72 protein-coding genes, 3 tRNA genes, 1 pseudogene and 1 riboswitch are annotated in these 82,994 nt (G+C 68.6%); of the genes and pseudogenes, 37 read left to right on the forward strand and 39 right to left on the reverse strand.

The features are described 5' to 3' along the window. Positions 1-1,000: 1,000 nt before the first annotated feature. Genes ACH34W_RS50005 through ACH34W_RS50015 form a run of 3 tightly spaced genes read right to left on the reverse strand, consistent with a single transcriptional unit; the run spans position 1,001 to position 2,875 of the window. Positions 1,001-1,675, reverse strand: coding sequence for a hypothetical protein (locus ACH34W_RS50005; RefSeq protein WP_395968339.1), 675 nt, complete (start codon positions 1,673-1,675; stop codon positions 1,001-1,003). After that, positions 1,676-2,107, reverse strand: coding sequence for a hypothetical protein (locus ACH34W_RS50010; protein ID WP_395968340.1), 432 nt, complete (start codon positions 2,105-2,107; stop codon positions 1,676-1,678). A 9-nt stretch (positions 2,108-2,116) separates the two neighbouring features. Next, a complete protein-coding gene (locus tag ACH34W_RS50015; RefSeq protein ID WP_395968341.1) occupies positions 2,117-2,875 on the reverse strand; it encodes an epoxide hydrolase family protein in 759 nt (252 codons plus the stop codon). Here ACH34W_RS50015 and ACH34W_RS50020 point away from each other — a divergent pair. Further along, a complete protein-coding gene (locus ACH34W_RS50020; RefSeq protein WP_395968342.1) occupies positions 2,847-3,062 on the forward strand; it encodes a hypothetical protein in 216 nt (71 codons plus the stop codon). The two genes, ACH34W_RS50015 and ACH34W_RS50020, sit on opposite strands and share 29 nt — an antisense overlap. Then, a complete protein-coding gene (locus tag ACH34W_RS50025; protein ID WP_395968343.1) occupies positions 3,059-3,262 on the forward strand; it encodes a WYL domain-containing protein in 204 nt (67 codons plus the stop codon). Before ACH34W_RS50020 ends, ACH34W_RS50025 begins: the two co-directional genes overlap by 4 nt. On the opposite strand, the gene lanL is transcribed toward ACH34W_RS50025, so the two are convergent. Together lanL and ACH34W_RS50035 are read right to left on the reverse strand one after the other, a co-directional pair. Further along, complete coding sequence (gene lanL / locus ACH34W_RS50030; RefSeq protein ID WP_395968344.1) at positions 3,241-5,874, reverse strand: class IV lanthionine synthetase LanL; 2,634 nt, start codon at positions 5,872-5,874, stop codon at positions 3,241-3,243. The genes ACH34W_RS50025 and lanL overlap by 22 nt on opposite strands. Positions 5,875-6,025: 151 nt before the next feature. Further along, positions 6,026-6,196: a hypothetical protein gene (locus ACH34W_RS50035; RefSeq protein ID WP_395968345.1), complete on the reverse strand. Its 171-nt coding sequence runs from the start codon at positions 6,194-6,196 to the stop codon at positions 6,026-6,028. Positions 6,197-6,460: 264 nt separating this feature from the next. Here ACH34W_RS50035 and ACH34W_RS50040 point away from each other — a divergent pair, with 264 nt between their 5' ends. Together ACH34W_RS50040 and ACH34W_RS50045 are read left to right on the forward strand one after the other, a co-directional pair. Further along, a complete protein-coding gene (locus tag ACH34W_RS50040) occupies positions 6,461-8,395 on the forward strand; it encodes an ABC transporter ATP-binding protein (RefSeq protein WP_395968346.1) in 1,935 nt (644 codons plus the stop codon). Continuing rightward, complete coding sequence (locus ACH34W_RS50045) at positions 8,392-9,315, forward strand: MauE/DoxX family redox-associated membrane protein (protein ID WP_395968347.1); 924 nt, start codon at positions 8,392-8,394, stop codon at positions 9,313-9,315. The genes ACH34W_RS50040 and ACH34W_RS50045 overlap by 4 nt, the downstream gene beginning before the upstream one ends. Here ACH34W_RS50045 and ACH34W_RS50050 read toward each other — a convergent pair. The 3 genes from ACH34W_RS50050 to ACH34W_RS50060 form a co-directional block, all read right to left on the reverse strand. Beyond that, positions 9,272-9,799 carry a hypothetical protein gene (locus tag ACH34W_RS50050; RefSeq protein WP_395968348.1) on the reverse strand — a complete coding sequence of 176 codons (528 nt, stop codon included), beginning with the start codon at positions 9,797-9,799 and terminating at the stop codon, positions 9,272-9,274. The genes ACH34W_RS50045 and ACH34W_RS50050 overlap by 44 nt on opposite strands. 15 nt (positions 9,800-9,814) lie before the next feature. After that, positions 9,815-10,387, reverse strand: coding sequence for a hypothetical protein (locus ACH34W_RS50055; RefSeq protein WP_395968349.1), 573 nt, complete (start codon positions 10,385-10,387; stop codon positions 9,815-9,817). A 157-nt stretch (positions 10,388-10,544) separates the two neighbouring features. After that, positions 10,545-11,753: an MFS transporter gene (locus ACH34W_RS50060; RefSeq protein ID WP_395968350.1), complete on the reverse strand. Its 1,209-nt coding sequence runs from the start codon at positions 11,751-11,753 to the stop codon at positions 10,545-10,547. 216 nt (positions 11,754-11,969) lie between these two features. Between ACH34W_RS50060 and ACH34W_RS50065 the strand changes: the two genes are divergently transcribed. Beyond that, positions 11,970-12,398, forward strand: coding sequence for a MarR family winged helix-turn-helix transcriptional regulator (locus ACH34W_RS50065; protein ID WP_395968351.1), 429 nt, complete (start codon positions 11,970-11,972; stop codon positions 12,396-12,398). Here the strand turns inward: ACH34W_RS50065 and ACH34W_RS50070 are convergent. The 7 genes from ACH34W_RS50070 to ACH34W_RS50100 form a co-directional block, all read right to left on the reverse strand. Further along, positions 12,388-13,662 (reverse strand): hypothetical protein, encoded by a 1,275-nt coding sequence (locus ACH34W_RS50070; protein WP_395968352.1) that lies wholly within the window; start codon positions 13,660-13,662, stop codon positions 12,388-12,390. The genes ACH34W_RS50065 and ACH34W_RS50070 overlap by 11 nt on opposite strands. A gap of 194 nt (positions 13,663-13,856) precedes the next feature. Next, complete coding sequence (locus ACH34W_RS50075; RefSeq protein WP_395968353.1) at positions 13,857-15,410, reverse strand: AMP-binding protein; 1,554 nt, start codon at positions 15,408-15,410, stop codon at positions 13,857-13,859. A 191-nt stretch (positions 15,411-15,601) separates the two neighbouring features. Then, positions 15,602-16,273, reverse strand: coding sequence for a DUF1444 domain-containing protein (locus ACH34W_RS50080; protein ID WP_395968354.1), 672 nt, complete (start codon positions 16,271-16,273; stop codon positions 15,602-15,604). 153 nt (positions 16,274-16,426) lie between these two features. After that, positions 16,427-18,460: a hypothetical protein gene (locus ACH34W_RS50085; RefSeq protein ID WP_395968355.1), complete on the reverse strand. Its 2,034-nt coding sequence runs from the start codon at positions 18,458-18,460 to the stop codon at positions 16,427-16,429. A 111-nt stretch (positions 18,461-18,571) separates the two neighbouring features. Next, positions 18,572-20,086 carry a cobyric acid synthase gene (locus ACH34W_RS50090; protein WP_395968356.1) on the reverse strand — a complete coding sequence of 505 codons (1,515 nt, stop codon included), beginning with the start codon at positions 20,084-20,086 and terminating at the stop codon, positions 18,572-18,574. Further along, positions 20,083-21,120, reverse strand: a complete 1,038-nt coding sequence (locus tag ACH34W_RS50095) for a cobalamin biosynthesis protein (RefSeq protein ID WP_395968357.1) — start codon at positions 21,118-21,120, stop codon at positions 20,083-20,085. Before ACH34W_RS50095 ends, ACH34W_RS50090 begins: the two co-directional genes overlap by 4 nt. Further along, positions 21,038-21,826: a phosphotransferase gene (locus ACH34W_RS50100; protein ID WP_395968358.1), complete on the reverse strand. Its 789-nt coding sequence runs from the start codon at positions 21,824-21,826 to the stop codon at positions 21,038-21,040. The genes ACH34W_RS50095 and ACH34W_RS50100 overlap by 83 nt, the downstream gene beginning before the upstream one ends. 406 nt (positions 21,827-22,232) lie before the next feature. Between ACH34W_RS50100 and ACH34W_RS50105 the strand changes: the two genes are divergently transcribed. Further along, a tRNA-Arg gene (locus ACH34W_RS50105) sits at positions 22,233-22,306 on the forward strand. A gap of 208 nt (positions 22,307-22,514) precedes the next feature. Here the strand turns inward: ACH34W_RS50105 and ACH34W_RS50110 are convergent. From ACH34W_RS50110 to ACH34W_RS50125, 4 genes are all read right to left on the reverse strand, one after another. Then, on the reverse strand, positions 22,515-22,883 hold the full coding sequence (locus ACH34W_RS50110) for a hypothetical protein (RefSeq protein WP_395968359.1): 369 nt from the start codon (positions 22,881-22,883) through the stop codon (positions 22,515-22,517). 1,007 nt (positions 22,884-23,890) lie between these two features. Then, positions 23,891-24,382, reverse strand: coding sequence for a hypothetical protein (locus tag ACH34W_RS50115; protein ID WP_395968360.1), 492 nt, complete (start codon positions 24,380-24,382; stop codon positions 23,891-23,893). Positions 24,383-24,503: 121 nt separating this feature from the next. Continuing rightward, a complete protein-coding gene (locus ACH34W_RS50120) occupies positions 24,504-24,863 on the reverse strand; it encodes a hypothetical protein (RefSeq protein ID WP_395968361.1) in 360 nt (119 codons plus the stop codon). A gap of 15 nt (positions 24,864-24,878) precedes the next feature. After that, entirely contained in the window at positions 24,879-25,313 is a 435-nt protein-coding gene (locus tag ACH34W_RS50125) for an STAS domain-containing protein (protein WP_395968362.1), read from the reverse strand. A gap of 271 nt (positions 25,314-25,584) precedes the next feature. Here ACH34W_RS50125 and ACH34W_RS50130 point away from each other — a divergent pair, with 271 nt between their 5' ends. Then, positions 25,585-26,895: an FKBP-type peptidyl-prolyl cis-trans isomerase gene (locus ACH34W_RS50130; RefSeq protein WP_395968363.1), complete on the forward strand. Its 1,311-nt coding sequence runs from the start codon at positions 25,585-25,587 to the stop codon at positions 26,893-26,895. 208 nt (positions 26,896-27,103) lie between these two features. On the opposite strand, the gene ACH34W_RS50135 is transcribed toward ACH34W_RS50130, so the two are convergent. Next, on the reverse strand, positions 27,104-27,712 hold the full coding sequence (locus ACH34W_RS50135; RefSeq protein ID WP_395968364.1) for a pentapeptide repeat-containing protein: 609 nt from the start codon (positions 27,710-27,712) through the stop codon (positions 27,104-27,106). Here ACH34W_RS50135 and ACH34W_RS50140 point away from each other — a divergent pair. Next, the gene (locus tag ACH34W_RS50140; protein ID WP_395968365.1) at positions 27,705-29,966 is read left to right on the forward strand and encodes a transglycosylase domain-containing protein; all 2,262 of its coding nucleotides are present in this window, start codon (positions 27,705-27,707) and stop codon (positions 29,964-29,966) included. The two genes, ACH34W_RS50135 and ACH34W_RS50140, sit on opposite strands and share 8 nt — an antisense overlap. A 105-nt stretch (positions 29,967-30,071) precedes the next feature. Here ACH34W_RS50140 and ACH34W_RS50145 read toward each other — a convergent pair whose 3' ends face one another. Then, the gene (locus ACH34W_RS50145; protein WP_395968366.1) at positions 30,072-30,401 is read right to left on the reverse strand and encodes a hypothetical protein; all 330 of its coding nucleotides are present in this window, start codon (positions 30,399-30,401) and stop codon (positions 30,072-30,074) included. Between the two features lie 218 nt (positions 30,402-30,619). Further along, positions 30,620-30,735, forward strand: a riboswitch (SAM riboswitch). A 46-nt stretch (positions 30,736-30,781) separates the two neighbouring features. Here ACH34W_RS50145 and ACH34W_RS50150 point away from each other — a divergent pair. The 6 genes and pseudogenes from ACH34W_RS50150 to ACH34W_RS50175 all read left to right on the forward strand — a co-directional run bounded on the left by ACH34W_RS50150 (position 30,782) and on the right by ACH34W_RS50175 (position 39,205). Further along, complete coding sequence (locus tag ACH34W_RS50150) at positions 30,782-32,116, forward strand: aminotransferase class V-fold PLP-dependent enzyme (RefSeq protein WP_395968367.1); 1,335 nt, start codon at positions 30,782-30,784, stop codon at positions 32,114-32,116. A gap of 257 nt (positions 32,117-32,373) precedes the next feature. Further along, positions 32,374-32,679, forward strand: a pseudogene (locus ACH34W_RS50155) (SseB family protein); the annotation flags it as partial. 1,428 nt (positions 32,680-34,107) lie between these two features. Then, positions 34,108-36,825: an SseB family protein gene (locus ACH34W_RS50160; RefSeq protein ID WP_395968410.1), complete on the forward strand. Its 2,718-nt coding sequence runs from the start codon at positions 34,108-34,110 to the stop codon at positions 36,823-36,825. Continuing rightward, the gene (locus ACH34W_RS50165) at positions 36,822-37,190 is read left to right on the forward strand and encodes a hypothetical protein (protein WP_395968368.1); all 369 of its coding nucleotides are present in this window, start codon (positions 36,822-36,824) and stop codon (positions 37,188-37,190) included. The genes ACH34W_RS50160 and ACH34W_RS50165 overlap by 4 nt, the downstream gene beginning before the upstream one ends. A gap of 128 nt (positions 37,191-37,318) precedes the next feature. Then, entirely contained in the window at positions 37,319-38,344 is a 1,026-nt protein-coding gene (locus ACH34W_RS50170) for a hypothetical protein (protein ID WP_395968369.1), read from the forward strand. Between the two features lie 426 nt (positions 38,345-38,770). Beyond that, positions 38,771-39,205, forward strand: a complete 435-nt coding sequence (locus tag ACH34W_RS50175) for a nuclear transport factor 2 family protein (protein WP_395968370.1) — start codon at positions 38,771-38,773, stop codon at positions 39,203-39,205. Positions 39,206-39,279: 74 nt separating this feature from the next. On the opposite strand, the gene ACH34W_RS50180 is transcribed toward ACH34W_RS50175, so the two are convergent. Together ACH34W_RS50180 and ACH34W_RS50185 are read right to left on the reverse strand one after the other, a co-directional pair. Continuing rightward, the gene (locus ACH34W_RS50180; RefSeq protein ID WP_395968371.1) at positions 39,280-40,101 is read right to left on the reverse strand and encodes a TrmH family RNA methyltransferase; all 822 of its coding nucleotides are present in this window, start codon (positions 40,099-40,101) and stop codon (positions 39,280-39,282) included. A gap of 16 nt (positions 40,102-40,117) precedes the next feature. Beyond that, on the reverse strand, positions 40,118-41,143 hold the full coding sequence (locus ACH34W_RS50185; protein ID WP_395968372.1) for an endonuclease/exonuclease/phosphatase family protein: 1,026 nt from the start codon (positions 41,141-41,143) through the stop codon (positions 40,118-40,120). Between the two features lie 787 nt (positions 41,144-41,930). On the opposite strand from ACH34W_RS50185, the gene ACH34W_RS50190 reads away from it, so the two are divergent. The 3 genes from ACH34W_RS50190 to ACH34W_RS50200 all read left to right on the forward strand — a co-directional run bounded on the left by ACH34W_RS50190 (position 41,931) and on the right by ACH34W_RS50200 (position 47,779). Continuing rightward, positions 41,931-44,111, forward strand: a complete 2,181-nt coding sequence (locus tag ACH34W_RS50190) for a substrate-binding domain-containing protein (protein WP_395968373.1) — start codon at positions 41,931-41,933, stop codon at positions 44,109-44,111. Positions 44,112-44,539: 428 nt separating this feature from the next. Then, positions 44,540-46,042, forward strand: coding sequence for an RNA polymerase sigma factor (locus tag ACH34W_RS50195; RefSeq protein ID WP_395968374.1), 1,503 nt, complete (start codon positions 44,540-44,542; stop codon positions 46,040-46,042). Positions 46,043-46,303: 261 nt separating this feature from the next. Beyond that, positions 46,304-47,779: a hypothetical protein gene (locus ACH34W_RS50200; protein ID WP_395968375.1), complete on the forward strand. Its 1,476-nt coding sequence runs from the start codon at positions 46,304-46,306 to the stop codon at positions 47,777-47,779. A 102-nt stretch (positions 47,780-47,881) separates the two neighbouring features. On the opposite strand, the gene ACH34W_RS50205 is transcribed toward ACH34W_RS50200, so the two are convergent. Then, positions 47,882-48,967, reverse strand: coding sequence for a phosphotransferase family protein (locus ACH34W_RS50205; protein ID WP_395968376.1), 1,086 nt, complete (start codon positions 48,965-48,967; stop codon positions 47,882-47,884). A gap of 426 nt (positions 48,968-49,393) precedes the next feature. On the opposite strand from ACH34W_RS50205, the gene ACH34W_RS50210 reads away from it, so the two are divergent. Then, on the forward strand, positions 49,394-50,125 hold the full coding sequence (locus ACH34W_RS50210) for a hypothetical protein (RefSeq protein WP_395968377.1): 732 nt from the start codon (positions 49,394-49,396) through the stop codon (positions 50,123-50,125). A gap of 25 nt (positions 50,126-50,150) precedes the next feature. Here ACH34W_RS50210 and ACH34W_RS50215 read toward each other — a convergent pair whose 3' ends face one another. Further along, positions 50,151-51,530, reverse strand: coding sequence for a PLP-dependent aminotransferase family protein (locus ACH34W_RS50215; protein ID WP_395968378.1), 1,380 nt, complete (start codon positions 51,528-51,530; stop codon positions 50,151-50,153). 68 nt (positions 51,531-51,598) lie between these two features. Between ACH34W_RS50215 and ACH34W_RS50220 the strand changes: the two genes are divergently transcribed. From ACH34W_RS50220 to ACH34W_RS50235, 4 genes are all read left to right on the forward strand, one after another. Then, on the forward strand, positions 51,599-52,270 hold the full coding sequence (locus tag ACH34W_RS50220) for a pyridoxamine 5'-phosphate oxidase family protein (protein ID WP_395968379.1): 672 nt from the start codon (positions 51,599-51,601) through the stop codon (positions 52,268-52,270). Positions 52,271-52,395: 125 nt separating this feature from the next. Then, positions 52,396-53,022 (forward strand): oligoribonuclease, encoded by a 627-nt coding sequence (orn, locus tag ACH34W_RS50225; protein ID WP_395968380.1) that lies wholly within the window; start codon positions 52,396-52,398, stop codon positions 53,020-53,022. A gap of 69 nt (positions 53,023-53,091) precedes the next feature. Then, positions 53,092-53,167: transfer RNA gene (locus ACH34W_RS50230), tRNA-His, on the forward strand. A 171-nt stretch (positions 53,168-53,338) separates the two neighbouring features. After that, positions 53,339-53,707 carry a VOC family protein gene (locus ACH34W_RS50235; RefSeq protein ID WP_395968381.1) on the forward strand — a complete coding sequence of 123 codons (369 nt, stop codon included), beginning with the start codon at positions 53,339-53,341 and terminating at the stop codon, positions 53,705-53,707. A 12-nt stretch (positions 53,708-53,719) separates the two neighbouring features. Here ACH34W_RS50235 and ACH34W_RS50240 read toward each other — a convergent pair whose 3' ends face one another. Continuing rightward, on the reverse strand, positions 53,720-54,106 hold the full coding sequence (locus ACH34W_RS50240; RefSeq protein WP_395968382.1) for an ester cyclase: 387 nt from the start codon (positions 54,104-54,106) through the stop codon (positions 53,720-53,722). A gap of 215 nt (positions 54,107-54,321) precedes the next feature. Here ACH34W_RS50240 and ACH34W_RS50245 point away from each other — a divergent pair, with 215 nt between their 5' ends. Beyond that, positions 54,322-54,900, forward strand: a complete 579-nt coding sequence (locus tag ACH34W_RS50245) for a response regulator transcription factor (RefSeq protein WP_395968383.1) — start codon at positions 54,322-54,324, stop codon at positions 54,898-54,900. 82 nt (positions 54,901-54,982) lie between these two features. Here ACH34W_RS50245 and sigK read toward each other — a convergent pair whose 3' ends face one another. The 4 genes from sigK to ACH34W_RS50265 all read right to left on the reverse strand — a co-directional run bounded on the left by sigK (position 54,983) and on the right by ACH34W_RS50265 (position 60,419). Continuing rightward, positions 54,983-55,585 carry an ECF RNA polymerase sigma factor SigK gene (sigK, locus tag ACH34W_RS50250; protein ID WP_395968384.1) on the reverse strand — a complete coding sequence of 201 codons (603 nt, stop codon included), beginning with the start codon at positions 55,583-55,585 and terminating at the stop codon, positions 54,983-54,985. A 35-nt stretch (positions 55,586-55,620) separates the two neighbouring features. After that, positions 55,621-57,171: a hypothetical protein gene (locus tag ACH34W_RS50255; protein ID WP_395968385.1), complete on the reverse strand. Its 1,551-nt coding sequence runs from the start codon at positions 57,169-57,171 to the stop codon at positions 55,621-55,623. A gap of 212 nt (positions 57,172-57,383) precedes the next feature. Beyond that, a complete protein-coding gene (locus ACH34W_RS50260; RefSeq protein ID WP_395968386.1) occupies positions 57,384-58,658 on the reverse strand; it encodes a tetratricopeptide repeat protein in 1,275 nt (424 codons plus the stop codon). A gap of 246 nt (positions 58,659-58,904) precedes the next feature. Further along, the gene (locus ACH34W_RS50265; RefSeq protein ID WP_395968387.1) at positions 58,905-60,419 is read right to left on the reverse strand and encodes a DUF4331 domain-containing protein; all 1,515 of its coding nucleotides are present in this window, start codon (positions 60,417-60,419) and stop codon (positions 58,905-58,907) included. A gap of 291 nt (positions 60,420-60,710) precedes the next feature. Between ACH34W_RS50265 and ACH34W_RS50270 the strand changes: the two genes are divergently transcribed. Next, positions 60,711-60,783: transfer RNA gene (locus ACH34W_RS50270), tRNA-Lys, on the forward strand. Between the two features lie 139 nt (positions 60,784-60,922). Here the strand turns inward: ACH34W_RS50270 and ACH34W_RS50275 are convergent. Beyond that, positions 60,923-61,714, reverse strand: coding sequence for a DeoR/GlpR family DNA-binding transcription regulator (locus ACH34W_RS50275; RefSeq protein ID WP_395968388.1), 792 nt, complete (start codon positions 61,712-61,714; stop codon positions 60,923-60,925). Positions 61,715-61,750: 36 nt separating this feature from the next. Further along, positions 61,751-64,114, reverse strand: coding sequence for a 4-hydroxythreonine-4-phosphate dehydrogenase PdxA (pdxA, locus tag ACH34W_RS50280; protein ID WP_395968389.1), 2,364 nt, complete (start codon positions 64,112-64,114; stop codon positions 61,751-61,753). 71 nt (positions 64,115-64,185) lie between these two features. Between pdxA and ACH34W_RS50285 the strand changes: the two genes are divergently transcribed. The 10 genes from ACH34W_RS50285 (at position 64,186) to ACH34W_RS50330 (ending at position 75,279) form a co-directional block, all read left to right on the forward strand. Then, complete coding sequence (locus tag ACH34W_RS50285) at positions 64,186-65,952, forward strand: ABC transporter substrate-binding protein (protein ID WP_395968390.1); 1,767 nt, start codon at positions 64,186-64,188, stop codon at positions 65,950-65,952. A 3-nt stretch (positions 65,953-65,955) separates the two neighbouring features. Beyond that, positions 65,956-66,891 carry an ABC transporter permease gene (locus ACH34W_RS50290; protein WP_395968391.1) on the forward strand — a complete coding sequence of 312 codons (936 nt, stop codon included), beginning with the start codon at positions 65,956-65,958 and terminating at the stop codon, positions 66,889-66,891. Continuing rightward, on the forward strand, positions 66,888-67,811 hold the full coding sequence (locus ACH34W_RS50295) for an ABC transporter permease (RefSeq protein ID WP_395968392.1): 924 nt from the start codon (positions 66,888-66,890) through the stop codon (positions 67,809-67,811). Before ACH34W_RS50290 ends, ACH34W_RS50295 begins: the two co-directional genes overlap by 4 nt. Before the next feature lie 3 nt (positions 67,812-67,814). Then, complete coding sequence (locus tag ACH34W_RS50300; protein WP_395968393.1) at positions 67,815-68,708, forward strand: ABC transporter ATP-binding protein; 894 nt, start codon at positions 67,815-67,817, stop codon at positions 68,706-68,708. Continuing rightward, positions 68,705-69,616 (forward strand): ATP-binding cassette domain-containing protein, encoded by a 912-nt coding sequence (locus tag ACH34W_RS50305; RefSeq protein ID WP_395968394.1) that lies wholly within the window; start codon positions 68,705-68,707, stop codon positions 69,614-69,616. Before ACH34W_RS50300 ends, ACH34W_RS50305 begins: the two co-directional genes overlap by 4 nt. After that, positions 69,613-70,593, forward strand: a complete 981-nt coding sequence (locus ACH34W_RS50310) for an aldo/keto reductase (protein ID WP_395968395.1) — start codon at positions 69,613-69,615, stop codon at positions 70,591-70,593. Before ACH34W_RS50305 ends, ACH34W_RS50310 begins: the two co-directional genes overlap by 4 nt. A 74-nt stretch (positions 70,594-70,667) precedes the next feature. Further along, positions 70,668-71,384: an HpcH/HpaI aldolase/citrate lyase family protein gene (locus ACH34W_RS50315; protein WP_395968396.1), complete on the forward strand. Its 717-nt coding sequence runs from the start codon at positions 70,668-70,670 to the stop codon at positions 71,382-71,384. Positions 71,385-71,407: 23 nt separating this feature from the next. Next, positions 71,408-72,658: an exo-alpha-sialidase gene (locus tag ACH34W_RS50320; RefSeq protein WP_395968397.1), complete on the forward strand. Its 1,251-nt coding sequence runs from the start codon at positions 71,408-71,410 to the stop codon at positions 72,656-72,658. A gap of 64 nt (positions 72,659-72,722) precedes the next feature. Then, positions 72,723-74,528 carry an alpha/beta hydrolase family esterase gene (locus ACH34W_RS50325; protein ID WP_395968398.1) on the forward strand — a complete coding sequence of 602 codons (1,806 nt, stop codon included), beginning with the start codon at positions 72,723-72,725 and terminating at the stop codon, positions 74,526-74,528. 1 nt (position 74,529) lies between these two features. Continuing rightward, positions 74,530-75,279: an SDR family NAD(P)-dependent oxidoreductase gene (locus tag ACH34W_RS50330; RefSeq protein ID WP_395968399.1), complete on the forward strand. Its 750-nt coding sequence runs from the start codon at positions 74,530-74,532 to the stop codon at positions 75,277-75,279. Between the two features lie 136 nt (positions 75,280-75,415). Here ACH34W_RS50330 and ACH34W_RS50335 read toward each other — a convergent pair whose 3' ends face one another. From ACH34W_RS50335 to ACH34W_RS50350, 4 genes are all read right to left on the reverse strand, one after another. Continuing rightward, positions 75,416-76,018, reverse strand: a complete 603-nt coding sequence (locus ACH34W_RS50335) for a TetR/AcrR family transcriptional regulator (RefSeq protein WP_395968400.1) — start codon at positions 76,016-76,018, stop codon at positions 75,416-75,418. A gap of 53 nt (positions 76,019-76,071) precedes the next feature. Further along, complete coding sequence (locus ACH34W_RS50340; RefSeq protein ID WP_395968401.1) at positions 76,072-77,172, reverse strand: SMP-30/gluconolactonase/LRE family protein; 1,101 nt, start codon at positions 77,170-77,172, stop codon at positions 76,072-76,074. A gap of 184 nt (positions 77,173-77,356) precedes the next feature. Continuing rightward, complete coding sequence (locus tag ACH34W_RS50345) at positions 77,357-78,010, reverse strand: alpha/beta hydrolase fold domain-containing protein (RefSeq protein WP_395968402.1); 654 nt, start codon at positions 78,008-78,010, stop codon at positions 77,357-77,359. A 92-nt stretch (positions 78,011-78,102) separates the two neighbouring features. Then, a complete protein-coding gene (locus ACH34W_RS50350; RefSeq protein WP_395968403.1) occupies positions 78,103-78,918 on the reverse strand; it encodes an oxidoreductase in 816 nt (271 codons plus the stop codon). 71 nt (positions 78,919-78,989) lie between these two features. Between ACH34W_RS50350 and ACH34W_RS50355 the strand changes: the two genes are divergently transcribed. Both ACH34W_RS50355 and ACH34W_RS50360 read left to right on the forward strand, forming a co-directional pair. Continuing rightward, a complete protein-coding gene (locus ACH34W_RS50355) occupies positions 78,990-79,211 on the forward strand; it encodes a hypothetical protein (protein ID WP_395968404.1) in 222 nt (73 codons plus the stop codon). A gap of 18 nt (positions 79,212-79,229) precedes the next feature. Beyond that, positions 79,230-79,406, forward strand: coding sequence for a hypothetical protein (locus tag ACH34W_RS50360; RefSeq protein WP_395968405.1), 177 nt, complete (start codon positions 79,230-79,232; stop codon positions 79,404-79,406). Positions 79,407-79,481: 75 nt separating this feature from the next. Here the strand turns inward: ACH34W_RS50360 and ACH34W_RS50365 are convergent, their stop codons facing one another. The 3 genes from ACH34W_RS50365 to ACH34W_RS50375 form a co-directional block, all read right to left on the reverse strand. Further along, positions 79,482-79,910, reverse strand: coding sequence for an ester cyclase (locus ACH34W_RS50365; RefSeq protein WP_395968406.1), 429 nt, complete (start codon positions 79,908-79,910; stop codon positions 79,482-79,484). A gap of 162 nt (positions 79,911-80,072) precedes the next feature. Next, on the reverse strand, positions 80,073-81,134 hold the full coding sequence (locus tag ACH34W_RS50370; RefSeq protein WP_395968407.1) for an alkene reductase: 1,062 nt from the start codon (positions 81,132-81,134) through the stop codon (positions 80,073-80,075). Positions 81,135-81,227: 93 nt separating this feature from the next. After that, positions 81,228-82,019: an SDR family NAD(P)-dependent oxidoreductase gene (locus ACH34W_RS50375; RefSeq protein ID WP_395968408.1), complete on the reverse strand. Its 792-nt coding sequence runs from the start codon at positions 82,017-82,019 to the stop codon at positions 81,228-81,230. A gap of 219 nt (positions 82,020-82,238) precedes the next feature. On the opposite strand from ACH34W_RS50375, the gene ACH34W_RS50380 reads away from it, so the two are divergent. Continuing rightward, on the forward strand, positions 82,239-82,805 hold the full coding sequence (locus ACH34W_RS50380) for a TetR/AcrR family transcriptional regulator (protein ID WP_395968409.1): 567 nt from the start codon (positions 82,239-82,241) through the stop codon (positions 82,803-82,805). The last annotated feature ends 189 nt before the right edge of the window (positions 82,806-82,994 follow it).

Genomic DNA, 82,994 nt, shown 5'->3' on the forward strand with positions numbered 1-82,994 from the left:
TATCCACACCTCCAGTGATCTCACCTGCGCCATCACCATGCGATGTAATAGATGTCATCGTCGTCCTGTCTGCTTGACCGGCTCGGGACGGCACTCACCGGCCAGGCGACGGACAAGACATTGATGGCACCCTGGTGAGGTCAGGCTCCCATGAGGTCACCCCGCCTCCGCGGTGAACGCACCAAGTGACCCCCACCCCGGGGCCGACAGATCAGCAACAAGACCCAAGGTCAGCCACGTTGAGGGTCAGACCCCGGAGCGGGAGCCACCCACACATACTCTCAATGCCACGTTGGCTGCGGTCGCGTATTTCCAGGTTTGTGTTGAGGTTTCGCAATGCGCGGGCCTATCACGCAGACGCCGTTACCATCGAACGGAGATCAGCTGACTCCCTTGTCGCTGCCAAGTTCTAAGAAAGAGAGCAAACTGCCTCAGCCGGGCGCCCACCTAAATCACAACACCACCTGATCCGCCGCCTTGACCAACGTGACCCGGCACCCATCACCGGCAGGAGCATTCGCACCATTCCGCACCGGCGACCGATCCAGAGCACTTATCTCAGCCAGGCAGCACCCGAGCCGTGGTGACCCGGCGCGGAGCGAGCGCCAGCGAGTGAGCACCGGAAGCGCCGCGGGCCGATCGCCCCCAGCCCCGCTCCAACCCCGGCCACCCTGGGCGATCGTAGGCAGACGCTGCAACAAACCTGCGGCAGCAACCCCCCGCACCTCCATCACCGCCGCAGACCAACCTTGCCAACGCAGTCATTCGTCAGAACCGCCACCGGTCGAACCATCATCAGCCCAGATCCGCACCCAACCAGGGCCCGCCCTTTCTCTGCCCGGACGGGATCAAGAGTCTCGTCGAACGGGTTGTCGCCATCCCACAGGTGGAGACGCGCTGGACGCCACAGACGAGGGAAGTGACGCGCGAAGGCGAAGCGGCACGCACATGCGGCACTCCACCGCCGCAGCGCAGAGCGCCTGCGTGGGCTGGAGATCGGTTACGCAGTCGGCGACGGGTGCGTGCGGCGGCGGCGGTGGTAGGCGATGGTGATGGCTGCGAGCAGGGGACCCCACAGGAGCAGTGGCGCGTACGCGATGGCGGCGATGACGCCTCCGGGTGTGTCGAGGCTCAGGGGGTTCTCTCCCTCGATCGACTTGCCGCGGATGTCGATGCCGAAGGGGATGGTGATCGTGGCCCATGTCCATATGAGCGTGAGGAAGGTAGCGCCAAGAGCGGCGGGGATCACTGCGGCGAGCGGTGGCACGCGCCGGCCGCGCAGTCCTGGGAGCCAGCGCGGGAACACTTCGCCCCATGTGGCGACCAGCCCGACCGCGGTGAACGCCACGAGCTCGGAGAAGAGCGAGAGCAGCACCACGTACAGCTCGCCAGGCAGCCATGACGGGAGGTCGCCGTCGCCCTGGTCGCCCTCGCTGATCGGCAGGTGGAAGGTACCGATCGCGATCCGCCAGATGCTGGACGGGAGGACGGTGAGCGGGATGGCCAGCGCGGCGGTCCAAGCCCAGTCGGGCACCCCGTCCGCGCGGACGTGTGCGGCGGACCACGCGGAACGGGGCCGGGCGGCAAGCGTTTTGATCATGCCACCACGGTCGTCGACCCGCGCGGTGAGGTGATCACTCGCGCGGGTCGGCTCGTTCCCCCGTGAGGGGGACATTCAGCGGAGGGGACGGAAGAAGGCGCGCAGGTCGGCGGTGAGGAGATCGGGGGTTTCCATGGCTGGGAAGTGACCACCCCGGTCGAAGTTGGACCAGTGCATCTCCTCGACGGGGTCCATGAGCGCGCGGATGGTGGTGTCGGCGGCGAACACCCCGACGCCGGTCGGCGGGCCGGTGTGGGACTGGGCGGTGTCTGCGGCGAGCATCTGGCGCCAGGCCTTGATGCCGTCGTAGGTGGCATGGGCCGAGGTGGCGCCGGTACCGGTGAACCAGGTGACGCTGATGCTGGTCAGGAGGTGGTCCCGATCGACGGGTTGGTCCGTCCAGTCGTGGAACTTCTCGACGATCCAGGCGAGTTGCCCGGCGGGAGAGTCGTTCAGCGAGTACGCGAGGGTCTGGGGCCGCGTCGACTGCAGGTGGAAGTAGCCCACTCCTTCGGCCTAGAGCAGGTTGAAGCGCTCAGCGCGGGCTCGGTCGGCCTCATTCAGGTCGTCCAGCTCTATTGGGGGCCCGAACGGGGCGCCCGCGCCCAGGCCGGTCAAGTACACGCCTGCCACCCGATCGGCGGCCACCATGCCCAGCAGGCCCGCGACGCCGGCGCCGACATCGGTGCCCTGGACGGCGTAGCGCTCGTATCCGAGTCGTTTCATGAGCTCGGCCCAGGTCTGGGCGACGTGGAAGATGTTGCCCCAGCCCTCCTGCTGTCCAGTGTTGGAGAAGCCGTAGCCCGGCAGGGACGGGATCACGACATGGAACGCGTCGGCGGAGTCGCCGCCGTGCGCTTTGGGGTCGGTGAGCGGCCCGATCACGTCGCGGAACTCAATCGGGGAGCTCGGCCATCCGTGGGTGAGGATCATCGGCAGCGCGCCGGGCTCCGGCGAGCGGACGTGGACGAAGTGGATGTCCTTGTCGCCGATCGTGGTGACGTACTGCGGGATCTCGTTCAGCCTCGCCTCCTGCGCCCGCCAGTCGAACCCATGGGTCCAGTAGTCGGCGAGCTCCTTCAGGTAGGCGAGCGGCACACCCCGGAACCAGCCAGCGCCGGGCGCCACCGCGGGCCAGCGGGTGCGTGTGAGGCGGTCACGGAGGTCGTCGAGGTCGGCTTGCGGGATCTCGATGCGGAACGGGCGGATCTGGGTGTTTCGCTCATGTCCGCGACAGTAGGCAGCAATGCGGAAAGACTCGTTCCACAATGACATCGAACGGCTGCGCGCGCTCGGCTATCCCGTGAACGCGACGCCCGGAGCCGCGGGCAGGTACTGGCTCAGCGCCGGGACCGCGCGCGAGCCGCCGGAGGGTGACGTGGCGGCCTTCGTCTCGTCGGGGTTGGCGACGGCGACGTGGGAGTTCCGTGCGCAGGCCAAGGTGCACGCGCCCGCCGAGTGATCGCCGAACGGCTGCCACCGGCCGTCGTTGTGGAGCCGTTGGACGAGCACACCTGTCTCGTGCACGTCGGCTCGGACGACCCGGAGGCGCTGGCGCTCCAGCTGGGCAGGCTCGGCGCCGACTTCGAGGTCACCGAGCCGCCCGAGCTAGTGCGACGGTTGCGAGAGCTGGCCGGACGTTACGCGCGCTGCACGCCCTGAGGCGCGACGGTGAACAGACGGGGGCCGATGCGGCGGTCGAGCCGGCGCAGGAACGAGAGGACCCCGGCGGTGCCCGTCGCCCAGGTGAAGCCCTGGGTGTCGAGGTCGTTGCCAGGGAAGATCGGCTGCCCGGACGGTCCCCCGCTGCGGACGAGCATCAGCTCGGCGATCTCCTCCGCGCCTCGCCAGAACGAGTCGTCGCCCGTGGTCATGGCGGTGTCGATGAGCGCTTCACCCATCCCTGCCAGTCCGCAACACTGCGAGGTCACCCACGCTCTGGGTGCGACTGTCAGGCACGCGCGGGCGCCGCGTTCAGCGAGTGACAGGTACGTCTCGTCGTCGTACGCACGGGCAGCGTGGAGTAGAGCGCTGACGATCCCCGACATGCCCTGGCACCAGGACGCGCCCATCGGACGGGCCTCCGTCCCGCCCAGGTCATCGATCAGTGAGCCGGCCGCCTTTGCCAGCGCGGCGAAGCGTTCCTCGGCCGCCGCTCCGGCAGCCGCGTCCCCTGTCGCCTCGTAGTAGGCGAGCAGGAAGTCGGCGACGCCAGCCGCACCATGGGCGAACGCGGTGTCCACGGCGACGCCGGACCCGGGTTGCTCGATCGCCACGGACTCGTCTGGCTCGGCCACGTCTCCGGCGATCAGTCGCCGGGCGCATGTGGCGGCCATGTCCAGGTGGGCGGGGTCGTCGGGGGTCTGGGACGCGAGGATCAGGTGCCCGGTGCCGATGCCCGCGAGCCCGTGCGCCTGATCGGCGCGTTCGTTCCCGGTCAGCCGGACTGGCGCCGCAGCGGCCACCTGACTCGCGGCAAGGAAGATCGCGGTGCCGGTACGGCCGAAGTAGAGAGCCGGTGGCAGGTTGGCGGACGGTATGTTCTCCTTCGTCCAGCGGGCCAGGTCGGCGCCGATCGCCGCGCCTTCCGCGTGCTGGAGCAGCTCCATCCCTACGCCTGCCGTGCCTGCGTAGACGTTGGTAACGGGCGGGCTTGACCTGCGTTCGGCCGGAGTGTCCATCATCTTTTCGGCGAAAAGAATGCACTCGCGGGTGGTGTGGTCGAGGACGGACGCCAGCAGGGCACCGGTCAGTTTCGGCGAAGTCGGCCTCAGCATCGGTGTCATCGGCTCGGATCGGACCTGCAAAACGTGGTGACCGGCGCGGATCTCGGCGGCGGCCCGCGTGCGTTCACCCGGATCCAGGCTCAGCAGGCGCGGCAGCAGCCCGATCGTGCCGGTCTCGACGCCGGGGAACCTCCGGTCCAGGCACTGCAAGGTCCGCTCGACGCCGCGCTCCGGATCGGGATCGATGATGACCGGATTCATGCCGGTGACCGCGAAGAAGAGGGTCGCACCCAACGAGAAGTGGTCGTCGGCAGGCGTCGAGGGACGATCCGTGCGCTGGTCCGGAACGGAGTAGCCACGGCTCCACCCGTAGAGCTGGAGCCCCTCAAAGCGGCTGGTGCCGAAGTCGATCAGCGTGCCGCGCCCGCCCTCGTCGAAGATGATGTTCTTGGGCGACAGGTCCCGGACGACCACGCCCCGCGCGTGCACTTCGTCCAGCACCGTCAGCAGCCGGGACGCCAGGACACCCAGATCGCGGTGCGGCGGAGTACCGGACGCCTGCGAGAACGTGCCGTGCTCGCCCACATAACGGTTGAGGTCGGTGGTGCCCGCATCGGTCATGACCAGGAACTCGTCCTCGCCATGCCGGAAGTGGTCGATCGCCTGCGGCACACCTGCCACTCCGGCCAGCGCCTTGAGGATCCGCAGTTCGTTGCGCAGATACATCCGCAGGTCGGTGCCGTCAGGCCCCTCCCCCACATACGCCCGGGCCTCCTTGACCACGACCGGGCGCCCGTCCGGCGCGGCGGCCCGGTAGACGTTCCCGCGCGGCCCCCGCATGACTCCCGTCGTCACTCGGTAACGCCCGCCGATCAGCCGCACCCGGCCCGTCGCCGCCGACTCGCCTCCTGGCGCGCCGCCCGAAGTCGCGCCCGACGTGGCGCCTGGCGTGCTGCTCGGCGTGGGCGATTCCGTTCTCGGCGGGTCGGGTCGGAACGGGTCGGTGGTCCAGGGCGGGCAGCTGTACTCGTTCCCGGCTGCGCCCGGGAGGCGTTCGCCGTCAGGGCCGACGATGACCAGCTCGAAGTCGCCGTTGTCATCCACCTTGTACTGCGGGGCGAACGGCCCGTAGCGGTAATAGACCGGGGCGTCGGGACGGACGCGCCGGTCGCTGACGATGCGCGGCGCGGCCAGGCCGGTGAGTGCGGCGGCGAGGGCGTGACCGAGTTCGGTGACCGACTCCTGGGGTGGATACACGGTGATGGCCTTGCCGACCGCGCCCGCATCGAGGTCGCCGGAGTTGAGGTCCCGGAGCATCTCGGCGGATCGGGCCACCTTGAAGTCACAGGGTGCGGCGAGCAGCACGGGAAGTGCCCGTTCGAGGGTGTCCCGCAGGGTGCCGGGACGTGCGGAGACGTGCAGTTTCCAGCCCTGAAGGGGAAGCTCGAAGGACGGGTCGTGAACACCGATCCACGTGTCGTCCGACTCTATTTCCCTACCGTTCTTGTCGGCTATTCGGGCGAGCAGGTCAAGGACAGATGTATCCAATGTGTTTCCCTCGATCACGGTGAACGCGGGTACCGGCGCCGCGAATGGCGAGGAAAGGCCATCGGGGCATGCCGATGGCCTTTCCCGACGCATGCTTCAGCACGGCCAAGCCATTACCGGGAGCTAGGCCGAAGCGTGCGTCATCGCCGGATCAGACGATGGAGGGGCAACATGGGAAGACCGAGCACACCGTGCGCTTGCAGGTGTTCACGCAGGCCTGAGGGCCGTGGAGCAGCTCCATCAGCTCCATCTCGAAATCGACGTCGAGGTCCTCGTGGTCGAGGACACCGGCATCCCTGGGCTCGAGGGCCAGAGCGGACATGGGGGCTCCTTCCTTGGCCGCCGTTCCGGCGGCCGCTTGGGGATCTGAGCCGGGGAGCGCGCCTTGTAAGCGCTGTTCCCGCGTTCGACCACCGCCGGTGCCGCGCTCGACGATCACCGTAGATGATCAAACGGACGCATTATGAGCAGACGATGACCGCCCTGTCCAGACACCGGTTCGTCACCTGTCAGATACCGTCAGGACGCCCTGGAAATCCGGGCTCAGGCGTTTACACGCCAGCGAAGTTGATCTACATTTGGCCGGATGATTCTGGGCTCTTCGGTGGACCGGTCCGGACTCGAAATCAGCTATTGGGAAACCCACGACGAAGAATTGCTCACGACCGGACTGGGCACGATGGTCCGGCGGCTTCCCGCGCTGGTGGTGGCGGCGATCAGGCTGGCCTGGCGGGCGAATCGGCGTGACACCGCGATCGCGCTGGGCGGCAACCTGCTGGCCGGGTTCTTCACCGCGTTCGGGCTGCTCGCGACGTCGGACGTGCTCGCCTCGCTGTTCGCCGCCGGGCCGACGCCCGACCGGGTGCGCGACGCGGTGCCGGGCCTGGTCGTGGTCATGGCGGCCGCCGCGTTGCGCGGCATCCTGCTGGCCGCCGCGCGCTGGGCCCAGGCGCGGCTCAAGCCGCAGGTCGAACGGCACGTCGAGAGGCGGTTGTTCGAGCTCACCACGCAGGTGGAGCTGACGGCGTTCGACGACCACGACTTCCACAACGGCATGCGGCGGGCCCGCGACAACGGCGTGCCCGACACCGCGACCGTCGTGGAGACCACGATCAGTGTGCTCACCGGCGCGGTCGGTGTGGCGGCCCCCGCCATCGCGCTCGGCCTCCTGCATCCGCTGCTGATGCCGTTGTTGCTGGTCACCGCCATACCGGCGGGCTGGGCGGCGGTGCGCACGGCACGGCTGCGCTACCAGGCGTTCTACCGGCTATCGGCGGCCCGCAGGCGCAAGTTCATGTTGTCGGATCTGATGGCCGAGCGGCAGCCCGCCGCCGAGGTCCGCGCGTTCACCCTGCGCGGTTTCCTGCTCGGCGAGTACGACCGGGTCGCCGAGCTCGAGCAGGAGGTGCAGCTCGACGTCGCCCGGCGGCAGGCCGGTGCGGAGGCCGCCGGCGACCTGCTGACCGGCGTCGCCACGGTCGCCGTCTACTGCGCGCTCGGCGGACTGCTCGCCGGCGACGTCATCCCGCTGGCCGTGGCGGGCGCCGCCGTGCTGGCGATCAGGACCGGCCAGTCGTCGCTCACCACGATGATCCAGAACATGAACCGCCTGTACGAGTCGGGCCTCTATTTCGGCGACTTTCTGAATTTCTGTGACCTCGCGGCCGCGCGGATCCCGTCCCCGGAGACCGCCGCCGCGCCCCCCGAGGGCTTCCAACAGCTGACCGCCGACCGCGTCTCGTTCACCTACCCGGGCGCGGACCGGCCCGCCCTGTCTGAGGTGAGTGCCACCGTCGAACGAGGCGAGGTCGTCGCGCTCGTCGGCGAGAACGGCTCGGGCAAGACGACGCTGGCCAAGCTGCTCGGCGGGCTCTACCACCCCGATTCCGGCGCGATCCGCTGGGACGACACCGACCTCGCCGCGATCGACGGCGACGCGCTGCGCCAGCGGATCTCCGTGATCGCCCAGGATCACACGCGCTGGCCGCTCACCGTGCGGGAGAACATCGTCATGGGCCGGCCGCTCGACGAGGAGCGGCTCGCGCACGCGGCTGCGGCGGCAGGCGCCGACCGGGTGATCAGCGAACTCGACCAGGGGTACGAGGCGCTGCTCGACCGCCGGTTCCGGGGTGGTCACGACCTGTCCGGCGGGCAGTGGCAGCGCATCGCCGCCGCCCGTGGCTTCTACCGCGACGCCACGCTGGTCATCTTCGACGAGCCGACCTCGGCGCTGGACGCGCGCGCCGAGCATGCGCTGTTCGAGCGGATCCGGCGGCACGCCGACGGCCGTACAGTCATACTCATCACGCACCGGCTGGCCAGCGTGCGGTTCGCGGACCGGATCTACGTCCTCGACCACGGCCGCGTCGCCGAGCACGGCACCCACGCAGAGCTGCTGAAGGACGGCGGCCTGTACGCCGACCTCTACGAGCTCCAGGCATCTGCTTACCAAGACCAGGCATACCAAAACCCGGCTTACGATGACCCGGCCCACCAGAACATCCCGCAGGAGGCCTTGTGACCGTAGTCGCCGCGGCGGCCTATCCCGCGCTGATCGGCGTCCTGCTGGTGGCCATGGCCGGCAAGGCGCGGAACGTACGTGGGTTCGCCGCCATCGTCGACGGCTACCGCATCCTGCCCGGCCGCCTCGCCACGCCCGCAGCCATCGCCGTCCTGGCCGCTGAGGCGACCGCCGCCGTTCTTCTCATCCCGCCTGGTACCCGGCGTTGGGGGGCAACTCTGGCGGCGGCTCTCTTCGCCGCGTTCCTGGTCGCGATGGTCTCGGTGCTCCGGCGCGATCTGCGGGTCGACTGCGGTTGCTTCGGCTCGGCCAAGCGCTCGAATCCGGTGAGCCGACGCACCGTGGCCCGGGCGGGCCTGCTGCTGCTCCTCGCCGTGATGACCGTGGCCGTCCCGCCCGCCGGGTTCTCGGTCACCCATCTCGGCCTGTCAGGGCTCTACCTCTGCCTGCTTGTGGCGATCTCCCGCTTTCGCCGCCGTCCCGTTCCGCCGGAATCCCCGCCGCCTGCCGGGCTCCGGCCTGGCGCGCGGTTCAGGGTCGCCACCACTCCGGCGCCCCTCACCGGTGACACCAGGCCCACGTTGTACGCGCTGATCTCGCCGAGCTGCGGCACCTGCACGGCCATGCTGCGCGCGTTCGCCGCCGCCAGGGCGAAGGCGCGCGTCGTCATGGTCAGCGCCGCCGAGGAACGGCCAGTGCGCGAGCATCTGGCCGCCCACGGCGTCGCGGACCTTCCCCTGGTGATCGACCCGGACGTCTACGAGGCCAACGACATCGCGTGGCCGCCGTTCGCGGTCATCACCGACGCGGAGGGCACGGTGCTGGCGGCGGGCGGCACCGACACCCCGCAGCGCCTCGACACGCTCCTCAGCCGCGTCACTTCTTATAGGGGACGAGTTTCCCCCGGAGCTCCTGCATAGTCCCGACCAGGAGCTGCTTGAGGAGCTCGCGGCTCTCCGCGTTCGCGCCCGTGTACTTGTCGATGTCGATGATCTGCTTCTTGGTGGCGGTCACCGAGTTGAGCTGGTGGTCCAGCTTGATGTCGCCCATCCAGGGGCTGCGGAAGAGGTTCGCCATGTCCGTCTGGAACATGTGCACCAGGTCGTCGGGGTCGGCGACGTAGTTCTTGACCTCGGCGACGAACGTGAGGGTCGCCTTGCTTCCGATCACGGCCTGCTGGAGCGCGCTGTCACCGGTCTTGCGGTCGAGGACGATCGTGAGGCTGTGCAGCACCCGGTCCTGGACGGGCTTGAACCTCACGTACTGGAGGTCGGTCCCGGCGCGGAACCCGATGGTGGGGCACCCCTGGTAGGCCATGGTGAACACCATCTCGCCCATGAGGACCTCGTCCTTGCTCTCCCGGGCTTCGGCGTTGTTCTTGAACTTGGAGATGAGCTGCAACATCGAGGACTCCAGAGCCTAGGAGGAGACGGTGGTGGTGATGCGACCGCGCAGGTACTTGGCCAGTGCCTGCCGGACCGCCGCCAGATGTTGCTGGAGCACCGGGTACTTGATCGTGTACTGGTCCGCGAAATAGGGCGCCAGGTCCAGCAGCAGCTCGACCTGCACGTAGACGTAGCTCGTGGTCAGGTCGGCGTCCACCGTCATCACGCCGGGCTCGCCGACGTCCAGGAAACCGCTCTTGATCTCGGACTTGAGCGCCTGCCAGACCGTGCGCGCGTCCTGGACCTGCTCGCCGTAGCCCATCTGCACCGAGGCGTAGTGGCCGACGGTCTTGGCCGCCAGCACGTCGCCGGTGAGATGGGTCAGCCGGAAGAGCACGCGGCTCTTGGTCGGCGGGTGCTCAAACCGCAGGTGGTGGTGGTTGCCGTCGGAGTTGAGGTCGATGAGCACGTTGCCCTCGGCCACCATCGCGGTCACCACGGCGCCGACGAGAAGGTCGTCCACCTCCCGCGCCATCCGCTGCTCGTCGAACCGCTGCCAGCTTCGTTTCACCAGCTGGCCGTACACCTGGTCGAGGTCTTCGCTCACGTGCGCCCCCTTTGGATGCGATCTGTCCGACCACGCACCCTATCGAGGCGTGATCAGAAAGAGCCCGAGTTCCCGAGGAGTTGGCCGTCTTACGCCAGATCGCGACAGGAAAGCGGTGGAACGGGCTATGAACGCGTGAGGCTACAAAGCCTTGCGGCTACGAAACCTGACGTCCCAGCTCATAGCGGTTTTCGTGGGGGTCTGGCGCTGTCGTCCGCGCGGAGCCCGGCGTACGGTCGACGGCGCCGGAGATCAGGGCGACGCCGAGGCCGGCCGCGCCGATCAGGGCCCCCACCCAGAGCGGCGAGGTGAGTCCGAGCCCGGCGTCGATGGCGAGACCGGCCAGGAACGGGCCGACGGCGTTCCCGAGGTTGAACGCCGCGACGTTGGCCGCCGAGCCCATCGCCTCCGCGCCGACCGCCTTGTCCAGCACCCGGGTCTGCAGCGGCGGGATCATGGCCGAGGCCACCACGCCGAAGAGGGTGAGGGTGACGGCCGCGGCGATCCTGTTGTGCGCGGTTACCAGCAGCAGCGTGGACAGGCCGATCAACGCTCCGAGCAGGACGTAGACGCTCGGCATCAGGGCGCGGTCGGCGAACCGGCCGCCGATCGGGCCGCCCACGAGCATGCCGAGGCCGAGCAGTGTGATCACGGCGGGCACCGCGCCCTTGGAGAAGCCGGTGACGTCGGTCAGCAGCGGCGCGACGTACGTGACGACGGCCAGGAACGGCGCCCAGCCGAGTGCGGTCATCGCCAGCACCAGCCACAGCTGCCCGCTGCGGAACGCCTTCAGCTCGCGGCGCACACGGGCCTGCGGACGCGGGCCGCGCGGCACGAGCAGCGCGATCCCCGCGAAGGCGACCACGCCGATCCCGGCGACGGCCCAGAAGGCGGAGCGCCAGCCGAGGTTCTGCCCGATGAACGTGCCGAACGGGACGCCCACCACGTTCGCGAGGCTGAGCCCGGTGAACATCAGGGCGATGGCGCTGGCCCGCTTCTCCGGGCGCACCAGTTCGGCGGCCACGACCGCGCCGATGCCGATGTACGCGCCGTGGGCGAACGAGGCCACAAGCCGGCCCACCATGAGCGCGCCGTACGAGGGCGCCAGCGCGGACAGCAGGTGCGCGGCGACGAAGAGGCCCATCAACCCGAGCAACATCCTCTTCCGCGGCGACCTGGCGCCGAGCGCGGTCATCACCGGCGCGCCCACGACCACGCCGAAGGCATAGCCGGAGACGAGCAGGCCGGCGGTCGGGATCGAGGTGTCGAAGTCGGCCGCGAGCTCGGGCAGCAGTCCCGCGATGATGAACTCGGTGGTGCCGATGCCGAAGGCGCCGAGCGCCAACGCCAGCAGGGCGAGGGGCATGGGGTCTCCTGGGAATGGCTGGGGTAAAGTGGTCAGCGCGAAAAGGTAATCAGCGCATGCATTAGTTGCACACGCCATCTACTTGCACACGCTGACTATATGACTGTGCAACTACCTTGGCAACCGAGGGGAGCGTGAGCCATGTCACCGCCTGATGCAGTGGACGATGCAGTAGTGAACAGTGCAGCAGTGGACAGTGCGGCAGTAGACACTGCAGTGGAGGCTCGGGCTCAGGGCTGGCGCACGCTCGCCGCCCTTCAGAACCGCATCGAAACCCAGATCGAGAAGGCGCTCCAGGCCAAGCACGGCCTGAGCGTCAACGAGTTCTGCGCCCTCCATCACCTGACCGGCCCGGACGGCCCGCACACGCGCATGCAGCAGCTCGCCAGCATGCTCGTGCTCAGCCAGAGCGCCACGACCCGGCTCGTGACCCGCCTGGAGGAACGCGGTCTCATCGCCCGCGTCCTCTCGGCGGAAGACCGGCGCGGCATCTACGCCCAGGCCACCGAGTCCGGCCGGAAGCTGCACGACGAGGCGGCCCCCACGCACAACGCGGCGCTGGACGCGGCCCTCAGCGAGGCGGCCGACCTGCCGGAACTGACGCCGCTGGTGCACGCCCTGGAGTCCCTGAGTATCAAGGTCTGACGCCCGGCTTCTTCACGAACTCCGCCGGTGCGACTCCCCAGCCGTGCGGCGGCGACTGACCGACGCCCAGCTTCCTGAACGCGTGCAGCACCTGCGGGTCCTGCACGTCCAGCCAGTCCACGAGCTGCCGGAACGAGACGCATCGCACCTCTTCCTTCTGGCATACATCCCGCATCACTTCCTCGATGACGTCCATGTAGATGCCGCCGTTCCAGCGCTCGAAGTGGTTGCCGATGACCATCGGGGCGCGGTTGCCGGAGTAGGCGCGGGTGAAGCCACGCATCAGCCCAGCGCGCATCTGGTTTTTCCAGAGCGGCCGGCGAGCCGGAGAGCCGTTGTATTTCTTCGACTGGTTGGCCAGGAAGTTGTAGTCCATCGACAGGACCTCGAAGCTCCTCCCCGGCATCGGGATCCGCTGCAGTGGAAGATCCCAGAGCCCGAACGTCTTGCGCGGCCAAACTTGCTCGCCGTTGCCGCTGGAGTCGTACCGGAAGCCCATCGACCGGCCCGCCTTGACGAGGTTGTGCCGCCCCTCCAGGCACGGCGCGCGGCCACCGACCAGTTCCTTGTCGTAGTCGAACGGCAGCGGCGGAGTCGTCGTCCAGCCGGTGGTGGTCCGCCAGTGCTTCACGAACCACTTGGCCTGCGCGGTCTCCGCCCGCCACTGCGCCGGTGACCATGACGCGACGCCCGTGGGGCCACAGAAGTGCCCGTTGAAATGCGTGGCGATCTCGTTGCCCTCGACCCAGGCCTGCCGTACCTGGGTGAGCGTTCGCCGGATGCTCTCGCTGCCGAGGTAGCCGATGTCCGACGCACCGCGGGGCCTGCCGGGCGGCCGGTAACGCATTCGTTCGGACTCCGGCAGGAGGTAGATGCCGCTGAGAAAGAACGTCTGGGTGGCGCCGAGCTCATGCCCGATCCGCCGGAAGCGGGAGAACAGGCGATTGTCGTCCTCACCCGCGCCGTCCCAGGAGAAGACGACGAACTGCGGCGGGCGTTCACCCGGCGCGAGCCTCCGCGGCTGCGTCAGACCCGGCTGCGGACCGGTGTACGCGGTGGAGCCGTCGCCGATGAGAATTTCCTGTCGCTGCGCGACCGAACCGGCCTGCCGTCTTCCGCCCTCGAGGCTGGACAGTGGAGCGGCCTTCCGCGCGGTGCCGTCCGGCAAGCCAATGCCGTCGTCCATGTAGACCCACGCGACTCCCCAGGCCAGGACCGCCGCCCCCGCCGCCACACAGACCGTGGTCTTCGCAGTACCCGCCACCTGGACAACATCGCGGTTCCGCGCGGCCGGACATGCGAGACCTGCGGAAGGAATCACGAACCGTGAGGTTCCCGTTGCCCGTCATTTGCCATGGCGAGCACGGGCGACGCCGCGAGCAGCGCGCGGTTACGAGTCAATCGTCCCGTTCGCCCCGATCGGCCGGGCGGCGGGCGGCGGGCGGCCGGGTGACGCTGTCAGCGGAGCGTGGCGCGGTGGATCTTGCCCATGGGAGTACGCGGGAGCTCGGCCAGGAAGGTCACCGACTTGGGCACCTTGTGCGCAGGAAGACACTCGCTGACCTGCCCCAAGAGCTCGGCCTCCAGCTCCGGCGCAGGCATGGTCCCGGTGGCGAGCACCACGAACGCCCGCAGTGCGGCGTCGTCGTCCGCCGAGTCCACCACCACGGCCTCCACCACCCCCGGATGCTGGCCGAGGACGCGTTCGACTTCGAGCGGCGAGACCCGTTCCCCCGACACCGTCAGCTGGTCACGGACCCGGCCGTGGTGATGGACGAAGCCGTGCTCGTCCACATGCACCAGATCGCCCGTCCGCAGCCACCCGTCCGGCGCGAGCACCTCGGCGGTCTGCTCGGGCCGCCCGAGATACTCGGCCATGACCGACGGGCCGCGTACATAGAGGACGCCGGGCTCCGTCGGCTTGCCGCCCGCCGCACCCCCGTCCACCTTGCTCGCGTTGCGCACCGTGATCTCGTACGGGTCCAGAACCACGCCCACAGCACCCCGGCAGCGCCGGGTGACGGTGTTGGAGATGAACGTGTGACCCACCTCCGTGCTGCCGAGGCCGTCCAATACAGGGCACCCGAAGACGTCCTCGATCCTGTCCGCCAGTGACGGCAGCAGCGGCTCCCCGGCCGACGCCACTGCCCGCAGGGACCCGAAGACACCCTCACGTCCGTCGCCCACACGCCCGTCGCCCACACGCCCGGCGGCCACACGCCCGTCGCCCACACACATGTCGGCCACACGCCCGGTGGTCGCGCCCACGAGGCGCGCGTACCAGGTCGGGACGGTGAAGAGCAGCGACGGACGGTGACGGCGGAGCTGCTCCAGTACCCCTTCGGCGGTCGGGACGTCGGGCCACAGCACGGCCGAGCCGCCGCAGAACATCGGGAAGAACACCGTCGCTCCGAGCCCGTACGGATAACACGCCTTGGACACCGAAAAGATCACGTCGTCCGGTGTCACGCCGAGCGCGCCGATGGCCAGCGCCTCGAAATAGGCCTCAGGGTCCGTATGCCTATGGACGGCTCCTTTCGGGGGACCCGTGGTGCCGGACGTGTATTGGACGTAGGCCGGCGCGTCCGGCGGAAGCTTTGCCGGATCCGGCACCGCGGCGGGCTCGTCGGTGAGGTCCTCGGCGGTCAGGACGTGGACGGAGGGGAACCGGGCGGCGAGCTCAGGTGCGCAGACCGCCGCCTGTGGCCTGGAGTCGGCAAGCACGTGGGCGTGCCCGGCCTCCGTTTGCTCGGGGCCGGTGAGGACGGCCACGGCGCCAAGCCGGAACGTTCCCAGCAAGGCGACCACGAAGCCGATCGAATCGGGCAGAGCGATGAGGACCCGGTGCCCTTGCCGTACTCCGGCCGCGTGCAGAACCCCGGCGGCACGCGAGGCCGCATCGTGCACATCGCCGTGGCTATATGTCGCGTCACCTGCGTAGAACAGCGGGCGGTCACGCCACCCGTAGGTATCCGCGCGTAGAGCCAGGGTTGCCGCGAGATTGCCTTCCATATCGGAGCTCCTCTGCCGGGGGGGCGACATGCGGAGGCTACGACGGGTAGGCATACTGACACGGTGCGTTCACGCAATTTCGGTTCGGAACAAGGCGGCAATTAGGTCATACGTACGTACCCCGGACCCGGACCCGGACTCGGGGCGGACCGGGGCGGACCGGACGGACCGGGGCGGACCATCGCCTGGATTCAGGCGGTCAGAATCTCCCAAGAACCGGCGCGCCGGACCAGGAGGTCACGGGTGAGCAGGACCCCGGCCGACACGTCCCAGGCGGGGTCGACGTCCTCGGCCGCCTCACCTTCGGACCACACCTGGCTCACCGCCCACCGCAGCTTCTCGACGCCGTCGGGGTGCCCAGAGCCGGTCGCGACGAACACGTCTCGCGCGGGTGCCGCCACTACGAGGTCGCCCTCGACGTCCTGGGCGAGCTTGTCCAGGAAGCCGTCGTCCAGGAGCAGGCCGGACTCCAGCCCCCCGCCGAGCGACACCGTGACCGCCCGGACGTCCGGGTACCAGCTGAGCGTGAGGTCGGGCCGCCGGTTGCGCAGGTTGACCGCCGCAAGCCGGCGCAGCTCGGCCGGTGTGATTCCGAGCTCAGCGCAGTGGCGCCGCGCGATGTGCTCGTAGCGGCGCCCGGCGCCGGGCCCACCGGCGCGCGCGGTCACACCGGCCCCCGGGAGCAGCGCGGCGCCGACGGGCTCGGGCACCAGCTCCAGCGCGTACGTGACGTACAGGTCGCCGGCGAACGGGTCGCGGATCGGCTCCTCGGCCGGCGGCAACGGGAACTCCAGCTGCACCTCGGCGGGCACCCGGGCCTTCATCAACGGGACGATGAGACTGGCACGCGGCTCCGCGGACACGGCACGTTCCTCCTGTTACTCCTGAGGTCCGGAATAGATCACACTATCGGGACCGGGCACCTCACTGACCCCCTCCCCCACCGTTCGGCATGTGTATTCACCCGGACACTCTGGCAAATGGCCCCTTCGGCAAGGCCACCCAGGGAGGACCGGTCAGCCGTTGGGGATCACACACGGGCCGCCGCCGCAGACGTCGATGACCTGGCCCGCTGACTTGAGAAAGTGCGCCGCCTGGGCGCGGGCCAGCTCGCTGCGGACCGTGCTGTCGTGCGGGCTGTTCGGGGGCGTCGGCGGGATGTTGCCGGGCGGCGGGGCTGGCGTTCCGCTGTCCCACATCACCAGCGCCGAGCCGTTGTACGGGAATGCCGGGATCGCCCGGATGCCCCAGAACGGCGTCACGTCGTTGCTGCGTCCGGGCCGCAGTGCGGGCTGCTTGACCGGGACGCCGAGCGTCCGCGCCATCACCTCGGTCGTGACATTCGACACCGAGTCGTCACCGAACGCCTCGTGCAGCAGCACCGTGTGCGCGGGCGTGCCGGGCAGCGGATCCCTGATGACGTGCGCGACGTAGCCGTTCGCCTCGCCCCGGTCCCACAACATCTGCATGAGGCCGAAACCGATCTGCTGTTCGGCCTTGTCCGGGTACGGGATGTCGATGACCTCCTGCACGCTCTTGAACGAGGCGCTGCGGTTGAGCAGCGTGGAGAAGCCCATGCCGGGGACGCTCAGCACCGACGTGGTGAAGTCCTGCGCGAGTGCCGTCACTGCGGCGCCCTGGATGCCCCCGTGGCTGGCCCCCGCGTAGGTGAGCTTCGCCGCTGGAGAGAGCACCGAGGCGCCGTCTGCGCTGCGGAAGGCGGCTGACGCAGCGGCCCCCTGCGGGTGGATCATCCAGCGGCCGAGGAAGAGCGTGTTGAGGTACGACTGCTGCATGCGGTCCGGGATGAGCCGGAAGTTGGACAGGTCCGCCAGCATCGCAAGGTAGGGCCGGTCGGGTCCGGAGATGCCCATCCAGTTGGTGGCGCAGAGCATCAGGCCGTGGTCGCCGGAGAACGTCTTGACTGCGGCGGCGTCGATGGTGCTGTAGTCGCCGAAGAGCCCGTGCCCGTACAGCACCGGGTCGAGCTTCTGTTTCCCGGTCACCGCCGTGCGCGGGATGTTGCATTGGAACGGCGCGTGGTACGTCCGCCAGGTCGGCGCCACGGGCTTGTCGTACAGGCCGGGCTTGGCCTTGCCGTAGTCGAGCCTGGTCCCGGTCGGATCGAGGAAGCTCGGCACCTCGATGAGGCCGTTGACGCGCCGTGCGATCCGCGGATCGTCCTGCTCGGTCAGTTCCTTCACCGAGGTCAAACGCACCTTGGGTGCCTTGGCGCTGAGACGGGCGAACGAGCTGTCGCGCATCGCGAGAGCCCGTCCGGTGAGGCTGCGTGTCGAGGACGTGGTGAAGTCCCACGCGAGGTTGAGCCCCTGAGCGCCGACCCCGCGACGCCGAAGGTCCTTCAGGGTCGTCTGGAGGGCGGCCCACCGCGGCTTGAGACGTTTGTCCTTCGGCGCGGTGGTCCTGCTGAGCGCCTTGAACGCGGCGCTCGGCTGGACGGGCAGCCCGTTGGCACCGCGGACGTTGCGGAGGGCGACCAGATAGCGCGTCCCCTCGTTCAGCCGGATCGCCGGACGGATGATCAGCGTGCGGTGCCGCGGATCCTGGGCGTCGACCTCGGCCCAGTAGGGCTGCCGCTGCCCGGTCCTGGCGTTGACGAGCACCACCGGTGCGTCCGCGCGCAACGACCGTGCGATGTCGGTGCTCGGCGCGACCCCGGTCTTGAGCGGGTTGAGTGTCTTGGCAGGGTCGAGCCCGGGCACCTGGACGAGGATCGGCGAACCGGGCGAGAAGCCGTCGTTGCGATTGAACTCGGTGGGGTCGATGCCCTTGCCGAAGACGTTCTTCGGCATCGCCGTGGCCTTGAGGTTCACCCGCCGGCCCGTATCGCTGCGGCTGTCGCGCACTGTGTAGACGTCGTTGGGGAACGGCACCAGGCACGCCGCCGGAGCGATCGGATCGCACCCGCGCGCCGCCTGCTCAGCGGCCACCTTGAGCGGATCGGCCGCCGCCGCTGCCGGGACCGCCTGCGCCACCGCGCCGAGAGCCAAGCCGGTGAAGGCCACGAGCACACCGAACGACCGTCTCACCGGCGTCACCCCGCGTCTTGAACGTGAACAACATTCAGAAAGAGCAGGGTGATCTTAGCCACCGATCACTTACTTGTCAGTAGGCCCCCTGTGGTCATGGCGGGCAGGTGGTCATGCCAGGCGGGTGGTCATGGCGGGCGGGCCTCCTGGCGGCACGACCGGCAATCCGCCCGGTGCGCCGCGTTCGATCAACTGCCATACGGCGTCGGTGTCGAGATGTTCCTCGACAAGGTCGCCGAGGGTGTCCAGGGTGGCCTCCCTCAGCGCGGCGAACGAGACGTCCGGCGCGGCCGTGAAGTCGCGCCCCGCCACACCGGCGACGTCGGCCAGGAACGCCCGGCGGAAACCATCGTTCTCCATCGCGCCGTGCCAGGTCGTCCCCCACACAGAACCGACCCGGCAGCCGTCGAGGAACGGTTCGCCGCCCTCGACTTCGGCGATTCCATGGTGGATCTCGTACGCGATGACCGGCTCGCCGTAGGCGCTCCCGCTCGGCCTGCCCAGCGTCTTGTCCCGTTCGAACGTCACCCTGACCGGCAGCAGCCCGAGCCCTTCGGTCCGCCCGGCTCCGGATTCGACCTCGTCCACGATCTCGTGCGCGAGCATCTGGAAACCACCGCAGATGCCGAGCACCGGGCGGCCTTCCCGTGCGCGCCGTACGACCTCGTCGGCCATCCCGCGTTCGCGGAGCCAAGCGAGATCGCTCACCGTCGCCCGCGTACCCGGCAGGACCACCAGATCGGCATCGGCGAGATCGCCGGGACTGGCCGCGTAGCGCACCGTGACGCCCGGCTCGCAGGCGAGCGCGTCCAGGTCGGTGAAGTTGGAGATGCGCGGAAAACGGATGACCGCCACGCGGAGCGTCTCGCGCCCGTACGGCGCTCGCGCGTCCGGCCGTGGTGCGTCGAGGGCGAGCGTGTCCTCGGAGTCCAGGTACAACCCGAGCTTCCAAGGCAGAACGCCCAGCGTCGGCCGCCCGGTCAACGCCTTCAATTGATCCAGCCCCGGAGCCAGCAACTCCGCCGCCCCCCGGAACTTGTTGATCACGAATCCGGCGATCAGCGCCTGGTCCGCGGGCTCCAGCAGTGCGACCGTCCCGTACAGCGACGCGAAGACGCCGCCCCGATCGATGTCCCCCACCACGATGACCGGCAGGTCCGCGGCCCGCGCGAGCCCCATGTTGGTGATGTCCCCGGCCCGCAGGTTGATCTCCGCGGGGCTGCCCGCCCCCTCGCAGACCACCACGTCGTACTCGGCCCGCAACTGCCCCAGGCTCGCGGCCACGACCTCACGCAGCCGCTCCTTGTGCGCGCCGTACTGCATCGCGTCGACCTCGGCGACCGGCCGCCCGAGCACCACCACCTGGCTGCGCCGGTCGCTCCCCGGCTTGAGCAGCACCGGATTCATGATCGCCTTCGGCTCGACGCCGGCGGCCTGGGCCTGCATGTACTGCGCCCGGCCGATCTCCGCCCCATCCGAGGTCACCATCGAGTTGAGCGACATGTTCTGCGCCTTGAACGGGGCGACCTTCACCCCCCGCCGCGCCAGCCACCGGCACAGCCCCGCCGTCAGAACGCTCTTCCCCGCGTCCGACGTCGTCCCGGCAACGAGCAGCGCGCCACTCATCCCACTCCCCTCGCCGCCCGGCTTGCCCCTCTGCCTGCCACCCCAGCCGCCAGTCTGCGCGCCACCCCGCTCGCCACCCCAGCCGCCAGCACCCCGGCCGCCGCGGTCACCACGGCCGACAGTCGCACCGCCCGCCGGATGTCGCTCACCTCCGGCACGCGCCCGTCGCCCATCTCGGGCCGCCGTTCCAGCCGTCCGCCATAAGCATTCGCCCCGCCCAGCCGTACACCCAGCGCACCGGCGAACGCCGCCTCACACCGCCCGGCGTTCGGACTCGGATGAGCACCACCATCACGCTTCAGCACCCGCCACGCCTCGCCCCGGCGCTCCGCGCAAGCCACAGTCAGCAGACCTGTAACCCGAGCAGGCACCCAGTTGGCCAGATCGTCCAACCGTGCCGACGCCCACCCAAACCGTTCATACCTGGGGTTCCGATAGCCCACCATCGCGTCCAACGTGTTGATCGCCCGATACGCGAGCAGACCCGGAACTCCCCCTACCGCACCCCACAGCAACGGCGCGATCGCCGCATCGGAGGTGTTTTCCGCGACCGACTCCACAGTCGCCCGCGCCAGCGCCTTCGCGTCCAGCCCCTCCGGGTCACGCGCGCACAAGTGCGAAAGCCGCCCTCGTGCGCCTTCAAGATCGTCGGCTTCCAGCAGCCGGGCCATCTCCAGGCCTTCCCTCCCCAGCGACGTGCCGCCCAGCACAGCCCATGTAGCAAGGGCCGTAGCCGGCACGCGCGCACCTGGAAGCCGCTCCACAAGTCCCAGCCCGGCCGCTCCCGCCACCAGAACCCCGGCGTAACCCACACCCCGAGCACGCGAGTCGGCGTAAAGAGCCCTCTCCAACCCAGAGGCGACACGACCGAAAGCGGCCACCGGATGCCCGCGCCTCGGATCACCGAGAAGAGCATCAAGAACGACCCCGAGGAGCAAGCCCACCGCACGTTCAGTTGAGGCAGGCATCAAGCTCATCCCAGTGGCGTTCCAGCCAGTCCTGCGCACGCCGGATGCGAGGCCCCGCACCCCCATGCCACATGCGCGCCCAATTGCCACCGACGTGCTCCGCCCGGAACCGCATCGCCTCGTACGACCGCTCGAAACGCGTCCTCGCCGCGGACAGCAGCATCCGCCGCCGGTCCTGATCCAGGCCGTAGCCATCGCAGAAGACCCGCAGCCGCCGCCCCACATCGACCCCGTACAGCAGCCCGTCCCGGTCACACGGATCGGCGATCGGCGCCCAATGCCGCAGAGCCGTCACCACGTCGTACAACCGCGTCGTCGGCCGCGCCAGATCAAAGTCGATCAAAGCGACCGGCATGCCGTCCCTGAAGACCACGTTCTCCGGCGTCACGTCGCAGTGCCCGATGATCTCCGGCTCCCCGTCCAGATTGGACGCCGCGGTGTCCCAAGGAGCGTCTTCCGGCACCCCATACGAGCTCACCGCATCGTGGTAACCCCGCACCAGCCGGGCCACCCCCACCAGCGCCTCCTCGGCGACCGCGTAGGGCGGCAACGGCCGCGGCGGGGCCTCCCCGCGCACCCAGCTCAAGATCTCGCGCCCTTGCTCGTCCACCCCGAGCAGCCGCGGCGCCCCCTCGAACCCGACCCGCTCAAGATGCCGCAGGAGCCCATGGACAGCAGGACTATGGGGCCCGACCGGCCGCCGCACCGTGTCCCCCACCCGCACAACGCCCTCCGTCACGTCCCCGCCGGAGAGCGGCACCTCCACGCTCACAGTCCCCAACGATAAGCGCTCCCTTTCGACATGGACTTCGTCCTCGACGCACTGGCCGCGCCGCTGTACTACCGGATCCTGCTCGGCCACCTGCCCGTGACCCACGCCCTCGCCGAGCAGTGTGTGGACGCCGTCCTCGCCGACCTCCGCGCACTACCATGGGCCACAAGTAACAACTCTTCGATATCAGCCTGGGTCGCTCAACGCGCCCACCCGAGAGCCGCGACACCTGCTGTCCGCGGCGACCGGCATGGTGAGGCCCGTATAAGTGTGGAGCATCCAGGCGCTCAGCCCTACACTGTCATCGGCACCTGGCCAGGTGCCGGATACTATGCTCGATCTGCGGCATGCGACCGTCCCGGGTCACCCCAGAACACCCGTTTGCGCAGATCAGCGCCCTGGACAAGCGCCGGTAGCTCAGCTGGATAGAGCATCGGACTTCTAATCCGACGGTCGCGGGTTCGAATCCTGCCCGGCGCGCTTACCATCACCGGCGAAAGCCCCCGCCACCAGCGAAAACGCCAACCTAGGCGGGGGCAGCCCGTTCGGCTGCTTCGGGGGCATGTACCCCCGCGTTGAGCCAGAGTGAGACCGCAGCGTGACGGAGGTCATAAGGGCCCCCGCCAAGGCGGACTCAGCCTGGTCCGGGGTCAGTGCCAGGGCACGCGCACGCTTGAAGACCGCTCGCTCATTCCACCGTGCGCTCCTCGACGAACCAGTCCCGCCCCTGCGAAGAAGTCAACGTGAACGCAACAAAGGCTGCGGGCAGGAGCATGACCAGGCCAGGTATCTGCAGCACTTGGAGCACGAGCAGCGTCTTACGGAGCCAACGTAGCCGCCGCCGGACCAAAATCGCACATAGGGCCAATAGCAGATGCACCGCAACGTACGGATAACCCACGGCAAGCATCAGTGCGGCTTTCCCGTTGTCCTCGCCGACGAGGGAGTGCCCCACCGCGACCTGCAGGGTTCCTCCCGCCACGCCCGAGACCGCTTCGAACCATAAGGCGACGACCACCCACTTGATCGCCGTCGGCATTGGCGTGAAGTCGCTCATTTCACCCAGACCTCGCCTAGCGACTCGCTTTCGTGGACGAGAGCGGCTCGCCCGAGCGGTCTTCGCTGAGCCCACCCAGACCTGTGGTTCAGCGCGACCGCCAGCCGAGTAGGTTCCCAGCACGATGCGCAGCGGCCCAGCCGTCCGGTCAGCCGCACACGGGCCGGTCGGCCGTGGCGGCCTTCGTCGCTGCGACTAGCGCACCACCGCACAGGGCGACGCAGCGCGTTGAGCCGATACGAGGTTCCTAACAGCCGGTCCTGCTCAGCCGAGGTGATCGGTCGGCCGGTCACGAACAGCCGTCCAGGTGGTGGGCGAGCCTCGCGGCGATCCGGTCGGTGGTAAGGGTGCCAGCCGGGGTGCGTCGGTGGCGTCGTAGTGATCGGCGTGGATGATCAGCCAGTTCAGATGGCGGGCGGGCGGCCCGCCGAACCGCTCGCCTTCGGACGTCGGCCAGGTCCACCGTCTCCACGCATCCCCCATCTAGTTGGTCTCACCCGGAAGGGTCGATGAGCTGGTCAGTTTCTTCAAGAACCGCAGTGTGTCAGCGATGATGATCGATGCGAAGGGGGGATGGGCGCCAACTATCGCCAAGAAACTGCCACCTGTCATCGCCTGCGGCTGGACCGGGCCGCCAACCAGGAAGCGTCCCAGGACACCGTGGTACGAGCGCGCACGGCCCGCTCGTCGGCGGGACGCTGCGGGATGGGGAAGGGGAGGAAGGCGGGGAAGCAACAGCTGCTGCGCCGCACGCCCGAAGGCATCACACCGGACGCGCACCACGCGGCTACGAGGCTGTTGGGGAGTCCCGAGCATGGAAGTAGACGGTGACGCTCACCCATGGGCCGTCCGCAGTGATCTCCTCGACTGGCCCGATGAGGACGCAACGAGACGTGGCCCGGCTCCAGCAAAGCGACCTAACCCCTGAGGCAGCGGGATTGCAGCGTAGGCGCTGAGCTGCTCATGCCTCCTGCAGGGGAACGGCGTGTTCGGGGGAGCACGGTCCGCTAAGGATGGCCTGTGCGGCTGTCATCGGGACGGGGGGAGGGAGGTGGGGGAAGAACAGCGGCTACGGCGTTCTTTGGCGACCAGTGCCCGTGGTGTTTCAAGAGCCGCTTTGCCGCGTGCTGCGTGGATTGAGATCCAGCGTGCCCCCTGGCGATCTCGTGGACGCGGTCTGAGAAGAGTGCGATCTCGTCGGCCGTCATCCATGTCAAGGTGTTGGCGATCCAGAAGTCCGACCAGGCGTTGAGCCCCATGTCGATCATCGCCCGCAGCGCCTCGCCCAAGTCCGGATCATCAGGGCCGAGCAACGCATGGGCCTCGCGCTCAACGTCGTTGCGTGATCGTTGCACTAGCGGCAACAGCCACATGCGCGACCGCACGAACGGGACGGCAGTCTCGTGGCCGGTATCGACAGCCCATGCACCATCAGCCAGTACCAACCATGGACCGCCCGGCTTGACTTCCAGGACCCTACGCGTCACGGCACTGCCCACACCGAACAGCCTTTTGCGTCGTGCCCGGCACGCTTACGATCATCAGCGAAAATCTTCTCTACCAGCGAGAAGGCGGCCGCCAGCGGGGGCATTCGCGCCTCGCGACTGTGAGGTTGGCCGGCTAGTGCAGCCAGCGTAGGGCTGCGTCGGCGCTGTCTTCGGGGCTGGTGTTGAAGGCGATGGCCGCGTCGGGTGCGTGCTGCCGGACCAGGTTGACCGCCTTTTCGAAGAGTTCGAGCAGCGGCTCCTGCTTGCGGATGCCGCCTCCGATCACCACGCAGGCGTATTTCTTACGGGTCAGGGCCGCCACGATCGCCCCTTCGGGGTCCTCGTCGAGTGCCACGAGGCACATGTCGGCCTCTATACCGTGCTCGTCGAAACGGTCCTGACCGCGCGCTACCGCCGCCTGGACCGGCTCCGGGTCCCAGCCCTCGATCTTGGCGGGATCGAGACCGACCACCAGCACTCGTGCCTCTGTCACGCGTCCTCCTCGGCTCTAGGCCGTGGGCTCGTCGAGGGCCACGTCTCCGATCTGAGCTACCGGCTCCTCGCCGATGGCCATGCTAGGCAGTGTGTCGGTGACGTCGAAATGCCGGTCCATGCCGGTGATCCGCAGCACGGAGCTGATCTGCTTTGTCGGCCGCACCAGAACCAGGTGGCCCCCGCTTGCCTTGATCCGCTTCCAGGCGACGATCACCGAGTTCAAGCCCGAGGTGTCGAAGAACGACACCTCCGACAGCTCCACGGCCACATGAGGAAGGGCCTGCGACCTGATCGCCTCACCCAGGTGATGGTTGAAGTGCGGGGCGCTGTGCAAGTCCAGATCGCCGCTGACCTCGACGACGACATAGCCGTCCTGCCGCCGGAGCCGGAATCGGGCCCCATAGTCAGGAGGCTCACCCCCGGCAGGTGTCGAGAAGCCGGACGTCATGCCATCCCCTCCCCCCGGCGCCATGACATGGCTCGGCGCCGACACCATCCTGCCCGCTTCCGCTGATCCACAAAGCTGGTTCACGCCGGTTCCGTGGGGCGGGTGTGTCGTTGGCGGGTGACAGGTCGGTCTCGCTCCGCCGCTCTGTCTTGCCGTTGTCCGCCGGTGGGCCGGTAGATTGCAGCCGGTTGTCTTTGCCCTGATTTCACGGCCACCTTAGAGGCGGGCTGGCAGGGTGGACGTTTCGTGAACCCGGATCGAGTGAGGAAACATGGCCGAGGATGACAAGCCCAAGGGTGAGCCGACGGGCAACGACGACTCGGCAGCCGACGAGCTGAAGGACGAGTCGACCAGCGCTGACGAGGCAGCGGCCGACGAGGCCGAGACCGACGAGGCCGAGACTGCGGCCGACGAGGGTGCCGACGAGGACTCGGGCGAGGAGAAGCCTGCGGCAAAGCCCTCGATCAAGATCAAGGCACCGGCGGCAGGGGCGGCCAAGCTGCCGCAGGCCAAGAACATCCGGAGCCCTGAGTTCACGCCTCACGGGATCAGTGCCGGGCGCGGCAGCGGGCCGCGGCCGTCGGCGTTGACCGCGGCGCAGGCCAAGAAGCGCCGCCAGGCGACATTCCTGGCTGTGGCCATCGGGCTGGTGGCCATCGCGGGCGCCACGGCGTTCTACGTGACCCGGCCGGGACCGGAGATCAAGGTGACCGGCACGCTCGGCACCGCTCCCAAGGTCGACATCCCGAAGGACATGGTGCCGGACAACAAGTTCAAGGTGACCGAGGCGATCACTGGGAGCGGGCCCAAGCTCGCCAACGGCGACATCGCGTATGTGAAGTTCGCGTTCTACCAGTGGTCCAAGAAGGGCACCGGCAACAAGGCCGAGAGCACCAACAAGAAGCTGAACTCGTCGTACGAGCAGCAGGGTGGCCAGCAGGTCATGCCGATGACGGTCGGCAACACCCAGGTCAAGGGACTCGACAAGGGCCTGGCCGGGCACCCCTCGGGCAGCCGGCTGGTGCTGCAACTGCCCCCGGTGGACGGGTTCGGCGAGCAGGGCTCTCAGATGGGCCTCACCAACAAGGACTCCGTGGTCTTCGTGGTGGACATCATGGCGGCGATCCCCAAGAACGCCGAGGCCAAGGGCACCGAGAAGAAGCTCGACGACAAGAACCTGCCCAAGGTCGAGCCGGGCCAGCCCGGCAAGGGCCCGAAGGTGACCGTGCCGAAGGCCGATGCCCCGGACAAGCTCGAGGTCCGCACCCTGATCGAGGGCAGTGGTCCGGCCCTGGCCAAGGGTGACAACGCGGTCGTGCAGTACGTGGGCAAGCTCTGGCGGGACGGTAAGACGTTCGACGAGAGCTGGAGCAAGGGCCAGCCCGCCTCGTTCCCGATCGGCACGGGCGGCACCGTGCCGGGCTTCGACAAGGGGCTCACCGGCGCCAAGGTCGGCAGCCGCGTGCTGCTCATCCTGCCGCCCAAGGAGGGGTACGGGACGAAGGGCAACGAGCAGGCCGGCATCAAGGGCACCGACACGCTGGTGTTCGTCGTCGACATCCTCGGCACGGTTCCGAAGTAACTGAGGTCACGCGTGTGACGGCGGGACACCTGGATAGGTGTCCCGCCGTACTTTTATGACGGTTCCGGAATGGTGCTCCCGTTCGGCTCGTGACGCGGGCCAGGACAACCGGCCCGGGCCGCCGATCGTCCTCTATTGAGAACTCCAGGAGAGTGCAGTGATCGGCCGAAACCGCGAATGCCCTCGGGTATCGTCGGTAACGAAAGAATCACGGGGGGCTTGTGAGCAGTAGTGGTACGAGTCCGGAAGGCGACACGCCCACCGGGCAGGACGATGCGAAACCGGAAGAATCGAAGGGCAGCGACAAGGACGTCACCGCGTCCGAGGCCGAGTCGGCGACCACCAAAACCGCGACGATAGCCACTGTCGAGGACGTAAAGCCGACTCCCGATGAGGCAACCGCGGACAACGAGCCTCCCGGCGATGATGCATCCGCGAGCGATGCCTCCGTGGACGATGCGCCCGTGAGTGATGCGTCCGTCAGCGATGCGTCCGTCAGCGATGCGTCCGTCAGCGATGCGTCCGTGGGCGAGGCGCCCGTTAGCGAGGCGCCCGTCAGCGATGCGTCCGTGAGCGAGGCGCGTGTGAGCGATGCCTCCGTGGACGAGGCGCCCGTTAGCAGGGCGTCTGTGGGCCATGCGTCCGTGAACGATGCGTCCGTGAACGATGCGTCCGTCAGCGATGCCTCCGTCAGCGATGCGTCCGTGGGCGAGTCCTCCGCTGGCGAGGAGCCCGTTAGCAGGGCGTCTGTGGACGAGGTGTCTGCTCGCGAGACGTCGGCGAATGGTGCGTCTGCGAGTGAGACGGTCGTGGGCACGGCTGCCGGGAACGATGCGGCCGCGGCTGCGGGTGCGACCTCTCTGGGGGCGGCGGTCGCGAGCAAGACGGCTGCGAGCGAGACGGTCGCGGGGAAGGCGTCTCTCGGTAAGGCGGCCGCGGGAGGCAAGGGCGGCAAGGGCGGCAAGGGCAAGAAGCAGCGCAGCCGGCGTGTTCGGTATGCGCGGCGGGCGGCGTTCACGGTGCTGGGCCTGATCGGCTTCGGCATCGCCGCGTTCGCGATCGCCTATGTCCTTACGCCGGTGCCGTCGCCGCAGGAGTCCGCGGTGGCGCAAGGGCCGAGCTTCTACTACTCCGACGGCAAGTCCCTGATCGCCAAGACCGGCACCAACCGGGACGCGGTCGACCTCGACAAGGTGCCCAAGGGTGTCCGGCAAGCAGTGATCGCGGCGGAGAACCGCAGCTTCTACGAGGACCCGGGTGTCTCGGTGAAGGGCACCGCGCGCGCCTTCTGGTCCACGGTCAGCGGCGAGCAGCTCCAGGGCGGCTCGACCATCACGCAGCAGATGGTCCGCAACTACTACGGCGGGATCGGCACCGAACGCTCCGTCTTCCGCAAGCTCAAGGAGATCATGGTCTCCCTGAAGGTCGGGCGGGAGAAGGACAAGGACTGGATCCTGGAGCAGTACCTCAACACGATCTACTTCGGCCGCGACGCGTACGGCATCCAGGCCGCCGCCAAGGCGTACTACGGCAAGGATGTCACCCAGCTCACGGCGGGCGAGGGTGCCTATCTGGCCGCCGCGATCCAGCAGCCGACGCCCTTCGGCAGCATGACCGCCGCCCGGCGCCCGGCCGCCGAGCAACGGTGGAGGGCCGTGCTCAACAACATGGTCCGGGACAACGCCGTCACCGCCGCCGAGGCGGCGCAGATGAAGTTCCCGCAGCCCAAGAAGCAGAAGATCACCGACATCCTCAAGGGCCAGAAGGGCTACATGGTCAACGTGGCCAAGAAGGAGCTCCTGGAGCGCCGCGGCTACACCGAGGACCAGATCAACCGCGGCGGGCTGAAGATCACCACCACGTTCGACAAGGACCTCATGGACGCCGCCAGGCAGGCGGTGACGTCGAACGTCCCCGACGGGATGAGCAAGAAGATCCGTACCGCGATGGTGTCGGTAGACCCGAAGACCGGCCAGGTCGAGGCGTTCTACGGCGGTCGCGACTACCTGGACGAGGCGGGCAGCAGCGCGTTCTGGGACCGCGCCCAGGCCGGATCCGGGTTCAAGCCGATCGCGCTCGCGGCCGCGCTCGATGACGGCAAGACCCTGTCGACCTCGTACGACGGCAGCTCGCCGCAGTACTTCAACGGCACGGACCTGCGGAACGACAGCAACGCCCAGTACGGCACGATCAACCTCGTCACCATGACGCAGAACTCGGTCAACACGGCGTACGTCAACCTCGGCCAGGACATCGGCACCGAGAGGATCGCCGAGATGGCCGAGAAGATGGGAATCCCGGCGGGCGATATGACCAAGGAGCAGCGGGACGCCCCCTCGTTCCCCCTCGGGATCGTCTCCCTGCACCCGGTCCAGCAGGCGGGGGTCTACGCGACGTTCGCCTCCGAGGGCGTCTACCGGAAGCCGTACACGGTGAAGTCGGTCAGTGACGAGAGCGGCGACGAGAAGGACTTCACCGAGAAGGGCAAGCGGGCGTTCAGCCAGCAGGTCGCCAAGGACGCCACGTACGCGATGAGCAAGGTCGTGCAGAGCGGCACTGGCACGGGCGCCCAACTGTCGGACGGGCGCGACGTGGCGGGTAAGACCGGCACGACGGACGGTGGCCGGGCGATCTGGTTCAACGGGTTCATCCCGCAGATGGCGACGTCGGTGGCGATGTTCCGGAGCGACAACAAGCCGCTGTCGATTCCCGGATATGGCGCGTACGGGGGCCAGTTGCCCGCGCAGATGTGGAACTCGTACATGTCCAAGGCGGTGACCATCAAGAACTTCGAGATCAAGGAGTTCGGTGACCCGTCGTCCTATCCCGGAAGCTACAACGGCACGCCGAGCGGCCGTTCGACCGATACGCCTTCCACCTCGCCGTCGGACAGGCCGTCGCGGCCTCCGCTGACGCCGAACCCGGGCGACGGTTCGAGGCCGCCGAAGCCACCGTCCGGCCGGCCGAGCCCTCCGATCCCGGAGCCGAGCGACCCGGATCCCGGAGATCCCGAGCCGGGTGATCCGGGTGACGGCGGCGGTAATCCACAGCGCCCGAACGCAAGTAGATAACAAGAGCCGATTTGGCTGGGAAAGCCACCAGAACGCCAAGGAAAAGGGAGCCGGACCACGATCCGGCTCCCTTTTTCACGTCACGTCAGGGCTGGACGGGGAACGTCAGGAACAGGCATTGCCGATTCGTTCCGGCGTCCCGGACATAGCGGCGTTAAGTTGCGAGGCGTCGCCCGTTCCGACACTCGCGGCGGCCGTACGGAGCCGGGCCGCTTCGTCGGTGAGCGCCTTCTTCAGCTCTTTCTTCTCGGCCTTTTTACCCAGGCCGTCGATCTTGCCCGCGAGCTGGTCGGTGGCCTGCCTCCACTGGGCCGGATCTGCCGCAGATGCGCCTTTCACCTGGGTGATGTACTGCTGGTAGGCCTGCTTGGTCTCGGTGCAGACCTGACTCGTGTTGTCGCCCCCGCCAACCAGTCCGCACGCCCCCAGGCTCATGACCAGAGCCCCGCCGATCACCAGCCGGGCCGCATGGGTACCCCACGCCCCCCTTGCCGTCTGAGCACCCCATGCCGTCTGGACAGCCCATGCCCCCGTTGCCGCCCAGGCACCCCATGCCCGCGTTGCCGCCTGTGCCCCGTTCCGCATTACACCCTCCACGTGATCCCCGTCGGCCAACTTGATCCCCGCCGGTATCTGCATATACTTCCGCACTAGGTCATGAGTGCCAGCGTCAAGCCCCGGCTTGCTGGCCGGCAACCCTTCGTCCGCGATGGGGTGCCCCGGGTGAGGACCTGGCCGGACGCAGCACCGCGTTCGGCAAGCGCGGACCCCGGTAGCCACCTTGAGGGGTCCCTGGATCCTGAAAGGCCGCACCCATGCACGCCGCCACCCTCACCCACTCCCCCCATGCCACCGTTCCGTCGGCGCGTTCCGCCACGTTCGCCCCGCTCCAGGTCATCGGCACGGGCGCGCTGGTCCCGCTGAACGACGGCGGCACCGTCGGCTACGCCAACCTCGATTACGCCGCGAGCGCCCCGTGTCTGGAGGCGGTGCACGAGGCCGTCACCCGCGCACTGCCTTACTACAGCAGCGTCCACCGCGGTGCCGGGTACGCGTCGCAGGTCACGACCGAGGCGTACGAGAAGGCGCGCGAGACGGTGCGTTCGTTCCTCGGCGCCTGGGAACGCGACGCCGTCGTCTTCACCCGCAACACCACCGACGCGATGAACCTGCTCGCCCACGCCGTCCCGTCGGGCACCACCGTCGTCGTCTTCGAGACAGAGCACCACGCCACCCTGCTGCCGTGGAAGCGCGCCGTGCGGCTTCCAGCGCCCGCCAGCCCGATCGAGGCGATCTCCGCCGCCGACCGGGCGCTGGCCGAGGCCCCGGGCGGGCCGAGGCTGCTGGTCGTCACGGCGGCCTCCAACGTGACCGGCGAGCTGTGGCCGATCGCCGAACTGGCGAACGTGGCGCGGCGGCACGGCGCCCGGATCGCCGTCGACGCCGCCCAGCTCGTCCCCCACCGGCCGCTCGACATGAAGTCCCTTGGTCTCGACTACGTGGCGTTCTCCGGGCACAAGTTGTACGCGCCGTTCGGCGCCGGGGTGCTCGCGGGCCGGGCCGACTGGCTGCGCGCCGCCGAGCCGTACCTCAAGGGCGGCGGCGCGAGTGCCTCGGTCCAGAACGGCGGCGGGACCACGCAGTGGTCGACCAGCCCTGAGCAGCGCCACGAGGCGGGCACCCCCAACGTGCTCGGCGTCATCGCGCTCGCCGCCGCCTGCGAGGCGCTCACGGGCACCGGCTGGGACGTTCTGAAGGCGGACGAGGAGCGGCTCCTGGCCCGTCTCCGGAACGGACTCGCCGCGATCCCCGGTGTGCGCGAACTCACTCTGTGGGGTGACCGTAGCGACAGGGTTGGAATCGTGTCTTTCGTCGTGGACGGCTGGAGCGCGCGCGACGTGGCGCTTACGCTGTCCGGGGATTACGGCATCGGCGTGCGGGACGGGAAGTTCTGCGCTCATCCGTTCGTCCACCACCTCCTGGGCGCCTCTGAGGCGCCGCTGGAGGCCGGAGGCGCTTCGGGTGCGGGCGGATGCGGGAGCGGACAAACCTCAGCGGTACGCGCGAGTTTCGGCATCGGCACGACCGAGGAGCACGTCGACCGGCTGCTGCACGCCCTCGCGCGGATCGCCCGGGAACCGCGCGGCTGACGGCCGACACGCGCGTCGAGGCCTCCCGCCGAAGACCCGGCCACCGGACGGCTTGGCCACAGCCGGGCGGCCCGATGCCGACCGGGGACCCGCCGATAGGACGCTTTGGTCCTGTTCGCCCATGTAGCGTAGTCAGGTCCGTGACTTACCCGCCGGGGTCCGTGCAGGGGACTCGCAGGCGGGCGAGACAGGGGCGGGCGGGATAAGAACAGCGCGGCAGGAAGCGGCAGGAACAGGGGGTGGCGACCGTGGCCGACGTGTGGCGACCCACGTCTGAGCTCGAGCGCCGGTTGCACGAGGCGGTGCGCGCCGGAAACCAGGAGACGTACTTCCAGTTGCTCGCGGAGAGCGAGCTGGTGATCCCCGTACCACCGGATCTGATCGACGACGTGCTCGCCAACGAGACCCAGCCGGCATGGCCGACCCAGGAGGAGGACGGGCGCGTCCACGTGCTCGTCTACACCTCCGCGGCGGCCATGCGCGCATGCCTCGGACCGGCGTACCAGCACTTCATGAAGCTCAAGTTCACGGATCTGGCCGAGACCTGGCCCGACTCGCGCTGGTGGCTGGCGGTCAACGCCCCCGCCCACAGCTCGAAGCACGCCGTTCCGCTGCCGATCGAGGGCCGGCTCCCGGCGTGGTTCATCAAGCAGCTCGGCGAAGGCGACATCAAGCTGCCGCAGGTGGGTCGCACTCCGGACCCGGCCCCCCCGCGGCAACCTTCCCCCGACACCACGGTCACCGACCTGCCCCCGATCGGCGACCCCACGTCCGCCCTGGGCGCCCCACCATCCCCGGCGACCCCAGCCCCCGAGACCCTGCCCGCCCGAGGCGCCCACGCGGCCAGCACGCCCCCAGCAGGCACGCACCCCGGCTCCACACCCCCCGGCCCCGCACCCGCCGGGCCCACACCGCCCGGAGCCACACACCCGGGTGGCGCACACACAGGGGCCACACACACCGGTGCCACACACACTGGTGGCGCACACACAGGGGCGACACACACCGGTGGCGCACACCCGGGTGGCGGACACACAGGTGACGCACACACGGGGACCACGCACACGGGTGGCACACACACGGGTGGTGCGGCATCTTTCTCTGGCACGCCCGGCACTGACCCTGCGGCCCCAGATTCACCCGGCGCCGCTACGCCCGGCGCTCCCACGCCAAGCGCTCCCACATCCAGCGCTCAAACGCCGAGCGGTGACACACCCGCCCCTGGCACACCGATCCCAGGCGCCCGTGGGACAGACACGACCGCCACTGGCGCGCCAATTCCTGGCACGCCCGGCCCTGGTATGCCCGGCACTAGCAAGCAAGGCGCCGACACACCCGCGCCAGGCACACCCGCTTCGGGCACACCTAGCGCTGATACTCCCGCGCCGGGAACGCCCGTAGCCGGACCAGCGGCGGGAGGGACGCCTGGCGCCGGTTCGCCCACGCCTTCAAGCATTCCCACGTCCCCAGGCGCTCCCACGCCCGGCGCCCCTGGCAGTACGGGCAGTCCAGGCGCGGCTCACCCAGCGGACCCGACGCTTGCCCCGGGCCCGGAGTCCGTCTTCGGCACCTCGAACGCTCCAGGCGCCACACCCACCGGTGACCCCCAGCATGCCCCGGGTACACCGCATCCCGGCGACTCGAGACTCGCTCCGGGTGAACCGGCACCCCATCCCAGCGCAGGGTCTGTCTCCGATGCGCTTGCGCCCGGCGCACCGTCCGTACCAAGCAACGCACCTGATGCCGACTCGACGCCTGCATCCAGCGCCACGCCTACTCCCACGTCCACGCCTACGCCTACGCCCAGCGAAGGTTCCACGCCCGGCGCGGGGCCTGGTGGCTCGGCTCACGCTGCGGGCGCGACGGATGGTCCTGGAGCGGCAGACCCAGCTGGGGCGGCTGTTCCGCCGAGCGATGCTGGATCTGACGCCCTGGTCGCCCCGAAACCACGGACTGCCAAACACGCCGGCGGTCCGTCGCCCGAAGAGACCGTGGTCGATGCGCCCGCCGCGACGGACGACGGTGCTTGGGAAGAGCTCCAGGACCAGCACAAGGATCTGCCACGGCAGACGCGGCGCACCGAGTTCCGGCCCGCGAACGAGGTGGAGAAGGATCTGCTCCGCGCCGCGGCGCAGAACGATCACGATCTCTTCCTGCAGACTCTCGCGGACGCCGACGTGCTGCTCCCCGTTCCCGAGGAGCTCGACTACACGTTGCGTCCCGGGCGGCCAGGCTTCCCCTGGCAGGCCGCCGACATCGAGGGCGTCACGTTCGTGCCGATGTTCACGTCCCCCGAACGGCTGGTCGAGGCCGCCACGGCCGCGGGGACCGGATCCGACTCGATCAAGCTGCCGTTCACCGTGGCCATGCGTTACTGGCCGGATCCGCGATGGGCCCTGGCAATCAACTCCGGCTCCCGCGCGGGCGGCACGATCCAGGCCGAGCAGTTGCCGGGCCTGGCCAAGTGGGCCGACGAACGCGCGGCAAGGCGTCTCGCGGAACGTTTCGAGCCGCAGAACGACGTCGAACAGCGGCTCTTCGAGGCCGCCCGGCGCCGCGACACGGACGCGTTCTTCAAGATCTTGCTGGGCGCGCAGGTGCTGGTGCCCGCCGAAGCGGACACTCCCTGGGGCATCTCGCCCGATGACCGGGAGTTCCCGTGGCGGCCGGTCCCGGTCCACGGCCAGACCTCGATCCAGGTGTTCACCTCGCTCAAGTGGATGAACGATGCGATCGGGTCGTCCCGCTTCGTGATGCCGAGCCTGCTCGAGATGGTGGCCGCCTGGCCGGACACCGAGTGGACGCTCGTCCTCAATCCCGGTACTCCGATCGACGCCACCATGCCCGGCGAACAGGTCCGTGCCCTCAGCGGACCACCGCGTACGACAGCGACCAGCGACCGGCCGGCCGAGGCGAAGCCCACGGCGGCCCAGCCGACACCTCTGCGACGTGAACGAGGCGCCACGCAGCCGACCGACGCTGGTGCGCCGCCCGCTGACGTGGCGTCGCAAGACCCAGCGGCTCAGGCGAACGCCCCAGCAATGCAGCCGCCGACGGGCCAGCCGGATGACGTGGCCGCGCAGCCACTGGGCCCTGTCCCTCCGGTGCAGGCGGCACCGGGCCAGCCGGATGACGTCGCATCGCAGTCCGCGGGTGCGCAAGCGAACGATCTGCCAGGGCGACCCACGAGCGCGCAGCCAAACGACATCGCGGCACGACCGGCGGGAGCGCAGCCAGGCGATATCGCGGCGCGACAGGCGGGAGCGTCGTCAAGCGATCTCGCCGGACCGCCCCCGGGCCCACAGGCGGCCGACCCTGCGGCGCAGGCAGCACCACCCGGCCAACCAAACGAGGCCGCAGCGCAACCCACGAGCGCGCAACCAAGTGACCTCGCAGGACGACCCACGGGCGATTTCGCCGGGCAGCCCCCAGGCCCACAACCGACCGACCCCGCGGCACAAGCAGCACCTGGCCAACCGAACGACGCCGCGCCGCAACCCATGAGTGCGCAGCCGAACCAGCCACGGGGCGACGTTGCGGCCCAGGCCCAGGCCCAGCCTCAGGCGGCCGGCGCGCAGGCAGCGCCTGAACAGGTCCAGCAGCCGGAGGAGGAGTTCGAGCCGGGTAACCGGATCGACCAGGAGCTCTACGAGGCCGCGCTCGCCGGTGACTCCGACGCGTTCCTGCGGGTGTTGCTGGCCGCCAACGTTCTCGTCCCGATTCCGCAGGACGCGGCGTTGGAGGTGACGCCGATCCAGAAGGAGTTCCGCTGGGAGGCGGCGCTGCGCGAGCCGTCGGCGGTACAGGTCTTCACCTCGCTCGTACGGCTGCGCGAGGTTCTGCCGGAGTCGCGGTTCGTGTACGCGGACTTCCGGGAGCTGATCGGTTCCTGGCCGCACGAGGACTGGGCCATGCTGCTCAACCCGGGCACCCGGATCGGCGCGTCGTTGCGCGGCGACCAGGTCCATGCGCTCAGCGAGTGGGCAGTACGGGTCGGGCTCGTCCAGGCACGGCCGGAAGTGCCGGTGCCGCCCGTTCCGCAGCGCGAGCCGGAGCCCGTCGCCGTGTACGAGCCGCCGCAGTCCCTGAGCGACCCCGAACCCGAGCCGTTCGACACGACGGCCGCCCCGTCGCAGCCCTACCGCACACGCCCGCCGGTGCCGACACCGGAGGCGGAGCTCTCCGCCCAGCCGACGGTCATGCAGAAGGTCGTCCCGCACAGCCACGTCAGCTGGTACCTGGAGCAGGGCTACGACCGCGTGGGCGGCTTCGTACACCCGACCTCGGATGTCGCCGACCTGCAGACGCCTGTACAGCTGTACGAGGCGCTGGGGCTGCTCTACGAGGACTCCCCGTTCGACCTGGGTGACGACGGCGTCTATGTGATCCGGTGGCCCGCGTACTGCGGTGCGCTCTACCGGATCCCGTTCGGCGGGCAGACCGAGGAGGCCCTGGAGGCCTGGGGCGACGCGGGCTGGGTGATCGAGCGGCCGCCGTTCCACGGAGGCGGGTTCGCGCCCGGCAGTGCGGGCTCCATCCGCGAGTACAAGGTCGACAGCGTTCGCCTTCCTTATGGGGCAGAGATGTATTACCTCGGGATGGATCGATCCGAGCGGTTCGTCGCGATGTACGACCCGGACCGGCTCGCGTGGCTGCGTCCTCAGGAGGAGGCCGCCGGCAGCACGGATCGTTCGGAGGCCGCGCAGTGACTCGTGACGGTTACATCGCTCGTTGGCTAGGCCGGGAGTTCGAAGCGGCGCCGGGCGCCGACGGCGACATCCGGTTGTACGCGGACCAGACGACCGACGGGTTCGAAGAGATACGGCCGGGCCGCTACCGCCGCATCGTGCCCGCGCACGAAGTGGAGGAACTCCGCTACATCCGCACGACCTGCTCGTGGCGTGGCGAGCGCTTCGTCATCGTCGGCGAACACGAGGGCTGGCTGCGGGTCGAGTACGCAGGTGGACGCGCCCCGACAGCGGCCCGGCTGGGCCTGGACCGCGTCGACCACGGGGTCTGGCAGACGTGGGCTCCGCGCGCCGAAATCGAGGACCTCCGCGAGGAGCTCATCTGATCGAAATTCATGCAACATGGGGTTGATTGATCATTAGATCCGTGTTCGCATGGCTTCGGTGGCGATCCCTCGGGTAGTGATGGGAGCCTCAGACGGGTCAACGTTGACATGACGGAGGTGCGGGGGCTGTGCTCTCCCGATCGGCAGGGAAACCGATCTTTGTAGGACTCAGCACGGCGGCACTGGTAGCCGCAGGCGGAATACCTGCGTGGGCCGACGATCCCTCACCGACGACCACCACGTCGACCTCCACCGCACCGTCCAACCCCGAGTCCCCCGAGGTGCCGCCCATACCCCGCCTCACGGTCGACGTCACTCCCGGAGAGTCGAGTGCGAGTCCAGGCACCAGGGTCAAGGTGATCACGCTCATCACGGCTGAGCAGGCCAATGCGGCGGACGTCAAAATCGAGAGCATCGTGGCGAAGAGCTCGCAGGCCAAGGTCAAGCCCACGGTGACCGGTCCGTGCCCGAGCCCGTTCACCGGAGAGCGCTGCAAGCTCGGAGAAATCACCAAGGGCAACAACAAGGCCATCGTGTCTTACGTGACCGTCCGCGAGAAGCTCGAGAAGACCACGTCAGTTACGTTCACCGTCACCGTGAGCGGCAAGGACATCAAGGCGAAAACCAGCGCGGCCAAGTTCACGTACGTCGTGAAGCCCACCAAGCCACCCAAGCCGAAGCCGACGCCCTCGCCCAGGCTCACCCCGGACTCCGGCGACGGACCGTCCGACGGCAAGAGCGGAAAGAGCGGCAGCGGCTCGGGCAGCAACAACTCCGGCAGCAACGGGAGTAACTCGGGCGGCAACAGCGCCCCGTACGTGCCGCCGCGCCCGAACGGCACGTTCAACCCGAGCACTCAGAGCCCGCGGGTGGCCCTCCCGCCGATCGCGCAGCCGTCCCCCTCGGTCGCACCGGCTGCGGCGCCTCCGAGCCCCAACAGCCGTCTCCGCGGCAACGAGCGCCCGGTCGCCCAGGACCTCACGTTCGAACGGATGGCGAGCACACAGGTGGCCTGGCTGGCCGCGCTGATGGTCGCGTTCTCGCTGCTGCTGACCCAGCTCCGCCTGGGCCGCCGCCGCACTGGTCCGGCCGCCGCGCCGATCCGTCCCCGAGGCGACCACCGCCGTCCACGTCGCGGCATCTTCGGCAAGTAAGGACGCAGCCCGCACACGCTCACCGAGATGTTCCCCCATGTCAGATCCGCCGATGCCAGATCCGTTCCCCGCCCGGTCAGGCTAGCCCGGAACAGCCGGTCGTCGGTGTCGAGTTGCCCGCGTTCTTGCGGGAGCTGACCGCGGTGCTGTTGTCGAGCCGCACCGTTTGATGACGCGCTGCGGCAGCTGGCCGACTTGGTCTCCAGCACCGCCGTAGGTCGTCCGATGACCGGATCACCCTTCGCTGCGGCGACCAGGTGCTGACGGTCGCCTCCTCTGAGCGCACGCCCTGCAGGAACCGAGTGGGAACATCCTTCCGCCGTCCATTCCATGTGGTTATGGATGAAGATATTGGACGTTTTGGATCAGCCGCGCCACTATGGATCATGCCGGAACCACCGCAAAGATCGAAGGATCGCAACCACTGTGACGAGCAAGAACCCCAAGATCGATGCCATCGAGAAGTTCTTCGCCGCGTACGCCACCAATGACCTGGACGGGATGCGGGCCGTGCTCACCGATGACATCGAGTGGACCATCCCCGGGCATCACCCGCTGTCGGGCACCAAGCGCGGCGTAGAGGAGGTCGCCGCGTTCTTCACGCAGCTCGGCAAGGCCGGCTTCCAGGCCGAGCCCCTGTTCTTGGAAGCCAACGCCGAGTACGTCGTCGACATCCACCGCGGCTGGACCACCGAAGGCGAGGGCAAGGTCGACACTCTCTGGGCCCTGGTCTGGCACTTCAACGCCGAAGGCAAGGTCGACCGCGTGGTCAACCTCTCCGGCGATCAGCACCAGATGGACGCCTTCGTCTGGAACAACTACGCCCTGGCGCCGATCCCGGCCCGTCTGTCCGAGAGCTGACGATGAGATACACCCCCACATCACCGTCATGGCCCGCCGCCTCAGCCGCGCCCGGCCTTGCGGGTCGGCGGGGATCAATCTTGGGAGCGCATGAGGCCGTGGCAGGCGACTGCGGCGGCGGCTACTACGTTCAGGGAGTCGACGCCGTTGGAAATGGCGGTCGGGCTCATAGGGATGCAGACGCGTTCGTCGGCCTCGTGGAGCCAGCGGGACGAGAGGCCGTCACCTTCGGAGCCGAGCATGAGGGCTACGCGATCGCCCAGTGGGGCCTTATCAATTGGTGTGGCGAACTGGTCTGGAGTGAGGGCCAAGAGAGCGAAGCCGGCTTTGCGAAGGATGCCCAGGTCATCGTGCCAGTTGGTCATGCGGGCGTAGGGGATGGCGAAGACCGCTCCCATGGAGACCTTGATTGAGCGGCGGTAGAGGGGATCGGCGCAGCGGGGGGACAGGATGATCGCGTCGATACCCAGGGCCGCAGCACACCTGAATATCGCGCCGACGTTGGCGTGGTCTACGAGGTCTTCGAGGACCAGGATGCGGCGTGTTCGGGTGACGAGGTCTTCGACGGTGGGCAGGGGGAGGCGTTCGAGGGAGGCGAGGGCGCCGCGGTGCACCTGGAAGCCCGCCACGCCCTCGACGGTCGCGTCGTCGGCCACGTAGACGGGGGCGTCCAGGGTGTCGAGGACGTCGGCGAGCGGCTCGACCCAGCGGTGGGCCATCAGGAACGCGCGGACGGGGAAGCCGGTGCCGACGGCTCGGCGGATCACCTTTTCGCCTTCCGCGATGAACAGCCCCTGCTCGGCCTCCAGGCTCTTACGCAGGTTCATGTCGCGGAGCCGCACGAAATCGGCGAGCCGCGGATCGGCTGGGTCGGAGACAGGGACGAGCTGGGCCATCCCTCAATTGTGCCGGTCAGGGGAGGCGGAGTTCGGCGAAGACGGCTCGGTGGTCACTGCCCGGCAGGTCGTGGACTGCGACCTTGCTCACGGCGCAGCGGTTGTCGACGAGGATGTGGTCGATCGTGATGGGGGGCCGTGGCTCCGTGGTGCCCCAGGTGGGCACGAGGCCGGCGCCGGCGCGGTCGGCGGCGTCGGCGTATCCGCGGTCGATGATGCCTCGCAGGTTGGCGTGGTCGAGAGTCGCGTTGAAGTCGCCCGCGAGGATCCGTACAGGCTGGTTCGCAGCGCCAGCCGGAGACGCGACGTTCTTGGGGCGGGCTTCCGGGAGTGCGTTGAGGTCGCGTTTCCAGTCGCGGAACGACTCGGCGGAGATCGGCGGCACGGGGTGTACGGCGGTCACCTCGATGCGGCGTCCGCCGGGGAGAGTGATCTCGGCTTGCGGCATCGCCATCTGCGTACGCGGAAGGGAGGGCAACGCGCGCAAGGGGTGGCGGGAGTAAAGGCCAGATCCGGCCGCGCCCCATCGGGTGTCGACGACCTTGTGCGGCAAGAGTGCGGCTAGTCCGGCCTGCTCGTAGCGTTCCACGTCCTCGGGCTGGAGTTCCTGCAGGCTGAGGACGTCTGCCTGGGTGTTGCGGACGAGTTCGACGAGGCGGGCGGGGTCGGCTTCACCGAAAAGGAGGTTGGCGGTCAACACCCGTACGACCGGGCCTCCGGCGGACGGCTGGTCACCACCGAGCGCGCGTGGCACCACTGCTACCAGCAGACCTGCGGCGACCACACCGGCTACGACGGCCGCCCGCCATCTGCGCAGGAGCAAGGCCACAATGATCGGGACGGGCACGGTGGCGGCCACGTACGGCGTCAGCGCGAGCAGCGGCGCGGCGGGCACCTGGATGACGGGGAGCCGATCACCGCCGGCCAGCCTGACCAGGGCCCACGTACCCCAGGCGCCGGCAGCGGTCCAGGCCACCACGGTGCGCCAGCGACCCGATCTGCCGTTCGCCTCGGTCGCCGGCTCAGCGGTCGTCTCCCCCACCTGCACTTCGCTCCCCTCAATGCGCACCGCCCCCCGGCACGCATCCCCTAGATCTACTGACGTTCGGCGGCGGCGCCGAGTTGCCGCGCCGCCCAGTGGTCCTCCGGCTGCACGCAGTGAGGGGGATGGTGCAAAGCATGAGTTATCAAGACGTACGCTCATGACCTGCGTCATTATCATATTTGAGCTCTTTGTAACCTCCGGGTCGTACTACTACAGTGCCGGGGAACATCGACGGGTTTCTGGTGAATCGAGGACTGCCGTGAGCGGACGTCATCGCAACGACTTCCCTGAGGGGACGCCGGGTGACGGTGGGGCCGACCCCTCCAGGCCGGTCTTCGGCCCGGCCAATGACGGGTCCTCCGACTGGTTTGGATCCAGCGAAGGGCAGCCCGGACCGGGCCCCGGCGCCGCTCCGGGCGGCCCGGGTGATCTCGGCACGGCGGGCAACCCCCTTGGGGCTCCCGTAGCCGGAGGTCCAGGCGGCGGCGCATCTGGCGGCCCTGGCGCTTCAGGCCCGTACGGAAGCTCGGGCGGACCGGGCATGCCCGGCGGCGGTCCGGGTGGTACGCCAGGCGGTGGGCCAGGCGGCGTTTCGGGGTCGCACGGTGCTTTGGGTGCTCTGGGCGCCAGTGCGGGTGCTTCCGGCCCGTACGGGACGTCCGGCGGTTCGGGGGCCCACGGGGTCCCAGGCGCTTCATCGGGCCAGCAGGGAATCCCCGGCGCATCAGGACAGCACGGAACTCCGGGCGCATCGGGACAGCACGGAACTCCCGGCGGATCGGGCATGCATGGCGTGGCAGGCGGGTCTGGTTCCCATGGCGCCGCGCGCGCTTCGGGCGGTTCCGAGGCGCCTGAGTGGTTCACTCCCCGCCCGTCGGAGGAGCCCGGCTACGGCGCGGGTGGCTTCACGGGGGCTTCGGACGCCGGTGGCTACGGTCTGGGGCGTCCCGGTTCCCCGTCGGCGAGCGCGTACGGCTCGGAATCCGCCTCCAACCCCTCCGAGGGTGGCGTCCCGGGTGCGGGCGGCGCAGGAGCGGGTGCGGGCGGTGGTCCCAGTGGCTCGTACGGGGAGTACGACTCGATCAGCCGGTCTGACGAACGTCCGACCGGGTTCTTCGGCGGCCGCGCGGGCGGTTCCGGCGACTCTGGCGGCTACGGCGGCTCGGGTGGCGGTTCCGGAGGCTCCGGCGGCGGCTCCGGGGGCTATGGCAGCGGCGAGTACGGGCGGCGGCGCAAGAAGCGCAGCGCCACCGCGCTGATCGGCCCGATGGCCGGCGCGGTCGGCCTGGCTCTGCTGCTGGGCGTCGGCGTGTACGCGTTCGCCGAGAGCGGTGGCGGCTGCGGAGACGGCGACGCCCTCAACCTGGACGTCGCGGCCTCGCCTGACGTCGCGCCCGCCATTCTCAAGGCGGCCGAACGCTTCAACGGCGCCCGGCACAAGGTCGGCGGCAAGTGCGTCAGCGCCAAGGTCTCCAAGACCGAATCCGCCTCCGCCGCGACGCTGCTGTCCGGCCAGGGCGTCGCGACCGGCGGCAACAAGCGCCCGGACGTGTGGATCCCCGACTCGTCCCTGTGGACCTCGCTCGTGCGGGGCACGTCCAAGGGCAAGGAGAACCTCCAGATCACCAAGACCTCGGTGGCCTCCAGCCCGCTCGTCGTCGGGCTGCCCCGTACCCTCGCGGGCCAGCTCCAGCAGCAGGGCGTCACCGCGACTCCGTCCTGGGACAACCTGCTCAAGGTGGCCGGCGGCGTCACCGGCGGCGGCGTGACCAAGAACCAGATGATCCCGGCGAACGCGATCAAGCTGCTCGTGCCCGACCCGTCGCGCAACGCGGCCGGGATGGTGGGGCTCATGGTCGTCAGCACGCTGCTGACGAACGACCCGAACCAGAACGAGATCTTCACGAGCATCGTGCGCACGGTCCGGGAGAGCACGGTGCCGACCGTGAACGCGCAGTTCACGCAGTTCCGGAAGGGCCGTACGGGCAAGCAGCCGGTCGCGCTGTCGTCCGAGCAGGCGCTCTACACCTTCAACAAGAACAGCCCCGCCGAGCCCGCCGTCGCGTTGTACCCGACCGAGGGCACGATGTCGATGGACTACCCGTTCACGGTCACCTCCGGCGACGGCGACAAGCAGAAGGCCGCGCGCCTGCTCGAACAGGCGATGAACACCGACAACACCCGCAACGACGTCCGGCAGCTGGGCTTCCGTACGCCCGACGGCAAGGCGCCGAACGGCTTCGGCGAGGCCACGGGCGTCAGCCCGGCACGCCCGCGCCAACTGCCGACGCCCAAGGACGCCGACGTCCAGAAGATCATGCAGGCCTGGTCGCGGCTTTCGCTGGGCCTCCGCATTCTGACCCTGTTCGACATCTCCGGCACGATGGCCGAGGAGATGGCGCCCGGCGTGACGCGGCTCCAGGCCACCGCGAAGACCGCGCAGGGCGGCCTCAGCATGATGTCCGACGACACCGAGCTGGGCATCTGGGAGTTCTCGACGAAGCTCGTGGGCAACCAGGACTGGAAGCCCATGATCCAGGTCGGCCCGCTCGGCGAGCGCATCGGCTCGGTGAAGCGCCGCGACCTGGTCCTCTCGGCGCTGAGCGCGTCGCGGCCCAAGGCCACCGGTGACACGGGACTCTTCGAGACGCTCATGGCCGCGTACAAAGAGATGAACCGCACCTACAAGCCGGAGTTCGGCAACTCGATCCTGCTGCTGACCGACGGCAAGGGCAACGACGACCCCGGTGGCCCCACGTTCAAGGAGACCATGAGGCGCCTGCGCGGCATGGTCGACCCGAACAAGCCCATCCAGGTCAACATGATCGGCATCGGCGACAACGTCGACACGAGCGAGATGGAGCCGATCGCCGAGCTCACCCACGGCAGCGTCCAGGTGGCCAGGAACCCGCAGGAGATCGCCAAGATCTTCCTGCGCATGCTCTCCCGCCGCATCACCCAGTAGAACCAGATCACACAGTAGAACCAGATCACACAGCAGAACCACGCAGCACTGCGGGCCCCGGAGACGATCCAGTCCCCGGGGCCCGCCGCCGTTCCACCCCTGCGCGCGAGCAGCCCGGAACAAATCGGGGAGATTAGTTCAGAAACCGTGTCAACCGGTCGGCGGGGTCGCTCGTCAATCTAGGTGGAGGCCCGACGGGGAGCGGGGCCGTCGGGCCTCCTTACACCCCCCTGACCCGTGGCGGGGGTGGATCAGCCCATCAAGGGCGGCTCCCAAGGCAGCCCTAGCGGGGACGGTCCGATCGAGGGCGGTCCCTCCGGGGCGGCCCTCTTGAGGGCCGGAGCAAGATAACTTCCTGGAACACGGCACTTCATGGCGCGGCCTCCTGGGTCGCACCGGCCGACGTCTCAGCACGCGGGAGGACCCACGTGTCCGCTTGGCCCACGCTCGACCGGCAGGACGACCAGCGCCTGGCCCTGGCCCTCGCCGCCGGTGACTCCGACTCGCTGGCGTACATCGTCGATCGCTATTCGGCCCGCCTCTACGACTACTGCCACGCGCTGCTGCGAGACCAGGAGTCGGCCGCCGTCGCGCTGCACGACGCGTTCATCGCCGCCTACGCCCACATCGGTCACCTCCGCGAACCGGAGCGGTTCCGCAGCTGGCTGTACGCGCTGATCCGGAACGAGTGTCTACGGCGCCTTCAGGACCCGGAGCGCCCCACCGAACGCGTGGAGGCGCCCGAGGTCGAGGACGTCTTCCTCGACGCCGACGAACGTGCCATGCGCATGGAAGCCCGGCATCTGATCCACAGCGCCCTCTCCGGCCTGCGTGGCCGCGAACGCGAAGCGCTCGACCTGCTCCTACGGCACGACCTGGACGCCGCGGAGATCGGCGGTGTGCTGGGCGTCAACGCGCAGGAGGCCACCGATCTCGTCGGCGAGGCCCGGCGCCGCCTGGACGACGCGCTGGCGGCGGCTCTGATCGCACGCGACGGCCGCGACGAGTGCCCGAGCGTCGCGGCCCTCGTGTACGACGGGGAGTGGCCGCTCACGCCCGCTGTGAGCCGCAAGCTGATCCGTCATATCGAGACCTGCCCGACCTGCACGAACCGGCGTGACCGCAACGTCTCCACCGGACGGCTGCTCCAGGACCTGCCGGTGGCCCTCATGCCCGCCGACCTGAGGTCCCACATTCTGCAGACCGCTTTCGTCCCCGCGTTGAGGGACGACCTCGCGATGATCGCCCAACGCGCCGAACCGTTCGACACCTGGGGCTGGCCGGTCCCGCTGGAGCAGCCGAGTCCGCGCGAAACCCAGAAGCGCCGTTCGAAGCCGCCCGGTCTGCTCCCCGCGGTCGCCGCCGCGGCCGTCGTGATCCTCATCGTCGTGGGCGCCTTCATGTGGCTGCCGGGCGGCGGCAGTGACCGTGCCGGGGCGAACGCCCCCGAGAGCACGACCTCCGCGCCCGACCCGTCCGAGTCACCATCGGAGTCCCCGGAGCCCACCGAGTCCGAGGAGCCGACGGAGTCACCGACCCCGACGCCCACCCCCACCACGTCGACGCCGACCCCGTCCCCCACCCCGACGCCGACTCCGACCCGGACCCGCAAGCCCAAGCCGCCGCCGCCGTCGAAGTCCCCCGAGCGCCGTGGCACCCTCTCCGTGGGCGGCTGCTCCATCCCCGTGGGCAAATCGTCCTGCTCGGTCAGCGTGAGCGCGATCGGTGGCCCGGTCTCCTGGTCCGTCATCGGCACGACCGGCGGCATCTCGGCAAGCGGCGGCGGAGATCTCGGCAGGGGCGGCTCCTCCAGCGTCACGGCATCCCGCCCGGCCTGCACCGAGGCCGGCACCGGCTCCGGCAGCGTCCGCTTCTCCCCCCGCGGCTCCGCGACCGTCAGCTGGGAATGCGGGCCCCCTGAAGGCGCCTGATCTCTCCAGCACCCGGCACTCCAGGCGCCCGGCGCTCTAGGTGTCCGGCGCCGGACTCTCGTGATGCTCGCCACACTGGTCACTTACTGCTGCTCACTCTGGGAGAACGCGTACGCTGCGTACCCCGCCAGACACAGGAATCCCACAAGAAGCAGAAATTTCAGGAATTAGGTGGCAAGATCTGGCAACCAGAGCCCGCCGACAAACGTCGGGGGTGCTCACGGGGGCACGTCCAACACCACCAATCCACTGGGAGGAACTGTGGCCGGCGGATCCGGTCCCGGTCAGTTCGACGACCCCCGGCTCGCAGGTGCGCTGCGCGCGGGCGACGTCATCGCGCTGACCGAGGTCTACGACACCTACGCGCCGTTCCTCTTCGACTACTGCCACGGGCTGCTTCGCGACAGGGTCGAGGCAGCCGGGGCGTTGCGCCACTGCCTGATCGCCGCGCGGGAGCACGTGGCCGGGTTGCAGGAGCCGGAACGGCTGCGCGGCTGGTTGTACGCCCTCGCCCGCAAGGAGAGCATGCGGCGGCGGGACGAGCCGAACCGGCACACCGGTCAGGAGGCGCCCGAGGCCGAGGACGGTGACCTCAGCCCAGAGCAGCTAGTGCGCCGCACGGAACGCAGGGCACTCGCTCACAGCGCGCTGGGCGCACTCAGCGGACGGCAGCGCGAGGCCATCGATCTCTGGGTTCGTCACGAGCTCGACGCGACCGACATGGCAGGGATCTTCGGCATCTCTCTCGGCGAGATGGAACTCCTCCTCGCCGAGGCCCAGGTCGATCTCGATGCGGCACTCCGGGCCGCGCTGATCGCGCAGAACCACTGGGAGGACTGCCCCAGCGTCTCCGCGCTCACCGAGTCGTGGCCGTTGCCTCCTCAGACCGCCCAGTCTCTCGTACGGCATGTGGCGAGCTGCCCTACCTGCAGCTCCCGCGAGACACCGCCGCTCCCGGCGGACCGGCTGCTGGCGGTGCTGCCCATCGCGGCGATTCCGGGGGATCTGCGGCTGGACGTGCTGACGGCCGCGACGACTTCGGAACGGGCCGATGCCCGGCGCAGCGTGGCGGCGCTCGCCGAGCCGTTCGATGAACGAGGCTGGCCGGTCCCGTACCGGCCCGGTCCCGTTCGCGATCGCGAGCCGGCCCGCCGGAAGGTCCCGCTCCTCGCGATCGGAGGCGCGCTCGCCGTCGTCGCTCTGATCGCCGGGGCGGTGACCGTCTTCTCAGGTGGTGACTCCGGCGCCAAGTCGGCCTCTCCCCCGCCGTCGTCCGGCCAGGAACCCCCGTCCTCCCCGCCAGACCAGACACCACCGGGCGAAACTCCGCTCCCGACCGCGTCCTCGACGTCCACGACACCGTCTCCGACCACGACGAGTCCCACGCCCAGCAAGTCGCCGTCCAAGACCCCGTCGACCCCGCCAGAGCAGAGTACGCCGCCCTCGGAACCCCGTAACCCGCCTCCCGCACCGCCACGGCCGGGTTCCCTGGTGGTGTCGGGCTGCAATATGGGCTTGGACCGCTCCTGTGCCGTCCGTATCACCGCGGTCGGCGGTCCGGTGAACTGGCGGGTCACCGGCGCCTCTGGCGACCTCCGCGCCGGTGGCTCAGGCCGCCTGCTCAAGGGCCAGTCGATCGGCGTCACAGTGTCGCGCACCAACAACCTCTGCTGGGGCCGAGAAAGTGGAACGGTCTCGTTCGCCCCAGGCGGCGCCGCCCAAGTCTCCTACTGCTAACCCATAACCGCGGCGGGGGCGCCCACTGGCCTTCTCTCCCCCAGCAAGGCGCCCCCGCCGCCCCCCGTTCAACCCGCCCAAGCCATTCCGCCGGGGTCTCGTCTACCAGGCGGAGCCGGTGTCGAGGATTTGGTGGGCGCGGTTTACCAGGACAGGGACGGCGTCCCCGATGGTGTCGAAGCCCTCGCCCACGGTCGCGTTCTGCAGGAAGCGGGCGTGGATGCCTTCCAGGATGACGGCGAGCTTGAAGCACGCGAACGCCACATAGAAGTCGAGTGCGCCCAAGTCGAAGCCGGTAAGCGCGGCGTAGCGTTCGGCGAACTCCCGCCTGGTGTGGAACCCGGGGGCGGACGTGATCGTGGCGCCGACCGGGAGAGCCTCGGGGTCACCGGCCTCGGCCCAGTAGACGAGGGTCAGGCCGAGGTCCGAGAGCGGGTCGCCGAGAGTGGACATCTCCCAATCGACCACGGCAGCGATTTCAGGGCGCGGCTCCAGGCGGGCGAGCGCGTTGTCCAGCCGGAAGTCGCCATGCACCAGGCGTGCCAGGCCATCGGCCGGGAGACGTTCGGCAAGGCGAGCCGTGAGCCGGTCGTACTCCGGCACCTCATGCGTCACGCCGCCGGCCCGGATGGCCTCCTGCGAGCTGTCCCACTGCTTGCCCCAGCGCTTGAGCTGGCGGGCCATGTATCCGCTCGGCCGCCCGAAGTCGCCCAGCCCGAGGGCCTCGACGTCCACGAGGTGGATCGCGGCGAGCGCCTCGGCAAGGCATTCACTCAGCTGTCCGGCCTGTTCAGGCGAGATGTCGTCGGCGTCCTCGCGCGTACGAAGGACACGTCCCTCGACGTAGTCCATCAGGTAGAACCGCGCCCCGATGACGTCCTCGTCCTCGCAGAACGCCAGCGTGGTGGGCACCGGGACCGTGCTGCCCGCCCCCAGCGCCGACAGGACCTTGTACTCGCGGCTCATGTCGTGAGCCGTCGGCAGTACGTGCCCGAGCGGAGGCCGCCGCAGCACGATCCTGCGACCGTCCGACAAGGTGATCCCGTAGGTCAGGTTCGACCGCCCGCCTGCGATCAGATCGATCGCGGTGATCCGTCCGGACCCGGGGAGGGCATGCGCCAGCCAGTCCGCCAGGCGGGGGACGTCGATGCCGGGGACTCCGGCCGGAAGTTCAGCGTCAACGGTCATGACGCCCTATTAGAACGTGACTCGGTCTCACCTGTGAAGGGGCACCCCCGGGTTGGGCCTCGGCCACACGGAAAGTAACTCATCGGCCACTTCCGGCCGCTTCCCGGCATCTACCACGTCTCGTGATCATACTTCCCACCTGGGCGAATACCGTTCACTATGCGACCATGGCCGAAGGTTCTCCAGGAACCACGATCGCGGAGGTGGATTCAGGCAACAGGAAGGGTACGCATCTGCATCGACACACGATCAGAGGGACATTTACTGGACGTAGTGTCAGACGGCCGTCGAAACCAGCCCACGGCGGCAGGCAGGACTTGCGGGTCTCGCCGGGCTGCGAACAGAGGACTAGACCAATCCGGGGCTAGAGCGCCCGATTGGGGGGGACGTACCGTGGCCGACGCGTGGCTGCCGGGAGCCGGCCGAATGCCGGCACAGAAGGACGGCGGAGCGTTGAGGGGAGGTGCCCCCCGCGTCTCCTGGTTCAGCAGCGAATCCGACCCGCGTACCGTCTCGGCCCGGTCGGTGGCCGCCGACCTCCTCCGGGAGGGCCGCGCCGCGCACGTGGTGTGGAACCCCTGCTCGGGCGAGATCATCCAGTCGGTGCCGATCACCCGGGCGGCCCCGCTGCTCGGTGACGTGAGCCGGGAAGGGCGCGTGAACGTTCAGATCATGGTGGTGGGCCAGGCCCGCGACCCGTTCACCAACACGCTGCTCACCGGCCTCGACCCGATCATGCGATGGCTCGACTCCTGGGGCGTGACCCGCCGCTGGCCCGCCGGACCGCCGCTCCCGTCTCCCCAGTCGTACCACTCGAGCCGCAGCCGCCGGGATTGGTCCCGCGGCGGCCACTTCGGTGCCTCGCAGGTCCCCGGCGCCGACCGCCCCGACCCGGGCGGCATCGACATCCGCCGCATCACCGGCCCCGACACCCCGGTCGCCGCCATCCCCAGACCGCGCCCCGCCCCCAGCCACGAGACCGCCCGCCAGGAGACCGCCCGCCCGCCGACGCGTCTCCCCCGGCCCACCGAACTGGGACGGGTCGTAGCCGACCCGGCCCACACGCCCGACCCTCCGCTCCCCATCGCCCCGACCCGGACCTCCGACCCCACCCGCAATCCGGACCCGGCCCGCTCCGCCGAACCAGCCCACCGCTGACGCCACTAGCCCATCGCTACGGCCGTCAGGGGGCGGAGGCCAAGGCTCGGATCAGAGTGCAGGCGGTTTTGAGATCGGTCAGGTTGGCAGCGGAGCCATAGCCGATGACCAGGCCGAAGACGGCCGGGGTGCCGGTGTGATGGCGTTCGAGGGTGTCCAGCAGAACGCCGCGCTCAGCGGCCTCCGTGACGATGCGCTCGGTCTCCACGGCGGGCAACTCGACGACGAGGTGCAGGCCGGCGGTGTCGCCGTGCAGGCGCAGGCCGTGCAGTGCTTCGGCGACGACCGCCCGGCGGCGCGCGTACTCGGCCCTCATGCGGCGTACGTACCGTTCCAGATCGCCGCGTTCGAGAAGGACACGCAGGGCCTCCTGGGGAACGACGGCCGTACGGTCATTGAAATCGGCCCGGCGACGGGCAATCGCCTCCACCAGGTCGGGACGGGCGACCAGCCACCCGACCCCGACGTCCGAGGTGAGGATCTTGGACGTGGTGCCCAGGTAGACGACCACGTCCGGATCCAGGCCGTACAGCGCGGGCAGCGGCGCGACGTCGTACCGGAATTCCCCGTCGTAGTCGTCCTCCGCGATCAGCGCGCTGGTGCGCCGAGCCCAGGACAGCAGGGCCTGCCGGCGCGGCACCGGCAACACGCCACCCAGGGGGTATTGGTGGGACGGTGTCGTGTAGACCAGGCGCAGATCATCCGGGAGGCCCTCGACGATCAGGCCGTGCTCGTCGACCGGGCAGGGCACCAGCTCGGCGCCTCGCGCGGTGAGCACCGAACGGGCCTTGCCATAGCCGGGGTCCTCCATCCCGACCCGGTCACCCGGCCGCAGGATCGTGGCCGCCAGCAGATCCAACCCGTTGGTCGAGCCTCGCGTGACGAGCAGCTGTTGCGGAGGGCACGCCACACCGCGGCTGCGTCGCACGTAGTCGGCGAGGCGGGCGCGCAGGCCGGGCAGCCCGTGCGGATCGGGGCGAGCCGCGGGCGCCACAGTGGCTGCCAACCGCCAGGCGCGACGCCACGCGGGCGTGTCGAGGGCACCGATCCAGGCGACTCCGGGCCGCAGATCGATCATTCCGCGCCGTCCGGTGCTCTCTGAGGTCTCGGGTGCCTCGATCTCGGAGATCGGGTGGGGAGGCCGGGCAGCGCTGATCTCCGTGACGTAGGTGCCGGACCCGTGGCGGCCCTCCAGCCAGCCCTCGGCGTACAACTGCTCGTACGCCTCGGTCACGACCGTCCGGCTGATTCCGAGCACGGTGGCCAGCGACCTGCTGGAGGGCAGCCGCTCGCCCGCCGCGAGGCGCCCTTCCCTCATGGCGGCGCGGAGCTGACCGGTGAGCTGCACGTTCAGCGGATCCTCGGCGGAACGGTCGACCGTCAGGGGCAGATCGAGGGTCGGCAAGTGGTCTCCCGGTATCTTCTCCAAGTGGCACTACAGGCCAGGCCACTCGTCTTCTAGCGTAGGGCCTCATGAACGCGACACCACTGTCCTCCACTGACCGCACCCGCCTCGGACGCAAGAGCGAACGCGGGCTCACCGACCGTGCAGGCCTGTACGAGGTGCTCGACGGCGGCCTGATCTGCCACCTGGGTGTCGTGGTGAACGGCTCACCGCGCGTGATGCCCACGGGGTACGGGCGAGACGGCGACACCCTCTACATCCATGGTTCGACCGGTGCCCGCAGCCTGATGGACGGCCAGGGCCAGGAGGTCTGCGTCACCATCACCCATCTCGATGGACTCGTCCTGGCCCGCTCGATGTTCCACCACTCCATGAACTACCGAAGCGCGATCATCTATGGCGCTCCGCGGCTGGTCACGGACCCGGACGAGAAGTTCGCGGGCCTCCGGGCGATCACCGAGCAGCTGACCCCCGGCCAGTGGGACGTGGTCCGGCAGCCCACGCGCAAGGAAATCGCGGGCACCACCGTTCTGGCCCTGTCCCTGGAGGAAGCCTCGGTCAAGGTCCGGACCGGACCGCCGTCGGACGAGGACGATGACTACGCCCTGGACGTCTGGGCCGGTGTCGTCCCAGTCCGCCAGGTGTTCGGCACCCCCATCCCCGACCCGCGCCTCCGCCCCGGCATCCCCGTTCCGCCCCACGTGACAGACCGCCCCAACCCCACCCACGCCGCAACCTGACCCGCCCGCTCACCCCGGTATGAGGCGGGTGCGGGTGGTGCCAACGGCGGCGACCTCGACCTGCTGGTCAACTCGATCAAAGCTCGATGACCCGCGGAGTCGTTCATGGTCGTAGGGTGAATCCCATGAACGAGCGGCTCGTATGGATTGACTGTGAAATGACCGGGCTCGACCTGCGTAATGACGCGTTGATCGAGATAGCCGCGCTGGTGACCGATAGTGAGCTCACCATCCTCGATGAGGGTGTCGACGTGGTGATCAAGCCGCCGCAGGAGGCGCTCGTCCAGATGTCCAAGGTGGTGCGCGACATGCACACCACCTCTGGCCTGCTCGACGTACTCTCCGGCGGTGTCACGCTCGCCGAGGCCGAGGACACCGTCCTGAACTACATCCGCCAGCACGTTCGCGACGCCAAGAAGGCCCCGCTCTGCGGCAACTCGATCGCCACCGACCGCTCGTTCCTGGCCCGGGACATGCCCGCACTGGACTCCCACCTGCACTACCGCATGGTCGACGTGTCCAGCATCAAGGAGCTCGCCCGGCGCTGGTACCCCCGGGCCTACTTCGCCAGCCCCGAGAAGAAGGGCGGCCACCGGGCGCTCGCCGACATCACAGAGAGCATCCAGGAGCTCCGCTACTACCGCGCCGCCATCTTCGTGGCCCAGCCCGGGCCGGACTCCGACACCGCCCGGACCCTGGCCGCCGAGATCGTCGCCTCGTCCGAGAAGGCATCGTCCGAGGGAGCCTCGTAAAAGGGAGTGGCCACGCACCCTTCGAGAGGCGCTACACTCTTTGGAGCCGGGGAGTGATCCCTGGCCTTGGTGGGTGTAGCTCAGCTGGCAGAGCACTTGGTTGTGGTCCAAGATGTCGGGGGTTCAAGTCCCCTCACTCACCCCAAGCGAGAAACACGAAAGCCCTGGTCATCGTTGAGATGATCAGGGCTTCTCTGTTCCCTGCGCCAGGGCTGCGGCCTCAGGCAGGGCGCCGATGTGAACGCGATTCATCGAGCGGCACCGATGAGTCTGGCGCGCCGAGCAGGTCTGTATTACTGACAGGGAGGAGAATTCCATGTTCAGAACGACCAAGGCGTTCAGCGGCTTCTCGGTGAACGATCTCGACGCGGCGAAGAAGTTCTACGGAGAGATCCTGGGCCTGAACGTGACAGAGCAGCCGCCCGGCCTCACGCTCGACATCGCAGGCGATCGTCCCATCATCGTGTACCCGAAGCCCAACCACACTCCGGCGACGTTCACCATCCTCAACTTCCCCGTCGAGGACATCGAGTCGGCCGTGGACGAGCTGGCGAAGCGCGGTGTGGAATTCCTGCGATACGAGGGCATGAACCAGGACGAACGCGGCATCCTCCGCGGCGAGGGCCCGCCGATCGCCTGGTTCACCGATCCCGCTGGGAACGTCCTTTCCGTTCTCCGGGTGTAACTCGCCGTCGCTTCACTCTCCGGGAGCCTTCGCCTGCCGAAGGAAGCTGAGCATGTCGATGGTGCGCCAAGCCTCGACGATCTTGCCGCCTTCGAACCTGTCGATGGTGATTCCCTTGAGCGTGACCCGCCGCCCGTCATGGGTCATGGCGGCGGTCCAGCGCGTGGCCACCCGGTCCGCCTCCGCGATCTGATCCTCGACGGTGATCCGCAGGTCGGGGTACGCGGCGCGATTCGTGGCGATCGACTTCTTCATGCCCGCCAGCCCATGAGAGCCGTTCGGGTCGTACGGATCGTGGTGGATCACGTCCGGGGCGACGATGGTGTCGAGCCGGTCGAGTTCTCCGCTGCCCCAGACTTCGAACGCGAGGAGCGCGGCGGCTTTGTTCTGATCAGACACGATTCCACTCTGCCCGCCATGGGCGTCCGGAGCGACCCATACGGGCCGAACGAGTCATGCCGGCAGCGGATAGAACGTTCCTCCCAGACCGACAGACGCATCTATCCCGCTGGCCCCATCCATCGACTAGGCTCGTTGGCTCCCGATGATCGGCCGGTTATGCTCCGTCCTTATACATGGCAATGGCACCCCCTGGTCAAACCGCCGGAGGCGGGATGAGTGTCGACGAAACGGCCCCCCTGCGCGTGATGGTGGTGGACGGCAATCCGCACGCTCGCGCCGATGTCGTCTCACTTCTGTCCGACAGCGAAGAACTGGAAGTGATCGCTGAGGCCGGTGACGGCTCCGACGCGGTCGGTTTGGCCGAACGGCTGCGCCCCGACATCGTCCTGCTCGACGCCGATGCCGCCCGTACCGGCCACGCCACTCCCCTCAGCCGCAGTGCCCGCGTGTTCGTGCTGGCCTCTGCCGACGACCAGGGCACGGTCGAGGTCGCGATCCGCGGCGGTGCGTGCGGCCACCTGGTCCCAGGGTCGTTCACCGTACGAGACCTGATCCGCAGCGTCCGCGACGCGAGCCGCGTCAGCCTCGGCCTGTCCGCCCGCGAAGCCGAGGTCATGGATCTCATCGCCAGCGGCCGTTCGAACGGCGAGATCGCCCGCCAACTCTTCCTCAGCGAAAAGACTGTCAAGAACCACGTCAACCGCATCTACGCCAAACTCGGCGTCAGCTCCCGAGCCACCGCCATAGCCCTCTGGCGCGGCATGATGAGCGTCCTCCCCGCGAAAGACTGACCACCTCCACGCACGCGTCTCCACGCGCACCTTCCTGGGCCCGCTGTCCGCCGCACCTGTCCGCGCACGTGCTGTGCAGCCTTTACGTCGCTCGTACGCCAAGGCAGTCGCGCATTCGCATGAGGCCGTCGCGCATCCGGGTCTTGACCGTGCCCAGCGGGATCTTGAGCAGTTCGGCGACCTCGCGGTAAGTGTGGCCGCCGTAGTAGGCCAGCGTCACCGATTCGCGCTGGATGCCGGTGAGCCCCTCCAGACAGCGGCGTACGCGCTCCCGCTCGAGCCGGTCCACCACCTGTTCGGCTACCTCGTCATGAGGGATCTCGACCGCGCCTTGTGCTGCGCGTTCCTCCCGTTCAGCCGCCGCCTGCGCGGACCGTACGCGATCAACGGCGCGCCGGTGCGCGATGGTCGTGATCCAGGCCATCGCACCACCGCGCGCGGGATCGAACCGCGGCGCCGCACGCCACACCTCCACCAGGACTTCCTGGGCCACCTCCTCTGACTGCGCCGGATCGCGAACGACCCGGCGGATCAGCCCGTAGACGACGCCGGCCACCTCGTCGTAGAGCTCCTCGAAGGCCGCCGCATCGTTGCGCGCCACGCTGAGGAGCAGTGCGTTCAGATCAACCGGGGATCGGGGAGCCGTAGCCGTCGGGACCGTCGCAGGCTGCCTACGTCCCCACATCGTTCATCCTCTCCGACGGCCGTGACCGGATCCGGTCACCCGAGGGCCGTGGGCAGGCTGCGCAGCATCAAGCCGAGGCCGAGAAGGACGACCGCAAGCGACGTTGCCACGGGCAATGCGCGTGCGCTCACACGCCTCAATAGGCGTGGCCGGGTCGAACTGTCGGCGAGGCGGCTGGCCAGCGCACGTCCAGTGCCCATGACGAGCAGACCGACGAGGATCAGCGTCAGGGCCAAACCCACGCCGTACGCGAGCACAAGCACCACTCCGAACCACGCCCTGCCGATGGCGGCCGCGCCGATCAGAACGAGCACCGCTGACGGGCTCGGCACCATCCCGCCCGCGAACCCCATCAAGGCCGCGCCCCGGCTTCGTTCCGTGTCGTCGTGGGTGTGGGCGTGCGCTTCCTCCGCCTGGCTGCTGTGGTGGCCTGGGTCGGTGTGCTCCGGCCTGTCCGGGTCCGGGTCCCGACGGTCGAGGTCTGTGCTCGGCACACCGTTCAGATCTGCGGGTCGTATGAGGGTGGAAGTTGAGGTGAGGGACAGGTGTGTGGGCGTCGGCTCCTGAACGGGCTGAGGCATGGATCGTCGCGTTGGCTTGTGACCGTGGCCGTGCTCATGCCCGTGCCCGTGCCCGTGGCCGTGGCCGTGGCCGTGGCCGTGGCCGTGGCCGTGGCCGAAGGCGTGGCTGTGGGTGTGGGTTCCTCTCGTGCGGATGGCGCGGCGGAGCATGAGGGCGCCGGCGACTGCCACGAGGAGGCCGCTTGCCGCTCCCAAACCCCCGAAGACGAGGCCGGGAGCGAGAACGGTGCCGGAGAGGACGATCAGTCCTAGGGCCAGCACTCCTGCTGTGTGGGTGAGCGTGACCGTGATGCCGAGCGTGAGGATGTTGCGGCGGGCGCGGCGGCCCTGGCTCACCGCGTACGCGGCCATGATCGTCTTTCCGTGCCCTGGCGCGAGCGCGTGGAGGGCGCCCAGCGCGATGGCGATCAGCAGGGCGGTGACGGCGAAGCCGAGAGTCAGGCGCTTGTCGGCGACCAGGTCGGCGAAGGCGCGGGCTGGTTTGTCAGCACCTCGCGGCAGAATCTTGGTGATCGGGGTCTCGGCGGGGCCGAGGGCAGGTCCACCGGCTCGCACGCGCAGGTTGGCGGTCCGTTGCGAGAGCGGGCTCGATAGGAGGTCGGACGGGTACGAGGTCAGACGCGCGCTGCGGGATGTCGCCGGCACGTCGCTGGACGTGAGCGTCATCCGGTCGCCGCGTGCCGTGATTTCGTGCCAGCCGACTGTGGCCGCACCGCCCGTATCGCGGAACGTGATCGGGCCTTCGGCGGCGGACGCGACGAGGGCGCATTCCACGCGTGCCGTCGGGAGGCCGGCTTGGCCGGGCACGATCCGTACAGCGGAGGAACGCACCGTATAGGTCAGCGGCTGCTGAGCTGCGGTTCCGGCCATTGAACGGGCCGCTTCGGCACAGCGTTCGGCAGCCCAGCCTTGCCTATCGGAGTTGAGGCGCGGGCCCACCTGAGCAGTGGGAATCTCCGCCAGATCCTGAACGTGGTCGACGCGGAGTTCGCCGGGCGCAACCACCAATCCGTCGTAGCGATTGATGGAGAAGTTGCCCAGCGGATGTCGAGGAAGTGTTGCCGCAACCGGCACGTTAGCGAAAGCGAAGGTGACGGGAGCGGCTCGCGATGTGGATGCAATGGATGGCGCCGGTGCCTCTGTTGTGGCGAAGGCGGGTTGGGCTGGCGTAATGAGGAGCAGTCCGGCTAGGAGTGCCAGTAGGGCGCCCAGTCGCTTCATGAGAGTTCCTTCAGCGCCTTGCGGGCTTGAGGAGCGTGCAGGTCGGAGAAGTGTGGGTTGAGAGCGAGCGCCGCTTTCAGGTCACGTCGCGCTTCTGTTTTGTGGCCCAGGGATTTCTCGATGACGCCTAGGTGGTAGAGGAACGTCGCGTTGCGGTAGCCGGTGCGGGCGGCTTGGCGGGCGTAGCCGAGGGCCTCCTTGTCTTGCCCGTTTACGTGCAGCGCCCATGCGAGTGCGTCGGCGACGTGAATGCTCTTGCGGCGGCCCCATTCCGTACGGGCGGCAAGGAGCGCGGCGGCGCGGTCGCCGTGGTCGGCGGCCGTTATGGCGCCTTCGAAATCGGTGGCCACGCCGTTCGATCGGGCGAGGGTGGCCCATGCGCCGGCGACTCCGTACTGTTCGCGGGCCTGTGCCTGCATGCCTCGCGCCTCGTACAACTCGCCGAGCGCCACGACATATGACGGCAAGGGTGCGCGTGCGACCAGGGCTTGCCGGTCGCGTATGGCCGCTGCGGCATCTCCTTGGGCAGCGCGCACACGGGCGCGGCCATCGATCGCGGGCAGCCAGTTGGGGTCGGCGCGGAGCGCGGCGGCGTATTCGCGGTCGGCGGCGGGGAGATCGCCACGGTTCCAGGCCAGTTCACCGAGCTGGGTGTGGACGTACGACACGTCCGCGGGGTCGGTCGCCGAGGTGGCGGCCAGCCGGAGGACGCGCTGGGCTTCGCCGGGACGGCCGCGCAGCTCCATGACGTAGGCGTAGCGCGTGAAGATCGGGAGCGCAGGCTTGATCTTGTCGGCGTGCCGGACCGCCTTGTCGGCCTCCTCGTACCGCCCGAGCTCGATCAGCGCGTCGACGCGTACGGCATGGGCGCGGGTGCCGTACGGATTGATCTTGAGTGCCCGGTCGGCCAGGCGGAGGGCTGCCGTGAAGTCATGCCGTGCCGCAGCCAGAGCGCCCTGTCCGCTCAGCGCCGGCTCGTTGTCCTTCGGTGAGACGCGCAGTGAACGGTCGAACGCCGCGCTGGCCTTCGGGTAGTACGAAGGGTCGGCGGTCACCCGCGCCTGCTCCACGTAGGCCATTCCCAACCCGGCCCAGCCGACCGCGTCCTTGGGCTGGGCACGCAGGTGTTCCTGCAGCCGCGCGATGCTGCGACCGGTGACCCTGTCCATGCCCGCGCCGGAAACCGGCGCCGACTCAGCGGCCGGTTCGAACTGGCTGCTGAACCTCACCGACGCCAGCACGGTGAGACCGACGGCAAGAACAACGATCACCGCCCCCGCGGTGAATCTGCGAACGAAAAGCATGAATGCCTCTCCGACTCCATCTGCCTGGTCGCGAGCTTGAGTGGTCCCTGAACGACCTTGAGTGGTCCCTGAACGACGTGGCGGTCGCTCCGGCGCGGAACAGTGCGGAACAGTTGGAGCGCCCCTTCCGGCCTCGTTCACTCAAGCCCGGAAGGGGCGGACCTTGGTGCGCCGGCCACGAGGGGCTCCCGAACCTGGCGGCCGGCGCACGATCTAGATGGACCGCCTACGGGCCCACATCAGGAATCCGCCGGTCAGGAAGGCGGCTCCGCCTGCCAGGGCGATGATCGGCAGGATGGGGGTGCCGCCGTCGTCCGCAGTGGACGTCTTCGCGGACCGGTTGCCGAAGTTGTACGTGGTGGCCGCGCCGTTGGCGGTCTTGCCGCCGCTGGTGCTGGAGCCGCCACGGACCGCCGACCCGGAGGTGGGCAGCGCCACATACGGGAAGTTCGGCTCGAACTTCACGTCGTTGGCGTTCACGGCGTCGCCGAGCTCGTTCTTCATACCGATGAGCTCGCCCTCGGCGACCTGCAACGAGATGTCGAGCGTGTCGTCGGCTAGACGACGGCCGTTCGGGTATCCGGCGGTGTCACCGCCGATCACCCCAAGCGGGTTGGGGCTGGCGGTCGGCGGGATCGACGTGTTGAGGCGCATCAGCTCGGCCTCCCGCACGTTCGGCGGCTGGTTGAGCTTGGGCACCCCCGTCAGGAAGACCTGCACCAGGTCGTTGCGCGGCGTGGTCGGAATGGGCAGCTTGTAGACCTCGTTGAGACGCCGCGGCAGCTCCGGGTCGGTGACGTTCGGCTTGAACTGCGCGTCGTTCCAGGGCACGGACGCGTTGTACTTGTCCTTGTCCTTGATCGGGTTGATGACCTCGTTGAAGAGCGGGTTGCCCAGGCGCGAGACCTGCGTGAAGCCGCCCGCCGCGTTCCGGCGCTGGACCGCGGAGTAGACCCCGATGATCGGCTGGCCGGGCTTGATGAGCGCGGAGGTCGGAACCTGCAGCGCCACGGACTGCACGTTGTAGCCCTTCAGCGTGTCGTTGCCGACCTCCTTCAGGTTGCCGCCGTAGAAGCGGTTGAACACCCGGAGGTCCAGGAAGAACGGGTCGTCCGCCTGTCCCGCGAACGTCTTGACGCCGCTCGGCAGCTGCTTGATCGCCTGCTGCCGCAACGTGCGGTAGTCGGGCATCGACGCGTCTCCGACGCGCGACGGCGCCACCGGCACGTCGGTGGCCAGGGTCCGCGTACCGACGACCGTGCCTCCGCTGCGCTGGATGAGGGTGAGGTCGTAGGTCTGGCGGTAGTTGAGCGTCGCGTCGTTGAAGCTGCGGACGATTCCGGTGTTGTAGAGGAACGTGTCCTTGCTGCGGTAGCTCTCCTTGAACGTGAATCGGTAGGTGAACTCGGGCAGCGAGTCGCCGTCGTTGTCGACGTTGATCTCGTACCGTCCGTCCGGGTTGAACTTGTAGAAGTTAGGCCCACCGGCGGGCTCTTCGAACGGCCAGAAGTTCGCCACCAACGTGGTGGTGTTCGGCTGGTCGGGGCTCACGAACGCGTACACGTCCGTGTTGTCGTACTCCGGCTGCCCCGAGATCAAGGGAGCCTCTCGGTGACTCGACGCGGTGGCCTGTATGGGTGCCAGGCTCACCGAGCCTCCGGCGATCAGTGCCGCCCCCGTGGCGAGCACCCCGACGGTCCGTGACCGTCTGGAGAGGCGTTTCGGCATGGTGTGTCCCTTCTGCCCGCGAGACCGCGAGCTCCGTCGCACCTGCCTCCTATTCGCCGCTCCCCCTCTCCCGGATTGCCCTGACTTTTCCCGAACGTCGAATTCCCAGGCCGAGACCCCTCCCCCAGGCCCCTGCCGGCACCTCCCTCACACCCCCGATGAACGACCCAATCCCCAGGTCAGAGGCCCGGTGAGGAGGGCCGCCAATCGATTCGCGCAGTGTCCGCAGTGCCTGCTAATGTTCTTCCTGTCGCAACGAGCTCCGGCCACGCCCGGGGTCTTGATCGACAGGCGCCGTTAGCTCAATTGGCAGAGCAGCGGACTCTTAATCCGCGGGTTCGGGGTTCAAGTCCCTGACGGCGCACCCGTGCATCCTGACCAGGGCGTTCTTCCATCTGAAGAACGCCCTTCGTCGTGTCCGGGCGGGTGTGGGAAAGACGATCGGCCATGGAACGCCACCGCCGCAGGCCACGAGGCTCAAGCTCGCCATCCAAGCTGCGGCTTCAGCCGACGCGTTGTCCCTCATGGTTGACGGCGACTACCTCGATGCCGTTGGCAGTGAATGCCGCGATGACGGAGGAGTCGGCTTCGTGGTCGGTGACGAGGGTCCATTTGCGTGGGAGCCGTGCCCAGGCGTGGAAAGGTTGGCGGATCAGCTTGGCGGCGTGCGCCAGAACGTAGACGTGTTCGGCGCGACGTGCCATCAGTTCTTTGAGGCGGGTCTGCTGTAGGTCTGCCTCACAGATCCCGCCGTCGGGGGAGACTCCGTCGGCGCCGAGGAAGGCGCGGTCGAAGGTCAGCTTTTCAAGGGCCGCTTCGGCCAGTGGTCCGACCAGTCCGTGGCTGAGGTGCCGCAGGGTGCCGCCGAGGCACTCCACGTGCACAGCGTCCACGTCGGCGAGCTCGTTGAGGGCGGTCAGTCCGGTGGTCGCAACGGTGAGCGCGCTCGCTGACCGCAGTTCGTGGGCGAGCGCTCCCATCGTTGATCCGGCGTCCAGCAAGACAGTTTCGCCGGGGCGGATCTGTGATGCGGCCCAACGGGCAATGCCTCGCTTTGCCTCGAACGCCTCACCGATCCGTTGACGCAGTGACGCCTCCGGATGCGCGTTGGGTGCGATGGCACCGCCGAATGTACGGGTGAGTCGGCCTTGGGACGTCAACATGGCGAGGTCACGACGGATGGTCGAGGCCGTCACCTGGAACGTTTCGGCCAACTCCTCCACGGTGGTCAGCCCTGTTGTGGTGGCCCGCCGGACGATCTCCTCACGTCGAGCTCGCGACTTAGACGATGTCATTGCCATCCCGATTCCTTCTATGCCACCTGGACCATGTCACGCCGTGGGGGTCAGCGCCAACCGGGCTGCCTGCCGGAGGGCCTCGATCATGCTGCCCGCCTCGGCGGCCCCCGTACCGGCGATGTCGAACGCGGTGCCGTGATCAACGGAGGTCCGGATCACGGGCAGCCCCACGGTGATGTTCACGCCCGTTTCGATACCCAGAATCTTGACTGGCCCATGTCCCTGGTCGTGGTACATGGCCACGACAAGATCGTAGTCACCCCGGCCCGCGACGAAGAATGCGGTGTCGGCCGGGATCGGGCCGCGGGCGTCGATGCCGTCCGCGCGCAGGAGGGCGATCGCCGGGGCGATCTTTTCTTCCTCCTCGCCATATCCGAACAGCCCGTTCTCGCCCGCATGCGGGTTGATCCCGCACACCCCGATCCGGGGATTGGCAATGCCGGATCGGGTCATTGCCTCGTGTCCGCGGCGGATCGTGCGTTCCACCAGACCGGGCTCGATCATCTTGACGGCATCGATCAAGCCAATATGAGTCGTTACGTGGATGACGCTGACCTTGGGGGTGGCCAGCATCATCGAGACTTCGTCGGTGCCGGTCAGGTGTGCCAGGAGTTCCGTATGTCCGGGGTAGATGTGCCCTGCGGCGTGCAGCGCCTCCTTGTTCAGGGGGGCCGTACAGATGCCCTGCGCCTCGCCCTTCTTAGCCAGCTCGCTTGCCACCCGAACGTACTGGTACGCCGCTTCGCCGGCGACTGCCGACAGATGGCCCCACTGCAGGTCGGCCGGTAGCAGTTCGAGGTCGATGACGTTGATACGCCCAGGCTCGAACCTCGCCTCAGCGATGGTTTCGACTGGCTCGACATCCACGTGGATGCCGAGGATCGCAGCGGCCGCCCGTAGGCGCGCGGCGTCGCCAACGACGATGGGACGGCACAGGCCGGCCAGTTCCGGTGACACCAGCGCGCCGACGATCACTTCGGGGCCGATACCCGCGCCGTCGCCCATGGTCACGGCGATGACTGGTGCCGGCAGCGCACCCGGCTCGTTGGCCAGGGCACGCTGGGGGGCGGGGGCGACGCTGCTCATGGCAGAACCTCTCGTTGGGCCGGCACCAGATCCGGTTTGGGACATGGGGGTGCGGTTCAGGGTGTGCACGATGTCGAGCAGGGAGTCGGCGTTCCCAAAGCTGCCGGCCTTGGTGACGACGGAGCGGCCGTCCGGGGTGACGCTGTGGACGGCGCCCGGGTGGATTTGCCCGATCGGGGTCAGCGTGTCGACGCCGATCGCGTCGAGGACCCGGCGAGCGGTCTCGCCGCCGGTCAGTACGAGTGCCACCGGCGGGCCGGTCTGCGGGCTGACGCGGAGCGCTTCGGCGACGACGTCCGCGAGGTGTCGTGCGACGGCATCGGGTGCGGTGCGGCGGTCGCGTGCGGTGCGGCGGTCGCCGGGCGGGTCGAGCGTGACCACGCAAGGCCCGTTGCCGATCGCGGTGCGGATCCGGTCCGCGGCGGCTGACCGGTGGCCCCTGTGCTGGAGGGCCTCGGCGACGAGTCCTACCTGATGTAGTCCAGCGGCGACCAGCCGGCGTGATTGCTCGACGGCCACGGGCTCGGCCGTTCCGACGACGACCAGGACTGGGCGCGGCCCGTGCGGAGGAGCCTCTCTGGCGGGTGGGCCGGTGCGGGCGACCGGGGCGAGTGAGCGGGCCACCGCGGCGGCGAGTCCACCCGAGCCGACGACGCGAACTGACGGAAGGGTCAGGGCCGCTGCGGCGACGAGGTCGAGGTCACTGTCGGTCTCGGCATCGCAGACGGCCACCGCGTTCGCGGCGACGATCGACTGCAGTACCGCCGGGAGCCCGGGCGCCCGGACAGTGTCGAGGCTGACCAGCCGGGTCGGCGTCGGGGCCAGGGCCGCGGTCAATGACTCCGGCGGATCGCCGGGTTCCATCCGCCAGGCGTCGGTGTGGCTCAGCGGTACTCCGGCCAGCCGAACGACACCGTCGACGACGACACGAGCGGCGCCCGGGAGCGCGGCGGCGACAACGACGGGAGCGCGGTCCGCGCGCAGCGCGTGGACGATCGCTTGTGGACTGCCGCGAAGCAGTGAGTCGATCTTCGCCAGCACGCGGGAGGGACGGTGCCGGACGACCGCCGAGCGAACGCGGTCGGCCACCTGTTCGGCGGCTCGGTGCCGGCAGTCCAGGTCGACCACCAAGGCTCCGGGCGACGAGTCGCGGCCGTCATCGATCAGCAATGGCGGTGTAACCGTCGCGGCGCTTGGCATCAGGCGCAGGATGATGCGCGTTTCGAGCAACATGAGGGCGGCGGCCACCTCACCCGCGCCCGTCAGATCATCTGCAAGAGCCAACAGCCCATCGCTGTCCGGCCCCTCCATGACACCTCCATATTCGACGTCAGAGCCAAGAACCCGGCCTCAGGTGGCGGGCGTAGAGAAGGCCGCCGGGTGTGGTTGCTGCCGCCATAGGATCGCACACCTGCGCGACCTGCGCTAGAGCTATTGCGCGTAGTGCGCAGGCATGCCAGAGTGACGTGTCTAACAGCCAGTTAATGAGACCGACACATCTGAGCCATCCCCCCTCCCCCCGCGATGCGGACACGCAAAGAAATCGAGGGCTTACGATGAACGATCAACCATCCTCGCCTGAGCTGTCGCGTCGTACCCTGCTTCGCGGGTTCGGCTTGGCGGGCGGCCTGGCCGCCTTCGGCGGCACGCTGGCGGCCTGCTCGAGTCCGACCGGTGCCGGTGGTACCGGCGCCGCCGGCGGCAAAACCCTCACCTTGACCCTGAACCGCTCGTTGGTGAGCCTCGACAACAAACTGAACCAGTTCGATGCCGCCGTGACCGTGCAGCGGGCTGTGCGGCAGGCCCTGACCCGCATCGACGAGAACCTCACCCCGCAGCTGGTGCTGGCTGAGAAGTTCGAGATGACGGCGCCCACCACGTGGACCGTCAAGCTACGCGCGGGAGTCACCTACTCCGACGGCACGCCTGTGAAGATCGAAGACGTGACCACCGCGCTGCAGATGTACCAGAAGGTCAATGGCTCGTTCCTGGCCACGTTCTTCCCCGAGTGGCCGAAGGTGGTGCCGGTCGACGAGGCCACCTTCACCTTGCAGACAACGCGACCGATCGTCGCGCTGGACTATCTGATGGCGAACATCCTCATCACGCCGTCCGCCGCGAACAAGGCCGAGGAGTTGCAGGGCGGGGTCGGCACCGGCCCCTACGTCGTCACCGCCGCGAATCGGGGGACCGGCGAGTACACACTGAAGAAGAACCCGAAGTACTGGGGTACCGCCGGGCACGTGGACACCATCAAGGTCAAGTTCATGCCGGAGGAAGCCAGCCGGGTCACCGCGCTGCGCAGCGGTCAGGTCGACGTCATCGACTCGATCTCCCCGGACGCGGTGAAGCAGCTCAGCGGCCGGTCCGACATCAAGGTGGAGACCGTCGACGGCACCCGGATCAGCCAGCTTTTCTACAACTTCCGCAAGCCGAAGTCCCACCCTCTTGCCAATCCGCAGGTGCGACAGGCCTTGTCCTATGCCATCAATGGCCAAGCGCTGATCAACAACATCCTGGGTGGGGTGGTCACGGCCGCAGAAGGCCCGGTCCCGCTGACCCTGGCGGGTGCCGTGAAGACCGGCGCGTACGTGCACGACCCGGCCAAGGCCAGGCAGATGCTCGACAGCCTCGGGGTGAGAAACCTCGCCGTGAAGATCATCTGGGAGAACGGTGAGTTCGCGAACGACGCCTCGGTCATGGAAGCGGTCGCTCAGATGCTCGGTGACGTCGGCGTCAAGGCGACCCTTCAGCAGTTCGAACCCGGCGGCGACATCCTGAAGTGGCGGCAGGGGCGGGCCGGCGACTGGGACATCCTGGGCAACGGCTACCCCGGGACGACGGGCCTGGCGTCCACCATGCTGCAGGGCATGTACGCGGGCACCGCCGCGAAGGAGGCCACCCGGGACAGCTACCACGGCTATGTCATCCCGGAGATCACCGATGGTTTGGTGAAGGCGCAGGCAGAGGTCGACAAGACCGCCCGGGAGAAGCTGCTGGCCGACACGCAGAAGGCCATCTGGGATACCTGGCCCTGCCTGTGGGCGTTCGTTCCGAAGGCTGTCATCGCCCGCCGCACGCGGGTCGAGGGGATCACCCTGACCCCGGCCAACAACTACGACATCTCGAACGTGCGGTTGGGGGCCTGAGCCGTGCTCGGCTACCTCGCCAGGCGGGTCGTGCAGAGCGCCCTGACCGTGTTCGTGACGGTCTCCGGGGTCTTCTTCCTGATCCGCCTGGCGCCCGGCGACCCGGCCGCCGCGCTGTCCAGCCCGATGGCCACGTCGGCGGAACTGGCCGAGGTCCGCGCCCATTTCGGCTTGGACCAGTCGCTGCCCGCCCAGTACTGGATCTTCGTCAAGGGGCTGGCCGGCGGGGACCTGGGAACCTCGTACTCGTTCCAAAGCCCGGCGCTGGACGTCGTCCTGAGCCGCCTGCCGTACACGATCACCCTGGCGGTCGCGGCGATCCTGCTCACCACGGTCATCGCCGTTCCACTCGGCGCCTGGATGGCGCGCCACGCGGGCACCGCCCGCGAGTTCGGCGCCAACGTCGCCACCATCACCGCGCAATCCATGCCGGACTTCTGGACCGGCATCATGCTTCTGACGGTCTTCGCCGTCCTGATACCCGTGCTGCCGGCCGCCGGTTTCGCCGGCTGGGATGGCATGGTCCTGCCCACGATCACGGTGGCGACTCTGCAGATCGCGCTCATCTCTCGCATGGTGCGCCGCGAGATGGTGGCGAACCTGAACGCTCCGTATCTGGTCGTCGCACGGGCACGCGGGCTGTCCACCCCCGCACTCACCTGGCGGTACGCGATGCGCAACTCAGCCATCCCGGTTTTGACCGCGTTGGGCACCCGGTTCGCAGCCATGCTCAACGGGGTCGTGGTCGTGGAGGTCGTCTTCGCCTGGCCCGGGGTCGGCTCACTCGTGGTACGGGCGTTGGAGACCCGTGACTATCCGCTGATCACCGCGACTGTCATGGTCACCGCCGCCCTGGCCATCCTCGTCCAGCTTCTCGTCGACCTGACCTACCCCTTGCTCGATCCGCGGGTCCGCCTGGGGAAGGGAGCCACGTCGTGAGCACCTCCGTCAGCTTCACTGCGGAGCCCGAACCACGCCCCGCCACCGAGCGGCCGAGCATGGTGACCGCGAAGCAGCTCAAAAGGGCGACCGCGACCCGCCAACGCCGCAGCGCGCACGCCAAGATGTGGATCGGTGCCACCTGCGCTCTGCTGGTCATCCTGCCGGTGGCGCTGGCCAACGTCCTGCCGCTTCCCGGACCGGACGACCAGCAGCTCACCGCGCGGCTGCTGCCGCCGTTCACCGATGGGCATCTGCTCGGCACCGACCAAGTCGGCCGGGACCTGCTCTCCCGGATCCTGCACGGCGGCCAGGTCTCCCTGACGGTCGGCGTGCTCGCCGTCGTCGTCTCGGGGATCATCGGGATCATCGCCGGATCGGCAGCCGGCTATTTCGGCGGCTGGGTCGACTCGGCCGTCTCCCGCGTGCTCGAGGCCCAGCTTTCGCTCCCGCTGCTGATGATGCTGCTGCTCGTGGTCGCCCTGTTCGGCTCGTCGGTTCCGGTGACCACCTTCGTCATCGCGATCGCCCAGTGGCCCGAGGTGGCCCGGGTGACCCGATCGCTGGTGCTGGTCGAGCGGGAGAAGCCCTACATCGCCGCGGCGCGGGTACTCGGGCTTCACCGGGTCGGCATTCTCGTCCGGCACATCATGCCGAACATCATCAAGCAGGCGACGGTGGTCGTCCTGCTCCTGCTGGCCCAGGCCGTGCTGCTGGAGAGCGCGCTGAGCTATCTGGGAGCCGGTCCCCAGCGGCCGTTCGCGACCTGGGGCCGAATCATCGCCGACGGCCAGGACTACATCACGACCGCCTGGTGGCTGGTGACCATGCCAGGCCTGGTGATCGCGTTGCTCGTCGTCGGAGTGAACCTCTTCGGCGACGGGCTTCGGGACCGGGTACGTCGCCGGAAGGGGGCGTGAGGCATGGTGGCCACGACCGGTGCGCCATTGCTGTTGGTCGAGGACCTGCAGATCGAACTCATCACCGAGGCGGGTGTGATCCGCACCGTCGACGGCATCAGCTTCGCCATCCACCAGGGCGAGACGGTGACGATCATCGGCGAGTCCGGCTCGGGTAAGTCGACCACGGCGATGGGCATCCTGCGGCTGCTCCCGGCCGGCCTCGCCGTACTCTCGGGCAGCGTCCAGTTCGAGGGCGTTGACGTGGTCGCCCAGCCCCAGGCCATCGAGAAGATCCGCGGCCGTCGCGTCTCGCTCATTCCGCAGGACCCGATGACCGCGCTCAGCCCCGTGCACAAGATCGGCCGCCAGCTCGTGGAGGCGGTCCGGCTCCGGCGTCCCGAGCTGTCCCGGGCCGCGGCGGCGGACCGTGCCGTCCATCTGCTGGAACAGGTCCGGATACCCGACCCTGCGCGGCAGCTGTCTCGTTACCCGCACCAATTGTCCGGCGGCATGCTGCAACGGGTGATCATCGCAATGGCGCTCGCCGGCGAGCCCGTACTCCTGGTGGCGGACGAACCCACCTCCGCCCTGGACGTCACCGTCCAGGCCGGAATCCTGGACCTGCTGCTTGATCTGCAGCAGACCACCGGCGTGGGCATCCTCATGATCACCCACGACCTCGGGGTGGCCCGGCTCGTCTCTGATCGGGTGTACGTCATGCGGGACGGCCGGTTCGTCGAGTCGGGCGAGGTTGAGCAGGTCGTCGAGCATCCCCGCGACGACTACACGAGTGCCCTGCTGGCAGCGGTGCCCATTCTGGGGGCTTGGGACGAAGATCCGGGCACCGCGCCCGACCCGCCGCCGCCGGATCCCCATTCGACCCCGACAGCGATGCAGACGGGAGAACCTCGATGAACCCTCCCTTCCTCGAGGTCGACGGACTCACGGTCGACTATCCCGTCCCTCATGGCACGTTCCGCGCCGTCGACAACGTCAGCTTCGCCGTCGAACGCGGGGAAACGCTCGGAATCGTCGGTGAGTCCGGTTGCGGCAAGTCCACTGTCGCCCGCTCCATCGTGCGGCTGCTCACACCCACCGCCGGGCGGATCCTGCTCGACGGTACGGACATCGCACGGCTGAAGGAGCGGCGGCTGCGGCCGCTTCGCTCGAAGATCCAGATGGTTTTCCAGGATCCGTACGGATCGCTTGACCCGCACCTGTCCGCACAGGACATCGTCGCCGAGCCGCTTCGGCTGCGCGGCGTGAGCTCACGGAAGGAACGGGAGGCGGAGGCCGCCCGGCTGATCGATATGGTCGGCCTGCCGCGAAGCGCCCTGCACCGCCGACCGGCCGAATTCTCCGGCGGGCAGCGGCAGCGGATTTGCATCGCCCGTGCCCTTGCCAGCCGGCCTGAAGTACTGGTGTGCGACGAGGCGACCAGCGCCCTGGACGTCTCGGTCCAGGCGCAGGTGCTGGAGCTGCTCCGCCAGATCCAGGCCGAGACGCGACTGACCTACCTGATCATCTCGCACAACCTCGGAGTGGTCCGGCAGCTCAGCCGGACCATAGTGGTGATGAGCGAAGGAAAGATCGTCGAGAGCGGTCCGACCAGCGACGTCCTTGCCTCGCCCCGTACATCGGTCACCCGCGCGTTGCGGCGGGCCGCGCTCGATCCGACGAGGATGCGCGGCCGGAAACCCCGCACCATGGATCAGACCGCGGACGAGACCGCGGATCAGACCGCGGATCAGACCGCCACCAGCCCATCGTCGGCGATCGCCGCCGGCGGTGTCGATCCGCAGACCGTCACGGGAGCGACATGATGAATCCTCTCTCCCTGGCGGGCATCGATGTTCCGTTGTCCCGGCTCGTACTGGGCACGATGACCTTCGGCGACACCGTGGACGCATCGGGCGCGGCCCACCTGCTCGATCTGGCCCTGGAGGCCGGGGTGACCGGCGTGGACACCGCGAACGTGTACGCCAATGGCGTCACTGAGGAGATCGTCGGTGGCCTGCTCGCCGGCCGGCGCGACCGGATCGTTCTGGCGACGAAGGCGGGCATGCCACACCCCGACCATGGGGACCACGCCCCGCTTTCGGCGGCGGGTCTGCGGGCCGGCCTCGAAGGCAGCCTCAGGCGGCTGAAGGTGGAGCATGTCGACCTGTTCTACCTGCACCAGCCGGACCGGCGCACACCGCTACGCGAAACCCTGGCCACCGTGGCGGACCTGGCCACCGAGGGAAAGATCCGGGCCTTGGGCGTGTCCAACTTCGCCGCCTGGCAGATCGTGGAGGTCAACCACGTCGCTGAGGAGGTAGGGGCGCCTCGACCCGTCATCGCCCAACAGCTGTACAACCTCCTCGCCCGCAGGCTGGAAGAGGAGTACCGGGAGTTCGCCCGTACCAGCGGGCTGGTAACGATGGTTTACAACCCGCTCGCCGGTGGCCTGCTCACCGGCCGGCATCAGCTCAGCGAAACCCCGAGCACCGGGCGGTTCGGCGACTCCATGCTCGCCGGCATGTACCGGCAGCGGTACTGGGCCCCCGAGCTCTTCGAGGCGACCACCGAACTCGCCCGGATCGCCGACGCATCCGGCATCGACCTGGTGCAACTGTCCCTGCGCTGGCTGCTCGGACGCGAAGAAGTGGACGCGCTGCTACTCGGCGCCTCCCGAGATGAGCACCTACGCGCCAACCTCGCAGCCGCCCAGGCAGGCTCGCTCCCCCGCGACGTGCTCGACGCCTGCGACGCCGTCGGTGCGCGCTTGCGCGGCCCGATGCCCCCCTACAACCGGTGAACGCGGAGCCTCTAGTGACCCCTCACGAATTCGCCGCCCGTATCAGGGCACGGGAAAAGACCGTCGGCTACTGGGTGACCCTCGACTCCCCTGCCGCCACCGAGCGGCTCGCCCGCCTCGGCTACGACTACGTGTGTCTGGATGGCCAGCACGGACTCCTCGACTACGCCGGACTGCTCGCCGGACTGACCGCGATCGACGCCGGCGGCGTCTCCGTCGGCTTGGTCAGGGTCCAGGCAAACGACCCGGCCCAGATCGGCCGGGCGCTCGACGCCGGCGCCACCGGGGTGATCGTTCCACTCATCGATAACGCCGCACAGGCGGCTGAAGCGGTTGCCGCCACGCGCTATCCACCCGCCGGACGGCGATCCTACGGCCCGATGCGCTCGAGCCTGAGGATCGGACCGAAGCCGGCCGATGCCGACGCCACCACCCTCGTCTTCGCAATGATCGAAACCATTGACGGCCTGGAGAACGTCGAGAGGATCTGCCGTACCCCTGGCCTGGACGGCATCTACGTCGGCCCGTCCGACCTCTGCCTCGCGGTAGGGGGCGCCTACCCCAACGATCCCGCCGTGGCCGACGTGTTCGAGGACGCACTGCGGCGGATCCAGCAGGCAGCTGCGGCAGCGGGTGTCGCTGCCGGCATCCACGTCCCGGACGGGGAGAGCGCTGCCAAGCGGCTCGCCGAAGGGTACGCCTTCGTCAGCATCGCCTCCGATCTGGTCCACCTGGAACAGGTCGCGCGCGGCCATCTCGGCGCTGTCCGCTCCCGCGGACAGCAACAGTGACCACGCCAGCTCAGGAGGAGGTCGTGAACGCCGTGAACGTACCGGTTGCCGCCACCAACGGGCGCCTACCCACCGATGGTGTGATCCGAGGCCTGACCGGCCATGCCGGCCGGGCGGACGCCTACCTGCCCGCCCCAGCCGCGCAAAACCACTCAGCCAACCTCATGCAGCTGGCCGACGGGGACATCGGTTGCGTCTGGTTCGGCGGCACCCAGGAAGGCGTGGCCGACATCTCGATCTGGATGTCCCGGCTGCGAGCCGGCTCCGACACCTGGTCTACGCCGGTCCGCCTCTCTGAAGACCCGACCCGCTCCGAGCAAAACCCCGTCCTGTTCCCCACACCGACCGGTGAGCTCTGGCTGCTGCACACCGCACAGCACGCGGGCAATCAAGACACCTCCGAGGTCCGCTACCGAGTCTCCATTGACGACGGCGAGACGTGGTCACCAACCCGAACACTGCTCCCGGTCACCGCCGCAGGGGGCGTCTTCGTTCGCCAACCGGTCGAGATTCTGGACTCCGGACGATGGCTGCTGCCGGTGTTCCACTGCGTCCGTACCCCCGGGCGCAGGTGGGTCGGTGACCATGACACCAGCGCGGTGATGGTCTCCGACGACCAGGGACGCACCTGGCGGGAAGTCCCAGTACCCGACAGCACCGGATGCGTCCACATGAACATCCATCTGGTGGGCGACGGTTCCCTGCTGGCCTTGTTTCGCAGCCGTTGGGCGGACTTCGTGTACCAGAGCCGGTCCTATGACGACGGTGACACCTGGACCAAACCAGTTCCCACAGAGCTGCCGAACAACAACTCATCGATCCAGTACACCCCCACCGTCGATGGCCGGCTGGCTCTGGTCTACAACCACAGCAGCGCCTCCAATGCCACCGACCGACGAATCTCCCTCTACGACGAGATCGACGACGACGGCCTCGTCCAGGACGACGGCCTCGTCCAGGACGACGGCCTCGTCCACCAGGCCGGGGATCCTCCTGCCACGGATCCGCAACCGGCGCAGGAGGGCCGCAGTGCCTTTTGGGGAGCCCCCCGTGCGCCGTTGTCCCTCGCGCTGTCCAGCGACGGCGGGACCACCTGGCCGGTTCGCCGTGACCTGGAAATCGGCGACGGCTATTGCTTGACGAACAATTCCCGCGACGGCCTTAACCGCGAACTTTCCTACCCGGCCATCATCCAGACCGCGGATGGCACACTGCACATCGCTTTCACCTATTTCCGGCAAGCCATCAAGTACATCCGGCTCCGGCCCGCGTAGTTTGACCAACCTGCCTCTGCGGCCAACACCAACGACGCCAACGACGCCAACTATCGGGGTCGGCGTGGCCGTCTTTCGCTTCACTCCAACGAATCAGCACCGGAGGAAGAAAGTGAAAACGAGAATCGGGTCTCTGCTGTTGGCCACCGTACTGGTGATGTCCACCGCGGGATTCACCATGCCGTCCAAGCTGCCTGCGGTCCAGCAGCTCAGCACGACCGTTCCGGTCTACGACCCCATGGCGGGAATCGGCATGGGAATCAACGGGCTGTTCGAGCGGACCATCGCCGGAACGGACCGCACCGCCAAGATGTATGTCCCCAAAGGCGCGCACCTGGGCGCATACATGGTCGTGACGAACGTGCCGGACGGCGAAGAGACCGTCAGGTGGCTCGTCGACAGCGGCTGGATCAAGCTCGCCGACAGGGAGAAGTTCCTGTTGTACGTATTCGAACCGGGGCCGTCCGGTTCGTGGGGTACCGCCGCCCAGGAGCAGGCATACATCGAAACCGCGTACGGCAACATCAGCGTCAACAGCCCCGAAGGCCGGGGTACGTGGTACCTGCCACCGGAAAGCTACTACGTGGTCGGCTACGACACCGCCGGGTCGGTGCTGCAAAAGGTGGTCATGAAAGACCCCACGCTGGTCGCCGCGGCGACTTTCGTCAACGCCAGCGACATCGACGGCGACTTTCTCACCAGAATGGACAGCAGCTACCACCCCACCCCCGACTGGAACGGCAAGCTCGTCGCGAGCAGCAGCGTCCCCCTTCCCGTGTGGATCATCTCCAAGGATGCGTCGCGCAACACAGCCCGCGTCATCGACTATTGGAAGGAGGCCAATCAGACCGGCAGCCGATCTAGCGGGTTCCAGGGTGGAAAGATCTACTACCAGAAGCATGGCACCCTGAACGGCTACGTCGCGGACAGTTCACGCACCGCAGTGGCGGTCCGCGAGAAGAAGAACCTCCGTAATGACACCGTCTCGAGTGAGAAAATCTACGAAGACTTCCTCTCGCTCTACACCCGCTACGGCGGCAATGTCGGCGGCAACACCGTCGGCAGCCGCCCGGACTACAAGAAGCTCGGCGTCCAATTCAAGACGCTGGTGCTTGACGGCCGCCTGCGTGAATACATGGTCTACGTGCCGCGGAAGGCAAAGGAGGCCGCAAAGCGGGGTAAGGACGTCCCGGTCGTGTTCTCGCTCCACGGTTCCGGTATGACGATGTACGCGATGTTCGACTACTCGCGCTGGTGGGAGGTGGCGGACGAGGAAGGCTTCATCCTCGTGGTCCCCACCGGACTCAACACGACAAACCGGACCGGATGGAACACCAGCGCAACCAGCACCGACATGAGCTATATCCCTCTGCTGCTGGACGAGGTGAAAGCGGAGTACAACGTCGACGCGAGCCGGATCTACCTCGGCGGGCAGTCCAACGGCAGCATGATGACCCAGGCGATCGGCAGGAACCTCGCGCTGTCCAAGAACTTCGCCGCTCTCGGCTCCACATCTGGCGGCGGCACCTCGACCGACTACTCAGGAGAGGTACTTCCGTTCTTCCTCCTGTTCGGCGAGTTCGACTTCTGGCCCTACCAGCTCTCCACCCCGACGGTCGGCAACAGCATGACCTACTGGATCAACCGGAACGATGCACTCGGGACGGCGACGACCCCCGCGTCGGAAGAGACGAACGGCCGCTACCTCATCTACAAGTGGAACAACGCCGATGGCGTGAACGTGGCGCGCTACGGCGTCACGAAGGGTCGTGGCCACAGCATCATCCCAGAGGAGATGAGACTGCTCTGGAACTGGTACGAGCTTTGGAAGAAGGCTCCTGACGGGAGTAACACCTACGTAGGGCGGTAGGATGCCGAAAGCCAAATCGACGACCGTCGCCGCCAAACACGCCGTCGTAACCGGAGCGAGTTCAGGTATTGGCCTCGCGGTGGCACATCGGTTGCTCAACGAGGGCTGGCATGTCACGGGAACAACTCGAGGCCAGCCACCGAGCACCATCCACCCGCCCGCCCAAACCGGCGGATCCGCCAGCTCCAGACTGTCCTGGCTGTGCGTAGACCTCAGCGACGTGGAAGCCGTCGGTCAGGCCCTCGCGACGGTGACCGGCGACATCGACGCCATCATCCACTCCGCAGGACTTCAGCGCACCGCAAAGCTTGGTGCGCTGAACATGGCAGACGGCGAAGCGATGTGGCAGGTGAACGTCGCCGCGGCTAGCTACGTCGTCAACGCGTTAAGCGGACAACTCGTGGATGGCGGCCGAATCGTTCTGCTCGGCAGCCGGACGATGCAGGGAGCCGCTGGCAAGAGCCACTACGCCGCCACAAAGGCCGCACTGCTTGGGCTATGCCGGTCGTGGGCCATCGAATTGCTACCCCGCGCGGTCACCGTGAACGTCGTCGCGCCAGGCCCGACCGATACCCCCATGCTGAAAGACCCGGCCCGGTCCGATATACCGCCCAAGACGCCTCCACTGGGCCGGCTCATCCGCCCGGACGAGGTAGCTGGCCTGGTCTCGTTCCTCCTCGGCCCCGACGCCGGCGCGATCACAGGCCAGCACCTCATGATGTGTGGCGGGGCCTCGCTGGCCCTGCCATAGGTGACCGTGTCCGAGCGGTTCCCACGCTTGATCCGGCTACCCAGCCCCGCAGGGGCCGGAACTGCGCGAACTGCGTCTCGATCGGCTGGTGAAGACTGGCGCAAGCCGAACGGGTGGGGTCGTCGGCCATGGGGTTTCAGTCGTGCTGTTCGGTATTCAGCAGTGCCAGGGCGTTGTGGATGCCCTGTTCGAGGAGTTGGTCGGCGAGGTGTCGGTCGGTCAGGGCGCGGGAGAGTTGCAGGGTCCCGGCCAGCATGCCGAGGAGGCTGAGTGCTGTCAGGCGTGCTGAGGGTGGGTCGTGGGGTGCCAGGCGGGCGGCGAAGTCGTCGATGAGGGTCAGCGCGCCGTCGGTGTAGGCCTGCCTGGTGGTGTCTGTGGAACGTGCGATCTCCTCGAGCAGGGCGGCGTTGGGGCAGCCGTCCTCGATGTTGTCGCGCTGCTGGGGGGAGAAGTACCAGCGCACGATCTGCTCAAGTCCGGCACGGCCGGGCGCCGCCTGCGCGACGATGTTGGCGTGCTGTGCGCGCATCTGGTCGGCGACCGCAGTGGCGACGAGTTCGTCCTTGGACGCGAAGTAGGCGTAAAAGGTGCCGCCGGTCAGCCCCGCGTCCTTCATCAGCGTCGCAACTCCCGAGCCGTCCAGGCCGTCGCGCTTGAATCGACGGCCGGCCTTGTCGATGATCCGCTGCCTCGTCTCCTGCTTGTGTTCTTTCCCGTACCGCACCATGCGTTCCTCCATCGCAGCCGGCGGTAGCCCGGGGGGTTGCGCCCCGGGCTACCGCCCTGGCCAGGTCAGTGTGCCGCGCCGGCCAGCAGAGCAGCGACGTTGATCCTCCCAGTCTGCAGCTTGGGGTCGTGGGGTTCGGGGACCCCGCCGTTGGTGATGTACAGCCGGTCGCCGCGGACCGCGGTCGCCGACGGTGAGGCCAGGCCGTCCGTGCTGGTCAGGACAGGCTTGTAGGTGCCGTTGGGGTAGACCACCACGACCCTGTCGGGGCCGTTTTGGGAGGAGGAGCCGTTCTGCGCGACGAACACGACGTCGGACCAGGGGGTCAGGAAGCTGAGGTCGTCGATGTTGGGCAGGCCGCCGGTGACAAGGCGGATGGGTCCGGCCGTGCCGGTGCCGGTGACCGGGACCCGCAGCAGGGTTCCCTTGTTGAAGTTGCTGACCCACAGGGCGCCGTTGTGGAATCTGAGCCCGTTGGCGCCGATCGGCAGGGCTTGGGTCGGCACCGGTGCGAGCGCGGCGTCGGTCAGCCAGGGGGTCACCGTTCCGCCCGTGACCGGGACGGACCAGATGGTGGCCTGGAAGCTGTCGGCGATGTAGAGGGTGCGTCCGGCCGGGTCGATGGCCAGCCCATTGGGGCCCGCGCCAGCGGGCAGAGCGGCGATGCGCTGAGGGGTACCGCCCGGACGCAGGGCGTACACGCCGTTGCGGTCCGCGTCGCCCGGGGCGAACACGCTGTAGTAGACGGTGCCGTCATCGCCGCGGGTGTTGCCGCTGATCGCCTCGCCGATCTGCCCGGTGGCGAGCACCGTGCGGACTCCGGACGCGGTGATGTGCATCAGCTGCGGGGCATGGGTGCGCTGGCATACCGCGCAGCTGCCGAGCAGGGACAGGGTCACTGAGCCGTCGGGGTTGACGGTGATGTTCTCGGGGATCTCCCCGGCGGCGTAGTCGAACGTCGCCGCGGTCCGCACGTTGGTGACAACCGAGCCCCGATAGGAGTATCCCGTCCCTCCGGACACGGACACTGACGCCGACACCGACGGCGCCGCCCCCACGACGGCCGCCGCCGCGGTGACCGCCAACGCGATCGCGAGGTTCTTGTTCACAAAACGCCTGGCGCTCGATGCACTGCGCCGGGCCGTGTGCTGGTGTTGCTGCTGCATGACTCTCCTTTGGCAAATCAAACGAGTGATTGATAGGTGGACTTTCGGCGACATCGGAGATGCCGGGTACATCGCAGACATCCGAGTGGAATCGGCGCCCTTGAAAGTGGTCTCTGGGGGGCGATCGGCTTGGCGCTACGGACGCATTCCTTGACAGACCCCTAAACCCGTCGTGTGCGTCCGTTCAGCCGCCGTTGAGTGCTTCGTCCAGTGCGGTGGTTTGGGCCTGGAGGAAGGCCTGGGAGGCGGCGGTTTTCCCTTCGATGGAGTCGAAGGCGTGGTAGGCGCCGGGCACTACGTGCAAGGCGCAGGCGACGCCGGCCTGCTGCAATCGCCGGGCGTATGTGACGTCCTCGTCGTGGAACAGGTCGTTGGTGCCGACGCCGATCCATGCGGGCGGCAGACCGGAAAGGTCGTCGTAGCGGGCCGGCGCGGCCAGCGGTGACACGCCGCCGTCCGCGGTGGCGGGGCCGAGGTAGGCGCGCCAGCCGAACCGGTTGCTTTTCTGGCTCCATATGCGTAGCCGCCGCGGGTCGATGTCGCTGCGGGTGGTGGTCCGGTCGTCCAGCATCGGGTAGGACAGCAATTGCAGGACCGGACGGATCTCGCCGCGTTCCTTCGCCAGCAACAGCGCCGGCCCCGGATGCCGGGCCGACGCCGGCCGGAAGACGTGAACTGACACGTCTGCGTCCACGGAAACGACCTGCGCGTCCGGCCGCTGAGCGATCCCGGCGAGCTTGGTGGCGAGCCGGGCGGTGGGCAGCGTTCGGGAACTGATCACGGTGCGGGGCAGGAACCGCGCGGCCCGCAATTGCGGGTTGAAGGGTTGCTCAGACATCGTGTTCCTATCGGACGGGGAGCGACGTCGCTGGGTGTGCGTTTGTCGTGCCCAGGTGGTTTCGGACGGGTTCGGGTACGCGAAGGTGAGCGTCAGCTCGGCATCCGGTTGAATTTGCGGACGATGCGGTCGAAGATCCGGGCCGGAACGACGCGGTGTATCGCGCTGATGCGGGCGGCCGTCGAGCCGGCGGTGCGCCGCAGTTTCGGGTTCTTGTCGGTGGCCGCCGCGACGATCACCTTGGCCACGACGGCGGGATCGTCGCCGCCGCTGGTGTTTTTGGCCAGCACCTCGTCGAAGGTGCGCCGCCCGGACTCATAGAGCCGCAGTGGGGTGTCGGCCTGCACACTGTGGTCCCCGAAGGGAGTGTTGATCGGGCCGGGCTCGACGAGCAGGATCCGGACGCCGTGCTCGCGGACCTCGTGGTCCAGCGACCCCGAGTAGCCCTCAACGGCGTGCTTGGTCGAGACGTAGATGGCCATGAACGGGCTGGGGACGAACCCGCTGAGGGAGGAGACGTTGATGACGCGTCCGCGCCGTTGTGCGCGCATGTGCGGCAGGACCGCCTTGGTCATCCGCATCACGCCGTAGACGTTGATGTCGAAGACGTCGTGCGTCTGGGCGACGGAGAACTCCTCGGCCGCGCCGGTGGCGCCGACGCCGGCGTTGTTGACCAGGACGTCGATGTGCCCGAACCGGTCGATCACCTGCTTGACCACTGAGGCGACCGATTCGTCGCTGGTCACGTCGAGGTCGAGGTAGGTCACCCCGGCGAGCGCGGTGACCCGCGCGGTGTTGCGGCCGGTTCCGATCACCTCGAAACCCGCCGCGACGAACGCGCGGGCCGTCTCCTTGCCGATCCCCGATGAGGCACCCGTCACAAGCGCCACCGGCCGAGTTGTCGCCATCTCGAACTCCCTAGGTTTGAATTATGATCGTATGTCTTACGTTCGTACGACAATACGGTGGTGGTCGGTCGATGGCAAGGGGTCACGTCCAGCGATATGAGAAGTTCCGGGAAACGTGGGTCTGGTACGGGAAGGACCACGTGCGGATCTGCGCGCCGCCGCAGGCCACGTTGGGGTTGAGCTCGGGCCTCCATCCGCACGAGCCCGTCGTGCTCCCCCACGACGGGCTCGACGCTGCTGGAGCTGTCCGATCCGCAGCCGCCCGCGCCGCGGCCCCGAAACTGCCGGACTAACCGGCCTACCAGGAGATCATGGCGCTGTTCGCCGCGGCCGACGCGGCGCTGCGGGCGCGGCAGGTGTGCGAGGCGATGGACTTGAAGGTCGCGCCTAACAACATCAACAACACCCGCCTGAAGCTCAAGCGGCTGACCGAGCGCGGAATCCTGGTCGAGACCGAGCAGGGCTTCTTCACCCAGCCGCGGCCATAGCCGCCCGGCGACGCTGCGGCTGGCCCGCCTCCCCCTCCCGGAAGGGCGAAGCAGACATCAACTCACGTAACCCTCTCAGGGCTGCAACTGGGCGAAGAGCGTCGCCAGGTCGATGAGGCCCCAGTGCTCGGTGAGCTTCCCGTCGGCCACCTTGAACATGCGGAGCTCCAGCACCTTGATCGATCGGCCGGTGGCGGGAGTGCCGTTGAAGGGCCCGGTGTTCGTGCCGGTGAGGATGAAGGTGATCGCGAACCAATCGTCCTCGGCGACGACACGGACCGGGGTGGCGGCGAAGTCGGGGACCGCGTCGAGGAACGACGTCAGCACCGCGCGGTTCTCCTCGAGGCCGGTGGTGGTGCCGTCGGCGGCGTGGGAGCGGAAGTCCGGCGCGTACAGAGCGAACAGGGCGTCGAGGTCACGCAGGTTGACGCGCTTGACGTACTCATCGGCAAGCCGGTGCAAGTCGGCGGTGGTCGTTTGGGTTACGACGTTCGAGGAAGACATGTGCTTCTCCAATATGGATGGCCGGAGCGGCTCCGCCCCGGTGACGGACAGTGGAACTGGGTCGAACAGGCGCTTGGACGAGCAGGGTCTGGCACGTTTCCGGCCTGCGCGAGTGCGACCGCCCCTCCGAGCCCGGGACGCGACGGTCACGAGCGTCGTTTGTCAGGCAGCGTGGGTGGGGTAGTCGGTGTAGCCGGCCTCGCCGCCGCCGTAGAAGGTGGCGGGGTCGGGGGTGTTCAGCGGCGCGCCGGTGCGTACGCGCTCGACCAGGTCGGGGTTGGCGAGTGCCATCACGCCGACGGTGACGATGTCGGCCAGGCCGTCCTCGATGTCCTTGGCGCGAGTGGCGATGTCGGTGCCGGCCCGGTTGAGAACCAAGGTGTTCGGCCACAGCTTGCGGAGGGTGTGCAGGAGTTCGTCGTCGCCGCAGTTACCGATGTGCAGGTAGGCCAGGTTGAGCGGGGCGAGGGCGCGCACGAGTGCCGGATACAGCTCATGGGTGTCGCTCTCCGCGATGTCGTTGAACGGGTTGCCGGGAGAGATCCGCAAGCCGGTGCGACCGGCGCCGATCTCCTCGGCCACGGCGGTGGCGACCTCGACGGCGAAGCGGATGCGGTTGTCGATGGAACCGCCGTAGCGGTCGGTGCGCTGGTTGGTGTTGGTGGCGAGGAACTGATGCAGGAGGTAGCCGTTGGCGCCGTGGATCTCGACGCCGTCGGCGCCGGCCGCGATGGCGGCCGCGGCGGCGCGGCGGAAGTCGTCGACCGTGGCGGCGACCTCCTCGGTGGACAGTTCGCGAGGCTCCGGCATTTCCTGGAGGCCGGACGGGGTGAACATGGTGCCCGCCGGCTGGACCGGGGAAGGGGCGACTGGCTGCCGCTGGTGGGGGGTGTTGTCGGGGTGGGACATCCGTCCGACATGCATGAGCTGGATGACGATGCGTCCGTCGACGCCGTGCACGGCGTCGGTGACCTTGCGCCACCCGGCGACGTGCTCCTCGGAGTAGATGCCGGGGGTGAGCAGATAGCCCTGTCCGTCGGCGTTGGGCTGGGTGCCCTCGGTGATGATGAGGGCGTGGGAGGCGCGCTGGGCGTAGTACTCGGCGTTCAGCTCGGTGGGTATACCTTCCGGAGTGGACCGGTCCCGCGTCATGGGGGCCATCGCCAGCCGGTGCGGCAGGGAGATCTCCCCGGCGACGATCGGGTTCCACAGGGCGTTCAACATGGATGTTTCCTCAAATAAGGGCGAGAGAGAGCTGCGGGGTGGCGGGCTTGCCGTTGTCACAAAGGGACTCCTGCACCGGAGTCGGAGCGGCGGTCAGGCGCGGTAGCGATCGGCTTGGATCCGCTGCGACAGGTTCGGGACGAGCGCCTGACGTGCCTTCTCGAACGACTCCCAGTCGCTGATCTCCGGCAATGAGGGGATGGTGATGGGCTCCCCGGCATCGAGGCCGGCGAGCGCCGCGTCGACGGCGTCGTCCGCGCTCATGATCCACTCATCGGGGAACGCCGCCAGGTCGAGGCCGGAGCCGTCCCAGAACTCCGTGCGGACAGCGCCCGGCAGCACGGCCTGCACCGTGACGGGACTCTCGGCGAGTTCCTGCTGCAGGGCCTGGGTGAACGTCAGCACGTAGCTCTTGGTGCCGCTGTAGACGGCGCTGACGGGCAGGATGTTGAGAGCCAGGGCAGAGGAGATGTTCACCACGGTGCCGTGCCCGCGGGCCGTCAGGCCCGGCAGGACCGCGGTGGTCAATCTGGTCAGCGATGTCACGTTGAGGTTGATCAGTGCCTCGGAGGCCGCAGGGTCGGAGGCCGCCAGCGGGGTGAACAGCGACCCGCCGGCGTTGTTGATCAGCACCGCGATGCTCTCGTCGGTCCGTAGACGCTCCTCGACCACGGAGATCTGCGCTGCATCGGTGAGGTCGGCGGTGACGACGTCCACTGCGCGGCCCGTGCGGCTGCGGATGTCCGACGCCAGCGTTTCCAGCCGCGCGGTGTTCCGGGCCACCAGGATCAGGTCGTAGCCCCGGTCGGCAAGCCGCTGCGCGTAGGCGGTACCCAGGCCGGCGGACGCGCCGGTGACGACGGCGCTCTTGTTCTGCGTGGTCATGGGGGGATCTCATTTCTGGCTTGGCGGATGAGTGGGGCCAAAGCTTCGGCCTCGATTTAGATTACGATAGGTATCTAAAGATGGCCAGTCAACCGCCACACGATGCCGTCAGTCACCGTCCGCGGTCGGAGACTGCTCAAGGTGCATGCGGGCGCCGCGGCCGTACGGCACTTCGCCTACGATAGATGTGCTTTACTATCTAACGTGGGCAGGTGACTGATGAGTCGTGTTTCGCAAGCACAGGCGATCGAGAACCGCAGGCGCGCGGTCGCCGCGGCCTCCCAGCTCTTCCGGGAGCGCGGCGTGAACGGCATCAGCGTCGCCGATCTGATGAAGTCCATCGGGCTGACCACGGGCGGCTTCTACAAGCAGTTCCCCTCCAAGGAGGCCCTGATAGCCGAGGCGGCTCAAGCCGCTTTCGGGGACCTTGACCTACTCCTGGCGGAGTTCGACACGGCCCACGGCGATCACGACACCGCACGCGGCGCCCTCGTCGACTTCTACCTGTCGGCCGAGCACCGTGACCAGCCCGGCACCGGTTGTCCCACCGCGGGATTCGCAGGGGACATGGCTCGCGAGACCACAGCTGAAGAGGTGCGCGAAACGTACGTAGCCGGAGTCGAGGAATTCGCCGCGTGGCTGTCTACCGACGCCAACGACGGCCTTCCCATGGTGGCCACTCTGGTCGGCGCGATCCTGCTTGCCCGGGCCACAGCGGGCACAGAACTGTCGGAGAAGATCCTGGAATCGACCCACAAAGCCCTGAGCGCACCACACGGGCCCTGACCCGGAACCCTGGACACGGTTGAACCCGGCTCCGCTCTCGCAACGCGTGTCAGAGCAGGGGACGCTGCGCCTTCTTGGCTTCGGCGTAGCGGGAGTGGGCCTGTGCGGTGGATTCCAGAGTGGAGACCTCCGCGACCGGGACGTCCCACCAGGCCTCACTGCCGGGCGCCTGGACGAGCGGGTCCGTCT

This window comes from Actinomadura sp. 6N118 (assembly GCF_044326415.1).
Lineage (GTDB): Bacteria > Actinomycetota > Actinomycetes > Streptosporangiales > Streptosporangiaceae > Spirillospora.

Excerpts from the sequence above, each read along its gene's own strand:
- ACH34W_RS50005 (WP_395968339.1), bottom strand. The coding sequence starts at position 1,675 with ATGTCCCCCTCACGGGGGAACGAGCCGACCCGCGCGAGTGATCACCTC.
- ACH34W_RS50020 (WP_395968342.1), top strand. The coding sequence starts at position 2,847 with ATGCGGAAAGACTCGTTCCACAATGACATCGAACGGCTGCGCGCGCTC.
- ACH34W_RS50015 (WP_395968341.1), bottom strand. The coding sequence starts at position 2,875 with ATGTCATTGTGGAACGAGTCTTTCCGCATTGCTGCCTACTGTCGCGGA.
- ACH34W_RS50035 (WP_395968345.1), bottom strand. The coding sequence starts at position 6,196 with ATGTCCGCTCTGGCCCTCGAGCCCAGGGATGCCGGTGTCCTCGACCAC.
- ACH34W_RS50040 (WP_395968346.1), top strand. The coding sequence starts at position 6,461 with ATGATTCTGGGCTCTTCGGTGGACCGGTCCGGACTCGAAATCAGCTAT.
- ACH34W_RS50050 (WP_395968348.1), bottom strand. The coding sequence starts at position 9,799 with ATGTTGCAGCTCATCTCCAAGTTCAAGAACAACGCCGAAGCCCGGGAG.
- ACH34W_RS50060 (WP_395968350.1), bottom strand. The coding sequence starts at position 11,753 with ATGCCCCTCGCCCTGCTGGCGTTGGCGCTCGGCGCCTTCGGCATCGGC.
- ACH34W_RS50075 (WP_395968353.1), bottom strand. The coding sequence starts at position 15,410 with ATGGAAGGCAATCTCGCGGCAACCCTGGCTCTACGCGCGGATACCTAC.
- ACH34W_RS50090 (WP_395968356.1), bottom strand. The coding sequence starts at position 20,086 with ATGAGTGGCGCGCTGCTCGTTGCCGGGACGACGTCGGACGCGGGGAAG.
- ACH34W_RS50095 (WP_395968357.1), bottom strand. The coding sequence starts at position 21,120 with ATGGGGGTGCGGGGCCTCGCATCCGGCGTGCGCAGGACTGGCTGGAAC.
- ACH34W_RS50110 (WP_395968359.1), bottom strand. The coding sequence starts at position 22,883 with ATGAGCGACTTCACGCCAATGCCGACGGCGATCAAGTGGGTGGTCGTC.
- ACH34W_RS50125 (WP_395968362.1), bottom strand. The coding sequence starts at position 25,313 with ATGACGTCCGGCTTCTCGACACCTGCCGGGGGTGAGCCTCCTGACTAT.
- ACH34W_RS50130 (WP_395968363.1), top strand. The coding sequence starts at position 25,585 with ATGGCCGAGGATGACAAGCCCAAGGGTGAGCCGACGGGCAACGACGAC.
- ACH34W_RS50145 (WP_395968366.1), bottom strand. The coding sequence starts at position 30,401 with ATGAGCCTGGGGGCGTGCGGACTGGTTGGCGGGGGCGACAACACGAGT.
- ACH34W_RS50150 (WP_395968367.1), top strand. The coding sequence starts at position 30,782 with ATGCACGCCGCCACCCTCACCCACTCCCCCCATGCCACCGTTCCGTCG.
- ACH34W_RS50180 (WP_395968371.1), bottom strand. The coding sequence starts at position 40,101 with ATGGCCCAGCTCGTCCCTGTCTCCGACCCAGCCGATCCGCGGCTCGCC.
- ACH34W_RS50190 (WP_395968373.1), top strand. The coding sequence starts at position 41,931 with ATGCATGGCGTGGCAGGCGGGTCTGGTTCCCATGGCGCCGCGCGCGCT.
- ACH34W_RS50205 (WP_395968376.1), bottom strand. The coding sequence starts at position 48,967 with ATGACCGTTGACGCTGAACTTCCGGCCGGAGTCCCCGGCATCGACGTC.
- ACH34W_RS50210 (WP_395968377.1), top strand. The coding sequence starts at position 49,394 with ATGCCGGCACAGAAGGACGGCGGAGCGTTGAGGGGAGGTGCCCCCCGC.
- ACH34W_RS50220 (WP_395968379.1), top strand. The coding sequence starts at position 51,599 with ATGAACGCGACACCACTGTCCTCCACTGACCGCACCCGCCTCGGACGC.
- orn (WP_395968380.1), top strand. The coding sequence starts at position 52,396 with ATGAACGAGCGGCTCGTATGGATTGACTGTGAAATGACCGGGCTCGAC.
- ACH34W_RS50235 (WP_395968381.1), top strand. The coding sequence starts at position 53,339 with ATGTTCAGAACGACCAAGGCGTTCAGCGGCTTCTCGGTGAACGATCTC.
- ACH34W_RS50245 (WP_395968383.1), top strand. The coding sequence starts at position 54,322 with ATGAGTGTCGACGAAACGGCCCCCCTGCGCGTGATGGTGGTGGACGGC.
- sigK (WP_395968384.1), bottom strand. The coding sequence starts at position 55,585 with ATGTGGGGACGTAGGCAGCCTGCGACGGTCCCGACGGCTACGGCTCCC.
- ACH34W_RS50265 (WP_395968387.1), bottom strand. The coding sequence starts at position 60,419 with ATGCCGAAACGCCTCTCCAGACGGTCACGGACCGTCGGGGTGCTCGCC.
- ACH34W_RS50275 (WP_395968388.1), bottom strand. The coding sequence starts at position 61,714 with ATGACATCGTCTAAGTCGCGAGCTCGACGTGAGGAGATCGTCCGGCGG.
- pdxA (WP_395968389.1), bottom strand. The coding sequence starts at position 64,114 with ATGGAGGGGCCGGACAGCGATGGGCTGTTGGCTCTTGCAGATGATCTG.
- ACH34W_RS50300 (WP_395968393.1), top strand. The coding sequence starts at position 67,815 with ATGGTGGCCACGACCGGTGCGCCATTGCTGTTGGTCGAGGACCTGCAG.
- ACH34W_RS50305 (WP_395968394.1), top strand. The coding sequence starts at position 68,705 with ATGAACCCTCCCTTCCTCGAGGTCGACGGACTCACGGTCGACTATCCC.
- ACH34W_RS50310 (WP_395968395.1), top strand. The coding sequence starts at position 69,613 with ATGATGAATCCTCTCTCCCTGGCGGGCATCGATGTTCCGTTGTCCCGG.
- ACH34W_RS50330 (WP_395968399.1), top strand. The coding sequence starts at position 74,530 with ATGCCGAAAGCCAAATCGACGACCGTCGCCGCCAAACACGCCGTCGTA.
- ACH34W_RS50335 (WP_395968400.1), bottom strand. The coding sequence starts at position 76,018 with ATGGAGGAACGCATGGTGCGGTACGGGAAAGAACACAAGCAGGAGACG.
- ACH34W_RS50340 (WP_395968401.1), bottom strand. The coding sequence starts at position 77,172 with ATGCAGCAGCAACACCAGCACACGGCCCGGCGCAGTGCATCGAGCGCC.
- ACH34W_RS50345 (WP_395968402.1), bottom strand. The coding sequence starts at position 78,010 with ATGTCTGAGCAACCCTTCAACCCGCAATTGCGGGCCGCGCGGTTCCTG.
- ACH34W_RS50350 (WP_395968403.1), bottom strand. The coding sequence starts at position 78,918 with ATGGCGACAACTCGGCCGGTGGCGCTTGTGACGGGTGCCTCATCGGGG.
- ACH34W_RS50355 (WP_395968404.1), top strand. The coding sequence starts at position 78,990 with ATGGCAAGGGGTCACGTCCAGCGATATGAGAAGTTCCGGGAAACGTGG.
- ACH34W_RS50360 (WP_395968405.1), top strand. The coding sequence starts at position 79,230 with ATGGCGCTGTTCGCCGCGGCCGACGCGGCGCTGCGGGCGCGGCAGGTG.
- ACH34W_RS50365 (WP_395968406.1), bottom strand. The coding sequence starts at position 79,910 with ATGTCTTCCTCGAACGTCGTAACCCAAACGACCACCGCCGACTTGCAC.
- ACH34W_RS50370 (WP_395968407.1), bottom strand. The coding sequence starts at position 81,134 with ATGTTGAACGCCCTGTGGAACCCGATCGTCGCCGGGGAGATCTCCCTG.
- ACH34W_RS50375 (WP_395968408.1), bottom strand. The coding sequence starts at position 82,019 with ATGACCACGCAGAACAAGAGCGCCGTCGTCACCGGCGCGTCCGCCGGC.
- ACH34W_RS50380 (WP_395968409.1), top strand. The coding sequence starts at position 82,239 with ATGAGTCGTGTTTCGCAAGCACAGGCGATCGAGAACCGCAGGCGCGCG.